Genomic DNA, 86,838 nt, shown 5'->3' with positions numbered 1-86,838 from the left:
GTCCAGGAACCGCGACGGGCCGTGCGGCACGAACCGGCTTCCCTTCGCGGCCGGGACCGGCGCGGTAACCGTGTAGACCTGGGGCAGGTACCCGCGCGAGGGCACCCCTGTCATGTAGCCGACACCGTCGAGGACCAGATCGTACGCACCCGGCTCCAGGCCCTCGGCGTCCACCTGGACGGTCAGCTCGGTCCCGTCCGCGTTGACGGAGAGCGGCGTCAGGACCGATTGCTTGTCGCTCCCCTCACGCGCCAGCTTCAAGCGGGTCTTCAGAGTGAGCGACGTACCTCTGACGACGGCCTTGGTCTGCGTGTTCGCCGCACTGGTATGCGGGCTGATCGAGGTCAAGGTCTCGATCTCCGGCACGTAGCACTGGCCGCACGCCGCGCGCATTCCGTAGACGGCCGGCGTCGGGGTCCTGCCTGCGCTCAGCATCAGGAGGGCCTGCGCGGGCTCGGTCTCGTTGTCCGCCTCACAGTAGGCGCTGAACTGGTCCCACTGCTGCCTGCAGCTGTACTGGGGATCCGCGCTGTTCCACTCGCGGCCGTCGTGCAGGCTCACGGCAGGAGCAGGCGTGTTCTTGTCGGCATTGTTCGTGAAGCCGGTAACGTAAAAGGACTCACGCGGCTTCATGTCGACCACGGCGCAACGGGCGGTCGACGTCTCCGACAGCACTCCGCCACGCAGGGCAAAACCTTCGACCGACACGGGGTCGCCCGTGCATTCGGGTGCCCAGCCGGCAGCCGTGCCCACCTTCCAGATGTCCATGGCGCTGCTGACCGGCTGGTCGGCGTAGCGGTGGGGCGAGAGCACGACCGTGTAGGAGGTCGAGCCTGTCACCTTGCACGCGAGGCTGTTCACCTGCTGGCAGAGCTGCTTGCCGCCCGCGTCGAGGACCGTGAGCGAGGTGGAGGTGACGTCTTTCAGGTACCGCCCGGCCATCCGGTCGCCCAGCCAGAACTTGTCGGTCGCGGCGCCGCTGATCCGCAGGCAGCGGGCGTCCAGGGGGGCGCCGAGGACGATGGGAGTCGACGGACCGCCGACCTTGGTGGACGACGTGGCCGTGCACGTCGCCCCCGAGGAGACGTCCCGCCGGGCCACCTGGACGGGGTATCTTCCGTCGTTCTGCAGGAGCGCTGTGTAGGCGACCCCGGGAGTGAGTCGGCAGCTGACGGGGGCACCTTGTGTACAGGCGGCGGTACCCGACGGGTCGAACAGCTGGATCACACCGGACCGGTAGGCATTTGTGTCGACGAAGTCGACCACTTCGGCCGTGGAGTGCTGGTCGGCCGGCACGCTGAGGCAGGTGTACTGCACCGGGTCGACCTGCACCCCCGCAGACCCGTCGAAACCGGTTCGCGGCAGTGCGGCGCAGCCGGTGTGCTCGCCGGTCCGGTGGCTGGTCAGACCGTACGTGCCCGGCGTACCGCTGAGCACCGCCCTGAAGGGGGCGGTGCCGGTCAGCTTGCAGGTGACGGACGTGGCACCGAGAGGGCCGTTCAGTTCGCACTGCTCTTTGCCCAAAGCGTCGTTGACGACGACGTGGAGTCCGTTCAGGGGTGCAGGGTTGAGCAGGTAGACGCCGTTTCCGCTTGCGGTCGGCAGTGTCAGGCACAGCCGCTGCCCGGGGGCGGCGAAGACGGCTGTGACGGGACCGGCGGCCAGTCCGTTGTCGTGGGTCGCGGTGCAGCCGCGCGTCTCCTTGGCCGAGTGGAAGGACATCCCGTACGGCGGGCCATCCAGCACCTGCGTGTAGTTCACCCACGTGTAGTCGCCGGCGGTCAGGTCACAGCTTCCGCGCCAGCAGTCGTCGTGCCTTGACGTCCCGTCCGACGAGAACAGATGTCCCTGAGGCGCGTAGTACTGCGCGGTGACGACGGGACCGAAGGTGTACCGGGCGGAGTGCGTGGCCCGCATGAGCCTGCACGGCACGGTGGAGTTCAGGTCGGGCGAGGTGCCGAACACCTGCGGCTCCACCACGGGACACCCTTCCGGCTTGGAGAGCCGGGCGAAGGTGAGCTTGTAGGGATACTCCGAACCACTGGTCACTACCCGGAAGGGTGCGGCGCCCGTCAGCCTGCAGTCGAAGTAGTCGTAGTTCGGAGGGACGCAGAGCTTGTTGCCGTCACCGTCGTAGATGTCCGTGCTGACGAGCCCCGCGTGGACGGTGGCGCGCAGCATGTCGTCCGCTGCCAGGGACAGGGCGTAGCAGTCTGTCGAGCCGACTGGCACCTGCCCCTGTATGACCCTGGGGGCGCCGAGCCTGCTGTCGGCGGCGCTCACGCTCTCGCACGCGGCGGAGAGCAGAGCGAGGTACGAGACGGACAGATCGCTGTCGCCGGCCAAGGGGTAGTTGTTCGTGATCTGCAGCGAGTACGTCCCTGCCCCGTTCGTGGGGCAGTGGTAACTGCTCTCGATCAGCCGGCAGCTCACCGTGGTGCCGTCCGGCGCGAGCAGCCTGGTTCCCGGGAACGAATGGGGAGTGACGGCCCGGTAGCGGACCATGTCCTTCTGCTGCGGCAGGGTCAGCGAGAAGGATGCAATCTGGCCACCCTTGATCCTGCAGTTGACGACCGCGCGCGGCGCCAGCTCCGCAGGGCAGACCTCTGCCACCTCGGCCTGTTGCAAAGCACGCAGCTCGGCCTCGTGCTGCGCCTTGGGATCCCTCTTCTTCGGATCCGTCGTGGGCGGCGCCTGCGGGCCTGTCGGCGCGGCCTGCGGCGTGCTCGTCCCGGCCTCCTGCCGGGGCGAAGCGGTGGCGGACGGCTCGGGCGGCGCCGCGAGCGCAGTACCCGCCTGGCCCGTGAGCGAGGCCATCAGCGCCAGAAGCAGGGCCCCCGAGGCGAGGCCGTGTCCTCTGCCGCGTCTGGTCTGCGCTCTTCTGCCCTTCGGCAGCAATCTCATGAACCCCCCAGTCCAGGTGCACCCGGGCCTTGTGACGATCACGGCCTCGCGGGCAGGCGGATCCTACCTGCCAGTTCAAACGCGACGCACCGGGGTATCGGTGTAGAGCGTCGCGGCCTACCGCCGACGGGTCAGCTCGGCCCAGACCGTCTTGCCGACGAGGCGGTCCGAGACGCCCCAGTCGGCGGCGACGGCGTCCACGATGCGCAGGCCGTACCCGGATTCCGCCTGGTAGGCGTGCGGCTGCACGGCGGGGCGGCGGTCGCTGCGGGCGTCGGAGACCTCGACGCGCAGGAAGTCCTCCAGGAGCGTCAGCTTCAGCTCGAAGTCGCGACCCGCAACGGTGCCGTGGCGGACGGCGTTGGCGGCGAGTTCGGCCACGAGGAGCCCGGCGTCTGCGGACAGGGCGGTGGATTCGGGGAAGCCCCAGGCGTCGAGCTCGACGAGGGCCAGCTGTCGGGCCAGCCGGGCCCCTCGACGGGTGCTGGTGAAACGCTGAGTGAACACGCGTACGAGGGTCCGGGCGCGGCCGGAGGGTGCGGTCATGGCGCCAACATCCCGCCTGAGCAGGCTCGTTCAACACCACCCGGACTCGTACAAACCAACTGTACGAGTTCATTGCCTGGACAGGCGGAGTCACGGTGCGTGAGGCTGCCTCTCGGGGAGGTGACCGCCATGGTGAGTACCGACGGCAGCGGTGACGGCGAGGTCGAGCCGGACGACAACCTGCGCAGCTTCGGCGAGACGGTCAAGGCCTCCCGCAAGCGCGCCGGCCTGACCCAGGAGCAACTGGCCTCCCTGATCGGGTACTCGGTCCAGTACGTCGGCTCGGTCGAGCAGGGCCGCCGCCACCCGTCGCAGAAGTTCGTGCACAAGACCGAGGCGGTCCTGGACACCTTCGGCGTCATCGACATCGCCGCGAAGCAGCTGACGCGGCGGCGCGGCCTGGCGACCTGGTTCCGACGGTGGGCGGAGCTGGAGGAGGTGGCCGTCACCCTCAACACGTACGAGTGCCGGTCGGTCCCGGGGCTTCTCCAACCGGAGTCCTACGCCCGCGCCCTCATCGACAACGTCCCGCCCCTGGCCACCCCGGAGGAGGCGGAGGCACTCTTCGGCTTCGTCATCGAGCAGGCGCTGATCGAGCGGCGGACGGGCGGGCCGCAGGTCACCCGGGAGCTGATCGACCGCCTCCTGGAGTGCGGGGACCTCCCCAACGTGGACGTCCAGATCATGCCGCTGGTCCAGCCAGTTCACGCGGGCACCGACGGCCCCTTCCAACTCCTGGAAACCGATGAACACGAGTGGCTGGGCTACAGCGAGGGGCAGAAGACGGGCCGGGTCATCACCGACCCGAAAGCCATCAGCGTGCTCCACCAGCGGTATGCCAAACTTCGCATCCAGGCCCTCAATCCTGCTGACAGCACGGGCCTGTTGATGCGAATGCGAGGTTCCCTGTGAACAGCTCCGACTTGCGGTGGTTCAAGAGCAGCTACAGCGGAAGCGAGGGCGACAGCTGCGTCGAGGTCGCCCTCTCCTGGCACAAGTCCACGTACAGCAGCGGCGACGGCGACGACTGCGTCGAGGTCGCCACCTGCCCCGACGCCGTGCACGTCCGGGACTCCAAGGTGACGGCCGGCCCCGAGCTGGCCGTCGCCCCCGGCGTCTGGACCGCCTTCCTGGGCGGGGTCACCGCCACCCGCTGAGCGGCGGCGGCGCGGCTACCGCTCCCCGGTCTCCTCCTCGGAGGGGAACCGGGCGAGCGGGGCCTCGCGCTCGAAGAAGGTCTTCGCACGGGTCAGTGCGCGCTCGTCGTTCCTTACCTGGCCGGGACGGGAGCCGTTGCCGAGCAGAACTCCGCCGAAGCGCATCCGCAGGTAGGCGGCCGTGTTGTTGAGGCTGGCGATCATGCCGTCGGCGATGTCCTCTTCCTCCTCGGCCATGACCGTGACGCCCCACAGGGTGCGACCGCCCATCCGCTTCTTGAAGTCCAGGCCGGGCACCCCCAGCCAGCCGGACCAGTAGTCGAGGTAGCGCTTGGTGTTGGCGGAGACCGCGTACCAGTACAACGGCGAGGCGATGACGATGTCGGTGGCCTCCATCGTGAGCCGGCGCAGCTCCTCCTCCTGCTCGCTCACCGGCCAGGTCCCGTCCTCGTGCCGGCCGTCCTGGAAGTCGGGCAGCGGGTCCTTCGCGAGGTCCACCCAGCGCTGCGGAATGCCGGCGGGAAGCTGTTCGGCGGCGGCGCGGGCGAGGATCTCGGTGTTGCCCTCCGGCCGGGAGCTGCCGAGGACGAAGAGGAACGAACGGTCGGCGTCGTCAAGTCTGTCGGTCGTCATACGGCCTGCAACTTCCCCTGCTTGCGGACCTATTCCGTCCGCCGGCACGGCGGGCGAAATCCCCTCGACGGCGAGCCGGGCCGCCATGGACCATGGCAGCCGCACACATCGAGGGGAACGGATCGGCATGCCCGACACGCAGGCGCAGAACGCGGACCACTGGGAGTCGCTCCCGCACGGGATCCGGACCCAGGTCGACGGGTACGTCCTCCAGGACCGCCTCCTCCCCGCGGTGAAGCTGGTCTGGGACGCCGGGCGCGCCCGCGGCATCGGCCTGTACGAGGCTCAGATGGTGGTCCACGAGCGGTACGTCTTCCACGGCGACCGGATCGCCCGTACGCCCGAGTGTCCGCTGGACCTGGAGTCCCTGGCCGCCCTGACGAGCGGCCTGCCGGGGCGGGTGGCGGCGATCGAGGCCGTCTGGGACGGGGACACCGTCCACGACTGGTTCGTGAACCTCCTGGCGATCACCGACGACCCGGCCGAGGAACGGCACCTGGCCACCGTGTACAGCCGCCGCGACCGCGACCCGGCCGAGGCCGCCACCGATGCGGGCAGCGCCCTGGCGGACCACCTCGGCGTGCCGTTCCACTTCGGCAGCCCCGACACCCCGGACGACGAGGCCCCCCGCTGGCGGCCGTGACCCCTGCGAGGAGGCCGCTACCCATGCCCGGTCGGCGCAGACGCAAGCAGAGGCAGCAGCGGGAGGGGGAACGGAATCGGCCGGACACGGTCCCCGGCCGCTGGGAGCCGGTGTTCTCGACGCAGGAGCACGCGGAACTGCGGGAGTTCGTCCGCCGCCTCCACGAGGAGGGCACCGTCACGGACCCGTCCCGTCTGCGGATCGACCTGTTCTGCGGCCGCCACACCCACCCGTCGAGCTACCAGGTGAGCGTCTACGTACCGGACGCGTCCGCCTGATCGCGGACCAGCGGTACGGAAGGGCTGACGGCCGGGGTCAGCCCACCTTCGGGGTCTTCGGCAGTCCGGCGTCCAGGGCCGAGCCGGCGCCTCCGAGTGAGCTGTCGGTCGCCTTCGTGGCGGAGCCGACCGCGCCCTGGGTCACCGCGACCGCCGTCTTGGCGTCCTGGACGGTCTGAGCGGGGTGGTCGGCGATGTCGACGACACGGCCGACGAGCGGCGCCGCCCCGGCCGCCGGCTCGTCGACGGCGTGCGCGGCGGCGGGAACGAGTGCGAGGGCGGCGCCCCCGGACAGGACCAGGGCGGCAAGGGTGCGCTTGATGGCAGTCATGTCCGGCCCAACGACCCCGCCAGCCCGCAGTCACCGCCCATCTGCCACTTCGGGGTGACTTTCGGGGAGGCGCAGTCGGGTAGGCGGAACCTGCGGGAACGCCGGCGGCCCCGGATCGGGGGAATCGATCCGGGGCCGCGGGGATGACTCGGCGGGTGGTGTCGCGGGTGCGGGTGGGGTGGCGGGTGGGTCAGTCCTCGACCACCAGGGCCGGGGTGGCCTTCGTGAGCACCTCACCGCGGAAGAAGGCCGGGCTGCGGCGCTGGGTGATCGCCATGATGACCACGCCCAGGAGGAGCAGGCCCACTCCGATGACGAAGACGCTGCCCACACCGAAGAGGGAGGAGCCGGAGCCGTAGGCCGGGTCCGTCATGTCGTACATCGTCTGGCAGAACACCGCGGCGAGCATGAGGCCGCCGATGCCCGGCAGGATGCCCTTCAGGAAGAGGGCGCGCACCGAGGAGCGCAGTTCTGCGCGGAAGAACCAGACGCAGGCGAAGGCCGTGATCGAGTAGTAGAAGCAGATCATGAGGCCGAGGGCATAGATCGTGTCGATCAGGACGTTCTCGCTGATGAGCGTCATCACCGAGTAGAAGAGGCCGGTGGCGACACCGGCCATGATCGTGGCGCGGCCCGGGGTCTTGAAGCGGGGGTGGACCTTGGCGAAGGAGGTCGGCAGGGCTTCGTAGGTGCTCATCGACAGAACCGTGCGCGCCACCGGGATGAAAGTGGTCTGCAGGCTCGCGGCGGCGGAGGCCACGACCGCGACGAAGAGCAGGACACCGAGACCCGATCCCATGATCGGCTCGGCCAGGGTGGCGAACACGTTGTCCGCGGTCGCCTCGTTGCCGAGGCCGTTGCCGTCGGCGCCGACACCGGCGTACATCTGGGCGGCGATGGCGACGACCAGGTAGGAGGCGACGATGACGACCATGGCGAGCATCGCGGCGCGGCCGGGCGTCTTGGTGCTCCCCACGCTCTCCTCGTTCACGGACAGGCAGGCGTCCCAGCCCCAGTAGATGAAGATCGAGAGGGAGAGGCCGGCCGTGAAGGCGGCGAGCGACTCGACGGCGAACGGGTTCATCCAGGACCAGGAGAAGGCGAGCGAGCCCGCGACCTCGTCGGACTTGGTGATGGCCATGTAGGCGAACATCGCCAGCACCGTGAGCTGGAGGCCGACCAGGACGTACTGGACCCACTTGGTGGCGGTGATGCCGCGGTAGCTGATCGCGGTGGCGATCGCGATGAAGACCAGGGTGGTGAGGATGTGGACGAACTTGTTGTCGTCCAGGGCGGCCAGCTGGGCGCTGCCGCTCAGTTCACCCACGAGGAGATAGAAGAAGTTCGTGGCCACGCCGGCGAGGTTGGAGAGCACGACGACCGTGGCGACCAGCAGGCCCCAGCCGCACATCCAGCCGACGCGGGGGCCGAAGGCCTTGACGGACCAGGTGAAGGAGGTGCCGCAGTCCGGGACGGCTTTGTTCAGGGCGCGGTAGGCGAAGGCCACCAGCAGCATGGGAATGAATCCGGCCAGGAAGACGGCCGGCATCTGGACGCCGACCTCACTCACCGTGGGCCCGAGCGTGGCCGTCAGGCAGTAGACGGGGGCGACCGTCGACACACCGATGACCGCGTTGCCTATGAGTCCGACGGAGTTGCCGCCGAGCCCCTTGCCGCGTACGCCCTCGGCGACGCCGCTTACCGTGTCTCCGGCCTGAGGCCGAACGTCCAGCTGAGTCATGGGTCAGGACGTTAGATGGTGCGTATTCCACATCTGGAGGATTGAACTCCGGAAGTGAACAGGCTCCGAAACCTTGGAATCCGGAGAGTTGAACCCGTTGCGAGCACTTAATGAAAGGTCCACTCCGATACCCGGCCGCGAATCGGCAGGCTCGACCAGGACGCTTTCATCATGCGGAAATCGCAGGCATGCCCGATTTGCACCATTCCAAACTTTCCGTCGTGACTTTGCGGTGACCGCAGGTAACACGACAGGAGAAGCGCGGACCGGATCCGTGATCCGTGAGACTGTCCCCATGCCCACGGCCGATGAACTCCTCAGCGCGGACACCGTCACCACCCTGGCCCGCCTCCTCGCCCGCGCCGGCGGACGCCGGACCGCGCCCGCCCTGACCGCCCGCGCCACCGCCCTGGACGGGCTGACGTACAGCGGCAGGGTCGCCGCCATCCGCGACGCGGTCCTCGCCGACCTCCCCGAGGACTGGCCCGCCTTCGAGGCCGTCGTGCGCACCGCCCTCGCCGATCCCGGCTTCGAGGGATGGATGACCTTCCCCGTCAACGAGGCCGTCGCCGTCCGCGGGCTGGAGGTGTTCGAGCCCGGGCTGGAGCTGCTGCACGACCTCACCTCCCGGCTGACCGCCGAATCCGCGGTACGCCCCTTCCTGCGCGCCGACCCCGACCGCGCCCTGGCCGTCGTACGGAAGTGGACGGACGACCCGGACCCGCACGTACGGCGCCTCGCGAGCGAGGGCACGCGCCCCCGGCTGCCGTGGGCCCCGCAGCTCCCCGCCTTCGTCGCCGACCCGCGCCCCGCCCTGCCGGTGCTGGACGCCCTCTACCCCGACACGTCCGAGTACGTCCGCCGCTCCGTCTCCAACCACCTCAACGACATAAGCCGGGACCATCCCCTCCTCGCCGTGGAGACCGCGGCCAGCTGGCTGGCCGAGCCCGCCGACACCACGGACCGCGTCGTCCGGCACGGTCTGCGCACCCTGGTCAAGGCCGGCCGGCCCGAGGCGCTGACCCTCCTCGGGCACGCCCCGGACGCACCGGTCACCGTGCACGGGCCGGTGGTGACCACCCCGCGCGTCGCCGTCGGGGAGTACCTCGTCTTCGACTACGCCGTCACCAACACCGGCGAGCTCCCGGCCGAGCTGGTGATCGACTACGTCGTGCACCACACCAAGGCGAACGGCACCCGCACCCCGAAGGTCTTCAAGCTCGTCACCCGACCGCTGGCCCCCGGCGAAACCCTCGGCGGCACCAAGCGGCACTCCTTCAAGCCGATCACCACCCGCCGCTACCACTCCGGCGAGCACCTGGTGCAGCTCCAGGTCAACGGCCGCGTCCGCGGCGAGGCCGTTTTCTCGCTGGACGCCGGATGATCACTGCGGCATGCTGCGGGGCGTGACCTACGGAATCGAGTCCCACCCCGCCCGGTGAGCGCCCGCGAAGAGCGCGAGCCGCTCACCCCCCGGACGGCGTCCCTGTACGACTACGCCCTCTTCCGCCACGGCATGGAGCCGGACGGACGCGCTCCCGCCGGCGGGTATCCGCTGCCCGGTGGCCCGCCACCCGACGTACTGCGCTTCAAGGAAGCCACCCGCGTCCTGGCCGAGTTGCTCGGTCACGCTCTCGAAGACCCCGATCCGGCCCGCGCGGCCGCGAACCTCGACCGGCGCCTGCCCGAACGGGGTGTGCACCCGAACCACGTCCAGCACTACCTCGCCAGGCTGTCGCTGACCGACGAGGCCGCGGCCCGCGCACTCGGCCGCCGACTGGTCCGCACCGCGACCGATCCCGCGGCGCTGGGGCTGGGAATCAGCCTGGTCGGCCGGCTCGGCGGACCGGAGGACGTGCCCCGCCTGCCGATGCTCGCCGTGCTGCAGGGCTTTCTCCGGCCCGTCGTCCACGCGCTCTCGGCACTCCGCTGCGACACCGAGGTGCTGATCCGGCTCGTCGATCTCCTCGACCCCGACGACCACGGACGGGTGATCAGCGAGCTCGCCTCCCGCAACGACCCGGCAGGCCGCCAGTGGCTGCTGAACCTGCCCCTGGGGCCCCGCAGGAGCAGTTCCCAGGCCCGGCACGTCGCCCTAGCGGTCCGCCTTGCCGACTTGCTGGAAGACGAGCCCGTCGGTCCGGCCGTCCTCGCGCAGGGCGGCAGGCTGCTGACCCGGATGGCGCTGGAGACCGGCTCTCCCGCCGAGATCCTCGCCTACAAGCCGGCCGTCCCCGTCTACGAGGCGTTGGTGCGGCGGGCCGACCGGCTCCCGCCCACCCTCGACCACCACGCGATCCTGCTGTCCCTCGCCCTGGACCTGTCCAGTGGTCCGCCCGTGCTCCTCGACTGGCGGCCGGGACTGCGCGACGAACTGCTGGACCGGCTGGACGGCCTGCTGAGCACCCCGGACTGGGCGGCGGTACCGAACGGCGCCCACGCACACCGGGACCAGTACCGGGCCGACTGGATCCGGCGGATGCGCCGGGAGCCCTTCGACCGCACCACACCGAACGGCCTGCGCATCCACGTGGTCGAACGCGACCCCGAGCTGGGCGACCGCGTGGAGACCCGATTCCTGCTCGACGGCCGCCCCCTGGTGCCCCGGCTGTTCCCGGAGGGCCTGAGCCAGTCACCGGAACGCGTCCTCGCCCCGGACCTCCTGCGGGCAACCCCCGAGGAGCACGAGGTCACGCTGTCGTCGGCGTACTGCGCCGAAGGGTGCTGCGGGACGCTGTCCGTGACCGTCCAACGCGATGGGGACCACGTCGTGTGGCACGGGCGCCATCAGGACGGCATCGGACCGCGGCTGCCCGAGCACCGGTTCGACGCCGCGGCCTACGACGCCGAGGTCGAACGGGCCCGGGCGGACGACACCTGGTGCCGGCCCGCTCGCAGCACCACCCGGCTCATCGCGGCCGGGCTCCGCGAGCGGCCCGAACTACTGGCCCGGTGGGACATTCCGCAGAGCTGGTGCGGGACGGCCGGACCGTACGAGGACACCGTCGTGCTGCGTCTCTCGTACGGCCCCGGCGTCTCGGGTGCCACGGGGTACGAGGCGTCCCACTGGATCCAGTTGGAATGGCGGCTGCCGGACGACGGGCGGCCACCCGCGGAACGGGCCGCCGCCGTGCTCGAACGACTCGCCACCACGGACCCGCGGGCGTACGCCCGCGTCAGCGGCGGCAACCGGGAGTACGCCGAGTCACTCGGCCTGCGCTGGCACGACGGCAGCTGACGGGCCCGGGGCGGCCGGACGATCCGGCCCGCCCCGGAAGCCCCGGCTCTAGCCCGGCCAGACGATCGACTGGACCTCGCTGTAGGCGTGCAGGGCGTACGAGCCGACGTCGCGGCCCACCCCGCTGCGCTTGAAGCCGCCGAACGGGGCCTCCATGTTGCGCCCGACGGTGTTCACGCCGACCCCGCCCGCGCGCAGCCGCCGCGCCACGCGGAAGGCGCGCGCCGAGTCGCCTGACCACACGTAGGACAGCAGTCCGTAGTCGCTGTCGTTGGCCAGCCGGACCGCTTCGTCCTCGCCGCCGTCGAAGGGGACGACCACGACGACCGGGCCGAAGATCTCCTCTCGGACCACCCGCATGTCGTTCGTGCAGTCCACGAGCAGGGTCGGGGCGACGTAGAAGCCGCGGCCGTCACCGACCACGGGGCGCTCGCCGCCGTAGGCGACCCGCGCGCCCTCCTTCCTGCCCAGTTCGACGTACGACTCCACGCGGTCGCGGTGCGCCGCCGAGATGACCGGGCCGACCACCGTCCCGGCCGCCGCCGGGTCGCCGACCTTCATGAAGGCCAGGTAGCCGGTGAGCTTCTCGATCAGCTGTCCGTAGACCGAGCGGTGGACGATCACGCGGGTGGGGGCGGTGCAGATCTGCCCGGAGTAGAAGGAGAAGGTGGTGCCGATGCCCGTCACCGCAGCGTCCAGGTCGGCGTCGTCCATGACGACGGCGGCGCCCTTGCCGCCGAGTTCCATCAGCTGCCGCTTCATCGTGCGGCCGCAGACCTCCGCGATGCGCTGTCCGACGGCGGTGGAGCCGGTGAAGGACACCATGTCCACGTACGGGGAGTCCACGGCGGCCTCGCCGACCTCCACCGACTGCCCGCCGACCACGTTGACGACGCCCGCCGGGACCCCGGCCTCGTGCAGTGCATGCGCCATCTTGAAGACGGACAGGGGGTCCTGCGGGGCCGGCTTGACGACGACGGTGTTGCCCATGGCCAGGGCGGGGGCCACCTTGCCGGCCGGGTTCGCCCACGGGTTGTTGTAGGAGGTGATGCAGGTGACCACGCCGACCGGCTGGCGGACTTCCAGCGCGCCCAGGATGCTCGCCTTCCCCATCGGGCCGGCCTCGGTGACCTGCGGCGGCAGCCCCTTCTCGACCGGCTCCAGGGCGCCTTTGGCGTACCGGCGGAAGCGGGCGACGCCGACGCCGACCTGCATGCCCCGTGCGATCCCGGTCGGGGCGCCCGTCTCGGCCCGGGCCAGCGCCGTCCACGGGTCGAACTCGCGCTGCATGATGTCCGCGGCCCGGTCGAGGATCGCTGCCCGCGCCTGCGGGGTCGTGCGCGACCAGCTCTCGAAGGCGTCGGCCGCGGCGCGGACGGCGTCGGCGACCTGTTCGCGCGAGGCCTCGGGGGCGAGCCCGACCACCGACTCGTCGGCCGGGTTGACCACTTCGTAGTGGCCGCCGGCCGGCTCCACCCACTCACCGCCGATGTAGAGGGGTTGTGTGTTCAACGGGTGCTCACCGTCCTGGTGTCCCGGCCCGAGCGCAGCACGATGCCCGGGACGGCGCCCGTCACCTCGTCGTCGCGGATGGTCTCCACGCCGTTGACCCGTACCGAGACGATGCCGATGGCCCGCGCGTCCAGGCGGGGGCTGTCGCCGGGCAGGTCGTGGACGAGGGTGGCCGGGCCCGCCTCGATGCGGTCGGGGTCGAAGAGGACCAGGTCCGCGTGGTAGCCCTCGGCGAGCCGGCCGCGTTCGCGCAGCCCGAACAGCCGGGCCGGGTCGTCCGTGAGCATCCGTACGGCCTCTTCCAGCGGCAGCAGCTTGCGGCCGCGCAGGCAGTCGCCGAGGAAGCGGGTGGTGTACGGGGCTCCGCACATCCGGTCCAGGTGCGCGCCGGCGTCGGAGCCGCCGAGCATGACGTCCTCGTGTTGCCAGGTCTCGGCGCGCAGGGCCCAGCTCGCCGGGTCGTTGTCGGTGGGCATCGGCCAGAGCACGGTGCGCAGTTCGTCGTTGGCGCAGATCTCCACGAGGCACTGGAAGGGGTCCTGGCCGCGTTCGGCGGCGATGTCGTTCACGACCCGTCCGGTGAGTCCCTCGTTCTCCTTGCTGTAGGTGTCGCCGATGACGTACCGGCCGAAGTCGGCCAGGCGCCGGAAGACTCCGGCCTCCTTGCTGTCGGCGCGGCGCAGCATCTCGGTGCGGACGTCGGGGTCGCGGAGTGTGGCGATCCGCTCGGGGACGGGCAGGCCGAGGACGTCGCCCCAGCCGGGGATGAGGTTCAGCGCGCAGAAGGTGCCGAGCGACATGTTCATGGGGGTGAGGATCGGCATGGTCAGTGCGACGATGCGGCCGCCGGCCTTGCGGGCGCGTTCGCTGGGGAGGAGCTGGCGCGGGACCCGTTCGGGGACGGCGGCGTCGATGGTGAGGACGTTCCAGTTCAGGGGCCTTCCGGCGGCGGCGCTCATGTCGACGAAGAGGTCGATCTCCTCGTCGGAGAACTGGTCGAGGCAGCCGGCGACGATCGCTTCGAGCTGGGTGCCCTCGTGTTCGGCGACCGCGCGGGACAGCGCGAGCAGTTCGGCGGGCCCCGCGTGCCGGGAGGCGACGGGGGCGCCCGCGCCGTCGGAGTGGGTGGAGGACTGGGTGGTGGACAGGCCCCAGGCGCCGGCGTTCATGGCGTCGTGGAGGAGGTCGAGCATCTGCTGCATCTGCTCGGGGGTGGGCTGTCCGCCGACGGCCGCCTCGCCCATGACGTGGCGGCGCAGGGCGCAGTGGCCGACCATGAAGCCGGCGTTGACGGCGATCCGTCCTTCCAGGGCGTCGAGGTACTCGCCGAAGGTGGACCAGGTCCAGTCGACGCCCTCCTCCAGGGCCTTGAGGGCCATGCCCTCGACCTTGCTCATCATGCGGCGCGTGTAGTCGGCGTCCTCGGGGCGGTCCGGGTGGAGCGGGGCGAGGGTGAAGCCGCAGTTGCCGCCGGCGATGGTGGTGACGCCGTGGTTCATGGAGGGCGTGGCGTACGGGTCCCAGAAGAGCTGGGCGTCGTAGTGCGTGTGCGGGTCGACGAAGCCGGGGGTGAGGACGAGGCCGGTGGCGTCCTCGCTGGTGCGGGCCTCTTCGGTGACGGTGCCGGGTGCGGCGATGACGGCGATGCGGCCGTCGCGTATGCCGAGGTCCGCGACGCGGGCGGGGGCGCCGGTGCCGTCCACGACGGTCGCGCCCTTGATCAGGTGGTCGAGCATGACGTCCTCTCTGCCGGTGTTCGCGTTGCGGCCGGCCTGCTGGGGCTGCGCCCGCCTTCAGCCTTGCCGGCGGGGCTGCAGCATCCGGCCTCGCCGGCGATTGAGACGCGGGTCCGGGCGGCGCCCGGTGCCCGGCGGAGCCGGGATTCCTGGGGCGCCGCCCCGGACCCCGCGCCTCAAACGCCGGCGAGGCTGGGTGTGGCCCCGGCCGGTGGCCGCCCGGCAGGGGCCGGCGGGACGGCGGTCCGGGAAGACGCCGTCCCCGTGGGTGCGCCCCTCAGGGGTCAGGTGGCCTGACGGAAGCGGGTCGTGCGGTGGACCGGGTCCGTGTCGATCTGCGGGATCACGTGCTCGCCGATCAGCTTGATCGTGGTCATCGTGTCCTCGTAACCGACGCCGGTCGGCAGGCCGAAGGAGAGCTGGTCCGCGCCCGCCTGCTCCCAGCGCTTGCACTGGGCCCGCACCTCCGACGGGTCGCCGCAGATGAGGAGTTCCTCCGCGATCAGCAGCTCGATGATCTCCGCGTTGTACTCCGGCAGGGTCTCGGGCCACTCGGGGATCGCCTCGGGCCGCGGGAAGGTGTCGTGGTAGCGGAAGACCAGCGACTGGAAGCGGTTCATGTTGGCGTTGACGGCTATCTCGACGGCCTTGTCGTGGGTCTCGGCGCAGATCGCGGTGGAGGTGACCATCACGTTGTCGTTGACGAAGGCGCCGATGGCCTTCGCCTCCCTGATGGCCGTCTTGTACTGGTCGAGTACCCACTCCATGTCGGAGACCTTCTGTACGCTGAAGCCCAGCACGCCGAGGCCCTTCCTGGCCGCCATGGCGTAGGAGGACGGCGACCCGGCCGCGTACCACATGGCCGGGTGGGCCTTGCCGTACGGCTTGGGGAAGACCTTCCGCGGCGGCAGCGACCAGTGCTTGCCCTGGAACCCCTCGTACTCCTCCTGGAGGAACATCTTGGGGAACTCCGCGATGGTCTCCTCCCAGATCTCCTTGGTGCCGTTCATGTCCTCGATGCCCGGGAGGAAGCCGAGGATCTCGTGGCTGCCGGCGCCGCGGCCGGTGCCGAACTCGAAGCGGCCCTTGGAGAGGTGGTCGAGCATGGCGACCTTCTCGGCGACCTTGACGGGGTGGTTCACCGGGGCGAGCGGGTTGAAGATGCCGGAGCCGAGGTGGATGCGTTCGGTGGCGTGCGCGAGGTAGCCGAGGAACACCTCGTTCGCCGACAGGTGCGAGTACTCCTCCAGGAAGTGGTGCTCGGAGGCCCAGGCGTACTTGAAGCCGGACTTGTCGGCCTGGATGACGTACTCGGTCTCCTCGACCAGCGCCTTGTGCTCTGCCTCGGGGTCGACCTTGGACCGCGCCTCAGGCACGTATCCCTGCACGAAGAGCCCGAATTCCAAGGGGTTCACCGTCCCTCTGTCTTCTGACGTTGCGTCAGATTCGATGTCCCGACTGTTCCACCGCGGGGCCTGGAGCGTCAATACCTGACACTCCATCAGCTAGCGGATGTCAAAGGATGCTGACGCCCGCCATCCAGCCGCCGTCGATGACGAACGGCTGGCCGGTGATGTACGAGGAGTCGTCGCCGGTCAGGAAGAGCGCCAGCCTGGCGATCTCCTCGGGCTGCCCCACCCGCCCCATCGGGACCACCCGCCGGTAGAGCTCCGCCATCGCGTCCCGGGCCTCGTCGGTCATGTTCGCGGGGTCCAGCAGGCCGGGATTGGCCATCGGGGTGTCCACCGCGCCCGGGCACATCGCGTTGACCCGGATCCCCTTGGCGGCCAGCTCCAGCGCGGCCACCCGGGTCAGGCCCAGGACCGCCGCCTTGGTCGCGGCGTAGGAGCCGACGTAGGCCATGCCCGTCAGGCCGGTGTAGGAGGAGGTGTTGACGATGGTGCCGCCGCCGGCCGCCTCGATCTCGGGCGCCACCGCCTTGATGCCGAGGAAGGCGCCCACCTGGTTGACCTGGACCACCTGCTGGAACTCCTCCAGCGGGGTCGAGGTCAGCTCGTTGAAGCGCAGGATGCCCGCGTTGTTGACCAGGCCGTCGACCCGGCCGAAGGCCTCCTTCGCGGCGGCCGTCGCGGCCGCCCAGTCCTCCTCGCGGCTCACGTCCATGCGGACGTACCGGGCGCGGTCCTCGCCGATGTCCTTGGCCACCGCCGCGCCCTGCTCGTCCAGTACGTCGCCGAGGAGCACCCTGGCCCCCTCGGCGGCGAAGAGGCGGGCCTCCTGCTCGCCCTGGCCGCGCGCCGCACCGGTGATGATGACGACGCGCCCGTCCAGCTTGCCCATGCCCGTGCCCCCTGCCGCTAGTCGTTGAGGTGGTGGTCGTTGAGGTCGTTGAGGTCGTTGAGGTCGTTGAGGTGCGGGGCCACTTCGGCCCCGAAGGCGGTCATCTGGTCGACGAGTTCGGCACGGTCGCGGCTGCGGAAGCGGACCTGGATCTGGTCCACTCCGAGCGCCCCGTACTCCCGCAGGGACTCGGCGAGCGCTTCCGCCTTGCCGGTGAGGGTGCGGCGGCCGGTGTCCCAGCCGGGCTCGCCGACGTACAGCGCCTCGGTGATCGCGCCGACCTCGAAGGGCGCGTCCACCCCGGCCTCGGCGCGCAGTGCGCGGATAAGGGCGATCTGCGCCGGGAGCCGGTCGCGCGGGTCGCCCTGCGGGAGCCAGCCGTCCCCGCGGACGGCGGCCCGGCGGACGGCGGCGGGCGAGGAGCCGCCCACCCAGACCGGGATCCGCTCCTGGGCGGGCCGGGGCAGCTGCCCGAGGTCCTTGAAGGAGAACAGCTCGCCCTCGAACTCCGGGTACTCCTCCGGGCCCAGCGCCGCCCGCAGCGCGTCCAGGGTCTCGTCGAGGACGCAGCCGCGGCGCGCGAAGTCCACACCGAGGACCTCGAACTCCTCCTGGACGTGACCGGCACCGACCCCGAGGATCAGCCGGCCGCCGCAGAGGTGGTCGAGGGTGGCGTACTGCTTGGCGCTGATCAGCGGGTGGCGCAGGCTGAGGACCGCCACGTGGCTCAGCAGCCGCACGCGCTCGGTGATCCCGGCGAGGAAGGACAGGGTGGCGACCGGGTCGTACCAGACGGTGCCCATGGGCCCCGCGAGCCGACGCGGGATCGCCACGTGGTCGCAGGTGGCCACGTACCCGAAGCCGGACCGGTCGGCGGCCCGCGCGATCTCGGCGAGATCGGCGGCGGTGGCCGACGCCTCCCAGGGTTCGGCGTAGAGGGTGCTCTGCGACTGGACCGGGAGCTGCATCCCGTAGACCAGCCGACCTTCCGGAAACACGCGCGCCATGGCGGACCCGCCTCGCCTTCGTCTGCCGATTCGTCATATCGATGCCGGGTCATCGTGGTACCTGACGCTCCGTCAGACAAGAGGGAGGAGGGATCTCGCCATACCGATCCCGCCGGGGGGCGATCCCGCCGGCGGGCTCGTTACGGGTACGGGTGCGTACCCGCACCCTTGCGCTACAGGAAGGAGCACGGCCATGGCCGACGCCAACATCCGCATCCCCGAGGAAGCCAAGGACAGACTCGCCGCCATAGCCGCCGCCGAGGGGCTGTCGCTGCGCGCCTACCTGGCCCGTCTCGCCGAGACACTGCTCACCCCGGCCGAACGGGCCGAACGGGCCCGCGCCGCGCTGCACGCCTGGAACGGCTACACCCCGTCCCCCTCGCAACAGAACGCCCTGGACGCCGAGTTGGACCGACGCCTGGCGGAGGCGAGGGGCAGGTGACGGAAACGCGCATCGTGCTGGATGAGACGGCGATGCTGGCGGCGGGACAGGGAAACGTCCTCGCGTCCCGGCTCATCCACCGGGCGCACGCCGAGGCCGGCTGGTTCCTCTACGCGCCCACCTGCGCACTGGTCGAGGCGGACCGCGCCCGGCCCGGCACGGCGGAGCAGCTGGCCGCCCTGCCGGGCATCACCATCCTCGGCCTGGACCTGCCCGCCGCTCTGGCCCTGGCGCGCCTGGAGACCTGGGCCGCGGCGCACGCCCGGCACGCGGCCCAGCCCACGCCGGAACGCCCCGACGGGGCGATCGTCGCCACCACCACCCCCAAGCGGTGGGAGGGCGAGCCGGTGCGCGTCCTGGACCTCGGCGGCTGACCGGCCGCCGCCCCCGTCAGAAGCCTTCCGGCCCCATCACGATGACCGGCTTCGCCGCCGGGTCCAGGGTCTGCAGGATCTTGCGCATGGCCTCCTTCGGGATGCCGACGCAGCCCTGGGAGGGGCCGTCGTGGTCCACGTGGAGCCAGATGTTGCCGCCCTTGTCCTCGCCGTCCGGCATGACCGGGTCCAGCGGGGAACGGCCCGGGCGGCGGTTGAAGTCGATGGCGACGACGTAGTCGAAGGACCCCACCAGGGACTCCCCGTTCACACCGCGCCCCGTGGCGACGAAGCCCCCGTCCTCGTCGTACGGGAGCCGCGTGCCCGGCGGCGGGGACAGCAGACCGCCCGCGTCGGTCAGCGCGAACACGCCCTGCGGCGAGGTCAGGTCGCCGTACGTGCGCTCCGCGGACCAGCCCCGGGCCCCGTTGCGCGCCGGCCAGCTCTCGCCCTTGACCCAGTCGGCACCGGCCGCCGGACGGGTGTACAAGGTGGCCGTGGACTCCGAGGAGTCCGCCGCCTTGCCGGTGACGAGGATCAGCTGGCGGGACTCCGCCGGGATCCTCGCCCGGGTCTGCTCGCTGATCCCGGTCAGGCCCTGGAGGGGCGACCGCACCGGGAGGTCGCGCGCCGCCCGGTCCACCGGCTGGGGCCGGGAGTCCGCGCGGGCGTGCGCCGCGCCCGCGGCCTTGTCGGCGTCCTGGGCGACGTACGCCCATCCGGCCGTCAAGGTCAGCAGGCCGAGGGTGGCGGCGAGGGCCGCGCGACGGACCGTACGGCGGGACGTACGGGCGGGACGGGAGCGTGCTCGGGCGTGCTTGCTCATTCAACCGACCGTACCTCAACACACCATCAGAGCCGGTTTGTCCGCGATGTACACGGAGTGCGCGCCACGCCGGGCACGGGCAACCGCCCCCGCACCGCCAGGCCGCCCTCCGCTCCCGGATCGGCCCCGGCCGTCACGGCTCCGATTCGTGCGTCCGCGCGATCGACGCGGCGATCGCGCGGGCCCAACCCGGCCCCTCACCTGCGGTGTGCTGCCGTTCGGCCCGCCTGCGGAAGGGCCCCGGCAGTCCCGGCCCGTCCGCCGGATCGATCACAGGGCCGGTGTCGCACACCGCCGGTACCCCGCCCCCGGAGGTGGGCACGGCGGTCTACGCCCGCACGGGCGACATGCCGTGGGTGGTGCCGCTGTGGGCGGTGATCGGCGGTCGGCGGACGGCGACCGGCGACCGGCGGCCGGCTCCGGGGAACGAAAGGGGACCCAAGCCCGACCCCGGAGCCGATCACCGACGTACCCTGAATCGATGAGACGAACTCCACGTCACGCGGCGCGCGTTGTCATCCTGTCCCCCACCGGCTCGGTGTTCCTCTTCCGCGAGAACAACGTGGAGGTGGGCATCCACTGGCTGCCGCCGGGCGGCGGGATCGACCCCGGCGAGAGCCCCGAGGACTGCGTCCGGCGCGAGCTGCGCGAGGAGACCGGCTGGACCGACCTGGAGCCGGAACGGCTGCTGTGCACCTGGGAGCACGACTTCACCCACCAGGGCGTACCGGTGCGCCAGCACGAGCACATCTACGTCACCACGGGCCCGCACCGCGAACCGGTCCTGGAGGCCCCCGGCATCCACTGGCAGTGGCTCTCCGCCCAGCGCCTGGCCACCCTCGGCGAACCGGTCTGGCCGCCCCGCCTCTCGAACCTCCTCACGAACCCCCCGGCAGAGCCGGTCCACCTGGGCCTACTGGCCTGAGCCCGGCGCCTGCCGACAAGGCGCGCCCAAGGGCCCGTGCTCCCGCGCCACGCTCACGACGGATCCGCCGACCCCTCACAGGGCGGGGCCGGGCGCACTATGGTGTCGGGCGCCGACCGGAAGAGGACGTCTCATGACCACCGCCCCGGGGCCCGCCCACGGTGTCCCCCCGATGCCCGAGCGCAGCATTCCCGCGTTGCGGGCGGCGATCGCCGCCCATGCTCCGCAGCTCCTGGACGACTTCGAAGCCAACTGGCGGGCGAAAACTTCTGGCAGTGACCTTGGCTGCTCGCCTCGCAGACCGTTCGGGCACGCCCCCTAGCGGGACGGCGGGGTCTGGGCGGTGGCTTTCGCGTAGAGGGCGGACGCGTACTCGCCGAGGATCGTGCTGGTCGAGACGTCGTCGGTGTCGCCGCCCGTGAGGATGCCGACGATCTTGCCGTCGCGGGCGATCCACGCGCTGCCGCTGGTGCCGCCCGGGAAGTCCGCGCAGTCGAAGCGCTGCTGGGTCGCGCTCTCGCGTACGGCGGTGGCCGTGCAGGTACGGGGGATCTTCCGGTCGGCGGGGTAGCCGGTGACGGTGACCTCCTCGCCGGCCCGGCCGGAGGTGTCCAGCACGGCCGCGCCGGTCACGTCCTCGATGGAGCGGCCCTGGGCGTCGGGGGCGAGCGTGGCGAAGGCGAGGTCGTAGTCGTCGTCCGTGCCCTTGGCCCAGCGGTCGTCCTCGAAGACCTTCTCGATCTTCCATGTGCCGTACGGGGCGGTGTCGTTGGCGTAGGCGGGAGCGAAGACGGCAGTGCCGTCGCCCTGTTCCCCGGCGAGCAGGCAGTGCCCGGCGGTGATGACGAGGTTGCGGCCGGGGCTGTGCACCACGGTGGCCGTGCAGAAGTGGTCGCTGTCCAGGCCGTTGGTGAACAGGGCCCCGGTGAAGGCGGCGGGCCCGCCGGGCGGGGGCGTCACGGCCGGCGGCAGCGTGGTCCCGGGCGGGGAGGACAGCTGGGGCTTCGGCGCGTGCGAGCGCGAGGGAGCCGTGGCCGGGAGGGAGGGCTGCGCGGCCTTCGCCCGCGCGGGTGCGGTCGCCTCGGGGGGCGGCGCGAGCTTCGCCACCGCCGCGGAAGCCCCCACAGCCGCCACCGTGCACAGGACCGCCGTCACGACGCTCCGCTTGTCCACCGGCATGATGATCCTTCCGCTTTGCCCTGGCGAAGCATGCCTTGACCGCGGGGCCCGGTGCAAGGCACGGGACGACCCCTGTGTAGCCGGCCCGTCACCGCGGGCTGACACCAAGAGCCCGTCAACTCGGGTCCGGTGACGGGGCTTTGGCCGATTCGCCTATCATCGCCTCGATTCTCGCCGCCCCGCCGTCGCGCGGTCCAGCGGAAGGAGGATCTTGACGAGAGGGCAACGACAACTTGCGATTCACAGGCAAGCACCGGATATCCATCGTTGCCGCGGCGGCCGCGGCCGCGATCGTGGGAACCCTTCAGCTCCCCTCCACCGCCTTCGGCACGGAGGACACCACAGGCACCACAGGCACCACAGGCGCCACGGGCATCGAGAGCCCTGCGGACAGCGCCCCGCCGGCCGGGGACGCGCCCGACGCCCACGCGGAGGACTCCGCCACCCACGGCAGCGACGGGACGGTCTTCAGGAACGGCGTCATGTCGCTCGACCCGCGGACGGCGTCGCCGATGGCCGCCCCGAAGCCGGCCGCCGCCGGGTCCGCCGCGGCCGCCGCACCCACCCCGCCCCAGGGCGAGGGCTGGAAGCTGAGCGGCGCCACCAAGTGGCTGGCGACCGGCTACACGATCAAGTTCTACGACCAGAAGTCCGCGGACTGGCTGGGTCCGTACGTCCAGGCCTCCGCCGCGGACCTGCGCCGCGTCACGAACCTGCCGGTCACCGTCGACACGAAGCCGGTCGGCTGGGACTACGTCCGGCCCAAGGGCGAGGTGCTCGTGGGAGTGCTGCACCGCCCGTGCGTCCCGCCGGCCGGCGAGGGCACCATGGGCAGCACCGGCTGGAAGGTCGTCCGCGACGGCACGGGCACCGCCAACCTCAGCTGCGGCTTCACCAGCTCCTCCGTCGCCGAGACCGTGACCAGCGGGCACGCCTACATCGACGACTCGTTCTTCACCCCGGCCGGCAAGCCGACGGCCGCCATGGGCGAGACGTACATGCGCAACCACGTCAGCCACGAGCTGGGGCACACGCTGGGACTGACGCACGCCAACCGCAGCCTGAAGAAGAGCGACTGCGTCAAGGGGACCGACTCGGGCCAGTTCCCTGTCATGTGCTCCCCGGCCTACGCCTACCAGGACAAGCGGGCGGGCACCTACGTCCAGCAGTTCGACGTGCAGGGCCTGCGACGCCTCGCGGCGGGCGCCGGCGCGAAGCTTTCCCCCCAGGGCCGCGTGAGCGGGATCGGCTCCAAGTGCCTGGACGTCAAGGGCGGCAAGGCCGCCAACAGCACGCAGATCCAGCTCTACACGTGCAACGGCACCGCGGCCCAGTCCTGGATCCTGGGCAAGGACGGCACCCTTCGCGCGCTCGGCAAGTGCCTGGACAACGCGCGCAACGCGAGCACGAACGGCAACAGGATCAGCCTCTACGACTGCAACGGCTCGGCGGCGCAGCGCTGGTCGGTCAACACCAAGGGCCAGATCGTGCACGTGGCCTCGGGCAAGGTCCTCGACGTGGCCGGCGGCGCGACCGCCAACGGCACCGTGGTCCAGCTCTACACGGCGAACACCAACAAGCGCCAGGTCTGGGTCACCCCGAAGTAGCCCCGCTCCGGCCGGCACGACGCCACACGACGGCCACACGACGGCCACACGTCAGCCGCAGACGGCCGCGACGGCCGCACGGCAGCAACGGCCGCAGACGGCCGCACGGCAGCCCACCACAGCCGCACGGGCCCCCGGCCCGTGCGGCCCTCGCGCCGACCGGGGCCGTCAGGCAGCCGAGCCCGGTCCCGCCCACAGGCCGTCCGGGGTGAGGCCGAGCAGGTCGATCGCGTTGCCGCGCACGATGCGGTCCACCACGTCCGGGGCCAGGTGGCCCATCTGTGCCTCGCCGACCTCGCGGGACTTCGGCCAGGTCGAGTCGGAGTGGGGGTAGTCGGTCTCGTAGAGGACGTTGCCGACGCCGATCGAGTCGAGGTTCTTCAGCCCGAAGGCGTCGTCGAAGAAACAGCCGAAGACGTGCCCGGTGAACAGCTCCGACGGCGGGCGGAGCACCTTGTCCGCGACCCCGCCCCAGCCGCGGTTCTCCTCCCAGACGACGTCCGCGCGCTCCAGGATGTACGGGATCCAGCCGATCTGGCCCTCCGCGTACATGATCTTCAGGTTGGGAAAGCGTTCGAACTTGCCACTCATCAGCCAGTCGACCATGGAGAAGCAGCAGTTGGCGAAGGTGATGGTGGAGCCGACCGCCGGCGGGGCGTCCCCCGAGGTGGACGGCATCCGGGACGAGGAGCCGATGTGCATGGCGATGACCGTGCCGGTCTCGTCGCACGCCTGGAGGAAGGGGTCCCACTCGTCGGTGTGGACGGACGGCAGGCCCAGGTGCGGGGGTATCTCCGAGAAGGCGACCGCGCGCACGCCGCGCGCCGCGTTGCGGCGGACCTCGGCGGCGGCCAGGCGGGCGTCCCAGAGCGGGATCAGGGTGAGCGGGATCAGGCGGCCCCGGGCGTCGGGGCCGCACCACTCCTCCACCATCCAGTCGTTGTAGGCGCGTACGCCGAGCAGCCCCAGCTCACGGTCCTCCGCCTCGGTGAAGGTCTGGCCGCAGAAGCGGGGGAACGTCGGGAAGCAGAGGGCCGACTGGACGTGGTTGACGTCCATGTCGGCGAGCCGGTCGGGAACCGAGAAGGATCCGGGGCGCATCTGCTCGTAGGTGATGACTTCCAGTTTGATCTCGTCGCGGTCGTACCCGACGGCGGTGTCGAGGCGGGTGAGCGGCCGGTGCAGGTCCTCGTACACCCACCAGTCGCCGATCGGGCCGTCGTCGCCCTTGGCGCCCATGACGGGTGCGAACTTCCCCCCGAGGAAGGTCATTTCCTTCAACGGGGCGCGCACGACGCGGGGGCCGATGTCCCGGTACTTGGACGGGAGCCGGTCCCGCCAGACGTGGGGGGGCTCCACCGTGTGGTCGTCCACCGAGATGATCTTCGGGAAGGTCTCCATGGCCCATACGGTAGCACTGATCTGACGTACCGTCAGCTAGTTGGTCCGTGATCGGTCATGGACGGGCTGACGGGTACACACGAGACAAGGCAGACTGGCCCTTACACCGACGGAAGGCAGGGGGGACGACAGATGGACGGCGTACCGGCCATCCCGCACCCGCGGAACCACCCCGAGGTCCGTGCGGCTGCCGCCGCATCCGAAACGGCTCCCGCGACCGCCGTCCGCGCCGGCGCAGGCCCGGCTCGACCCGGTACCGCCACGACCCCTGCCACCCCCGCCGAACCCTCCACCACCGCCGGAGACGACACGGCCCGGGGAGACACGGCCCGGGGCGACACCGCCGCGGGCGACTCCCGGTTCGCCGTCCTCGGGCCCGTCCGGGCCTGGCGGGGCGGTGAGGCCCTGCCCTCCGGCACCCCCCAGCAGCGCGCCCTGCTCGCCGTACTCCTGCTGCGCGAGGGCCGCACCGCCACCGCACCCGAGCTGATCGACGCCATCTGGGGCGAGGACCCGCCCCAGCAGGCCCTGGCCACCATCCGCACCTACGCCTCCCGCCTGCGCAAGGTCGTCGCCCCCGGCCTGCTCGTCACTGAGTCCGGCGGCTACGCCATCCGCCTCCGCTCCGCCGCGACCCTCGACCTCGGCGTCGCCCGCGGCCTCGCCGCCGACGCCGACGCGGCCCGCGCCGCCGGGCACCGCTCCCTCGCCCGTACGCTCCTGGCCCGCGCCCTCGACCTCTGGGAGGGCGAGCCCCTCGCCGGGGTCCCCGGCCCGCACGCCGAGACCGAGCGCACCCGGCTCGCCGAATGGCGCCTGCAGCTGCTGGAGACCCGCCTCGACCTCGACCTGGAGGTCGGCCACCACGCCGAGGCCGTCTCCGAGCTGACCGCCCTCACCGCCGCCCACCCGCTGCGCGAGCGGCTGCGCGAGCTGCTCATGCTCGCCCTCTACCGCAGCGGCCGGCAGGCCGAGGCCCTCGCCGTCTACGCCGACACCCGCCGCCTGCTCGCGGACGAACTCGGCGTCGACCCGCGTCCCGAACTGGCCGCCCTCCAGCAGCGCATCCTGAACGCCGACACCGATCTCGCCCGCGCGGAAGACCCCGCTCCGGCCGCCGCGGCCGCCCCGATGAGGCCCGCCCAACTGCCCGCGACCGTGCCCGACTTCACGGGCCGCTCCAGTTTCGTCGCCGAGCTCGGCACGATCCTCTCCGGCGGCGCCCAGGACCAGGTCATGGCCGTCTCCGCGCTCGCCGGGATCGGCGGCGTCGGCAAGACCACCCTCGCCGTACACGTCGCGCACGCCGCCCGCCCGCACTTCCCCGACGGCCAGCTCTACGTCGACCTCCAGGGCACCGAAGCCCGCCCCGCCGAACCGGAGGCCGTTCTCGGCTCCTTCCTGCGCGCGCTCGGCACCCCCGACACCGCCATCCCCGACTCCCCGGCCGACCGGGCCGCGCTCTACCGCTCCACCCTCGACGGCCGCCGCGTCCTGGTCCTCCTCGACAACGCCCGCGACGCCGCCCAGGTCCGCCCGCTCCTGCCCGGCACCGCCGGCTGCGCCGCCCTCGTCACCAGCCGGGTCCGCATGGCGGGCCTCGCCGGGGCCCATCTCGTCGACCTCGACGTGATGAGTCCCGAGGAGGCCCTCCAGCTCTTCACCCGCATCGTCGGCGAGGAACGCGTACGCTCCGAACGCCAGGCCGCCCTCGACGTCGTCGGCGCCTGCGGGTTCCTGCCGCTGGCCATCCGCATCGCCGCCTCCCGGCTCGCGGCCCGCCGCACCTGGACCGTCTCCGTCCTCGCCGCCAAGCTCGCCGACGAACGCCGCCGCCTCGACGAGCTCCAGGCCGGCGACCTCGCCGTCAAGGCCACCTTCGAGCTCGGCTACGGCCAGCTGGAACCGGCCCAGCAGCGCGCCTTCCGCCTCCTCGGCCTCGCCGACGGCCCCGACATCTCGCTGTCCGCGGCCGCCGCCGTGCTCGACCTGCCCGAGTACGACACCGAGGACCTCATGGAGGCTTTAGTCGACTGCTCCCTCCTCGAATCCGCCGCCCCCGGCCGCTACCGCTTCCACGACCTCGTACGCCTCTACGCGCGTGCCTGCGCCGAGCGCGACGAGCAGCCGCCGAGCGAGCGCGAGGCGGCCCTCGACCGCCTCCTGGACTTCTACCTGGCCACCGCCTCCGGGGTCTACGCCCTGGAGCGCCCTGGCGACCGGCTGCCCGCGCACCTGTCCGACACCCACTACCCCGGCCTGGTCTTCGCCGAGCCGCGCGCCGCCCTGGACTGGCTGTACGCCGAGGCCGGCCCGCTGCTGGCGTGCGTACGGCAGGCGTCCGTACGGGGCGGCGACTCGCCGGTCCTGCGCCGGGGCGTGGACCTGCTGTGGGCGGCCAAGGACCTGGCCGAGTCGGGCGCCAACTCCAAGCAGTACGAGTCGGCCGCGACGGCCCTGCGCGACGCCGCCCAGGCCGCCAAGGACCCGTACGCCGAGGGCCGCGCCCGCACCACCCTCACCAACGTCCACCTGGTCGCCGGCCGCTTCGCCGAGGCCGACGACGAGGCCCGCCAGGCCACGGCCCTGGCCCGTGAGGCCGGCGACCCGCTGCCCAGCTGCTGGGCGCCCAACGACCGCGGGATCATCGCCCTCTACGAGGGGCGGCACGCGGACGGCGAGCGGTACCTGCTGCAGGCCATCCAGAACTTCCGCGCCGACGGCAACAACGTCGGCGAGGCGAGCGCCCTGTGCAACCTCTCCCGCATCCACGTCGAGCTGGGCCGCCTCACCAGCGCCATAGACCTCGCGCAGCAGGGCATCGCCATCTACGACCGGATGGGCCTGTCGCTGCGCCTGGCCAACGGCCGCTACGCGCTCGGCATCGCGCTCACCCAGGCGGGCCGGCTCGGCGAGGCCCTCGCACAGCTCACCGAGGCCCTGGCCCTCTTCCACGACAACCGGCAGCCGCTGTGGGAGGGCGTGACCCACTTCCGGCTCGCCGTCGCCCATCTCGCGGCGCGCCGGCCGACGCTGGCCGCCGCGCACGCCGAGCAGGCCATCGCGCTGCGCGGCATCGGCGGGGAGTGGCGGCGCGCGACCGTGCTGACCGTCCTGGGAAAGGCGCTGCGCCGGCTGGGGCAGACGGACCGGGCCCGGGCGTGCTGGCGGGACGCGGAAGCCGTGTTCAAGCAGCTCGGTTCGGCCGAACTGGCCGAGGTACAGACCCTGCTGGCAACGGAGATCGCCGCCTGACCTGCAGGGACGCTGTCTGAACGCGGCGTTCATCGTTCGTTTATCGCCGAACGGCACGATAGATGCATCGACCCGGTGCCTCGGGGGACACCCGGGCCGGTTGGAAGGATTACCCGTTCGGCGGTCATCGGGGGAATCGCCGAACGGGTCCCACCCATCCATCAGGAGAACCGATGACGACGAACGAGAACCTTCTGCCGAACGACGGCACCGTCAAGCCGCTCGACAACCATGCCTCGGGCGTCGAGATCGAGACTCTGGACAACCACGCGTCGGGCATCGAGATCAAGCCGCCGACCGAGGACGAGGCCGCGGGCGAGGAGATCCAGACGCTGGACAACCACGCGTCCGGTCCGCGCCCGTAACGAACGCACGACGTACGGGGGAGCCCACGGGGGAAACGGGGGGCTCGGGGGGTACGGGGGGAGCAACGGGGGAACGGCGGTCGCGGTGGCCCGGAGGGGGAGCCACCGCGACCGCCGCACCCGTATGCCCGGACGGACTCGTGGGCGCGGCATAGGCTGGGGGCGTGTTCTCCTCCCACGGGCCGAGCGTCCGCGAACTGGCAGTGCAGGGCCTCTCCTCCGTCGAGCGGGGCTACGACCTGCTCGCGCCGAAGTTCGACCACACCCCCTTCCGCACCCCGGAGCGGATGCTCGACGCGGTCGAGGAGACCCTCGCCCGGCAGGAGGGCGGCTTCGGCGCCGGCCTGGACGTGTGCTGCGGCACGGGCGCCGGGATCGGCATGCTGCGGCGGCTGTGCCGGGACCGGATCACCGGGGTGGACCTCAGCGCGGGCATGCTCGCCGAGGCCGGGCGCCGCCACGCGGACGACGACCGCGTGGACTTCGTACGGGCCGACGCGCGAGCCCTTCCGACCGAGCTCGCGGACCGCTACGACCTGGCGGTCAGCTTCGGGGCCTTCGGCCACTTCCTGCCCTACGAGCGGCCCGCGCTCTTCTCCCAGGTCCGCTCCGCGCTGCGCGCGGGCGGCGTCTTCGCCTTCCCGATCGGCGCCCCGATCCCGCCGAGCTCACCGGTGTGGTGGGCGGTGGCCGGCTTCGACGCCGTGATGCGGGTGCGCAACGCGGTGTGGCGGCCGCCGTTCGTCATGTACTACCGGACCTTCCCGCTGAGCGGGGTGCGGGCGGACCTGCGGGCGGCGGGCTTCACGGTGGAGACGGTCCCGCTGGAGCACTTCGGCCGCCTGCCCGGCGGCGCCCCGCGCTGGCGTCTGGTCCTGGCGCGCCGTTCCTGAGGGATGTCCCCGGCCGCCGGAGGCTTGGCGGAACGGCTGCGTCACCATCAGGACACAGGGCACAATCCGTGAGGAACCGTCAGGCAGCCCGCGCAGCACCCTCATTCCCTGGAGCAGCCGGTGTCGTCACAGGAAATGCTCATAACGATCACCCCCCAGCAGGCCGCCTACGGAGTGATCCTCCCCGTGGAGCTGCCGACCGGCACCGTCCGGCTGCGCATACCGCCCTGCCGGCACGGCGACCTCGTCAAGGTCCGCGTCGGCGGCGAGGAGATGCGTTTACGCATCCACGTCTCGGGAGCGGGCGCGGCCTGGATCGCGGGGGCCGGGGGCATCACTCCCCCGCCGACGACCGCCGCGGGCGGTGCGACCGCCCCGACGGCCGTGCAGCAGCCCGCCCCGGCCCCGTCGACCGGCGGCGGACGCGGCTGCCTGGTGGGGCTCGCCATCGCCGCGGCCCTGGCCATCGGCTTCTTCGTGCTGAGCGACGGCGACGACGGCTCGGACGCCAAGCCCTCCGCCGACTCCGCGCCCACCTGGTCGCCCTCCTGGTCGCCCACCCCGTCGCCCTGGCCGTCGACCCCCGAGACGGCCGCCACCACCCCGTACGTCCCCGAACCGGACGTCGAGCCGAGCCCCGAGCCGAGCCCGTTCGACCGGGGCACCTGCCTCAACGGACAGCTGCCGGACTCGACGACACCCCGCAGCGTCAGCGGCGTCGAGGAGGTCCCCTGCTCGGCCTCCGACGCGCACTACCGGGTGATCGAGAGCATCCCCGGCACCTCGGACCTGAACGGCTGCAACGACAACCCCAGGACCCAGTACGCCTTCTCCTACCGCTACATGCGCGGCTCCACCGTGCTCAACCAGTACGTCTACTGCCTGGTCGGCATCGGCTCCTACGCCCGCTGACCCCGTCTGTGCACACGTTCAGCGGCGGGCGCGGAGTTCGCGTTTGAGGACCTTGCCGCTCGCGTTGCGCGGGAGGTCGGTGACGAACTCCACCGCTCGGGGGACCTTGTAGTTGGCCATCTCCCGCCGGGACCAGGCGATCAGGTCGTCGGCGGTGAGCGTGGAGCCGGGGCGGCGGACCGCGTAGGCCTTGCCGACCTCGCCGAGGCGCGGGTCGGGGACGCCGACGACCGCGACGTCGGCGATGTCCGGGTGCAGGCCGAGGAGTTGCTCTATCTCCGCCGGGTAGGCGTTGAAGCCGCCGACGATGAACATGTCCTTGATCCGGTCGGTGATGCGCAGGTTGCCGCGCTCGTCCAGCACGCCCACGTCACCGGTGCGCAGCCAGCCCTCCGGGGTGATCGCCGCCGCCGTCTCGTCGGGGTCCTCGAAGTAACCCTGCATGACGTTGTAGCCGCGGACGGCGATCTCGCCGGCGCTGCCGGCCGGCAGGGGCCGCCCGGCGCCGTCCAGGACCGCCACCTCCGTGTCGGGGATGGCCCGGCCCGAGGTGGCGGAGACGGTCTCGGCGGGGTCGCCCCGCCGGCACATGGTGACGATGCCGCCCGCCTCGGAGAGGCCGTAGGCGGTGAGGACGGTGGCGATGCGCAGTTCGCCGCGCAGCCGCTCGACGAGCCGGAGCGGGACCACGGCCGCGCCGGTGACGACCAGGCGCAGGGCCGACAGGTCGTGGTGTCCGCGCTGGGGGTGGTCCAGGAGGGACTGGTGCAGGGTGGGCGGCCCGGGGAGTACGGAGATCCGCTCGGCGGCGACGTGGGCGAGGACGGTGTCCACGTTGAAGACGGGCTGCGGGACCATCGTCGCCCCGCGCATCAGGCAGGCGATGATCCCGGCCTTGTAGCCGAAGGTGTGGAAGAAGGGGTTGACGATCAGGTAGCGGTCGCCCTCGCGCAGTCCGGCGAGTTCGCTCCACACGTCGTAGCAGCGCAGGGACTGGGCGTGGGTGATGACGGCGCCCTTGGGGCTTCCGGTGGTGCCGGAGGTGAAGATGATGTCGGAGGGGGCGTCGGGGCGGATGGCCTCGGCGCGCTCGCGGACCGCCTCCGCCGTGACCCCGTCCCCGCCCGCGAGGAAGTCCTTCCAGGTGCGGAAGGTGTCGGGGGCGTCCTCGGCGAGGACGACGACCTCTTCCAGGTGCGGCAGCCCGGGCAGGGGCCCGTGACCGGCCCCTTCGGCGGCGGCCCTGCGCAGCGAGGCGACGTAGGAGGTGCCGAGGAAGGTGCCGGTCACGAAGAGCAGCCGGGCCCGGCTGCGCTGGAGGACGTACGCCGCTTCCGTGCCCTTGAAACGGGTGTTGAGGGGGACCAGGACGGCGCCCGCGGAGACGGCGCCGAGTGCGGAGACGATCCAGTCCAGGGTGTTGGGGGCCCAGACGGCGACGCGGTCGCCCGGCTCGGCCCCTGCGGCGATACAGGCCGCCGCGGCGCGCTCGACGCGCTCCCCGAGCTGCGTGTAACTGATCCGGACGCGCCCGTCGACGACGGCCTCGCGGTCGGCGTACCGTGCCGCTGCCGACCGGACGAGCCCCGCCACGGTGCCCCAGCGCAGGTCTCCGCGCGGGTCCTCGGGAGCACCTTCGCCCACGCCCCCGCCCAGACCCACGCCTGCGCCCACGGCCTCGGCCTCGGCCTCGCGCAGCCCGTCGTCGCCCATGCGTGCCACCCTCCCGCGAACCCAGTAGCTGACTATCCGTCAGATTAGCTGTAGCCTTCGCGGCTGTCAGTACTGGCGCACCCCGGAGGTGGCGATGGCGGCAACGCTCAAGGACGCTACGGCGATAGTCGGCATCGGCCAGACCCCCTTTGCCAGGCATCTGCCCCAGTCCGAGAAGGAACTGGCCTGCCGGGCGATCCTGGCGGCCCTGGCCGACGCGGGCATCGACCCTGGCGAGGTCGACGCCTTCTCCTCCTACACGATGGAGGAGACCGACGAGGTGGAGGTCGCCAAGGCCATCGGCGCCGGCGATGTCACCTTCTTCTCCAAGATCGGCTACGGCGGCGGGGGTTCCTGCGCCACCGTCGGCCACCTCGCCGCCGCCGTCGCCACCGGCCAGGCCACCGTCGGCGTCGCCTGGCGCTCCCGCAAACGCGGCTCCGGCCCCCGCCCCTGGAAGAACACCGCCGTCCAGCTGCCCACCCCCGGCCAATGGACCAGGCCCTTCGGCCTGCTGCGCCCCGCCGACGAGATCGGCATGCTGGCCCGCCGCTACATGCACGAGTACGGCGCCACCCGCGACCACCTCTTCAACGTGGCGATGGCCTGCCGCAACCGCGCCAACGAGAACCCCGCCGCGATGATGTACGAACGCCCGCTGACCCGCGAGATGTACATGACCTCCCGCATGATCAGCGACCCGCTCTGCCTCTTCGACAACTGCCTGGAGACCGACGGCGCACTGGCCTGCGTGATCGTCTCCGCCGAACGGGCCCGCGACTGCCGCCACAAGCCCGTCTACGTCCACTCCGCCGCCCAGGGTCTGCCCTCCCAGCACCACGGCATGGTCAACTACTGGAACGACGACCCGCTGTCCGGGCCCGCCTGGACCGCCGCCCGCCACCTGTGGAAGCAGGCCGACTTCGGCCCCCAGGACGTGGACGTCGCCCAGATCTACGACGCCTTCACCCCGCTCATCCCGCTCTCCCTGGAGGGCTACGGCTTCTGCGGGCGCGGCGAGGGCGCCGCCTTCACCGAGGGCGGCGCCCTGGAGCTGGGCGGCCGGCTCCCCGTCAACACCGGTGGCGGCGGGCTCAGCGAGGCCTACGTGCACGGCTTCAACCTGATCAACGAGGGCGTCAAGCAGCTGCGCGGCGTCTCCACCGCCCAGGTGCCGGACGCCGCGACCTGCCTGGTCACGGCCGGCGAAGGCGTCCCCACGTCCGCGATCCTGCTGAGGAGCTGACCGATGACCACCCCGTCCGACACCGCCGAAGCCGCCCAGGCCGACGGCCTGCTCCTGCCCGTCCCCGACGAGGACGGCGCCCCCTTCTGGGAGTACGCCGCCCGGGGCGAACTGCGCGTCCAGGCCTGCACCGACTGCGGGCGGCTGCGCTTCCCGCCCCGCCCCTGCTGCCCGCACTGCCGGTCCTTCGACAGCGAGTGGCGCCGCATGAGCGGTCGCGGCCGCATCTGGTCCTACGTCCGGCCCCACCCGCCGCTGCTGCCCGCCTACGCCGCGCAGGCCCCGTACAACGTGATCCTCGTCGAGCTCGCCGACGCCCCGCACATCCGCCTCGCCGGGAACCTGGTGGCCTCCGCCGGCGCCCCGCTCGACTCCGTGGACCCGGCCCGGCTGCGCATCGGCGCCCGCGTCCACGTGGCCTTCACCGAGCTGGGCGGGATCACCGTGCCGCGCTGGCTCCTGGAGAGGTCATGACCCTGAGGGTGGACCGCGACAAGGCCACCGGGGTCGCGGTCGTCACCCTTGACCGGGAGCACCGGCACAACGCCGTCGACCTGGCCACCGCCGCGGAACTGGGCGAGGCCTGGCGGGAGCTCCGCTTCGCCGAGGAGGTCCGGGCGGTCGTGCTGACCGGCGCCGGGAGGGCCGCCTTCTGCACCGGCATCGACCGCGGCGTCGAGGTGCCGCAACCGGCCTCGCCCTACTCCGCCGACGACCCGCTCATCGCGATCGGCCCCAAGTCCTGCGACCTGTGGAAGCCGGTGGTCGCCGCGGTCAACGGCATGGCCTGCGGCGGCGCCTTCTACCTGCTGGGCGAGTCGGAGTTCCTCATCGCCTCCGAGACGGCCACCTTCTTCGACCCGCACACCACCTACGGGATGGTCAGCGCCTACGAGGCCGTCTACATGGCGCAGCGCATGCCCTTCGGCGAGGCCGCCCGGATGTCCCTGATGGGCACGGCCGAACGGCTCTGCGCACGCCGGGCCCACGAGATCGGCCTGGTCTCGGAGCTGGCCGAGCCGGACGGGCTGCTCCCGGCGGCCCTGCGGGCGGCGCAGACCCTGGCCGGCTTCCCGACGGAGGCCGTACAGGGCACCGTACGGGCGCTGTGGTCGGCGAAGCAGGCCGCGCTCCAGCAGGCCCTGGCGCAGGCCCCGGCGCTGATCGCCCTGGGGAACCTGCCGCCGCAGCGCCAGGCGGACCTGTTCGCGAACCGCCGCACGGCCGCTCAGCCCCGGCTGCGCTGACGCGGCCCGTCAGCGGGGCTTGCGGGACTTGCTCACGCCGGGCTTCGGCGTGCTCGTGCTCCCGCTCGTGGAACCGCTCGTGGAACCGCCGGAAGTGGAGCCGGGGGCGGGGGTGCGCGTGGCGGCCGGGCCGGAGCCGCGGGTGGTGGGCTCGCCGAGCCGGCAGCTCCTGACGTCCGCGGCGCGCGCGGGGTCGTCGAGCGGCACGTCGACCGTGCGGGTCTCGCGGGCCCCCAGGTCCACCTGTACGACCTCGGACTCGACGGCGGCGCCCGCGGCACCCTCCCGGTGGAGCTCGACCTCGAAGGTGGCCTTGCGGTCGAGCCGCGAGGTGAACCGGAGCGTGGTGACGGGCCTGCCCGGGCCGGTGCAGGTGACCACGACCACGGTGGCCGGATCGCCGCTGGGGCTCGCGGAGGCGGTCGACGCGGAGGCCGTGCCGCCGTTCCCGTCGCTGCGGCTCTTCTTCGTCTTGCTCTTGGAGCTGGAGCAGCCGCCCCCGCTGCTGCTGCCCTTGCTGCCGCCCTTGCTCTTCCCGCCGCTGCTGCCGCCCGACGACGAGAAGCCCGTCAGCGCGAACACCACGGCCACCAGCACCGCGGTGAATCTGGTCCGACGCCCAGCCACCATGTCCCGAACCCCTCCCCCTGAGGCAACGGCGGGTCACGCTACCAGGCGGCCCCGGCAGACGGCGGCGGCCCCGGCCCCCGGGAGGGGGCGGGGCCGACCGGCCGTGCAGGCGGGTGGTGATCAGGCGGCGTCGACGACGCCGGAGGCCGCGATCTCGACCTTGCCCTTGGGGGCGCCGGACTGGGAGCCCAGGGCCTCGATCTGGTCGACGAGCTCCTGGCCCGAGACGACCTCGCCGAAGACGACGTGCTTGCCGTCGAGCCACGAGGTGACGACCGTGGTGATGAAGAACTGCGAGCCGTTGGTGTTGCGGCCGGCGTTCGCCATCGACAGCAGGTACGGGCGGTCGTGCTTCAGCTGGAAGTTCTCGTCCTCGAACTTCTCGCCGTAGATGGACTTGCCGCCGGTGCCGTTGTGGTTGGTGAAGTCACCGCCCTGGAGCATGAACTGCGGAATGATGCGGTGGAAGCCGGAGCCGGCGTAGCCGAAGCCGTTCTGGCCGGTGGCCAGCTCACGGAAGTTGCGCGCGGTCTTCGGGACGACATCGTCGTACAGCTTGAAGACGATGCGGCCCGCGGACTCGCCGTTGATGTTGATGTCGAAGTAGACGTTGCTCATGGGGTCCATCCTGTCACTCCCGGTGCGGTGCGCGACCCGGCGGGGCCGAACCCGGCCCCGGTCGGGTCACCCGCTCGTACGGGTGCCCGTGCCCTTCGCCGCGTCCAGGGCGTACACGCAGCGGTCCTTGCTGCACGCGTACACCACCCCCGCCTCCGCGACCGGGGCGCCGGCGATCTCGCCGCCCGTGGCCAGCTTCCAGCGCAGCTGGCCGCCCGCCGCGTCCAGGGTGTAGAGGCAGTGGTCGGCCGACCCGAAGTGCACCCGGCCGTCCGCGACCGCCGGCAGGCCCGTGATCTCGCCGCCCGCCGCGAACCGCCACTTCGGGGTGCCGGTGACCGCGTCGAGCGTGTACAGCGCGCTGCCCGCCCCGAGGTGGACGTTGCCGCCCACCACCAGCACCGGGTCGGAGGACTGCCGCGACTCCGTCGCGATCCGCCAGCGGTCCTGGCCGGTGGCCGCGTCGAGGGCGTAGACGGTGCCCAGGTAGTCGGCGAGGTAGACCCCGCCGCCCGTGACGGCCGCGCCCGGCGCGAAGGCCGGCGGGGCCAGGAAGACCGCGGGGGCCTCGAAGTGCCAGCGGACCCGGCCCGAGGCCCGGTCCACCGAGAGCACCCGGGTGCCGGCCGCGACGTACACGTTGCCGTCCGGGGCGGGCGTGACCCGGACGGGCACGTTCCCGCAGGAGCCCGCGTCGCCGATCGGGTACGACCAGGACTCGCGGCCGCTGCGGGCGTCCAGGGCGCGCAGCCGCGCGTCCTGCCACACGTACACCGTGCCGTCGTGGAGGACGGGGGCCGCCTCCGGCGTCTCGAAGTCGCTCTGCGCGCCGGTCAGCTCCCACAGCTTGTGGCCGTTGGACGCCTCCCATGCCTGTACGCCGCCGCCGCGCGTGGCGGTGACGACCGTGCCGCGCTCGGCGCGCAGCGCGTACACCCAGGCGTCGGTGGACAGCCGCCACCGCTCGGAGCCGTCGGAGCCGTCAAGCGCGTACAGGGAGGGCCCGTCGGAGGCGTGGATCCGGCCGTCGGCGACCGCCATGGACCAGGCGACGTCGCGGGTCTTGAACTGGCGGCGGCCGCTGGCCACGTCCAGCGCGTGGACCTCGAAGGAGGTCACGTACAGCAGGTTGCCGGCGACGGTCGGGGTGCCCCAGACCTCGTTCGACATGCGGAAGCGCCACGGACGCCAGCGGCCGCTGTCCGGGGCCGGGCCGGGGCTCGGTACGGACGGCGTGACCGGTCCGGTCGCCGGGGCGGGTGCGGAGCCGTCGGGCGGGCGGACCCAGCCGGTCGCCGAGTCCGCGGCGGAGGAGTGCGCCGCGGACGCCGCGGAAGCGGCGGCCGTCGCGAACGGTCCGGGCCCGATCGGCACCGGCGAGCCGCCCAGGCGTACGGGCTCACCCGACGGCACCGGGGACCGCGGCGGGTGGTGCGGGCGCTGCGGCACGGCCTGGCCGGTGCGCGGGTCCACCCAGCCCTCGGCGCCGCGCGGGCGGCGGTGCGTCGCCTGCTCGGACAGCGGCCCGCGGGCCCTCGCGCCGCCTCCGGCGCCGCCGTCACGGCCGGGCGCGGGCACGGCCGCGGCCGCGGCCGCGGCGGGCGTACGGTTGCCCGCGCGCCGGGCCTCGATCATGGCGACGGCCCGGCCGGGCAGCCACGCCGACGCGGTGCCGCTGTCGTCGCCGCCGTCGAACAGGTGCGGGGCCAGCTGCGCCTGCAGGTCGGCCGGGGTGGGCCGCAGCGAGGCGTCCATCTGCATGCAGGACTCGATCAGCGGCCGCAGCTCCTCGGGGAGCCCCTCCAGGTTCGGGCCCTCGCGCAGCAGCATGAAGACCGTCTCCACCGGGTTCGCCCCGTGGTAGGGGGGGTGCCCGGTCGCGGCGAAGACCAGCGTGGAGCCGAGCGAGAAGACGTCGCTGGCGCCCTTGACGCTGCGCGAGTCCTTCGCCTGCTCGGGCGACATGTAGGCCGGGGTGCCGACGGCGACGTTCGTCATGGTCAGGCGGGTGTTCGAGACGCCGCTCGCGATGCCGAAGTCGATCACGCGCGGGCCGTCCTCGACGACGAGCACGTTGGACGGCTTCAGGTCGCGGTGGACGAGGCCGGCGCCGTGGATGGATTGCAGGGCCTCGGCGATACCGGCGGCGAGCCACCGCACGGCCTGGGCGGGCATGGGCCCGCACTCGTTGACGATCTCCTCCAGGGAGGGCGCCGGGACGTACGCGGTGGCCAGCCACGGCACGGCGGCCCGCGGGTCGGCGTCGACGACGGCCGCCGTGTAGAAGCCGGACACGGCGCGCGCCGCCTCCACCTCGCGGGTGAAGCGGACGCGGAAGAGCTGGTCCTCGGCGAGCTCGGTCCGCACCGTCTTGATCGCGACCCGCCGTCCGGACGCGGACCGTGCGAGATAGACCAGCCCCATGCCGCCGGCGCCGAGCCGTCCCAGCACCTCGAAGGGGCCGATCCGTCTCGGGTCGTGCTGCGTCAGCTGCTCCACCACTCGCCTCCACACCTCCCCGTACGGGCCACTCACCGGGCCCGCTCCCACCGGCACGGGGACCTGCCCCGTGCAGCGTCTCATTCCGGGGCGCAGCCCGGGTCGCGCAACCCGATTCTGTCAGGCCCGGGCCGGGTCCGGCCCCGGCACGGCGAGCAGCCCGGTGTGATCTGCCCGGCGATCCGCACCAAGGCGGCTAGCCGTCCGCCTTGGTGCGGGGTTCCGAGAGGAGCCCGAAGACCGCCCCCTGATTGTCCGCGACGACCGCGATCCGCCCGTAGGGGGTGTCGAAGGGGTCCGCGGTGACCCGGCCGCCGAGGCGCTGCACCGTCGCCGCGGACTGGTCGCAGTCCGGGACGGCGAAGTAGACGAGGAAGTGCGCGGGCATGATCTCCGGGAAGGCGTCCGTGATCAGGCTGCGGCCCAGGACGGCGGTGTCCGTGCCGGGCGCCTTGCCGGGCGGCGACCAGATGCGGTATTCGACCCCGGCGTCGTCCTGGTCCTGGGGGACATAGCCGAAGACCTTCGCGTAGAAGACGTCCACGGCGTCGCGGGCCCGGGTGTAGACCTCGCTCCAGCAGTACGTGTACGGCTCCTGCTGGGCCTCGAAACCGTGGTGGGTGCCGGGCTGCCACAGTCCGAAGACGGCTCCGCCGGGGTCGGCGGCCATCGCGGCGGTGCCGTAGGGGCCGACCGGCATGGGGTCCATCACCATCTGGCCGCCGGCGGCGCGGATGCGCTGGGCACAGGCGTAGGCGTCGTTGGTGTAGAGGTAGACCCCCCAGACCGTGGGCATCCGGCCGTCGGGCTTGGGGGCGAGGGCGGCGACGTTGCGGCCCCGGCTGTAGGCCTGCGTGTAGTGGCCGTACGCGGCGCCCGCACTGTCCGCGTAGGTCCACCCGAAGAGCTCGCCGTAGAACCGCTTGCCCGCCTCGACATCGGGAAGCGAGGCGTCCACCCAGCAGGGTGCGCCTTCCACGAATGCGGCCATGGGCCCGGTTCCTTCCGTTCTGCGGGGGTGTGTACCCTCCCACCCTCTCCCAGCCATGATCCGCCCGAAAACTTGTCCACAGCCTGTTGATAAGACTATTCGGGGGAAACCTCAGGGAACCGGGCGGCGCCCCCGGCCCGGACCGCGGGGGCGCCCGGGCCGTGAACACGCGCCGCACCCGGGCCGTGAACACGCACCGCAACCGGGCCGTGACCGCGCGCCGCACCGGCCTGAATCCGCCTCCGCGGTCGCCCGGGACGCCCTTCCACCCAGGCCAGGGACCCGGTAACCCCATTTGCAGGCGGCCGAATAGCGCGCAGATCACCCCTCGGTAAGCTGACGGCATGACAGGACAAGTACGCACCGTCGACGGGCGTGTCGCCGGCCGGCGCGGCCAGGCGACGCGGCAGAAGCTGCTCGACTGCCTCAGCGAGATGCTCAGCTCCTCGCCGTACCGCGACGTCAAGGTGATCGACGTCGCCCGCAAGGCCGGCACCTCCCCCGCGACCTTCTACCAGTACTTCCCGGACGTCGAAGGCGCCGTCCTGGAGATCGCCGAACACATGGCCACCGAGGGCGCACAGTTGACGTCGCTCGTCGAGGGACGGACCTGGGTCGGCAAGTCCGGGTGGTCAGCCGCCGAGGAACTCGTCGACGGCTTCCTGGAGTTCTGGCGTCGCAACGACGCGATCCTGCGCGTGGTCGACCTCGGTGCGGCCGAGGGCGACAAGCGGTTCTACAAGATCCGCATGAAGATCCTGAACTCGGTCACCAACTCCCTCACGGAATCGGTGAAGGAGCTCCAGGCCAAGGGCAAGGTCGACAAGGACGTCAGCCCCGCCGCGATGGCCGGTTCGCTGGTCGCGATGCTGGCCGCGGTCGCCTCGCACCAGAAGGGCTTCCAGGCCTGGGGGGTCAAGCAGGCCGAGCTCAAGCCGAACCTGGCACTGCTCGTCCACCTCGGCATCACCGGCAAGAAGCCGACCAGGTAACGGCGGGCCCGCACCAGGTTCGCCGCCGCCGGCCGGCTCCGCGCCGGCGCCACCCCCGCCCGGATCAGCGACGCTCCAGGCGGAACAGCCGGATCTCACGCTCGATGCGCGCCTGGTACGTCGCGTACGGCGGCCAGAACCCCAGCACCGCCTGCCACGCCGCCGCGCGCTCCTCACCCGCCAGCAGCCGGGCCCGTACGGGGATGTCCCTTCCTTGCCAACTCACCTCCGCGTCCGGGTGCTTGAGCAGGTTCCCGGTCCATGCCGGGTGCCCGGGCCGGCCGAAGTTGGACCCGATCAGGATCCAGCTCGTCCCGCCGTCCTCCGGCATGCACGCGAGGGGCGTGGTGCGCGGCTCGCCGGTCCGCGCGCCCTTGGCGGTGAGGATCACGCCCGGCAGCATCCGGGCGCTCAGCATGACCTTGCCACGGGTGAGCCTGTGCACCGCCTTGTCCATGGCGGGGATGAAGTGCGGTGCGATCTTGGCGAACAGCATGGTCGAGGAGACCTTCTGCATCAGCTTGACGCCGGGAGCCACACGAGCCATCAGACGGCCACCTTCTCTTGTGCGGGCGGGGGTGCGGCGGGAGCCGCGGCGGAGGATGCGGGCGCGGTCGGGGTGGCGGCGGCCGGTGCGGGCACGGGCGCGGGGGCCGGGGCGAACAGGCCCGCACGGTCCGCGGCGTGCGCCCGCAGCCGGTGCACCGGGCCGAACAGCAGCTCGTCGGAGGCCGCGCGTTTGAAGTACAGGTGCGCGTCGTGCTCCCAGGTGAAGCCGATGCCGCCGTGCAGCTGGATCGCCTCCCCCGCCGTCAGCCGCAGCGCCTCCAGCGCCTGCGCGAGCGCGAGCCCGCCCTGGTCCGGGTCCCAGGCCGCGTAGTAGGCCGCCGAGCGGGCCGCCTGCACCTGCACGTACAGGTCGGCGAGCCGGTGCTTGACCGCCTGGAAGGAGCCGATCGCCCGGCCGAACTGCTCGCGCCCGCGCACGTACTCCACGGTGCGGGCGAGCGCCTGGCCGGCCGCCCCGACCGCCTCGGCGGCGAGCACGGCCGAGGCGGTGCGCCCGGTGGCGGCGAGGGCCCCCGGTACGCCGCCGCCCGGTACGCCGCCCCCCTCCTCTCCCTCGCCCCGGCCCCCGCCCTCACTGCCGCTCTCACCGAGCAACTCCGCAGGCACATCACGGAGTTGGATCCGGGCCTGCGGGCGCGTCTCGTCGAGCACGCTCTGCCGGGACCGTACGAGGCCGGGCGCGCCCTCCCGCACGAGGAACAGCAGGGTACGGCTGCGCGCGAAGCCGCCGGTGTGCGCGGCGACCAGCAGCAGGGACGCGCTGTGCCCGTCGAGCACCTGGGCGGCCTCCCCGTACAGCCGCCAGCCGTCGCCGGCCGCGTCGGCGCGGGCCTGGACCCCGCCGGCCCGGCCGCCGCCGGACCACTGGCCCGCGCAGTCCTCGCCGGTCAGCGCGAGGGCGGTGGCGAGCGCCGGGCCGGGGACGGCGAGGGCGGCGGTCAGCCCGCCCGACGCCAGCGGCGGGAGCAGCGCGGAGCGCTGGGCGGCGGTGCCGAGGGCGGCGATCAGCGGCGCGCAGAGCACAGCGGTGGCCAGCAGCGGCGAGGGCAGCAGTGCCCGCCCGGTCTCCTCGCAGGCCAGGGCCAGGTCGGCGGGGGTGCAGCCGACCCCGCCGTACTCCTCGGCGACGGCGATGCCCGGCAACCCGAGCTGGCAGGAGAGCTGCTGCCACAGCTCGCGGTCGTATCCGGCAGCGGTGCGGACGGCGGCCTTGACCTCGTCGGGGCCGCAGCGTTTACCCAGGATCTCGCGCAGGGTGCGCCGTATCTCGTCCTGCTCCGCGGTGAAGGCGGCATCCATCGTCGGGCTCCTCCCCGTATCTGACGGGCCGTCATGTTAGGGCGGCGGGCGACAGATGCACAGGGGGCGACGGGAGCGGGATGCGCGGGGCGGGTTGCGCGGGGCCGGGCGCCCCGGGGGTTGGGGGCCTAGCACCTGACGGGACGTCAGATGTACGGTCCTGGCATGCCTGGACTCACACCTGGAAGCGCCCCCCGCCCCGGCCGGCGGGTCGCGGTGGTCGGCGTCGCCCTCTCGGACTGCGGCCGGGTGGACGGCCCCACCCCCTACGCCCTGCACGCACAGGCCGCCCGGCGCGCCCTGGCCGACTCCGGCCTCCCCCGCTCCGTCATCGACGGCTTCGCCTCAGCCGGCCTCGGCACGCTCGCACCGGTCGAGGTGGCCGAGTACCTGGGGCTGCGCCCCACCTGGGTCGACTCCACCTCCGTCGGCGGCTCGACCTGGGAGGTCATGGCCGCGCACGCGGCGGACGCGATCACCGCGGGCCACGCCAACGCCGTGCTGCTGGTGTACGGATCCACGGCCCGGGCCGACATCAAGGCCCGGCGCCGTACCTCGAACCTCTCCTTCGGCGCCCGCGGACCGCTGCAGTTCGAGGTCCCGTACGGCCACACGCTGGTCTCCAAGTACGCCATGGCCGCCCGCCGCCACATGCACCAGTACGGGACGACCCTGGAGCAGCTCGCCTCCGTCGCCGTACAGGCCCGGGCGAACGCGGCGACGAACCCCGACGCGATGTTCCGCGACCCCATCACCGTCGAGGACGTCCTGGGCGGCGAGATGATCGCCGACCCCTTCACGAAGCTGCACTGCTGCATCCGCTCGGACGGCGGCTGCGCGGTGCTCCTGGCCGCGGAGGACTACGTACCCGACACCGCCAAGGCGCCGGTGTGGGTCCTGGGCTCGGGCACCGCCGTCTCCCACACCACCATGTCGGAGTGGGAGGACTTCACCGTCTCCCCGGCGGCCGTCTCGGGCCGCATCGCCTTCGAACGGGCGGGCCTGACCCCGGCGGACGTGGACCTCGCGGAGATCTACGACGCCTTCACGTACATGACCCTGGTGACCCTGGAGGACCTCGGCTTCTGCGCGAAGGGCGAAGGTGGCGCCTTCGTGGAGAAGGGCCGCCTGCTGCGCGACGGGGAACTCCCGGTCAACACGGACGGTGGCGGCCTCTCGGCCTGCCATCCGGGCATGCGCGGCCTGTTCCTGCTGGTCGAGGCGGTCCGCCAACTCCGCGGCGAGGCCGGGGCGGGCCAGGTCGCCAAGCCCGGCGGCGACCTCCCCCGGGTCGCCCTGACCTCGGGCACAGGCGGCTGGTTCTGCTCCTCGGGCACGGTGCTACTGGGGCGGGGGTAGGGGGCGGGGCACCGGCGGGGCGGGGGCTTCGGGGGGCGGGTGGGGCACCGGGGCCAGGATCGCGAGGGTGAGGATGGGGCGGCGGCCGGTGGTGCCGTCGCCCTTGATGCGGGGCCGGTGACGAAGGCGGTGAACGGCACGGTCAGCACCGTGGGGTGGGCAGCACCTTACCGATCGGTGAGGGCGCTCAGCACTCCCCGATCCGGTGGCGACGGAGTGCAGGGGTCTCGGCGGTGCGCGGTCAGACCAGCGAGGTCAGCAGGCCGCGAAGGAACCGGCCGAGCCAGAACGCGGCGGCCGACGGTTGGTCCTGGTCTTCCGTCGAGCCGTCGTGCAGCAGGTACTCGGTGGGGGCTGTGTAGCCCTCGCCAGGTTCGAGGCGGATGCGGACGACGCGGATGGGGTGGCCGGCTGCGACGTAGGCCCGGAAATCGTTGGTGTGGGGGTAGCGGTGCTCATGGCCGGTGCCGTGGACCGCGCGGCACACGGTCTGGACGTCCAGGGCGCCGAGGACGATGTAGCGGGTTCCGGGCCCCAGGTTGAGGGCGATCCTGCGGCGGCCTGTGTGACGGTCGGAACAGCGGAGCTTGTCCCAGTTGTCGAGGTGCAGGCCGATCAGCCGCCCGTCCTCGTAGTTGTCCGTGGTGGTGACCATGCCCGGCTTCGCCAGGGCCTGCCCCAAGTACACCGCGTCCGGATCGCCCAGGGGCCGGGGCAGGTCTTCGAGCGGAAGACCTTCCTGGAAGGGGGCCGGACGATCTCCACCAGAGTGCTGTCCAGGGGCCGGCGAGGCGCCGTGAGGGACCTGACGTCCGCGGCGGTCATGGGGCGCCACTGCCCGGCCGGGACGACCGCCCCGGACTCGTAGGCGGTCTCATTCTTGAGAGTGGTCCGTACGGTGGCCGTCTCGCAGCGGGCGCGGAGCGCGGCGGGGTCGCCGTACGCGATGTGCAAGGGCATGAGGGAGCCTCCTGTCAGTCGTCGCTGACGTCGATGTCGAGGTCGGCCACCAGGGCCTCGGCGAGGTCGGCCTGCTGGGCGGGCGTGATGCGGATCTTCGACAGGTTCGCGACGCCGCGGATCGCCGAGAGGTCGTTGCCGCGAAGGTCAGCGTCCCGGTACCGGCCGGCACCGATGCCCACGGCGAAGTCGTGCTCCAGCAGGAACTCGCACCACGCGTCGTCCCGACCGCGTAAATCGCGTACGCCTCTTCTCGTTCATGGCCGGTGGACACCTCGGCGAGGGCGCGGGCCTCGCGCAGCATGTCCGGCAGCTCGCTCAGCACGGCGCCGTTCGCTGCCGCATCGCGCAGGCGCAGCAGACGCTTCATGTCGTGCCAGAGCACCTCGGACGGGCGCGGGATTCCGGCGAAGACCGGAGCCAGGTCATAGCGGCGCAGCTCCCGCAGGATCGAAGCCGCGGACACCTGCCACTTCGTCTCGGCGCCACCACCGGTGTACGGACGCTCGATCAGCGTGTTCGGATGGCAGTGCAGGGCGGCGGCAACGGCGTTGATCAGCCCGGCCCGGTCCAGCTCGATCCGGCCCTTCTCCAGCTTGGACACCCAGCCCTGCGTCCGACCGAGCGCGGCGGCGAGGTCGGCCTGAGTCATCCCCACGGAGAGCCGCTGACGCCGGACTCGCTGGCCGATCCGCTCCTGCTCCTCGATGTACCCGCTCACATCCGCCACCCCGATCTGCGACCGCTTCTGACGGGACGGTACCCCCCGTGGAGCGGCTGGCGGCGGGCCTTGGCCACGGGATCTCACCATGCGGCACGCCGCTTCCGAGCGCCCCACCGCCGCGGCGACCTCGTCGAAGCCGAAGGCGAAGACCTCCCGCAGCACGGCCGGCAGCGGCGATTCCTTGATCAGTTTTCCGGCCGACATGAGCTGCTTGAGGGCGTTGCCGGCGGTCGGGTCGGCGAAGTAGTCGAGTCGCGTGTCCATGGTGTGCTCCTCCGTCGTCGTCAGTGGCTGCACTCCCGAGACGAGATGGCCGGGCGTCCTGTGACACGGATGGCGGTCATGGCGGATGCGACCTGCGTCTCCCCCGCTGCGGCCGGGCCGCTCGGTCCCGCTTAGCCTGGGCGCCATGAGCAGCGAAGGCCGTGACGGCGGTGCAGGCAGCGAGGCCAGCGACGAGGAATTCCGTTCCGTCCTGCACGCCCTGCGCGTGTGGGACTCCCCGCTCCCCGGGTTCGACACCGGGGCCGCGCCCGGCGAGCCGGTGGCGTTGTTCCGGGAATGGTTCGTGCACGCCGCGCGAGCGGGGCAGCCGGAGCCGCACACGATGAGCCTGGCCACGGTGGACGGCGAGGGGCGGCCCGACGTACGGACGCTGATCCTGCACGACGTCGACGGTCGGGGCTGGCACTTCGCCTCGCACGCCACGAGCGCCAAGGGCGTGCAGCTGGCCGCGCGGCCGGAGGCGGCGCTCGGGTTCTACTGGCCGTCGGTGGGCCGGCAGGTGCGGGTGCGGGGCGAGGTCACCGCGTGCGGCCCGGAGGAGAGCCGGGCGGACCTGGCGGTCCGTTCGCGCGGTGCGCTCGCGGCCGCGCTCACGGGGCGGCAGAGCGAGGTGCTGGGCTGCGCGGAGGAGCTGGTGCGGGCTTCGGAGGCCGCCTGGAAGCGGGCCGGGTCGGAGCCGGACGCGCCGGCTCCGACCTGGACGCGGTACGTACTGGCCCCCGCCGAGGTGGAGTTCTTCCAGGGCGATGCCGCCCGCAGGCACACCCGTCTGCGCTACCGGCGCGGCGCCGCCGGGGCCTGGGTCCGCGAGCTGCTCTGGCCCTGAGGGGGCGGGGGCCTCAGGCGTCCTGAGCCGGAGGCTCGGGCCGGAAGACCGCCACCCACACCCCGTCCGCGGCCTCGCGGAAGGTGACCGACAGCGGCATGCCGATGCGCAGGGCCGCCGCCTCGCAGTCCACCACCTCGGTCATCATCCGCGGGCCTTCGGCCAGGTCGACGACGGCCGCCGTGTAGGGGACGCGCGTGCCGAAGGGCGGGAGGTCGTTGCGGTGGATCACCGACCACGTGTAGAGCGTGGCCCGGCCGCTCGCGGTCTCCCAGGCCACCCGGTCCTCGCCGGCCCAGCAGTGGGGGCAGAACTCGCGCGGGTAGTGGTGCGCCCGTCCGCAGTCGCCGCACCGGCGCAGCAGGAGCCGGCCCCGCGCCGCCGCGTCCCAGTAGGGGCGGGTGAAGTCGTCGGCCTCGGGGAGGTCGTAGCGCACGGTGCCGCTCAAAGGAACAGCCCGATCGCCGCGTCGAGTGACCAGGTCTGCCAGGACATGGCGAGGAGCGCGACGAGCGAGATGAGCGCCATCATCGCGTTCTGCCCCTGCTCGGCCCAGTCGTGGATCATCAGCACCAGGTAGAGGACGTTCAGCAGGAGTCCGCCGACCAGTGCGACCGGGGTCAGGAATCCGAACACCAGGCCCAGCCCGAGGGCGAGTTCGGCGTAGACGACGATGTACGCCATCATCTTCGGCCGCGGTGCGACGACCAGCTGGAAGCCGCCCTTGACGAAGGTCCACCGGTGCTTGTTCGCGACGTCGGCGGCCCACGCGATGCCGGTGCCGCGCTCGAACCAGCCCCTCCTGTCCTTGTGCCGCCAGCTCTCCAGCCACCACAGGCCGAGGCCTATCCGGAGCACGGCGAGCCATTCGGCCCCACTGAGCCAGACGGTCTGCATCGGCAGCCCCCACCCCTCTCACCACTGATCTGACGGTACGTCAGTTCAGCGGATGCGGAGCGATCCCGCAAGGCCCCGGCCGGCCGGGGCCTTGCGCGCACGCGGGCGGGAGCCCCGGCCGGGAGCCCCGCCGTGACCGATCCGCAATCGATTCCCTCCTTGTCCGAGACCCATCAACCCAGCGTGGCGATACGATCACACCTCATGCCCGGAGTCCCTACACCAGCAGTCGACATGACCACCCAGCCCCGCCCCGTGTACGTCATCGGGGCCGGCCCCGGCGGCCTCGCCGCTGCCGCCGCCCTGCGCGCCCGCGGGGTCCGCGCGGTGGTCGTCGAGAAGTCCGACGCCGTCGGCGCGTCCTGGCGGCGCCACTACGACCGGCTGCACCTGCACACCACCCGCCGGCTGTCCGCCCTCCCGGGCCTGGCGATGCCGCGCCGGTTCGGCCGCTGGGTCTCCCGTGACAACGTCGTGCGCTACCTGGAGAAGTACGCCGAGTTCCACGAGCTGGAGCTCGTCACCGGCGTCGAGGTGACCCGCATCGAGCCCGGCCCCGAGGGGGAGGGCGGCTGGACCCTGCACGCCAGCGGCGGGCGGGTGCTGACCGCCGCGGCCGTCGTCGTCGCCACCGGCTTCAACCACACACCCAGACTGCCCGACTGGCCGGGCGCCCAGTCGTACGGCGGGCGGCTGCTGCACGCCGCCGACTACCGCAACCCCCAGCCCTACGCCGGCCAGGACGTCCTCGTCGTCGGCGCCGGCAACACCGGCGCCGAGATCGCCGCCGACCTCGCCGAGGGCGGCGCCGGCCGCGTGCGGCTCGCCGTGCGCACCGCCCCGCACATCATGCGCCGCTCCACCGCCGGCTGGCCCGCCCAGCGCAGCGGGATCCTCGTGCGGCGCCTGCCGGTGCGGCTCGTGGACCGGCTGGGCGCGCTCGTGGCGAGGGCCTCGGTCCCGGACCTGTCGGCGTACGGGCTCCCGCGCCCCGCCACCGGCCTGTACAGCAGGGTCAAGGAGGGCGCGATCCCGGTCCAGGACGTGGGCCTGGTCGACGCGGTGCGCGCCGGGCGGGTGGAGCCGGTGGCCGCCGTGGACTCCTTCGACGGGTCGGAGGTGGTGCTCGCGGACGGCTCGCGCATCACCCCGGACGCGGTGATCGCGGCCACCGGGTACAGCCGGCGACTGGAGGGGCTGGTCGGCCACCTCGGGGTGCTGGACGAGCGCGGCCGGCCCCGCGCGCACGGCGCCCGCACCTGCGGGGAGGCGCGCGGCCTGTACTTCACCGGCTTCACCAACCCCATCAGCGGCATGTTCCGGGAGATGACCCTGGACGCGGAGAAGATCGCCAAGGCGGTGGCGCGACAGACGGCCGACCGCTGAAGCGGCGGCGCCCGTCGGCGGGTCGCAGGGGGTGGTCCAGGTCGTACAGGTGCCGGTGCCGCGGCCATCGCAGCCCGCCGGCGCCCACCGGGGCCGGACCGCGCGCGGGCGGGCGCCCGTGCGCGGTCCGGCCCGTCGTCGATCTCGGCCTGAAAAGCACTCTGGACCGGATCCGGCGGAGTCTGCCACCGTTCACCACACCACCTCCACCAGCTTTCCTGCGCAGCCCTGTTCCTGACGGAACGTCAGTTCAGTAATCTGACTTCACGTCAGTTATCGAGTTCCATCGAGGTTCATCGAGCAGGAGCGGGCGGAACGATGCTTGGATCTACTCACGGCACCCTCACCACCGACTTCCGCGCACGCGTCGAGGCCTGCGGGGAGACCCCCCGGGCGGCCGTCCACTCGTCGGCGGCCCCCTCCGCCGACGACGCGGTCCCCATGGACGTCAGCGGGCGGCCGCTGCACGCCGACGTACCCGACCTGAACCGGTTCTTCCGGCCCGAGTCCGTCGCCGTCATCGGCGCCTCCGACGCCGAGGGCAAGCCCAACAGCGGCATCACCCGCCAGCTCATCGCCTGGGCGGAACGCGTCGGCGCCCGGATCCACCCCGTGCACCCCACCCGCCCCACCGTCTTCGGGCTGGCCTGCCACGCATCCGTGGCCGACCTGCCCGAACACGTGGACCTCGCCGTCCTGCTGGTCTCCGACCCGCTGCCCGTCATCGGGGAACTCGCCGACACCAAGGTGAAGTTCGCCGTCGCCTTCGCCTCCGGATTCGCAGAGACCGGAGATGCCGGCGCCGCCGCCCAGGAACGCCTCGCCGCCGCCGTCCGGCGCTCCGGCCTGCGCCTGCTGGGCCCCAACACCAACCTCAACGCCTTCGAGGCCTTCCGCGACGACCTCGACGGCCCGGCAATCGCCCTGATCACCCAGTCCGGCCACCAGGGCCGGCCCGTCTACACCCTGCAGGAACTGGGCATCCGGCTGTCCCACTGGGCGCCCACCGGCAACGAGGCGGACCTGGAGGCCTCCGACTTCATCTCCTACTTCGCCGAGCAGCCCGAGGTCGGCGCCATCGCCTGCTACGTCGAAGGCCTCAAGGACGGCCGGTCCTTCCTCCTCGCCGCCGACCGGGCCGCCCGCAACGGCGTCCCCGTCGTCGCCGTCAAGGTCGGCCGCACCGAGACCGGCGCCCGCACGGCCGCCTCCCACACCGGGAAGCTGACCGGCGCCGACACCGTCGTGGACGCCGCCATGCGCCAGTTCGGCGTCATCCGCGTCGACGGCCTCGACGAGCTCCAGGACACCGCCGCCCTCCTCGCCCGGGCCCGCAGGCCCCAGGCCGACGGAGTCGTCGTCTACTCCATCTCCGGCGGCACCGGCGCCCACTTCTCCGACCTGGCCACCGAGGCGGGCCTGACCCTGCCCACCCTCTCGCAGGCCAAGCAGGACGAGCTCCACCAGTGGATACCGCCCTACCTGAACGTCGCCAACCCCGTCGACAACGGCGGCCACCCGGTCGGCGACTGGCGCGGCCGGAAGATCATCGACGCGATCCTCGCCGACCCGTCGGTGGGCGTCCTGATCTGCCCGATCACCGGCCCCTTCCCCCCGATGAGCGACAAGCTCGCCCAGGACCTGGCGGACGCCGCCGAGCAGACCGACAAGCTGATCTGCGTGATCTGGGGCTCCCCCGTCGGCACCGAGGACGCCTACCGCACCACCCTCCTCGGCTCCTCCCGCGTGGCCACCTTCCGTACCTTCGGCAACTGCATCACCGCCGTGCGCGCCTACCTCGGCCACCACCGCTTCACCGCCCGCTACCGCTCCCCCTTCGAGGACGCACCGCGCACGCCGTCCCCCTCGTACCGCAAGGCGCAGGCCCTCATGCGGCCGGGACAGCAGCTCAGCGAGCACGCCGCCAAGCAGCTCCTGCGCGCCTACGGGATACGGGTGCCCCGCGAGCAGCTGGTGACGAGCGCGGCGGCGGCGGTCCGCGCGGCCGGACTGGTCGGCTACCCGGTGGTGATGAAGGCCTCCGGCCCGCAGCTGGGCCACAAGACCGAACTCGGCCTCGTGAAGATCGGCCTGACCTCCGCGAGCCAGATCCGCGACGCGTACCGGGAGCTGACCGACATCGCGCGCTACGAGAACGTCCCGCTCGACGGGATCCTGGTCTGCCAGATGGTGGAACGGGGCGTGGAGATGGTCGTCGGGGTCACCCAGGACGACCTCTTCGGCCCGACCGTCACCGTCGGGCTGGGGGGCGTCCTCGTCGAGGTCCTGCACGACGCGGCGGTCCGCGTCCCGCCCTTCGGCGAGGACCAGGCCCGCGCGATGCTCACGGAGCTGCGCGGCCATGCCCTCCTGGAGGGCGTGCGGGGCGCGCCCCCGGCCGACGTGGACGCGCTGGTGGAGGTCATCCTCCGGATCCAGCGCATGGCCCTGGAGTTCGGCGACGAACTCGCCGAGCTGGACATCAACCCCCTGATGGTCCTCCCCCGAGGTCAGGGCGCGGTCGCCCTGGACGCCCTGGCCATCTGCCGCTGACGCTGCGCTCGCCGCCCGGCCACCGCCGCGAGCAGCCTCTCCCCGCCCTTCCACCCTTCCCCTTCCACCCTTCCACCCTTCCGCCGTTCCTCCGCGCCTCAATCGCCGGCGGCGCTGGAGAATCCAGCCCGTCCGCCGTTCGAGGGCGCGGGCGCGCGGCGCACGCACGGGGTCCGGGGCTCCACCCCGGGAAACGGAGAAAGGGCGGGGCGGGGAGACAGCTCCGCGCAGCGGCGACCGGCACCCGGCATCGGCCGCAACCACCGACCACGAAGGGAGCCCCCTTGCCCACAGCCCCCGAGGACACCGTCCTCCACCGCACCGAGAACAACGTCTCCTGGATCACCCTCAACCGCCCCGAGGCGATGAACGCCGTCACCTGGGCCCAGCGCGAACGCGTCATCGCGCTGCTCGCCGAAGCCTCCGCCGACCCCGCCGTCCGGGCGGTCGTCCTCACCGCGACCGGCAAGGGCTTCTGCGCCGGCGCCGACCTGCGCGGCGGCCCCGCCACGGACGGCACCGGCGCCGCCAGCGGCGACCGCGTCGCCGGCGACGTGGCCCGCATGATCCGCCTCGGCGCGCAGCGCCTGATCACCGCGGTCCTCGACTGCGAGAAACCGGTGCTCGCCGCCGTCAACGGCACGGCCGCCGGCATCGGTTCGCACCTCGCCCTCGCCTGCGACCTCGTGATCGCCGCCGAAGGGGCCCGCTTCATCGAGGTGTTCGTGCGCCGCGGCCTGGTCCCCGACGGCGGCGGGGCGTATCTGCTGCCCCGCCTGGTCGGCCCGCAGAAGGCGAAGGAGCTGATGTTCTTCGGCGACGCCGTCCCGGCGGGCGAGGCCGCACGGCTCGGCCTGGTCAACAAGGTGGTTGCGGCCGAGGAGCTGGAGGCCACCGCCCGGGAGTGGGCCGAGCGGCTCGCCCAGGGCCCCACGCGGGCCCTCGCCATGACGAAACAGCTGGTCAACGCCTCCCTGGACGGCGACCGGGCGGCCGCGCTGGCCGCCGAGGCCACCGCTCAGGAGATCAACATGACCACGGCCGACGCGAACGAGGGCGTGGCGAGCTTCGTGGAGCGCCGCACGCCCACGTACCTGGGCCGCTGATCGGCGCCGGGGCCGCCGCCGGCGGCCTACATCTGCGGGTCGGGCTTCAGCAGCGCGAACACCGCGCCGAAGGGGTCCGCCAGCCAGCCGAGCCGCCCGACGTCCGGTACCTCGGCGGCCGGCATGAGGACGGTCCCGCCGTTCTCCTTGGCCCTGGCGATGGTGGCGTCGACGTCACTCACGTGGAAGTAGGGCACCCAGCGCGCCTCCCCGCCCTCGCTGCCGCCCGCGCCCTCGCCGAGCGGTGCGACCCCGCCGAAGGAGGCGTCCTCCTGGTCGCCGTCGGCGGTGCTCAGGACGCGGTACGTCATCCCGGGCGTCTGCATCTCGGCGTGCCGCCACCCGAACAGCCCGGCGTAGAAGGCGATGTCGGCGACCGGGTCCGGCACGTGGAGCTCCGCCCACACCAGGGTGTTCTCGGCGGAGGCGACCCCGAAGCCGGCCGTGTTCCCGGGCTGCCAGCAGGCGAACTCGGCGCCCTGCGGGTCGGTGAACTGCGCCAGCCACCCCTCCCCCATGACGTCCACGGGCTCCGTCCGCACCGTCCCGCCGCCGGCCCGGACCGCCTCGGCGGTGGCCCGGATGTCGGGGGTCATGAAGTAGTGCATCCAGGCCGACCGGGCGCCCTCCTCGGTCAGCGGTCCGAGCGCGGCGACGGTCTTGCCGTCCTGCCGGAAGGAGCCGTACCCGCCTGCCTCGGGGCCGGAGGAGACGAACTCCCAGCCGAAGACGGCCTCGTAGAACGCGGCGGCCGCGCCGGTGTCGGGGCTGCCGAGGTCGAGCCAGTTGGGTGATCCGGTACGGAAGTCGGTGCCGAGCATGGTCCCTCCCGGGGTACGGCGGCGGTGCGGGGTCGCTGCCACGATGCCGAGCCTCCTCCCCCGAGCGGGGGTACGGGCCCGCCCACCCGCCCGGTTTCACCCGCGCGGGTGCACCCCGGCCGGCCCGGTCCGGTGCGCCGGCGCGGGCCGCCGCACACCGCCGCGCCCCGACCCTTCACATCTGACGACCCGTCAGCTTCAATCGGGGGTGTGATGGGACATGCAGGGATGGCGGCCACCGTCGTCCGATACCTCAGGTCAGTCGGCTCCCCCACCTCCGCCTCGGCGGAGCGGGAACCCGAGTCCGTCGACGCCCTGCCGCGTCCCGATCTGCGGGCCGTCGGCGAGGACGAGCGCGCGCCGGTCAGCCCCGCCGAATTCCGTTCGGTGCTGGGGAACTTCGCGAGCGGGGTCACGGTCGTCACCGCGCCGCCGGGGGAGGGCGAGGACGGGCCGGCCGGCTTCGCCTGCCAGTCCTTCGCCTCGCTGTCCCTGGACCCGCCCCTGGTCACCTTCATGGTGGCCCGTACGTCCACGACCTGGCCGCGGATCGCCCGCGCCGGAGTGTTCTGCGTCAACATCCTCGGGGCCGAACAGGGCGAGCTGTGCCGGTCCTTCGCCGTCAGCGGCGCGGACAAGTTCTCCGGGGTGACCCACGCCCCGGCCCCCGTCACCGGCTCGCCGCAGCTCGACGCCGTGCCCGCCTGGATCGACTGCCGGATCCACGCCGTCCACACCGGCGGGGACCACCTCATCGTCGTGGGCCGGGTCGTGGCCATGGGCGCGGCCGGAGAAGGCGATCCGCTCCTCTTCCACAAAGGCCGCTTCGGCCGCCTCGCCGGCTGAGGGCTTCCGAACGGCCGACTGCCGGTCCACCCCCTGGGGGCGGACCGGCAGTCGCCGTATCGGATGGTTCCGGTCGGGTCCAGGCACGTCCGGGCAGGTCCGGGCAGGTCCGGGCAGGTCCGGGCGGTTCAGAAGGCGAGCACCCCGCGCGCCACCCGCCCGTGGCGGGCGTCGTCGACGGCCTTGGCGAAGTCCTCGACCGGGTAGACCTCCGTCACCAGCTCGTCCAGCAGCAGCCTGCCCTGCCGGTAGAGCTCCGCGTACAGGGCGATGTCGCGCTGTGGGCGCGAGGACCCGTACCGGCAACCCATGATCGTCTTGTCGAGGTACAGGGACGAGACGAGGAAGGACGCCTCCTCCTTGAAGCCCGGCACGCCCAGCAGCACCGCCTGGCCGTGCCGGTCGAGGAGGTCGACGGCCTGGCGGATCAGCTTGACGCTGCCCACGCACTCGAAGGCGTGGTCGGCGCCGGTCGGCAGGATCTCGCGCACCGCCGCCGACGGGTCGGCGACCGCGGACGCGTCGATGAAGTGCGTGGCCCCGAACTGCCGGGCCACCGCCTCCTTCGCCGGGTTCGCGTCCACCGCCACGATCGTCGCGGCCCCGGCGATCCGGGCGCCCTGGAGCACGTTCAGCCCGATGCCGCCGGTGCCGATGACGACCACCGTCTCGCCGTTGTCGACGCGTGCCCGGTTGAGGACCGCCCCCACCCCGGTCAGCACCCCGCAGCCGATGAGCGCCGCCGACGTCAGCGGGATGCCGGCCGGGATCTTCACCGCCTGCACGGCCTTGACGATCGTCCGCTCCGCGAAGGCGGAGTTCGACGCGAACTGGAACAGGGGTTTGCCGCCCCGCGAGAACGGCTGCCCCGGCATCCCGATCGCCTTGCGGCACATCGTGGGCCGGCCCCGGTCGCAGTCCGCGCACGCCCCGCAGTTGGCCAGCGTGGACAGCGACACGTGATCACCGGGCGCCACGTGCCCGACGCCCTCACCGACGGCCTCCACGACCCCGGCGCCCTCGTGCCCCAGCACCACCGGCGGCGGGAACGGGATCGTCCCGTCCATCACCGACAGGTCGCTGTGGCACAGCCCCGCCGCCCGGATCGCGACCAGCACCTCACCCGGCCCCGGATCCCGGATCTCCAGGTCGTCGACCACTCGGGCCTGCTTGCCGTCGAACACGACGCCTCTCACCTGGGCTCCTTAGGCAGGCCGAGCACGCGCTCGGCAATGATGTTGCGCTGGATCTCGTCCGAACCGCCGTAGATCGTGTCGGCGCGGGTGAACAGGAACAGGCGCTGCTCCTCGTCGAGCCCGAGCTCGTACGGGAGGTCCGGCGCCCACGCTTCGGGCCCGGCCGCGGCCGCGGCCCCCCGGACCTCCACCGCCAGCTCACCGAGCCGCCGGTGCCAGCCGCCCCAGAGCAGCTTGGCCACGCTCGGCGCGCCCGGATCACCCTGCGCGCCCAGGGTCCGCAGCGCGTTCCACCGCATGATGCGCAGCTCGGCCCACTGCCGTACGAGGCGGTCGCGGACCACCGGATCGGCCGGCGCCCCCGGAGCCGTCGCCTGAGCCGTCCCCGGAGCCGCCGTCGCGGGGGCCGTCGCGGGGGTCGTCGCCGCAGCCGCGTACAGCCCGAGGACCCGTTCCAGCTCGGCCGCGAAGCCGATCTGCTGGACCAGCGTCGACACGCCCCGCTCCAGGGCGAGCAGGCCCATGGCCACGGTCCAGCCGTCGCCCTGCGCACCCACGACCTCCGCCGCCACCGCCCCGTCGAAGAACACCTCGTTGAACTCCGAGGTCCCGGACATCTGCCGAATCGGCCGGACCTCCACGCGGCCCGGCTGGTCCATCCGTACGAGCAGGAAGGACAGCCCCCGGTGGCGCCGTGAGCCGGGCTCGGTGCGGGCCAGGACGAAGCACCAGTCGGCGTCGTGGGCGAGGGAGGTCCAGATCTTCTGCCCGGTGACGCGGAACAGCCCGTCGGCCGGGTCGCGCACCGCGGCCGTGCGGATGCCCGCGAGGTCGGAGCCGGCGTCCGGCTCGCTGTACCCCTGGCACCACAGCTCCTCGCCGCGCGCGATGGCGGGCAGGAAGCGACGCTGCTGCTCCTGACTGCCGTAGGCGATGAGGGTGGGCGCGAGGAGGTTCTCCCCGATGTGCCCGACCCGGCCGGGGGCGCGCAGCGCCGCGTACTCCTCGGCCCACACCACCTGCCCGGTCAGGGAGAGCCGCCGCTGCCCGTACGCACCGGCAGGGACCGCCCAGCCCTGTCCGATCCAGCCGCCGCGGCCCAGCTCCCGCTCCCACGCCCGCCGGGCCTCCACCCCCTCGTGCTCGCCGCCCGGCCCGCCGAGGCCGACGGCCTGCGCGTACGGACCCACGAGGTGCTCCGCCAGCCACGCACGGACCTGGGTGCGCAGCTCCTCGTCCTCGGCCCCGAAGCTGAAGTCCACGCCGCTCCCCCCCCCCGTCAGGCGTTGGGGCGGTCCTTGGCGGCCGCCGCCTTGGCCATGGCCTCCAGCTGCGCCAGCATCGGCATGGGATCGGTGCCGACCGTCCCGGGCAGGAAGTCGGCGATCTTCTCCGGGGTCCAGGAGCCCTCGGCGTATCCGGCGCGCAGCTCGCGCGGCTGCGCCCACACGGCGATCTTCGGGCCGGCGATCGTGTAGACCTGCCCGGTGATGCGCTCGCCGCCGACGGCGACGGCCTTGTCGGAGAGCAGGTAGGTGACGAGCGCCGCGACGTCCTCGGGCTCCCCGATCTCCTTGAGCTCCATGGGGACGTTGGCCGACATGCGGGTGCGGGCGACGGGTGCGACGGCGTTGGCGGTGACCCCGTACCTGGCCAGGCCGAGCGCGGCGGAGCGGACGAGCGAGATAATCCCGCCCTTGGCGGCGCTGTAGTTGGCCTGGGCGACCGAGCCCTGGTGGTTGCCGCTGGTGAAGCCGATCAGGGTGCCCGATCCCTGGCGGCGCATGACGGCGGAGGCGGCGCGGAAGACGGTGAAGGTGCCCTTGAGGTGGGTGGCGACCACGGGGTCCCACTCCTCCTCGGACATGTTGAAGAGCATCCGCTCGCGCAGGATGCCGGCCACGCAGACGACCCCGTCGATGCGCCCGTACCGGGCGAGCGCGGTGTCGACGATGCGTCGGCCGCCCGCCATGGTGGAGATGTCGTCGGCGACGGCGACGGCCTCCCCGCCGGCGGCCTGGATCTCCTTCACGACGCCGTCGGCGATCTCGCTCGTGGGCTCTCCGCCCTCGATGCCGACGCCGTAGTCGTTGACGACGACCTTGGCGCCCTCGGCGGCCGCGGCGAGTGCCACGGCCCGTCCGATGCCCCGGCCGGCGCCGGTGACGGCGACGACCTTGCCTGCCAAGAAGTTCCCCACGTCGGCCCCTTCCCGCGTTTTCTGACGGTCCGTTAGATTCTATGGGTAGTCAGATGCACGTGCACAAGCCCTCGTTGCCGCATTGACGCAAGGAGCTGTCGACGCCCATGACCCTGCCCGCCGAGTTCCACGACATCGCCAAGCGCGTCAGCAACTGGGGCCGCTGGGGCGCCGACGACGAGATCGGCACCCTCAACCTGATCACCGACGAGGTCGTACGGGGTGCGGCCGCGGAGATCCGCAGCGGCCGCCGTGTCCCCCTGGCACTGCCCCTCAAGGAGGACGGCATCCAGGTCGGCGTGATCCCCGGCCGGATCAACCCGCTGCACACGATGGTGCAGATCAACCAGGAGCTCTTCGGCCCGGGTACGGTGGCGTGCAGCGACGACGCCGTCAGCATGGGCCTCCAGGCGGGCACCCACTGGGACGCCCTCACCCACGTCTCGCACTCGGGCAGGATCTACAACGGCCGTCCCGCCGGCACCATCACCGCCCACGGCCGGGCCGAGTTCAGCGGCATCGACAAGGCCACCCCCATCGTCTCGCGCGGGGTGCTCCTCGACGTGGCCCGCGCGAAGGGCCTGGACCGCCTGCCCGGCGACCACGCGGTGACCCCGGCGGACCTGGCGCAGGCCGAGGAGTTCGGCCGGGTCACCGTCCGCCCCGGCGACATCGTCCTGGTCCGCACCGGCCAGATCCAGGTCTATCTGGCGGGCGACAGGCACGGCTACGGCTTCCCGTCCCCCGGGCTGTCCGTCCGTACGCCGCAGTGGTTCCACGCACGGGACGTGGCGGCCGTCGCGAACGACACCCTGACCTTCGAGATCTTCCCGCCGGAGATCGAGAACCTGTGGCTGCCGGTCCACGCCCTGCACCTGGTGGAGATGGGCATGCACCAGGGCCAGAACTGGAATCTCGAAGAACTGTCCACAGCCTGTGCAGAAGAGAACCGGTACGCCTTCCTCCTCTCCGCCATGCCCGAGCCCTTCGTGGGCGGCACCGGCACACCCGTGGCCCCGGTGGCCATCCTCTGAGACCCGCCGCGCAGGTGGAGAGGGGTGCGGCGACCCCGGCGGCCCGAGCGCCACAGCGGCTGGAACCATGTTGTGTCCATGACGCGTCACCGTTCTCGCGTCACCCCCCGCTCCTCACCACCCTCAGCACTGGAGAAGCGCATGACCAACCCGTACCAGGCGTCCCCGCCCCCGCCACCGCCGCCCTTCACCCCGGTCCCGCCGCGGCGCTCAGGCGGAAAGTTCGTCACCTTCCTGGTCCTGGCCCTGGTCGTCGGCGGCGCCTACGGCGCCTCCAAGGTGCTGGGCGCGGACGACGGCAAGTCGTCCACGTCCACGTCCACCTCAGCCTCCGCCTCACCCTCCGCCAAGCCCACGGCGAAGGACCCCGGGTCCCCCGAGTCCTCCTCCGACACCTCCAGCGCGTGGAAGGTCGGCGACTGCGGCGGCCCCGACCCGTCCAAGGGCGCCGACGCGTACAAGCGGACCTCCTGCTCCGACTCCGGTGCCACCTTCAAGGCCATCGACATCAAGGAAGCCAGCATCCTGCCGGGCTCGATCCAGTGCCCGCCCGGCACCGACGTGATGATCGAGGTGAGCATCTCCTACAACGGCGGCAAGTCGAGCGGCATCCCCACCAACACCGTCTGCGGCCGCAACGTGTCCAACGACCACCCCGGCGACGCGGGAGCCGGCGGCGGCCAGCTCGTGAAGGGCGACTGCGTGACCTCCCAGGCCAAGGAGGTCTCCTGCGGCAGCTCGGGCGCGCTCAAGGTCCTCGGCCTGGTCAAGACGAAGGAAGAGTGCCCCTCCGGCACCACCGACCCCATCCGTCTGACCATCTCGATCGGCCGCCCCTACGACGTGATCTGCACCGACGGCTGACCGCCGCGCCCGCGGCCGGACTGCGACGACGGCCGGACCGCGTACGACGGCCGAACCGCCTGCCCGCAGCCGGCCTGCGCACCCACAGCCGGCCTGCGCCCCGCCACCCGCCCGTGTGATGCGGGTGGCGGCGGCGCGCGTGCACGCCCCGAGCGCGGCACGGCAGCCGCCACCCCGCGACCCGCACTCGTCAAGGCGTGTCCTTGGCGTCCCCTCGCGTCGAATCGCTCCACACCAGGGTGATCAACCGGTGACGAACCGTCAACACCTCGTTAGAGGTACACGCGCGGTTCCCGCCCCGAAGTGTGAACTTCCGACGTGCAGCACGAGGCGTCCGCCGAGGCGCCGCCCGTCGCGGCATCCGACTCCGCTTTCCGCGCACGGTCGATCTCGCACCAGATCCGCTTGCCCGCGCCCTCGCGCTGCCAGCCCCACCGGTCGGCCAGGCCGTCCACCAGCTCCAGGCCGCGCCCGCCCGTGTCCTCTCCGCAGGCCTGCCGACGGGCCGGCGCCCGGTCGCTCGCGTCGGCCACCTCGACGCGCACCCCCAGCCCCCCGAACAGCATGCGCAGCACGGCCGGACAGCCCGTGTGCACGACCGCGTTCGTGACCAGTTCGGAGATCAGCAGGATCAGTGTCTCGGCGAGCGGCTCGTCGTCACCTATTCCGGAGCCCGCCAGCCGCGACCGCGCCCACCGGCGGGCCCGGCCGACCTCGGCGGGATCCGCGCCTACCTCCAGCTGAACCTGAAGCACCTGCACCGCTCACACCATCCGAACCGGCGGACACTTCGCCTCACGACGGGGCGGGGTCACCGACCGTGACCCCCTTGCGTAGCAGCATGGTTGACATACAGTCACCGGAACAAGCGCTTCGGGCATATTCCCGCGCGAAGGAGTAGGCGTGGTGCATACTGTGCGACGCTCACGCCGCTCAACCGCTCGCATTCCTCGGAGCGTACCGGAGCAGCCCCCCGACTCCGGGCCGTAATGCCGCTGGCGCAGGACACAAAGCGATATCAACTCTCTGTAATCAGACATGCGTCCCGGGTCGTTGTCCCCGCACCCTCTCCGCACCCCTCTCCGCACCCCTCCCGACCCACCCGTCACGCCGAGCCGACCGGCCGCCAGGGCGCAGCGGGCCACCTCGCACGGCGGGCCACCTCGCGCGGCGGCCGGCTACCCCGCCGAGTCCAGCAGCTCCGCCGCCAGCAGCTCCTCGGCCTCCGCCGCCGTCTGCCACTGCTCGGCCCGCACCCAGGCCCGCTTCAGGTGCAGGTGCACATCCGCCTCCCACGTGAAGCCCATCCCGCCGTGCACCTGCAGGCAGTCCCGGGCGCCCAGGACGGCGGCCTCGTCCGCCAGCAGCTTCGCCGCCGCCACCTCACCCGCCCCGCCCGTCACCGCCGCCGCGTACACCGCCGTACGGGCCACCTCCGCCCGCACCAGCATCTGCGCGCAACTGTGCTTGACCGCCTGGAACGCCCCGATCGGCTGACCGAACTGCTCGCGCTCGCCCGCGTACCGCACCGCCAGCTCCACCGTCCGCAGTGCGCTGCCGACCTGGAGCGCGGCCGTCAGCAGCGCCCCCTCCAGCGCGTACGCGCCGACGTCGCCGCGCCGCGCAACCCGGTGCAGCGGCGTCAGCGGGTCCACCGCGCGTACCGGCTCGCCGTCCGGGAGCCCGGCCGCGCCGAGCACCGCGTCCGCCTCCCCCAGGTGGGCGACCAGGTCCCCGCCCAGGTCGAAGGCGGTCACCACCGCCGTGCCCGCCGCGGCCCCCGGCACCACCCCCGCGGCCAGGTGCGTCGCCACCAGCGGCCCCGGCACCAGGGCCCGCCCGGCCTCCTCGAAGACGAGCACCGCCTCCGGCAGCCCCAGCCCCACACCGCCCTCGGACTCCGGGAGCCGCAGCGCGAAGAAGCCCGCCTCGCCCAGCTCCCGCCACAGCCCGCGGTCCACGGCGACGCCCGTGTCCACCGAGGCGCGCAGCGCCGCCCGCCCGTACCGGCCCTCCAGCAGGCCCCGTACGCCCGCCCGCAGGGCCCGCTGGTCCTCCGTCGGCTGGAAGTCCATCCCGCTCACCGGCCCTTCGGGAGGCCGAGGATCCGCTCGGCGACGATGTTCCGCTGGATCTGCGAGGTGCCCGCCGCGATCGTGTACGAGAGGGAGGAGAGCCGGTCCAGCGTCCACTCCTCCTCCAGCGACAGCGACGCCGCCCCCAGGACCTCGGCCGCCGTGTCGTACAGCTCCTGGCGGGCGTGCGAGTAGGCGAGCTTGAAGACCGAGCCTCCGATGCCGGGGACCCCGCCCGGCGACCGCTCGGCCTCGCTCACGTTCCACTGGGTCAGCCGCCACAGCGCGCCGAACTCCCCGTACAGCCTGCCCAGTCGGCGCCGCAGCGCCGGGTCGTCCCAGCGGCCGTTCGCCTTCGCCGCAACCGCCAGCTCGCCCAGGGTCCGGCGGCAGGCGACGACCTCGCCGACGAAGGCGGTGCCCCGTTCGAAGGACAGGGTGACCATGGTGACCCGCCAGCCGTCGTTCTCCGCGCCCACCCGGTCGGCGACCGGGACCCGCACCTCGTCGAGGAACACCTCGGCGAACTCCGTCGACCCGGCGAGCGTGCGCAGCGGCCGCACCGTCACCCCGGGCGCGTCCATCGGCATGGCCAGCCAGGAGATCCCGCGGTGCTTGGGGGCCTCGGGGTCGGTGCGTACGAGCAGCTCGCACCAGTCGGCGACCTCCGCGTGCGAGGTCCAGATCTTCGACCCGGTGATCACGTAGTCGTCGCCGTCGCGGACCGCGCGCGTCCGCAGGGAGGCCAGGTCGGAGCCGGCGTCCGGCTCGCTGAAGCCCTGGCACCACACCTCGTCGCCGCGCAGCACGGGCGGCAGCCAGCGCGCCCGCTGCGCGGCCGTGCCCTCGGCGGCGATGGTCGGGCCGGCATGCAGCAGTCCGACGAAGTTCGCGCCGACGTAGGGGGCGCCGGCGCGCTCGGTCTCCTCCAGGAAGATCAGGTGCTGGGTCGGAGTTGCGCCGCGGCCGCCCGCGTCCACGGGCCAGTGCAGGCCGGCGTACCCGGCCTCGTACAGCCTGCGCTGCCAGCCCAGGTCGTAGGCGCGCCGGCCCGGCCAGTCGTCCGGGGAGGGCCGGGCGGGCAGCTCGGGGAGGGTCTTGCCGAGCCACTCGCGCAGCCGCGCCCGGAAGTCCCGCTCCTCGTCGGTGTACGTCAGGTCCATCAGCGGCCCGCGCCCTTGCTCCGGTCCTGGTCCAGATCGAGGCCGAGCATGCGGATGGCGTTGCCGCGCATCAGCTTGTAGACCGTCTCCTCGTCCAGCCCCCGCACGTGGTCGAGGGCGACCTCCTTGGTGTGCGGGAAGGTCGAGTCCACGTGCGGGTAGTCGGTCTCGAAGGTCGCGTTGTCGCGGCCGACGACGTCGAGGGAGGCGATCCCGTGCTTGTCGCGGAAGAAGCAGCAGAAGATCTGCCGGTAGTAGTACGTCGAGGGCGGCTCGGGGATCAGGCCGCGCACCCCGCCCCAGGCCCGGTGCTCCTCCCACACGTCGTCCGCGCGCTCCAGGGCGTACGGGATCCAGCCCATCTGCCCCTCGCTGTAGGCCAGCTTGAGCGTCGGGAACCGCACGAGGACCCCGCTGAAGAGGAAGTCCATCATCGAGGCCATCGCGTTGTTGAAGCTGAGCGACGCCTGCACGGCGGGCGGCGCGTCCGGGGAGGCCGCGGGCATCTGCGAGCTGGACCCGATGTGCATGTTGACCACCGTGCCCGTCTCCTGGCAGACGGCGAAGAAGGGGTCCCAGTAGCCGGAGTGGATCGACGGCAGGCCGAGGTGGGTGGGGATCTCGGAGAAGGTCACCGCCCGGACGCCGCGCGCCGCGTTGCGCCGGATCTCGGCCACCGCCAGGTCGATGTCCCACAGCGGGATGATGCACAGCGGGATCAGCCGGCCGCCGCTGTCACCGCACCACTCCTCGACCATCCAGTCGTTGTAGGCGCGCACGCAGGCGAGGGCGACCTCCTTGTCGTACGCCTCGGCGAAGGTCTGCCCGCAGAAGCGCGGGAAGGTCGGGAAGCACAGGGAGGCCTCGACGTGGTTGAGGTCCATGTCGGCGAGGCGCGCCTTGGGGTCCCAGCACCCCTGGCGCATCTCCTCGCGGGTGATCCCCTCCAGCGTCATGTCGTCGCGGTCGAAGCCGACGGCGGCGATGTTGCGCTTGTACGGGAACTTCAGGTCCTCGTAGATCCACCAGTCGGTCGGCGGGCCGTCCGGGTCCATGGAGATGACGTACTTGCCGCCCGTGTACTGGAGCTCGCCGATGCCTGCGGTGAGCGCCTTGGGACCGCGGTCGCGGTATCTGGCGGGCAGCCAGAGGTCGAACAGGTGCGCGGGCTCGATCACGTGGTCGTCGACGCTGATGATCCGAGGCAGTTCCATGGGCTCCCCAATCCGGTGCCAGTTCCGTGCCGATCTGATGGATCGTCAGAAGCAAGCTAGCCCCGCCACCCCTGGACCGACAAGCGTCGGCGCTCTACGCTCTGCGCCAGATCTGACTAACCGTCAGTTATTGGCCGAGGAGAGGTCTGGGATGACGGACACCGCGACCGCGACAGCACTGAGCCGCTCCCGCACCCTGTGGGAACTCATCACCCGCCGGGCCGCACTCACCCCGGACACCACCGCCTTGATCGAAGCGGCCGAAGACCCCACCGCCGACCGCACGCTCACCTTCGGGGAACTGCGCGACCGCTCCGAACGCGTCGCCGCAGGCCTGTACGGCATGGGCGTACGCCCCGGCACCGTCGTCGCCTGGCAGCTCCCCACCCGCATCGAGACCGTGCTGCTCTGCGTCGCCCTCGCCCGGCTCGGCGCCGTCCAGACCCCCGTCATCCCCTTCTACCGCGACCGCGAGGTCGGCTTCGCACTGCGCGAGGCCAAGGCCGACTTCTTCGCGGTCCCCGGAGTGTGGCGCGGCCACGACTATCCCGCCATGGCCCGGCGGCTCGGGGCGCGCGGCGTCTTCGACGCGTACGACTCCCTCCCCGACGGCGACCCGGACGTACTGCCCCCGCCGCCCGCCTCCGGCACCGACGTCCGCTGGATCTACTGGACCTCCGGCACCACCTCCGACCCCAAGGGCGTCCTGCACACCGACCGCTCCCTCATCGCCGGCGGCTCCTGCCTCGCGCACGCCCTGCACCTGAGCCCGTCCGACGTCGGCTCGATGGCCTTCCCCTACGCCCACATAGCCGGCCCGGACTACACCGTGATGCTGCTGCTCTACGGCTTCCCCGCGGTCCTCTTCGAGAGGTTCGCGATGCCGGACGCCCTGGACGGCTACCGCCGCCACGGAGTCACCGTCGCCGGCGGATCCACCGCCTTCTACTCCATGTTCCTGACGGAACAGCGCAAGGCCCCGGACGTCCCCCTCATCCCCACCCTCCGCCTCCTCGCGGGCGGCGGCGCCCCCAAGCCGCCGGAGATCTACCACGCTGTGGTCCGCGAACTGGGCTGCCAGCTCACGCACGGCTACGGAATGACCGAAGTCCCCATGATCACCATGGGCTGCCCGGACGACACCCCCGAAAACCTCGCGACCACCGAGGGCCGCCCCCCGGAGGGCATGTCCATCCGCATCACCACCCCCGACGGCACCCCTCTCCCTCCGGACACCGACGGAGAGGTACGCCTGCGCGGCGAGGCGGTCTGCCAGGGCTACCTGAGCCCCGACCAGTCGGCCGAGGTCTTCGACCGCGACGGCTACCTGATCACCGGCGACCTCGGGCACCTGACGCGGGACGGCTACCTGGTCCTCACCGGCCGCAGCAAGGACGTCATCATCCGCAAGGGCGAGAACATCTCAGCCAAGGAGATCGAGGATCTCCTCCACCGCCTCCCGGGCGTCGCGGACGTAGCCGTCATCGGCCTCCCGGACCCGACCCGCGGCGAACGCGTCTGCGCGGTGATCGAACAACCCGAGGGAGCGGCCCCCCTCACCCTCCCCCAACTCACGGCCTACCTCCGCACGGAAGGCCTGGCCACCCACAAACTCCCGGAACAACTGGAACTCCTCGACGCCCTCCCCCGCAACGAAGCCCTGCGCAAGGTCCTGAAGTACAAGCTCCGCGAGCGCTACACGTAGGGCGGGGCCCGGGGGTGCGGGGGCGGGGGCGGAAGCCGGGGGCTTGCGGGAGAACACGTATCGCGCCTGGGTCACCATGCGCACGGAACCCAGGCCAGTGGCCGAGATTCCTCGGCACCACCGACTCAAGGGGACTTTGGCGCACGGCGTCCATCGGGGACAGACCTGTGAGCAGTGGCAGATCGAGGTGACCGGGGGAGGCCGGATTTGGTACCTCTTGGACACGGCCCGCGACGCATGCTGGATCATGTTTGCGGGTACTGGTCACCCACGCGCCACAGACACCAAGTGAGCAGCGAACCTTCACCCCACACGGGCGGACGCCGTCATAGAGAAGCCTCGTCACGGCGTGCTCAGCGTGGCGATCTCCGCCCCCGGCTCCGCTACGCAGTACCCGACAACCATGTGGCCCTGGGCAACGCACCGTGGCGCGCCCCTCTGCGACGTCAGCGAACGACGGGCCCACTGGCCACAAGGCTGTCTCCTCCTCCCTCAACGCCTCGGACGCCGCCCAACGGTGGCGGGCATGAGGAATGCGGTTTGGCTCAGTGATCCATCGACCGACCGTCTTCGCGTCGACTCCACAGGCTTCTGCGCTACGGGGATGCCCGTACCGGCCGCAGCGCCCCCGGCCCCCCGCATCCCCTACAGGCGGCTCAGCGACGCCGCCGCGAAGAGGACGTCGCGGATCGCCTCGCGGTCGCCGTGCTGGCCGACCGCCGCGTCTTCCGGCGAGATGTGGCCGGCCGCCAGCTGGCAGAACTCAAGCCCGTCCAGGGCGATCTCCGCCACCGTGCGTTCCGCCGACGGTTTCGCCCCCGGCGAGTCCAGCGCGATGTCCCAGCCGCCGCCACCCGCGCCCTCGATCTCCAGGTGCAGGGTCCGCCCGGGCGCTCCCGCCGCGACCAGGCCACGCGCCGGGGCCGCCAGGCCCGCCCGTCGCCGCTGGGCGAGCGCACTCGGCAGCAGTCGCGCCGCCAGGTCGATCATCCGGTGCAGGTGCGGCCCGGACGGCGGCTCGTACGGGTAGTCCACCGCGTCCGCGATGTCCCACGCGTGCACCCAGCACTCGAAGGCCCGTTCCAGGAAGGCGTCACCGAGCGGCAGCGCGAAACTCCCGTAGTCCACGGCGAGTTCGGCGACGCCGCGACCGGCGAAGGACACCGTGCGGACCAGCGTGTGGCCCTGTTCTCGCCACGGCTCGCGCACCTGGCGCGTCGCCGGATACGACGACGCGCCCCAGAAGTACTCCGTCCGTACGGTCGGACCGCCCGGCGGCGCTTCCGACCCCAGCGGGTCGTCCAGCCCGAGCGCGGTGGCGATCAGCCCGTCGACCGTCATGAGGTGACCGATCACGCCCGCCACCGTGGTCCGCTGCGACCGGTGCCGCTCCCCCTCGAACCATTTCAGGCGTACCGGGGTGTGCCACTCCGAGTCGCCGAAGTCCTGGAGCAGGGCGTCGAGCCGCGCGGTCTCGGTGTCGTACGGGCTCGCCCACCCCGGCACCGGGATGCGGGCCGGCCGCTTGCCGAGGCAGTCCTCCAGCACGCGCGAGCGCAACAGCGGTTTGAGGTCGAGGGTCTCCTCCGGATGCAGCAGCCCAACCGCGTCGCGCAGCCGCAGCGCCTCCTCCGCGCAGGGCGCGCACTCGGTGAGGTGGTCCTCCACCGCCCGGGTCTCCTCGGCCGAGCAGGCGGCCAGCGCCCACGCCCCGAGCAGGGACTTGAGTACGGCGTGCGAGGGCGGCGGCGACTGTGGTGACGGCAGGGCTTCCGGCAGCGGCAAGGGCGACGGCAGCGGCCGGGGCGCGTGTCCCGGGTCGAGGTCGTCGGCGGCGCCGCGCGGGCCCGGTATACGGGCCTGGCCGCCGGGACGCTCGTATCCGTCGTCGGGCGACTGGGCGCGGCCGTTCATCGGGGTGTTCCGTATTCGCGCGGGCCGTAACCGGGCTGGGCGGCGTCCTCCGGCGGGAGGGCATTGGCGGTCGACAGCAGCTGGAGCCCGAGCCGCAGCCTGCGGCGCGCCTCGTCCTCGCTGATCTTGAGGTCGGCGGCGGCCTGCCGGTAGTCGCGGCGCTTGAAGTAGGCGAGTTCCAGCGCGGCCCGCAGGGGCGCGGGCATGGAGGTCACGATGTAGTCCGCGCGGGCGGCGGCGTTGGCGCTGCGCACCTTCTGTTCCAGCTCCTCGCGGGAGCCCCGGCCCAGTTCGGCCTGGCGCAGCCGGGCCACCGCCTGGCCCTGGGTGATCCGGGCGACCCAGGAGCGCATGGAGCCCTGCTTGGGGTCGTAGGCGTCCGGGTTCTCCCAGATGTAGCCGAAGACCTCGCGGGTGATGCGGTCCGCCGCCTTCTCGTCGCCCAGGACGCGGTGCGCCAGGCTGTGCACGAGCGAGGCGAAGCGGTCGTAGAGCTCACCGAGCGCGGCGGCCTCGCCGCGGGCCAGGCGCTGCTGCATGCGGCGGTCCCAGCGCGGTGGTACGTCCTTCGGCATAAGTTCCCCCAGCCGTGTGTCGACGCATCGAATGTAGTGGGCACATGGCGGATCGCGCCTCTTTTGGAGGAAGCTCCCCTCGGAAGTAGGCCCTGCGTGATAGGGGCGTCGCAGGGCGTGAACGGTGGTGCGGCCCAGGGCACATGGGTACACGCGTACGCGCCCCGCCGCGCTCCCCGTGCGCGGGTTCGATGCGGCCGCCGGCTTGACCGCTTCGCTTAACGTGCAGGCCAACTAGGCCTTACGCTCCTGCCTTGTCTTGATCTGAACCCCACGCACACGTGAAGGTGGAACGCCGCATATGGACAGCGCAGAATACGAGCGCAAGATCGCCGCCCGATTCGCCACCTTCGACCAGGACGGATCCGGCTTCATCGACCGGGAGGACTTCAGCACGGCCGCGAAGGCCGTCCTGGCCGAATTCGGTACCGCCGCACGGTCGGAGAAGGGCCAGGCCGTCTTCGGCGGCGCCGAGGCGTTCTGGCAGGGAATGGCCGGAATCGCGGACGTCGACGGGGACCAGCGGGTCTCCCGCGAGGAGTTCATCACCGGGGCGGCCAAGCGGCTGCGCGACAACCCGCAGCGGTTCGCGGAGATCGCACGGCCGTTCCTGCGGGCCGTGATCGCGGTGGCGGACGAGGACGGCCTCGGCGCGACCCCGCCGGCTGCGGCCCGCGTGCTGCGCGTCCTCGGGACCGCGCCCGAACTGGCCGAGCAGGTGGCGCTGGGCCTCGACACCGACGGCGACGGCCGCATCGCGGAGGACGAGATCCTGGCCGCCTTCGCGGCGTACTGCGGGGTGGAGGCCCCGGACGCGTAACACGACGCCTGCGGCGGGCTCGCACGCATCCGGGGTGCCGCGCCGCCGACCCGCCGACCGCCCGAAGCGCCTTGGCTCCGGCGCCCGGCGCCCGGCGCCCCGCACAGGCGACGGGCATGGCTCCACGGGCCGGTGCGGCCTGCTTCGCGCCGTCGACCGGGGCGCGGGGATCCGGGGGCGCCGCCCCCGGCGCCCGGCCCGTACCACGCCCGGCAGACACGAGGGGGAGCACCCCCGCGCCGCGCCCCGCAGGCCGCCGCGCGTCAGGGGCCGCACGTCAGGGGCCGCGTGTCAGGACATGCGCGTCATGCCCGCACGTCAGGCCCGCGCGTGAGGCCCGCACGTCAGGCCCGCGCGTGAGGCCCGCGCGTGAGGCCCCTCGCGCCAACGCGGCCGGGGTCAGGCGAAGACCACCGTGCGGGAGCCGTTCAGCAGTACGCGGTGCTCGCTGTGCCACTTCACCGCGCGCGCGAGCGCCTGGCACTCCACGTCGCGTCCGATCGCCACCAGCTGGTCCGGGGTGACCTCGTGGCCCACCCGCTCGACCTCCTGCTCGATGATCGGCCCCTCGTCGAGGTCCGCCGTCACGTAGTGCGCGGTGGCACCGATCAGCTTCACACCGCGCGCGTGCGCCTGGTGGTACGGCTTCGCGCCCTTGAAGCTCGGCAGGAACGAGTGGTGGATGTTGATGATCCGCCCGCTCAGCTCCTTGCAGAGGGTGTCGGACAGCACCTGCATGTACCGGGCCAGCACCACCAGCTCGACGCTCTCGGCGCGTACGAGTTCCAGCAGCTGCGCCTCGGCCTGGGCCTTCGTGTCCTTCGTGACCGGGATGTGCACGAACGGCACGTCGTACGAGGCCACCAGCTCGGCGAAGTCGGTGTGGTTGGAGACCACGGCCGCGATCTCGACCGGCAGGGCCCCGATCCGCGAGCGGAACAGCAGGTCGTTGAGGCAGTGCCCGAACTTGGACACCATCAGGATGATCCGCATGCGCTCCTCGGAGCGGTGGATCTCCCAGTCCATCTTGAAGGACTCACCGATGGCGGCGAAGCTCGCCCGCAGCTTCTCCACCGTCACCGTGGGCTCGGCCTCGAAGTGCACCCGCATGAAGAAGAGCCCGGTCTCCCGGTCTCCGAACTGCTGGCTGTCCACGATGTTGCAGCCGGTCATGAACAAGTAGCTCGACACGGCGTGCACGATGCCCTGCTTGTCGGGGCAGGACACGGTCAGGACGTACTGGGGCTGCTGCTGGGCCTGGGCCTCGTTGTGCGGGTCGCTCATGACCGCACAGCCTTTCACACCGCGCGGGTGAGGATCTTCAACACTTCCAGCGAGGTGGGCCGTACGTCCGGGTCGTCCCCGTCGGCCTGCGCGAGCCGTACGTGCGCCTCGCGCGCGGCGCGGACCGCCTCGGGCCACGCGTGGTGCTCCAGGTAGACGGAGACGGGCGCGTCGGGGCCGACCTGGTGGAGGATCCGGAGCACGCGCAGCACGGCGAGGTCGACGAGGGCCGCCTCCTGCGAGTCGCGGAAGATCGTGCCGACGTACTTCTCCGCCGACCAGCTGTCGAGCCAGGTGTCCTCGACGAGCCGGTACACGGCGTCGGTGACGTCGCCGTACCCTTCGCCGCCGGCCAGCCAGGTGTCCTCGTGGAAGGCCGGATCGGAAAGCATGTGCAGCGCCGAGCGCACGTTGCTGCGCCAGCGCCACCACGGCATGTCGTTCAGGGGCATGCCGCCCATGGTGGAGGAGCGGCCGCCGCGTTTGGAAGAGTTCTTCGAACCTTGGGCGAATGTCACGCTTTCGATCGTACGTTCCCGTCCAGAGGGATCTTGAAGCGCCTGCGGGTGACCGCGCCCCCGTAATTCACCTCGGTGTCACCGGATGTTGCGTCCCTCTCACTCGACAGTTATCGGCGGGGCGGAATGGTGCACGGACATGACCATCTCGCGACGTGCATCATCCCTCTCGCGCACTCTCGTGGCCACGGCGACGGGTGCCTGCCTCGTGGCCGGGTGCGGGACTCTCCCCGGGGGCTCGGGGGGCTCCGGGGAGACGATCACCGTCATGACCTTCGCGCCGGAGGAGACCAAGGCCACGAACATGCCGGGCATGACCGGGATGGCCAAGGCCTACGAGCGCTGGGTGAACGCCAAGGGCGGCATCAACGGTCGCAGACTCCGCGTCCTGACCTGCAACGAGAAGAACACGCCCAGCGGCGCCGCCGACTGCGCCCGCAAGGCCGTCGCCGAGAAGGCCGTCGCCGTCGTCGGCTCCTACAGCCAGCACGGACGCGCCTTCATGGCCCCGCTGGAGGCCGAGGGCATCCCCTTCATCGGCGGCTACGGAGTCTCCTCCGAGGAGTTCCAGTCGCCGCTCTCCTACCCCGTCAACGGCGGCCAGCCCGTCCTGATCGCCGGCGCCGGGCACCAGCTGAGCCGCGCCTGCGACCAGGTGGCCCTGGTCCGCCCCGACACCCTCGCGGGCGACACCCTGCCGGTGCTGCTCAACGCGGGTCTGCGCGCCAACAAGATGGCCGACGCCTCCGACATCCGGGCCGCCGAGGACTCCGCCGACTTCCAGCCGCAGGCCGGCGAAGCCCTCGCGCACACCATCGGCACCGGCAAGGACAAGGAGAAGGAGAAGGGCTGCGTCACCGCCGTCCTCGGCGAGCGCACGGAGACGTTCTTCGACGCCTTCCGCCGCACCGAGCCGCAGCGCAGCAAGCCGCAGATCTCCTCCGTCCTGGGCAGCGTCAGCCAGTCCCTGGTGGACCGCACGGGCGGCCGGGAGAGCCCCTTCGAGGGCGCGTACCTCACGAGCTGGTACCCGGTGGCCTCCGATCCCCTCTGGGAGCCGATGCGCAAGGTCGTCACCGACTTCGCCTTCGGCGACGACACCGTCGACCCCGACGACAGCGGGGCGCAGACCACCTGGATCGCGTACACGGTGCTGGGCGAGATCGTGAAGCGCTTCGACAAGGGCCAGAGCATCGACGCCCGCACGGTCAAGCGGTCGCTGAACGAGTCCCAGCCCGTGAGGACCGGCGGTCTCACCCCGGACCTGAGCTGGCGCTACCAGGACATGCGGGCCGTCGCCGGCTTCCCCCGCATCGTCAACGGCCAGGTCACCTTCCAGATCGTCCGGTCGGGGCGGCTCGTGGCGCAGCCGGGTGAGCAGCCCATGGACATGACGCCGACCCTGGTACAGGCCCCGCGCATGGGCTGACGTGGCCTGCGGCGGGGGCGGCGGCAGGAGGGCGGCGGGGCGCGGCGTCGCAGTCAGGCGGCGGGCGGCCCGTGGTTCAGAGCTGGGACTTGTCGCGCTTGGTGAGTCCGTACTTGGCCGCGATCGTGTTCCACATGGTCGCGGCCGACTCCTTGGCCTTGGTCGCCTCGCCGCTCGACTTGTTGCCCTCGGAGGCGTTCTTGGTGGCCTTGGCCTTGCCGTCCTTGCACTTGTCGTCGTCCACGTCGTCCGCCCAGGCGGCGTAGCTGTTGTCGGCGTCCGCCGAAGCCCGCCAGGCCTTGGTCAGGGCAGCGGACAGCCTGGCGTGGTCGGGGAGCTTGTCGACCTTCAACTCCTGCAGGCGAGTGATCAGTTCCTCGCGCTGACGGGCCGCGTCGCGCAGGTCCGAGGCCGCCTGGTCGAGGTTGGAGCAGCCCTTGATGTCCTCCACGGCCTTGATCACCGAGGCCCGGCTGTCGTTGCTGTCCGCGAGGAGCTTGTCCAACTGGACGGCCTGCGGCCGGGCCGGGTCGACCGGGGCCTCGCCGGCGGGCGCGGCGGAGCCGCCGCTCGCGGTCGGCGCGGCGGGGACGGCGCCGGGGTCGTTGTTCTGCGGCTTGCCGTCGCCGAGCAGCGAGCCGACGCCGAGGCCGATGACGGCGAGGCCGATGACGACGGCGCCGATGATCGCGGGCGAGACCTTGCGGGACGGCTCCGCCGGTGGTGGCGGGGGTGGGGCGTACTGCGGGTGCGACTGCTGGTGCGGTGGTACGGGGGCCTGCGCGCGCGGCGGGTAGGGACGCTGCGACGGCCGGCCGCGCAGGACGGGCTCCTGCACGGGCGGGAGGTGCTGGGTGTGACCGGCGGAGTCGTCGCCGCGGAAGAGGCCGTCGAAGCCCTCGACGCCGGAGGCGGCGGGGGTGGATGCCGGGGATGCCGGCACCGGGGGCAGGTACTGCGTCGCAGCTTCGGCGTGCCCGGGGGCGGCGGGGCCGGCCGGAACGGGCGGGATGTACTGCGTCGCGGCCTCGTCGTGCCCGGGGGTCGCCGGGACGGGCGGGATGTACTGCGTCGCCGCTTCGGCGGGAGCGGCGGGGACCGGCGGGATGTACTGGGTGGCGGCCTCGGGCAGCGGCGGGTAGCCGTAGCCGTGCGGTGCGCCTGGGCCTTCGTAGCCGGGACCGACCACGTGCCCGACCGCGAGCCCGGGCTCGCCTTCGGGTGTGGGGTAGGCCTGCGGGTAGCCGTAGGCGGCCCCGGGGTGCGGCTGCTCCGGGTATGCCGGGTACCCGGACGCCGGGTCCGGATTCCACGGGGCACCAGGTTGCGGTGCGCCCCCTTGTCCGCTCTGCGTCACCGGTACTCCTTCTCCGACTCACCCGACCGTACGGAACCGTCCGGCAACGCTACCTGCTCACGGGACGGAGCGGGGGCGGGGTCCGGAGAGCCGGGACCGGAACCAGGCCCCGGCTCCCCGGTTCCCTGTCCCTTCCGGCCCCGCCGCCGCCCCACCCGGCCCCGCTACCCTCCCCTCCAGCCCCGCCGCCCCACTCAGCCCCGCCGGCGCTTGAGGCGCGGGGTCCGGGGCGGCGCGTAGTGCGTGCCGCGGGCCGGGCACCGGCGCGGGCGGGCCCGTCAGGCGACTCGGACGGCGAATTCGCGGACCGCCGTCTCCTCCCGGTACGGCTCCAGGCGGGTCCGGAAGTCCTGCAGGTACTCCGCCCCGCGGTTCGAGCGGAGTCCCTCCAGCAGTTCCGCCGCCTGCGTGGCCGTCCGGCAGGCCTGCTCCACCTCCCGCTGCTGCACCTGCGCCGCCGCCAGCAGCAGCAGTCCGATGGCCCGGCGGCGGGCCTTGCCCGCCGGGAGGCCGCGCAGGGCCTCCTGCGCCTGCCGGGCCGCCGCGTCCCCCTGCCCCAGGTCCCGGTGGCAGTGGGCCAGCTCGTCCGCGAGGTACGCCTCGTCGAAGTGGCGGATCCACACCGGGTCGTCGCCCGACTCCGGCTCCGCCCGCTCCAGCGCGCTCACCGCCCGCGCGGACAGCACGCCCGTCGCCCGGCCGTCGCCCAGCAGCGCGTGCCCGCGCGCCTCGGCGGCGTAGTACATGGCCTCGACCCGCGGGGTGACCTGCCCGCGCGTCCCCTCCTGGGCGGCCCGCGCCAACTGCGCGATCTCCCGGGGGTTGCCGAGCTCGGCGGCGAGGTGGCTCATGGACGCCGCCAGCACGTAGCCGCCGTACGCCCGGTCGCCCGCCGCCTGGGCCAGCCGCAGCGCCTGGATGTAGTAGCGCTGCGCCAGGCCCGGCTGGCCCGTGTCGACCGCCATGTAGCCGGCGAGTTCGGTCAGCCGGGCCACCGCCGCGAAGAGGGCCCGCCCGACGGGTTCCCGGTAGGAGCCCCCGATCAGGCCGGACACCACCGAGTTGAGGTAGTGCACGACCACCGGCCGTACGTGGCCGCTGCCGAAGCGGTGGTCGAGGTCCTTGAGGGCGTCGGTGGTCGCCAGTACCGCCTCGACGTCCGACATGCCGACCCGCGAACCGCCGCTGCGGGCCACCTGGGTGTCGGCGCCGGTGATCAGCCAGTCGCGGCTCGGTTCGACGAGCGCCGAGGCCGCCACGCTGGAGCCCACGAGGAAGTCGCGGCGGCCGACGTCGCTGCGCCACAGCTCGCAGACCTGCTCGATGGCGCCGACGACGGTCGGGGAGAATTGCAGGCCGACGCCGGAGGCGAGGTTCTTGCCGTTGGCCATGCCGATCTCGTCGATGGTGACGGTCCGGCCGAGTTTGCGCCCGAGCGCCTCGGCGATGATGCCCGGCGCCCGGCCGCGCGGCTGCTGGCCGCGCAGCCAGCGGGCCACGGAGGTCTTGTCGTAGCGGAGATCGAGGCCGTGTTCGGCCCCGCACATGTTCACCCGCCGGGCTAGCCCGGCGTTGGAGCACCCGGCTTCCTGGATGAGCGCCTGCAGCCGTTCGTTCGGCTGGCGGGCGAGGAGAGGCCTGGCTGCCATGAAAACCCCCTGCTGACCGCGGGTGTGATCCATTGGAATGATCACTTCCCGCCTGATGTGCGGAGAATCTTCCGCTCTGCGTCGTGTCGCTACCCAGCAACAGCGCCCCGGCCTCCTACGCGCCCCCACGCATGCATCAGTGCGCCCCGTATGCAGGATCGGTGCTCCGGCCGCGGGCGGGTTTACCCCCGTAACCCCGGGTGACCCGGGCAGTTGTGATGGGCGTGGAAGAGACCATGGGAGTCACGGAGACCGCACCCATCCCCAAGCAGCGCGGCGAGCAGCTGCTGGACCATGCCGTGCGGTACGCGGAAGAACGGCACTGGGATGTCTTCGCCGGCACCTGGTTGGAGCCCGGGGACGGCCGGGAGCTGTGCTCCTGCGGGGCCGCGGACTGCCCGGCGCCCGGCGCGCACCCGGCGGTGAAGGACTGGGCGGCGCACGCCACCGGCAGCGCGGTGCAGGTGCGCCGGGTCTGGGGCAAGCACCCGCAGGCGTCGATCCTGCTGCCGACGGGCCGGACCTTCGACGCGCTGGACGTGCCGGAATCGGCCGGCTTCCTGGCGCTGGCCCGGCTGGAGCGGATGCAGCGCACCCTCGGGCCGGTCACGCTGACGCCCGATCACCGGATGCTGTTCTTCGTCCTGCCGGGCGCCGGCGTCAAGGTCGCGGACCTCGTGCGCAAGCTGGGCTGGTCGCCGTCCGCGATCGACCTGACCGCCCGCGGCGAGGGCGAGTACGTGGCCGCCCCGCCCACCCGCTTCGGCGGACGGGGCGCGGTCCAGTGGGCGCGCCGGCCCACGCCCGCGAACCGGTGGCTCCCGGACACGGAGGAGCTGATCGACGCGCTGGCGTACGCGTGCGGCAGCGAAGCGGCGGCGGAGCGCAAGCGGCGCCAGGGCTGACCCCCCGCACGATGACGTGCGACCGGGAAGTCATGACATAAGTAACTGCTGAGGCCTCTCCCCCTCCTCCTATCGTGAAGGAGGAACGACCAAGGGGGACGCGATGAGAGGCAGGCGCATGCCGGACCAGGGCGATGCGACGGGTGGAACGTACGGGACGGACGGTGCGCGAACCGCGCCGTCCGCCGTGCGCGTGGAAGGTCTGTGGAAGCGGTTCGGCGAGCAGGTGGCCGTCGCCGGCATCGACCTGGAGCTGCCCGCGGGGAAGTTCATCGGCCTGGTGGGGCCCAACGGCGCGGGCAAGACGACCACGCTGTCGATGGTGACCGGACTGCTGCGCCCCGACATGGGGCGGGTCGTCGTCGCGGGGCACGACGTGTGGGCCGATCCGACCGAGGTGAAGGCGCGGATCGGCGTACTGCCCGAGGGACTGCGGCTCTTCGAGCGGCTGTCGGGGCGCGAACTGCTCGGCTACATGGGCCGTCTGCGCGGACTGCCGGGCGAGGAGACCGACAAGCGGGCGACGCAGCTGCTGGACATCCTCGACCTCGCCGGTTCGCAGCACAAGCTGGTCGTCGACTACTCGACCGGCATGCGGAAGAAGATCGGCCTGGCGGCGGCGCTGCTGCACAACCCCGAAGTGCTCTTCCTGGACGAGCCGTTCGAGGGCGTCGACCCGGTGTCGGCGCAGACCATCCGCGGGGTGCTGGAACGTTACACCGCGTCCGGTGCCACGGTCGTCTTCTCCTCCCACGTGATGGAGCTCGTCGAGTCGCTGTGCGACTGGGTGGCCGTGATGGCCGCCGGCCGGATCCGCGCCGCGGGCCCGCTGGCCGACGTACGGGGCTCCGCGCCGTCCCTGCAGGCCGCCTTCCTCGAACTGGTCGGCGCGCACGGGCGGGACGCGTCCGGGGACGCGCTGGACTGGCTCGGCGGCAACTCCGGGAGGGGCACGCGATGAGCGCTCCCGCCACCTCCGCCGGGGCGTCCGGTGCCCCCGGTGCGCCCTCGGGGGTGTCCGGTGCGGCCGGGATCGCCGCCGGACCGGCGCCCTGCGCGACGCCGCTCGCGCTGACCCCGATCTTCGTGCGCATCAAGCTGTCGCTGCTGCGCAACGGCCTGAAGGGTTCCTCGAAGCGCAAGGCCGCCTACTTCTCGTCGCTGGCCTTCGCGCTGGTGGTCGGCGGCTTCATGACGCTCGGCCTGAGCCTGCTGCACGGCAACGCCCACGCGGGCACCGCGGTGGTGCTGCTGGCCGCGATCCTGGCGCTCGGCTGGGCCTTCATGCCGCTGTTCTTCCCCGCCGGGGACGAGACGCTGGACCCGAGCCGACTGGTGATGCTGCCGCTGCGGCCGCGTCCTCTCGTAGCGGCCCTGCTCGCGTCCTCGCTCGTCGGCATCGGGCCGCTGTTCACGCTGTGCCTGGCGGTCGGCTCGGTGATCGCCGTCGCGCGCGGCGCCGCCGGGGCGGTGGCCGCGGTGGTGGCCGTACCGCTCCTGCTGCTCGGCTGCGTGATCCTCGCGCGGGCCGTGGCGACGGCCAACGTACGGCTGCTGACCAGCCGCAAGGGACGCGACCTGGCGGTGCTCAGCGGCCTGGTCATCGCGGTGGGCGCGCAGCTCGCCAACTTCGCCAGCCAGAGCCTCTTCCAGTCGGGCGGCCTGGCGACGCTGGAACCCGTCGCGGCGGTGGTGCGGTGGCTGCCTCCGGCGACCGCCGTCGGCATGGTGGACTCCGCGAGCGAGGGCGCGTACGGCCGGGCGGCCGCCCAGCTGGTCGTGACCCTGGCCGCGCTGGCCGGCCTGCTGTGGTCATGGGAGCGCAGCATGACCCGGCTGATGGTCACCCCGGACGGCTCCACGATCTCGACTTCGGGGTCCGCCAAGGACCGCGGGGGCATCGGCGGCGGCTTCTGGTCGCTGCTGCCCTCCGGCCGGACGGGCGCCTCCATGCAGCGCGCCCTGCGCTATGCCGTACGCGACCCCAAGACGAAGTCGGCCTGGGTGACCGCGCTGGCGATCGGCATGATCGTGCCCGTCTTCAACGCGCTGCAGGGAACCGGGTCGGTCTACCTCGGCAGCTTCGGCGCGGGCATGCTCGGTGTGCAGATGTACAACCAGTTCGGGCAGGACACCTCCGCCTTCTGGATGGTCGCGCAGACCATCTCCGGCACCCGCGACGCGTACAGGGAACTGCGCGCCCGTGCTTTCGCGCTGGGGCTGGTCACCCTCCCGTACACGGTCCTCGTCACGGCGCTCACCGCCGCCCTGCTGGACGACTGGCAGGGCTTGCCCGCGGCCGTGGGCGTGGCCCTCGCCCTGCTGGGCTCGATGCTGTGCACGGGGGCTCTGGCCTCGGCCCGCTTCCCGTACTCCATCCCGACGGAGGGCGCGTTCAAGAACGTCGCCCCGGGGCAGGGCGGGCTCGCCTGGGGCGGGATCCTCGGCGGGATGCTGGCGTCGGCGCTGGTGTCCGCGCCGGTGATCGCCCTGGCGGTGTGGCTGAACACGGCCGAACACCGGGACGTGTCCTGGATCGTGCTCCCGGTCGGCGTGGCCTGGGGCTGGCTGGCGGCCTGGGCGGGGCTGCGCCTCGCGGCGCCGACGGTGGCGCGCAAGCTGCCGGAGATCCTGTCGGCGGTGAGCAAGGGCTGACGGCGCCGACCGCGGCCGAACGGGCCGGCCTGCGCCCCCTGGTGGGAGCAGGCCGGCTTGTCGCGTGGCTCCGCGGCCGGGTCGTCGGGGTCAGGGGGTGGGGGTCAGGGGGCGGGGGCCGGGATGTCGTCCAGGAACGGCTCCAACACGGCGCGCCAGGCCGCCGGTTGGTCGTAGTGGAGGTAGTGGCCGGCGTCGGGGATCTCCGCGTAGCGGCCGGCCGGCAGGACGCGGACCATCTCCTGGGCCTCGGCGCGGCCCAGTTCGCCGTCCAGGCCGCGGACCACCAGGGTCGGGCAGCGAACCTGGGCCAGCTCCTCCCAGTGCGCGTCGTGGACCCAGGTCTCGCGGGCCGTCAGCATCTGGCGGCGGGAGAAGAGCGGCCGCCAGCCGTCCGCCGACTCGTGCATGACCTCGGCGAAGAAGGCGCCGCGGCCGGGGTCGGGGCGCTCCACACGGGGGTCGTCCTCGCCGAACCAGCGGCGGGCCGCGTCCTGGGTGGGGAAGGGGAGGGGCCAGAGGTGGAACCAGTCCTCCCACTCGCGCTGGGAGGCCGCGCCGAGGGCCGAGGCCCGCATGTCGCAGATGACGAGGGCCGCGACCAGGTCCGGGCGGCGGGCGGCGAGCTGCCAGGCGGTGAGGGCGCCCATGGAGTGGCCGATGAGGGTGACGGGGGCGAGGTCGAGCTGCTCGACGGCGGCTTCCGCGTCGGCCACGAAGGCCTCGCGGCCCAGGGTGGTGTGCGGGGCGGCACCGGCGGGCGGGCGGGCGCTGTGGCCGTGGCCGCGCTGGTCCAGGGCGACGACGCGGCGGCGTTCGCCGAGCCAGTGGGCGGTGCCGGCCCAGTGGGAGGCGCGGCCCATCAGGCCGTGCAGTAACAGCACGCCGGGGCGGGGGGCTGCTTCGGGGACCGGTTCTCGGAACTGCCAGGCGGCCAGACGGACTCCTTCGGACCCCGTCACATCGATGCGCTGTACCACCGCAGATGCACCCCCTTCGCTCCCCGCCAGACTATCGAACCCCCATTCGAAAACGGGGTTCTCGCCCACAACACCGCTCTTTCGAGTGACCTTGCTCAAGGATTGGCCGCCTCTGCCGAGGGAGATCCTTTCAACAGGGAGGCGGGCCGCTCGGGGAAGACGGTCCGTGGGGACGACCTTGAGAGCTCGGGGCTCCAGGTCACACAGGGGAGGACCGGTCCCGGCGCCGCAAGGCGCCGGGACCGCCCACACCAAGGCCGATCCGTACGGGTGGGGACCCTGCGGTCAGCGCTTCGCCACGAACACGTGCGAGGCGATCTCGGCCTCCAGCTCGGCGGCCTCGCCACCGCTGCCGACCAGCACACCCCCCGGGGACTCGGTCACACTCACCACCGAGCCGGGCTGCACGCCCGCCCGTCGCAGCGTGTACATCAGCTGCGCGTCCGTCTGGATCGGCTCCCCGATGCGCCGCACGACCACCGTCTTGCCCTCGGCACCCGGGTCGAGCTCGGCCAGGCTGATCATGCCGTCCTCCAGGAACGGCTCGGCCTCGGCCTTCTCGCCCAACTCCTCCAGCCCCGGGATCGGGTTCCCGTACGGCGACTCGGTCGGGTGGCGCAGCAGCTCCAGCACCCGCCGCTCCACCGCCTCGCTCATCACGTGCTCCCACCGGCAGGCCTCGGCGTGCACCTGCTCCCACTCCAGCCCGATGACATCGACGAGCAGGCACTCGGCGAGCCGGTGCTTGCGCATCACGCGCGTCGCGAGCCGCCGGCCCTCGTCCGTCAGCTCCAGGTGCCGGTCCGTGGCGACGGCCACCAGGCCGTCCCGCTCCATGCGGGCCACCGTCTGGCTCACCGTCGGCCCGCTCTGGTCCAGCCTCTCGGCGATCCGGGCGCGCATGGGGACCACGCCTTCCTCTTCCAGCTCGAGGATGGTGCGGAGATACATCTCCGTGGTATCGATCAGTCCGGACATTCGTGCCCCTCGGATTGCGTGCGCTGGCCCTGTCCCCAATTCTGACGCATCAGGCGGACAACCGTCCCGTGCCGTGAGCCAAGACCGGCCGCCGATGCCGCCCGGCCCTTCGGACCCGGGACGGACGGCCGTATTGACACGCCCTTGGTCCAGACCGCACGGTGAGCGGCGACACGGACGCACCCCACCTCTGGAAGGGCCTTCGGCGTATGAGCGAGAGCAAGCTGGCCGGTCAGTTCTTCGACGCCGCCATCGGCCTCCTGGAGCGGGTCCGCAACGAGGAGGCCTCGCACATCGCCGAGGCCGGCACCCTCATCGCCGACGCCGTCGCCGCCGGCAACCGCCTCTTCGCCTTCGGCGCCGGCCACTCCTCACTGCCCGCCCAGGACGTCGTCTACCGGGCCGGCGGCCTGGCCCTGATGAACTTCCTCGCCGTACCCGGCACCGCCGGCGTCGACGTCATGCCCGCCACCCTGGGCAGCGCCCTGGAACGCGTCGACGGCCTCGCCGGCGCCGTCCTCGACAGCAGCCCAGCCTCCGACGGCGACGTCCTCGTGATCATCTCCCTCTCCGGGCGCAACGCCCTGCCCGTCGAGATGGCCATGAACGCCCGCGCCATCGGCCTGAAGGTCATCGGCGTCACCTCGGTCGCGTACGCCACCGGCACCCGCTCACGACACGTCTCCGGCACCTTCCTCAAGGACCACTGCGACGTCGTCCTCGACAGCAAGATCGCGGTCGGTGACGCCGAGCTCAGCATCGACGGCATCGACGCCCCCTTCGCCCCCGCCTCCACCGTCGTCACCAGCGCGATCATGCAGGCGGTCATGGCCACGGCCGCCGGCGAACTCGCCGCCCGCGGCATGGAGCCCCCGCTCCTGCGCTCGGGCAACGTCGACGGCGGCCACGAATGGAACGGCCGCGTCATGCAGGAGTACGGCGACCGGATCTTCTTCCGTCACTGAGGGGCCGCCCCGCAGCCGGTCGCCAGGTCCAGGTCCGCCGCGACGCGGGCCGCGACCTCCTCCGCGTACGCGGCGTCCGCCCGCTCGAACGCCGCCCGCGAGGGCCCGCGCAGGAACGTCAGCGCCCCCAGGGTCCGCCCCCGGCTGCGCAGCACCGTGCACAGCGCGTGCGCCGCACCCTCGGGCCACTGCCGGGCCCGCGCCCACTCCGCGTCCGCCTCACCACGCGGGGCGCTGGTGCGCACCGAGCCGATCCGGTCCAGCGCCTGCAGCGCCGGGTGCCCGGCCGCGTACCGCACGGGAATCGAACCGGGCCCCGGCAGCGCGGGCGGCGACGCGGCGCACCGTACGAGCCTGCGCCGCTCGGAGTCGGCCGCCGGGGCCAGTACGTCCAGCAGCGCGTGCTCGGCGAAGCCGGCGAGCGCGAAGTCCAGGCGTACGGCGGCCGCCTCCGCCGGGTCCTCGCATTCGGCGGCCGCCCGCCCCGCCCGGTGCAGCTGATGGGAACGAAACCGTGCCTGCGCGGTGTCGAGCTGCTCCTGCCGGGCGCCGGTGACGTCCTGGAGCAGCCAGCCGACGCCCAGCGGGACTGGTTCCTCCGCGAGCGGCGAAGCCAGCCGCAGGAAACCGCAGCGCCAGCACCGGCGCCGTACGCCCTCCGCCGTGCGCACCGACACCCACATCTCCACGGGCGCGGGCGGCGCCCCCTCCGCGAGCACGTGCTGGAGCGCGCCCTCCAGCTCCTCCACCCCCTGGGCCAGCAGCTCCCCGAGGGGTCGGCCGAGCAGGGCGGTGCGGCCGGTCCCGAAGGCCCGCGCGGCGTGCACGTTGACCACGGCGGGCCGCAGGTCGACGTCGACGAGGACGACGCCCCAGGAGGCGTCCTCCATCAGGGCCTCGCTCAGCGCGATGGACCGCTCCAGATCGATCTGCGCGTGCACCTCGCTGAAGGCGCAGTACACCCCGGCGGGCGAGCCGTCCGCGCCCGGCACCCCGGCGGACTGCGTCCGCACGAGGACGCGCCCGCCGTCCTTGGTGAGCAGCGGAAACTCGTGGACCTGGCGCCCTGGCACGTGCTGGGCGGACATCAGTCTGTCCTGCACGTCCTGCGCATCGGCGGCCCGCACCGCCCACCCCTCGAACCCCTTGCGCCCCACGGCCTCCCCGGCGGACCAGCCCAGGATCCGCTCGGCCTCACGGTTCCAGTGGGTGATCACGCCGTCGGAGTCGAAGGCGCACAGCGCGGCGTCCATCCCGTCCAGCAGCGCGGCGAGCAGATCGTCGGTGGTCTCGTCACGTCCGGAAGCACTCACCTGGAACCCCCAGCAGGTGTTGGCGTATGCGGCACGTCAGATCATTGAACTCGAACGTGACCCACACCACACCGCATTCGGGGAAATCGATGCGGGACCCGACATCCGGCGCGAAGCTTCCGCGTCGGCCACACGTTCGAGTGATCTCGCTCGATCCGCCTGCACCCCACGTCCTGCGTACGCAGCCGCGGGCACACCGCGAGAGCGCCGCGGAAATTCGATTGAGCGCAGAGCAGGGGCCTCCTTAGAGTGGACGCACACTGAAAGGAGGTGATCCCGGAAATGTACGAACTCCGGACGCGTGAGGTGGCTGCGGGCTAGGGCCCGTCGTCAGTAGCGCACCCAGTGCGGTGCCCGGCGGATCGCCCGGCGCCAATCCCAAGCAGTCACCCGACCCGCGGGCTCGCCGGTACGTCCGGCCGGCTCCTCTCACTGCAGGAGAGGAACCCGAGCCCGCGGGTCGTCTGTTTTCCACCGCGGCTACGGGCAGAGCCTTTCCAGGCGCCACTTCCCGCCCTCCAGCACGTAGTGCAGCCGGTCGTGCAGCCGGTTCTCGTGGCCCTGCCAGAACTCGACCTCCTGCGGGACCACCCGCAGCCCGCCCCACTCCGGCGGGACCGGGACCTGCTCGCCCTCCGGGTAGCGCGCGGCCAGCTCGGCGTAGCGGCGGTCCAGCTCCGCGCGGGAGCCGATCACGCTCGACTGCTCGCTGGCCCAGGCGCCCAGCTGCGAGCCGTGCGGCCGCGAGCGGAAGTACGCCGCCGTCTGGTCGCGGCCGATACGGGACGCCGTGCCGGTGACGATCACCTGGCGGGCGATGGGATGCCAGGGGAAAAGCAGCGCGACGTGCGGGTTCCCGGCGAGCTCCCGGCCCTTGCGGGACGCGTAGTTGGTGAAGAAGACGAAGCCCCTGCTGTCGAACTGCTTCAGCAGCACCGTGCGCGAACTGGGCCGTCCGTCGGGGGTGGCCGTCGAGACGACCATGGCGTTCGGTTCGAAGAGGTGCGAGTCGGCCGCCTGCTGGAACCACCGGGCGAACTGCTCCATGGGGTCCTCGGCGAGGCTCCCCTCGTGGACGATCTCCGAGCGGTACTGCTTGCGCATCATGGCGGGGTCAATGTCCTGATCGGTCACACGAGCCATCCTGCCGCAGGTGGACCGGCGACGGTGTGCCGTATGTCACGCTTCCGCAGTCGGGGCGGAGCCGCCAAAATCTTGGGGCCGGTCCGAAGGCCCCCGCACGGGTGAGCATCGGCCGTGCCGGGCATCAACGGGGATGACCGCGCCGGACCGCGAGTCACGCCGGGAGCCGCGCGTGTTCGCACTATCTGAGGAGCCGCCTGATGTCCGACTTCGTACCCGGGCTCGAAGGGGTCGTCGCGTTCGAGACGGAGATCGCCGAACCCGACAAGGAAGGCGGATCGCTCCGCTACCGGGGTGTCGACATCGAAGACCTCGTCGGCCACGTCTCCTTCGGGAACGTCTGGGGACTGCTGGTCGACGGTGCTTTCAACCCCGGCCTGCCGGCCGCCGAGCCCTTCCCCATCCCCGTCCACTCCGGTGACATCCGCGTCGACGTGCAGTCCGCGCTCGCGATGCTCGCCCCCGTGTGGGGTCTGAAACCGCTGCTGGACATCGACGTGCAGACCGCCCGCGACGACCTTGCGCGCGCGGCCGTGATGGCGCTGTCGTACGTCGCCCAGTCCGCCCGCGGCCAGGGCCTGCCGATGGTGCCGCAGCGCGAGATCGACAAGGCCGAGTCCGTCGTCGAGCGGTTCATGATCCGCTGGCGGGGCGAGCCGGACCCGAAGCACGTCAAGGCCGTCGACGCGTACTGGACCTCCGCCGCCGAGCACGGGATGAACGCCTCCACGTTCACCGCGCGCGTCATCGCCTCCACCGGCGCCGACGTGGCCGCCGCGCTCTCCGGTGCCGTCGGCGCCATGTCGGGCCCGCTGCACGGCGGGGCGCCCTCCCGCGTGCTCGGCATGATCGAGGAGATCGAGCGCACCGGCGACGCCGTGGCGTACGTGAAGAAGGCCCTCGACAAGGGCGAGCGCCTGATGGGCTTCGGGCACCGCGTCTACCGCGCCGAGGACCCGCGCGCCCGCGTGCTGCGGCGCACCGCCAAGGAGCTGGACGCGCCGCGCTACGAGGTGGCCGCCGCGTTGGAGAAGGCCGCCCTGGAGGAGCTGCACGCGCGTCGCCCCGACCGGGTGCTCGCCACCAACGTGGAGTTCTGGGCGGCGATCATGCTGGACTTCGCGGAGGTCCCGGCGCACATGTTCACCTCGATGTTCAGCTGCGCCCGTACCGCGGGCTGGTCGGCGCACATCCTGGAGCAGAAGCGCACGGGCCGCCTGGTGCGCCCGTCGGCCCGCTACATCGGGCCGGGCCGTCGCAACCCGCAGGAGATCGAGGGCTACGCGGACATCGCCGACACCGCCTGACCGGCTCGGCCGCCGCACGCTGCGGGGGCGCCGCGTCCCGGACTTCTCCGGGGCGCGGCGCCCCTGCAGCGTTTCCGGGCGGCCCGCTGGCCGCCTTCGGCCGACCGGCTCAGCCCAGGGCCACGTCGAGGATCCGGGACCACTGGGCCACGACACGGGCCCGGCGGGCGGCGTCGTCGGTCAGGACGTTCGCCAGGCCCAGGCCGCGGGCCATGTCGAGGAGGCCCTGCACGGTCTCCCGTACGCCGGGTACGGACTCGTCGGCGCCCAGCAGTTCGACGGCGATGCGGTGGGTCTCGCGGCCGACCCGGGCCTCCAGCTCGGTGACCCGCGGACGCAGCTGCTCCTCGTTGGAGGCGGCGACCCACAGCTGGAGCGCGGCTCGGAACAGGGCGCCCGTGTACAGGTCGACCAGCGCCTCCACCACGGCCGGGCGGGCGGCCGGGCCGGCGTGGAAGAGGTCGCGCAGGGCGGTGGAGCGTTCCTCGGCGACGTACTCGACGGCGGCGGTGAACAGGTCCTCGCGGGTCGGAAAGTGGTGCTGGGCCGCTCCGCGGGATACGCCGGCGCGTTCGGCGACGGCGGAGACGGTGGAGCCGGCCCAGCCGTGCTCGGCGAGGCAGGACACGGCCGCCTCCAGGAGGTGGCGGCGGGTGACGCGGCTGCGCGCCTGCTTGGGGCCGGTGGCGGCCGAGGCGGCCGTGGGGGCCGAGGCGGCCGTGGGGCTGTCGGTCACAGGGCCCATGACGGGTCCCGGCGCTCGAAGCGGGCGGTGATGCCCTCGTGGGCCTCGGCGGAGGCGAAGTGGTGTGCCGACAGTTCGGTGAGGGCCACGCCGTCCTGGGCCAGGGCCGCGCGCACGGGGGCGGTGACCAGTCGCTTGGTCGCGGCGAGCGCCTGCGGGCCGGCCTTGCGCAGACCCGCGAGGACGGGCGCGAGGATCGCGTCCACGTCGTCCCCGTGCAGGGTGAGCAGGCCGATCCGCGCGGCCTCGGCGGCGTCGAACGCCTCGGCGGTCAGGAAGTACCGGGCCGCGGCGCGCGGGTCCAGGCGGGGCAGGAGCGGTGCGGAGATGACGGCGGGAACCACGCCCAGGTGGGTCTCCGTGAAGGCGTACGAGGACTGCGGCCCGGCGGCGGCGACGTCGCAGACGCCGAGCAGGCCGAGGCCGCCGGCCCGGACGTGGCCCGTGACGCGGGCGACGACGGGCTTGGGCAGCTCGGCGATCTCGCGGAGCAGGGCCACGAAGTCGGCCGGGTCGAAGGGGGACTTGAGGTCGGCTCCGGAGCAGAACGTGCCGCCGGTGTGGGTGAGGACGACGGCACGCACGGCCGGGTCGTCACCGGCCGCGGCGAAGGCGGCGCGGAGTTCGGCGACGAGCTCCGCGGAGAGGGCGTTGCGGTTGGCCGGGGAGTCGAGGGTGAGGGTGGTGATGCCGGCCGCCGTTGTGGCGTGGACGGGTGTGGCCATGGCTCCTCCGGAGCGGTGGGCGGGTGTACGGGGGCCTCCGGGTGGAGCGTATGTCCTCCCGGAGGGGCGGTTCCTACGAGCCGGCTGCCCTGCGGGCGGCTCGGCGGGTGCCGGGCCAGCGGGCTGCCCTGCGGGCGGGCTCGGCGGATACGGCCTGGTCTGCGGGGTGCCCTGCGGGCGGCTCGGCGGATACGGCCTGGTCTGCGGGGTGCCTTGCGGGCGGCTCGGCGGATACGGCCTGGTCTGCGGGGCGCCTTGCGGGCGGGCTCGGCGGATACGGCCTGGTCTGCGGGGTGCCTTGCGGGCGGGCTCGGTGGGTGGCGGGCCTGGTTTGGGGGCGTCGGTGGTGTC

At 72.7% G+C, this 86,838-nt stretch carries 77 protein-coding genes and 1 pseudogene; 34 read left to right on the top strand and 44 right to left on the bottom strand.

What is annotated here, in order from left to right:
* Both ACFWFZ_RS10305 and ACFWFZ_RS10300 read right to left on the bottom strand, forming a co-directional pair.
* Positions 1-2,817: hypothetical protein (locus ACFWFZ_RS10305; protein ID WP_387119453.1), on the bottom strand; the 2,817-nt coding region annotated here is incomplete at its 3' end.
* Between the two features lie 204 nt (positions 2,818-3,021).
* Entirely contained in the window at positions 3,022-3,450 is a 429-nt protein-coding gene (locus ACFWFZ_RS10300; RefSeq protein WP_387119450.1) for an ATP-binding protein, read from the bottom strand.
* Between the two features lie 129 nt (positions 3,451-3,579).
* Here ACFWFZ_RS10300 and ACFWFZ_RS10295 point away from each other — a divergent pair, with 129 nt between their 5' ends.
* The gene (locus ACFWFZ_RS10295) at positions 3,580-4,362 is read left to right on the top strand and encodes a Scr1 family TA system antitoxin-like transcriptional regulator (RefSeq protein WP_387119447.1); all 783 of its coding nucleotides are present in this window, start codon (positions 3,580-3,582) and stop codon (positions 4,360-4,362) included.
* On the top strand, positions 4,359-4,607 hold the full coding sequence (locus tag ACFWFZ_RS10290) for a DUF397 domain-containing protein (RefSeq protein ID WP_387119444.1): 249 nt from the start codon (positions 4,359-4,361) through the stop codon (positions 4,605-4,607). Before ACFWFZ_RS10295 ends, ACFWFZ_RS10290 begins: the two co-directional genes overlap by 4 nt.
* A 15-nt stretch (positions 4,608-4,622) precedes the next feature.
* Here ACFWFZ_RS10290 and ACFWFZ_RS10285 read toward each other — a convergent pair whose 3' ends face one another.
* A complete protein-coding gene (locus ACFWFZ_RS10285; RefSeq protein WP_387119441.1) occupies positions 4,623-5,240 on the bottom strand; it encodes a flavodoxin family protein in 618 nt (205 codons plus the stop codon).
* Positions 5,241-5,367: 127 nt separating this feature from the next.
* Between ACFWFZ_RS10285 and ACFWFZ_RS10280 the strand changes: the two genes are divergently transcribed.
* Positions 5,368-5,883, top strand: a complete 516-nt coding sequence (locus ACFWFZ_RS10280) for a hypothetical protein (protein WP_387119438.1) — start codon at positions 5,368-5,370, stop codon at positions 5,881-5,883.
* A 23-nt stretch (positions 5,884-5,906) separates the two neighbouring features.
* Positions 5,907-6,161: a hypothetical protein gene (locus ACFWFZ_RS10275; RefSeq protein ID WP_387119435.1), complete on the top strand. Its 255-nt coding sequence runs from the start codon at positions 5,907-5,909 to the stop codon at positions 6,159-6,161.
* Between the two features lie 37 nt (positions 6,162-6,198).
* Here the strand turns inward: ACFWFZ_RS10275 and ACFWFZ_RS10270 are convergent, their stop codons facing one another.
* Both ACFWFZ_RS10270 and ACFWFZ_RS10265 read right to left on the bottom strand, forming a co-directional pair.
* A complete protein-coding gene (locus tag ACFWFZ_RS10270) occupies positions 6,199-6,492 on the bottom strand; it encodes a hypothetical protein (protein ID WP_387119432.1) in 294 nt (97 codons plus the stop codon).
* Positions 6,493-6,682: 190 nt separating this feature from the next.
* Positions 6,683-8,233 carry an APC family permease gene (locus ACFWFZ_RS10265; RefSeq protein ID WP_387119429.1) on the bottom strand — a complete coding sequence of 517 codons (1,551 nt, stop codon included), beginning with the start codon at positions 8,231-8,233 and terminating at the stop codon, positions 6,683-6,685.
* 295 nt (positions 8,234-8,528) lie between these two features.
* Between ACFWFZ_RS10265 and ACFWFZ_RS10260 the strand changes: the two genes are divergently transcribed.
* On the top strand, positions 8,529-9,617 hold the full coding sequence (locus ACFWFZ_RS10260) for a DNA alkylation repair protein (RefSeq protein ID WP_387119426.1): 1,089 nt from the start codon (positions 8,529-8,531) through the stop codon (positions 9,615-9,617).
* A gap of 54 nt (positions 9,618-9,671) precedes the next feature.
* Positions 9,672-11,471: a hypothetical protein gene (locus tag ACFWFZ_RS10255; protein ID WP_387119423.1), complete on the top strand. Its 1,800-nt coding sequence runs from the start codon at positions 9,672-9,674 to the stop codon at positions 11,469-11,471.
* A gap of 48 nt (positions 11,472-11,519) precedes the next feature.
* Here ACFWFZ_RS10255 and ACFWFZ_RS10250 read toward each other — a convergent pair whose 3' ends face one another.
* From ACFWFZ_RS10250 to ACFWFZ_RS10230, 5 genes are all read right to left on the bottom strand, one after another.
* A complete protein-coding gene (locus ACFWFZ_RS10250; protein ID WP_387119420.1) occupies positions 11,520-12,983 on the bottom strand; it encodes an aldehyde dehydrogenase family protein in 1,464 nt (487 codons plus the stop codon).
* Positions 12,980-14,719: an amidohydrolase family protein gene (locus tag ACFWFZ_RS10245; protein WP_387119417.1), complete on the bottom strand. Its 1,740-nt coding sequence runs from the start codon at positions 14,717-14,719 to the stop codon at positions 12,980-12,982. Before ACFWFZ_RS10245 ends, ACFWFZ_RS10250 begins: the two co-directional genes overlap by 4 nt.
* A gap of 284 nt (positions 14,720-15,003) precedes the next feature.
* A complete protein-coding gene (locus ACFWFZ_RS10240) occupies positions 15,004-16,125 on the bottom strand; it encodes an LLM class flavin-dependent oxidoreductase (RefSeq protein WP_387119950.1) in 1,122 nt (373 codons plus the stop codon).
* Between the two features lie 109 nt (positions 16,126-16,234).
* Positions 16,235-17,020: an SDR family NAD(P)-dependent oxidoreductase gene (locus ACFWFZ_RS10235; RefSeq protein WP_387119414.1), complete on the bottom strand. Its 786-nt coding sequence runs from the start codon at positions 17,018-17,020 to the stop codon at positions 16,235-16,237.
* 17 nt (positions 17,021-17,037) lie between these two features.
* Positions 17,038-18,027, bottom strand: coding sequence for an LLM class F420-dependent oxidoreductase (locus ACFWFZ_RS10230; protein WP_387119411.1), 990 nt, complete (start codon positions 18,025-18,027; stop codon positions 17,038-17,040).
* 193 nt (positions 18,028-18,220) lie between these two features.
* On the opposite strand from ACFWFZ_RS10230, the gene ACFWFZ_RS10225 reads away from it, so the two are divergent.
* Together ACFWFZ_RS10225 and ACFWFZ_RS10220 are read left to right on the top strand one after the other, a co-directional pair.
* A complete protein-coding gene (locus ACFWFZ_RS10225; RefSeq protein WP_387119408.1) occupies positions 18,221-18,469 on the top strand; it encodes a hypothetical protein in 249 nt (82 codons plus the stop codon).
* 32 nt (positions 18,470-18,501) lie between these two features.
* Positions 18,502-18,843, top strand: a complete 342-nt coding sequence (locus ACFWFZ_RS10220; RefSeq protein WP_387119948.1) for a hypothetical protein — start codon at positions 18,502-18,504, stop codon at positions 18,841-18,843.
* 16 nt (positions 18,844-18,859) lie between these two features.
* Here the strand turns inward: ACFWFZ_RS10220 and ACFWFZ_RS10215 are convergent, their stop codons facing one another.
* Complete coding sequence (locus ACFWFZ_RS10215) at positions 18,860-19,669, bottom strand: hypothetical protein (RefSeq protein WP_387119405.1); 810 nt, start codon at positions 19,667-19,669, stop codon at positions 18,860-18,862.
* Positions 19,670-20,150: 481 nt separating this feature from the next.
* Between ACFWFZ_RS10215 and ACFWFZ_RS10210 the strand changes: the two genes are divergently transcribed.
* Positions 20,151-20,594, top strand: coding sequence for an NUDIX hydrolase (locus ACFWFZ_RS10210; RefSeq protein ID WP_387119402.1), 444 nt, complete (start codon positions 20,151-20,153; stop codon positions 20,592-20,594).
* 318 nt (positions 20,595-20,912) lie between these two features.
* Here the strand turns inward: ACFWFZ_RS10210 and ACFWFZ_RS10205 are convergent, their stop codons facing one another.
* Positions 20,913-21,773, bottom strand: a complete 861-nt coding sequence (locus tag ACFWFZ_RS10205) for a trypsin-like serine peptidase (RefSeq protein WP_387119399.1) — start codon at positions 21,771-21,773, stop codon at positions 20,913-20,915.
* A 233-nt stretch (positions 21,774-22,006) separates the two neighbouring features.
* On the opposite strand from ACFWFZ_RS10205, the gene ACFWFZ_RS10200 reads away from it, so the two are divergent.
* Entirely contained in the window at positions 22,007-23,380 is a 1,374-nt protein-coding gene (locus tag ACFWFZ_RS10200) for a ricin-type beta-trefoil lectin domain protein (RefSeq protein WP_387119396.1), read from the top strand.
* Positions 23,381-23,548: 168 nt separating this feature from the next.
* Here the strand turns inward: ACFWFZ_RS10200 and ACFWFZ_RS10195 are convergent, their stop codons facing one another.
* The gene (locus ACFWFZ_RS10195) at positions 23,549-24,781 is read right to left on the bottom strand and encodes an amidohydrolase family protein (RefSeq protein ID WP_387119393.1); all 1,233 of its coding nucleotides are present in this window, start codon (positions 24,779-24,781) and stop codon (positions 23,549-23,551) included.
* 132 nt (positions 24,782-24,913) lie between these two features.
* On the opposite strand from ACFWFZ_RS10195, the gene ACFWFZ_RS10190 reads away from it, so the two are divergent.
* The 4 genes from ACFWFZ_RS10190 to ACFWFZ_RS10175 all read left to right on the top strand — a co-directional run bounded on the left by ACFWFZ_RS10190 (position 24,914) and on the right by ACFWFZ_RS10175 (position 30,206).
* On the top strand, positions 24,914-28,036 hold the full coding sequence (locus tag ACFWFZ_RS10190) for a BTAD domain-containing putative transcriptional regulator (RefSeq protein ID WP_387119390.1): 3,123 nt from the start codon (positions 24,914-24,916) through the stop codon (positions 28,034-28,036).
* Between the two features lie 173 nt (positions 28,037-28,209).
* Positions 28,210-28,401: a hypothetical protein gene (locus tag ACFWFZ_RS10185; protein WP_387119387.1), complete on the top strand. Its 192-nt coding sequence runs from the start codon at positions 28,210-28,212 to the stop codon at positions 28,399-28,401.
* A 164-nt stretch (positions 28,402-28,565) separates the two neighbouring features.
* The gene (locus ACFWFZ_RS10180) at positions 28,566-29,294 is read left to right on the top strand and encodes a class I SAM-dependent methyltransferase (protein WP_387119385.1); all 729 of its coding nucleotides are present in this window, start codon (positions 28,566-28,568) and stop codon (positions 29,292-29,294) included.
* Positions 29,295-29,414: 120 nt separating this feature from the next.
* Complete coding sequence (locus ACFWFZ_RS10175) at positions 29,415-30,206, top strand: hypothetical protein (RefSeq protein ID WP_387119382.1); 792 nt, start codon at positions 29,415-29,417, stop codon at positions 30,204-30,206.
* A gap of 18 nt (positions 30,207-30,224) precedes the next feature.
* Here ACFWFZ_RS10175 and ACFWFZ_RS10170 read toward each other — a convergent pair whose 3' ends face one another.
* The gene (locus tag ACFWFZ_RS10170) at positions 30,225-31,919 is read right to left on the bottom strand and encodes a FadD3 family acyl-CoA ligase (RefSeq protein ID WP_387119379.1); all 1,695 of its coding nucleotides are present in this window, start codon (positions 31,917-31,919) and stop codon (positions 30,225-30,227) included.
* Between the two features lie 94 nt (positions 31,920-32,013).
* Here ACFWFZ_RS10170 and ACFWFZ_RS10165 point away from each other — a divergent pair, with 94 nt between their 5' ends.
* The 3 genes from ACFWFZ_RS10165 to ACFWFZ_RS10155 are packed head-to-tail and all read left to right on the top strand — an operon-like array spanning position 32,014 to position 34,412.
* The gene (locus ACFWFZ_RS10165; protein ID WP_387119376.1) at positions 32,014-33,165 is read left to right on the top strand and encodes a lipid-transfer protein; all 1,152 of its coding nucleotides are present in this window, start codon (positions 32,014-32,016) and stop codon (positions 33,163-33,165) included.
* 3 nt (positions 33,166-33,168) lie between these two features.
* Positions 33,169-33,639, top strand: coding sequence for a Zn-ribbon domain-containing OB-fold protein (locus tag ACFWFZ_RS10160; RefSeq protein ID WP_387119373.1), 471 nt, complete (start codon positions 33,169-33,171; stop codon positions 33,637-33,639).
* Positions 33,636-34,412 carry an enoyl-CoA hydratase/isomerase family protein gene (locus ACFWFZ_RS10155; RefSeq protein ID WP_387119370.1) on the top strand — a complete coding sequence of 259 codons (777 nt, stop codon included), beginning with the start codon at positions 33,636-33,638 and terminating at the stop codon, positions 34,410-34,412. Before ACFWFZ_RS10160 ends, ACFWFZ_RS10155 begins: the two co-directional genes overlap by 4 nt.
* Before the next feature lie 9 nt (positions 34,413-34,421).
* Here the strand turns inward: ACFWFZ_RS10155 and ACFWFZ_RS10150 are convergent, their stop codons facing one another.
* From ACFWFZ_RS10150 to ACFWFZ_RS10135, 4 genes are all read right to left on the bottom strand, one after another.
* Positions 34,422-35,042 carry a hypothetical protein gene (locus ACFWFZ_RS10150; protein ID WP_387119367.1) on the bottom strand — a complete coding sequence of 207 codons (621 nt, stop codon included), beginning with the start codon at positions 35,040-35,042 and terminating at the stop codon, positions 34,422-34,424.
* A gap of 120 nt (positions 35,043-35,162) precedes the next feature.
* Entirely contained in the window at positions 35,163-35,660 is a 498-nt protein-coding gene (locus ACFWFZ_RS10145; RefSeq protein ID WP_387119363.1) for a peptidylprolyl isomerase, read from the bottom strand.
* Positions 35,661-35,726: 66 nt separating this feature from the next.
* On the bottom strand, positions 35,727-38,162 hold the full coding sequence (locus tag ACFWFZ_RS10140) for a serine/threonine-protein kinase (RefSeq protein WP_387119360.1): 2,436 nt from the start codon (positions 38,160-38,162) through the stop codon (positions 35,727-35,729).
* Between the two features lie 193 nt (positions 38,163-38,355).
* Positions 38,356-39,150, bottom strand: a complete 795-nt coding sequence (locus ACFWFZ_RS10135) for a VOC family protein (RefSeq protein ID WP_387119357.1) — start codon at positions 39,148-39,150, stop codon at positions 38,356-38,358.
* A gap of 344 nt (positions 39,151-39,494) precedes the next feature.
* On the opposite strand from ACFWFZ_RS10135, the gene ACFWFZ_RS10130 reads away from it, so the two are divergent.
* Positions 39,495-40,142, top strand: a complete 648-nt coding sequence (locus ACFWFZ_RS10130; RefSeq protein WP_387119354.1) for a TetR family transcriptional regulator — start codon at positions 39,495-39,497, stop codon at positions 40,140-40,142.
* Positions 40,143-40,206: 64 nt separating this feature from the next.
* Here ACFWFZ_RS10130 and ACFWFZ_RS10125 read toward each other — a convergent pair whose 3' ends face one another.
* Positions 40,207-40,689, bottom strand: coding sequence for a nitroreductase family deazaflavin-dependent oxidoreductase (locus ACFWFZ_RS10125; protein ID WP_387119352.1), 483 nt, complete (start codon positions 40,687-40,689; stop codon positions 40,207-40,209).
* A complete protein-coding gene (locus ACFWFZ_RS10120) occupies positions 40,689-42,011 on the bottom strand; it encodes an acyl-CoA dehydrogenase family protein (protein WP_387119350.1) in 1,323 nt (440 codons plus the stop codon). Before ACFWFZ_RS10120 ends, ACFWFZ_RS10125 begins: the two co-directional genes overlap by 1 nt.
* 165 nt (positions 42,012-42,176) lie before the next feature.
* Here ACFWFZ_RS10120 and ACFWFZ_RS10115 point away from each other — a divergent pair, with 165 nt between their 5' ends.
* Positions 42,177-43,370 carry an acetyl-CoA acetyltransferase gene (locus ACFWFZ_RS10115; RefSeq protein ID WP_387119348.1) on the top strand — a complete coding sequence of 398 codons (1,194 nt, stop codon included), beginning with the start codon at positions 42,177-42,179 and terminating at the stop codon, positions 43,368-43,370.
* A gap of 241 nt (positions 43,371-43,611) precedes the next feature.
* Here the strand turns inward: ACFWFZ_RS10115 and ACFWFZ_RS10110 are convergent, their stop codons facing one another.
* Both ACFWFZ_RS10110 and ACFWFZ_RS10105 read right to left on the bottom strand, forming a co-directional pair.
* Entirely contained in the window at positions 43,612-44,025 is a 414-nt protein-coding gene (locus tag ACFWFZ_RS10110; protein ID WP_387119346.1) for a hypothetical protein, read from the bottom strand.
* Positions 44,026-44,556: 531 nt separating this feature from the next.
* Positions 44,557-44,982: pseudogene (locus ACFWFZ_RS10105) on the bottom strand (helix-turn-helix domain-containing protein); the annotation flags it as partial.
* Between the two features lie 481 nt (positions 44,983-45,463).
* On the opposite strand from ACFWFZ_RS10105, the gene ACFWFZ_RS10100 reads away from it, so the two are divergent.
* Positions 45,464-46,165: a pyridoxal 5'-phosphate synthase gene (locus ACFWFZ_RS10100; RefSeq protein ID WP_387119343.1), complete on the top strand. Its 702-nt coding sequence runs from the start codon at positions 45,464-45,466 to the stop codon at positions 46,163-46,165.
* A gap of 13 nt (positions 46,166-46,178) precedes the next feature.
* Here ACFWFZ_RS10100 and ACFWFZ_RS10095 read toward each other — a convergent pair whose 3' ends face one another.
* A complete protein-coding gene (locus tag ACFWFZ_RS10095; protein WP_387119339.1) occupies positions 46,179-46,613 on the bottom strand; it encodes a Zn-ribbon domain-containing OB-fold protein in 435 nt (144 codons plus the stop codon).
* Positions 46,610-47,062, bottom strand: coding sequence for a DoxX family protein (locus tag ACFWFZ_RS10090; protein WP_387119336.1), 453 nt, complete (start codon positions 47,060-47,062; stop codon positions 46,610-46,612). The genes ACFWFZ_RS10095 and ACFWFZ_RS10090 overlap by 4 nt, the downstream gene beginning before the upstream one ends.
* A gap of 204 nt (positions 47,063-47,266) precedes the next feature.
* Here ACFWFZ_RS10090 and ACFWFZ_RS10085 point away from each other — a divergent pair, with 204 nt between their 5' ends.
* The 3 genes from ACFWFZ_RS10085 (at position 47,267) to ACFWFZ_RS10075 (ending at position 52,107) form a co-directional block, all read left to right on the top strand.
* Positions 47,267-48,448 (top strand): flavin-containing monooxygenase, encoded by a 1,182-nt coding sequence (locus ACFWFZ_RS10085; RefSeq protein WP_387119333.1) that lies wholly within the window; start codon positions 47,267-47,269, stop codon positions 48,446-48,448.
* A 318-nt stretch (positions 48,449-48,766) separates the two neighbouring features.
* Positions 48,767-51,001: an acetate--CoA ligase family protein gene (locus tag ACFWFZ_RS10080; protein WP_387119330.1), complete on the top strand. Its 2,235-nt coding sequence runs from the start codon at positions 48,767-48,769 to the stop codon at positions 50,999-51,001.
* Positions 51,002-51,285: 284 nt separating this feature from the next.
* Positions 51,286-52,107, top strand: a complete 822-nt coding sequence (locus tag ACFWFZ_RS10075; protein ID WP_387119327.1) for an enoyl-CoA hydratase/isomerase family protein — start codon at positions 51,286-51,288, stop codon at positions 52,105-52,107.
* A gap of 26 nt (positions 52,108-52,133) precedes the next feature.
* Here ACFWFZ_RS10075 and ACFWFZ_RS10070 read toward each other — a convergent pair whose 3' ends face one another.
* Complete coding sequence (locus ACFWFZ_RS10070; protein ID WP_387119946.1) at positions 52,134-52,928, bottom strand: VOC family protein; 795 nt, start codon at positions 52,926-52,928, stop codon at positions 52,134-52,136.
* A 228-nt stretch (positions 52,929-53,156) separates the two neighbouring features.
* Here ACFWFZ_RS10070 and ACFWFZ_RS10065 point away from each other — a divergent pair, with 228 nt between their 5' ends.
* Entirely contained in the window at positions 53,157-53,774 is a 618-nt protein-coding gene (locus ACFWFZ_RS10065) for a flavin reductase family protein (protein ID WP_387119943.1), read from the top strand.
* 128 nt (positions 53,775-53,902) lie between these two features.
* On the opposite strand, the gene ACFWFZ_RS10060 is transcribed toward ACFWFZ_RS10065, so the two are convergent.
* The 3 genes from ACFWFZ_RS10060 to ACFWFZ_RS10050 are packed head-to-tail and all read right to left on the bottom strand — an operon-like array spanning position 53,903 to position 57,170.
* Positions 53,903-54,970 (bottom strand): Zn-dependent alcohol dehydrogenase, encoded by a 1,068-nt coding sequence (locus tag ACFWFZ_RS10060; RefSeq protein ID WP_387119323.1) that lies wholly within the window; start codon positions 54,968-54,970, stop codon positions 53,903-53,905.
* Positions 54,967-56,232: an acyl-CoA dehydrogenase family protein gene (locus tag ACFWFZ_RS10055; RefSeq protein ID WP_387119320.1), complete on the bottom strand. Its 1,266-nt coding sequence runs from the start codon at positions 56,230-56,232 to the stop codon at positions 54,967-54,969. The genes ACFWFZ_RS10060 and ACFWFZ_RS10055 overlap by 4 nt, the downstream gene beginning before the upstream one ends.
* A gap of 17 nt (positions 56,233-56,249) precedes the next feature.
* Complete coding sequence (locus ACFWFZ_RS10050) at positions 56,250-57,170, bottom strand: SDR family NAD(P)-dependent oxidoreductase (protein WP_387119317.1); 921 nt, start codon at positions 57,168-57,170, stop codon at positions 56,250-56,252.
* 107 nt (positions 57,171-57,277) lie between these two features.
* On the opposite strand from ACFWFZ_RS10050, the gene ACFWFZ_RS10045 reads away from it, so the two are divergent.
* Positions 57,278-58,204 carry a cyclase family protein gene (locus ACFWFZ_RS10045; RefSeq protein WP_387119314.1) on the top strand — a complete coding sequence of 309 codons (927 nt, stop codon included), beginning with the start codon at positions 57,278-57,280 and terminating at the stop codon, positions 58,202-58,204.
* A 141-nt stretch (positions 58,205-58,345) separates the two neighbouring features.
* Positions 58,346-59,068, top strand: a complete 723-nt coding sequence (locus ACFWFZ_RS10040) for a hypothetical protein (RefSeq protein ID WP_387119311.1) — start codon at positions 58,346-58,348, stop codon at positions 59,066-59,068.
* Between the two features lie 272 nt (positions 59,069-59,340).
* Here ACFWFZ_RS10040 and ACFWFZ_RS10035 read toward each other — a convergent pair whose 3' ends face one another.
* The 4 genes from ACFWFZ_RS10035 to ACFWFZ_RS10020 all read right to left on the bottom strand — a co-directional run bounded on the left by ACFWFZ_RS10035 (position 59,341) and on the right by ACFWFZ_RS10020 (position 63,520).
* Entirely contained in the window at positions 59,341-59,829 is a 489-nt protein-coding gene (locus tag ACFWFZ_RS10035; protein ID WP_387119308.1) for an ATP-binding protein, read from the bottom strand.
* A 417-nt stretch (positions 59,830-60,246) separates the two neighbouring features.
* Positions 60,247-61,143 carry an acyl-CoA dehydrogenase family protein gene (locus tag ACFWFZ_RS10030; protein WP_387119305.1) on the bottom strand — a complete coding sequence of 299 codons (897 nt, stop codon included), beginning with the start codon at positions 61,141-61,143 and terminating at the stop codon, positions 60,247-60,249.
* Between the two features lie 5 nt (positions 61,144-61,148).
* Positions 61,149-62,306: an acyl-CoA dehydrogenase gene (locus ACFWFZ_RS10025; protein ID WP_387119302.1), complete on the bottom strand. Its 1,158-nt coding sequence runs from the start codon at positions 62,304-62,306 to the stop codon at positions 61,149-61,151.
* Positions 62,306-63,520, bottom strand: a complete 1,215-nt coding sequence (locus ACFWFZ_RS10020; protein WP_387119299.1) for an amidohydrolase family protein — start codon at positions 63,518-63,520, stop codon at positions 62,306-62,308. Before ACFWFZ_RS10020 ends, ACFWFZ_RS10025 begins: the two co-directional genes overlap by 1 nt.
* Before the next feature lie 151 nt (positions 63,521-63,671).
* Between ACFWFZ_RS10020 and ACFWFZ_RS10015 the strand changes: the two genes are divergently transcribed.
* Entirely contained in the window at positions 63,672-65,225 is a 1,554-nt protein-coding gene (locus ACFWFZ_RS10015; RefSeq protein ID WP_387119296.1) for a class I adenylate-forming enzyme family protein, read from the top strand.
* Between the two features lie 645 nt (positions 65,226-65,870).
* Here the strand turns inward: ACFWFZ_RS10015 and ACFWFZ_RS10010 are convergent.
* Both ACFWFZ_RS10010 and ACFWFZ_RS10005 read right to left on the bottom strand, forming a co-directional pair.
* Complete coding sequence (locus ACFWFZ_RS10010) at positions 65,871-67,139, bottom strand: zf-HC2 domain-containing protein (RefSeq protein ID WP_387119291.1); 1,269 nt, start codon at positions 67,137-67,139, stop codon at positions 65,871-65,873.
* Positions 67,136-67,714, bottom strand: a complete 579-nt coding sequence (locus ACFWFZ_RS10005) for a sigma-70 family RNA polymerase sigma factor (RefSeq protein WP_387119288.1) — start codon at positions 67,712-67,714, stop codon at positions 67,136-67,138. Before ACFWFZ_RS10005 ends, ACFWFZ_RS10010 begins: the two co-directional genes overlap by 4 nt.
* A gap of 301 nt (positions 67,715-68,015) precedes the next feature.
* On the opposite strand from ACFWFZ_RS10005, the gene ACFWFZ_RS10000 reads away from it, so the two are divergent.
* Entirely contained in the window at positions 68,016-68,534 is a 519-nt protein-coding gene (locus ACFWFZ_RS10000; protein ID WP_387119285.1) for an EF-hand domain-containing protein, read from the top strand.
* Positions 68,535-68,933: 399 nt separating this feature from the next.
* On the opposite strand, the gene purU is transcribed toward ACFWFZ_RS10000, so the two are convergent.
* Positions 68,934-69,818 carry a formyltetrahydrofolate deformylase gene (gene purU, locus ACFWFZ_RS09995; protein WP_387119282.1) on the bottom strand — a complete coding sequence of 295 codons (885 nt, stop codon included), beginning with the start codon at positions 69,816-69,818 and terminating at the stop codon, positions 68,934-68,936.
* A gap of 14 nt (positions 69,819-69,832) precedes the next feature.
* Complete coding sequence (locus ACFWFZ_RS09990; RefSeq protein WP_030833533.1) at positions 69,833-70,279, bottom strand: hypothetical protein; 447 nt, start codon at positions 70,277-70,279, stop codon at positions 69,833-69,835.
* 196 nt (positions 70,280-70,475) lie between these two features.
* Between ACFWFZ_RS09990 and ACFWFZ_RS09985 the strand changes: the two genes are divergently transcribed.
* Entirely contained in the window at positions 70,476-71,765 is a 1,290-nt protein-coding gene (locus tag ACFWFZ_RS09985; protein WP_387119279.1) for an ABC transporter substrate-binding protein, read from the top strand.
* Between the two features lie 76 nt (positions 71,766-71,841).
* Here the strand turns inward: ACFWFZ_RS09985 and ACFWFZ_RS09980 are convergent, their stop codons facing one another.
* Positions 71,842-73,122: a hypothetical protein gene (locus tag ACFWFZ_RS09980; protein WP_387119277.1), complete on the bottom strand. Its 1,281-nt coding sequence runs from the start codon at positions 73,120-73,122 to the stop codon at positions 71,842-71,844.
* Positions 73,123-73,400: 278 nt separating this feature from the next.
* On the bottom strand, positions 73,401-74,771 hold the full coding sequence (locus ACFWFZ_RS09975) for a transcriptional regulator (protein ID WP_387119274.1): 1,371 nt from the start codon (positions 74,769-74,771) through the stop codon (positions 73,401-73,403).
* Positions 74,772-74,995: 224 nt separating this feature from the next.
* Here ACFWFZ_RS09975 and ACFWFZ_RS09970 point away from each other — a divergent pair, with 224 nt between their 5' ends.
* From ACFWFZ_RS09970 to ACFWFZ_RS09960, 3 genes are all read left to right on the top strand, one after another.
* Positions 74,996-75,676, top strand: coding sequence for a bifunctional DNA primase/polymerase (locus tag ACFWFZ_RS09970; RefSeq protein ID WP_387119940.1), 681 nt, complete (start codon positions 74,996-74,998; stop codon positions 75,674-75,676).
* A gap of 118 nt (positions 75,677-75,794) precedes the next feature.
* Entirely contained in the window at positions 75,795-76,637 is an 843-nt protein-coding gene (locus ACFWFZ_RS09965; RefSeq protein WP_387119937.1) for an ABC transporter ATP-binding protein, read from the top strand.
* Complete coding sequence (locus tag ACFWFZ_RS09960; RefSeq protein ID WP_387119271.1) at positions 76,634-78,331, top strand: transporter; 1,698 nt, start codon at positions 76,634-76,636, stop codon at positions 78,329-78,331. The genes ACFWFZ_RS09965 and ACFWFZ_RS09960 overlap by 4 nt, the downstream gene beginning before the upstream one ends.
* 104 nt (positions 78,332-78,435) lie before the next feature.
* On the opposite strand, the gene ACFWFZ_RS09955 is transcribed toward ACFWFZ_RS09960, so the two are convergent.
* Positions 78,436-79,311 carry an alpha/beta fold hydrolase gene (locus tag ACFWFZ_RS09955; protein ID WP_387119268.1) on the bottom strand — a complete coding sequence of 292 codons (876 nt, stop codon included), beginning with the start codon at positions 79,309-79,311 and terminating at the stop codon, positions 78,436-78,438.
* A 285-nt stretch (positions 79,312-79,596) separates the two neighbouring features.
* On the bottom strand, positions 79,597-80,289 hold the full coding sequence (locus ACFWFZ_RS09950) for a metal-dependent transcriptional regulator (RefSeq protein WP_387119265.1): 693 nt from the start codon (positions 80,287-80,289) through the stop codon (positions 79,597-79,599).
* Between the two features lie 209 nt (positions 80,290-80,498).
* Between ACFWFZ_RS09950 and ACFWFZ_RS09945 the strand changes: the two genes are divergently transcribed.
* Positions 80,499-81,254 carry an SIS domain-containing protein gene (locus ACFWFZ_RS09945; protein WP_387119262.1) on the top strand — a complete coding sequence of 252 codons (756 nt, stop codon included), beginning with the start codon at positions 80,499-80,501 and terminating at the stop codon, positions 81,252-81,254.
* On the opposite strand, the gene ACFWFZ_RS09940 is transcribed toward ACFWFZ_RS09945, so the two are convergent.
* Both ACFWFZ_RS09940 and pdxH read right to left on the bottom strand, forming a co-directional pair.
* Positions 81,248-82,567, bottom strand: a complete 1,320-nt coding sequence (locus ACFWFZ_RS09940; protein WP_387119259.1) for a PAS domain S-box protein — start codon at positions 82,565-82,567, stop codon at positions 81,248-81,250. The two genes, ACFWFZ_RS09945 and ACFWFZ_RS09940, sit on opposite strands and share 7 nt — an antisense overlap.
* A gap of 480 nt (positions 82,568-83,047) precedes the next feature.
* Positions 83,048-83,710 carry a pyridoxamine 5'-phosphate oxidase gene (pdxH, locus tag ACFWFZ_RS09935; RefSeq protein ID WP_387119256.1) on the bottom strand — a complete coding sequence of 221 codons (663 nt, stop codon included), beginning with the start codon at positions 83,708-83,710 and terminating at the stop codon, positions 83,048-83,050.
* Between the two features lie 200 nt (positions 83,711-83,910).
* Here pdxH and ACFWFZ_RS09930 point away from each other — a divergent pair, with 200 nt between their 5' ends.
* Positions 83,911-85,017, top strand: a complete 1,107-nt coding sequence (locus ACFWFZ_RS09930) for a citrate synthase 2 (protein WP_387119253.1) — start codon at positions 83,911-83,913, stop codon at positions 85,015-85,017.
* A gap of 109 nt (positions 85,018-85,126) precedes the next feature.
* Here ACFWFZ_RS09930 and ACFWFZ_RS09925 read toward each other — a convergent pair whose 3' ends face one another.
* Together ACFWFZ_RS09925 and ACFWFZ_RS09920 are read right to left on the bottom strand one after the other, a co-directional pair.
* Entirely contained in the window at positions 85,127-85,762 is a 636-nt protein-coding gene (locus ACFWFZ_RS09925; protein ID WP_387119250.1) for a TetR/AcrR family transcriptional regulator, read from the bottom strand.
* Positions 85,750-86,487, bottom strand: a complete 738-nt coding sequence (locus ACFWFZ_RS09920) for an enoyl-CoA hydratase family protein (RefSeq protein WP_387119247.1) — start codon at positions 86,485-86,487, stop codon at positions 85,750-85,752. The genes ACFWFZ_RS09925 and ACFWFZ_RS09920 overlap by 13 nt, the downstream gene beginning before the upstream one ends.
* Between the last annotated feature and the right edge of the window lie 351 nt (positions 86,488-86,838).

Origin of the sequence: Streptomyces sp. NPDC060232, assembly GCF_042726555.1 — a bacterium.
In the GTDB taxonomy this organism is placed as follows: domain Bacteria; phylum Actinomycetota; class Actinomycetes; order Streptomycetales; family Streptomycetaceae; genus Streptomyces.
The sequence above is the reverse complement of the archived record's forward strand: the minus strand, read 5'-3'. Positions and strand labels throughout refer to the sequence as shown.

Bases quoted from the DNA above. Each gene is read 5' to 3' on its own strand.
- ACFWFZ_RS10300 (WP_387119450.1), bottom strand. From the start codon at position 3,450: ATGACCGCACCCTCCGGCCGCGCCCGGACCCTCGTACGCGTGTTCACT.
- ACFWFZ_RS10295 (WP_387119447.1), top strand. From the start codon at position 3,580: ATGGTGAGTACCGACGGCAGCGGTGACGGCGAGGTCGAGCCGGACGAC.
- ACFWFZ_RS10285 (WP_387119441.1), bottom strand. From the start codon at position 5,240: ATGACGACCGACAGACTTGACGACGCCGACCGTTCGTTCCTCTTCGTC.
- ACFWFZ_RS10280 (WP_387119438.1), top strand. From the start codon at position 5,368: ATGCCCGACACGCAGGCGCAGAACGCGGACCACTGGGAGTCGCTCCCG.
- ACFWFZ_RS10275 (WP_387119435.1), top strand. From the start codon at position 5,907: ATGCCCGGTCGGCGCAGACGCAAGCAGAGGCAGCAGCGGGAGGGGGAA.
- ACFWFZ_RS10270 (WP_387119432.1), bottom strand. From the start codon at position 6,492: ATGACTGCCATCAAGCGCACCCTTGCCGCCCTGGTCCTGTCCGGGGGC.
- ACFWFZ_RS10265 (WP_387119429.1), bottom strand. From the start codon at position 8,233: ATGACTCAGCTGGACGTTCGGCCTCAGGCCGGAGACACGGTAAGCGGC.
- ACFWFZ_RS10260 (WP_387119426.1), top strand. From the start codon at position 8,529: ATGCCCACGGCCGATGAACTCCTCAGCGCGGACACCGTCACCACCCTG.
- ACFWFZ_RS10245 (WP_387119417.1), bottom strand. From the start codon at position 14,719: ATGCTCGACCACCTGATCAAGGGCGCGACCGTCGTGGACGGCACCGGC.
- ACFWFZ_RS10235 (WP_387119414.1), bottom strand. From the start codon at position 17,020: ATGGGCAAGCTGGACGGGCGCGTCGTCATCATCACCGGTGCGGCGCGC.
- ACFWFZ_RS10230 (WP_387119411.1), bottom strand. From the start codon at position 18,027: ATGGCGCGCGTGTTTCCGGAAGGTCGGCTGGTCTACGGGATGCAGCTC.
- ACFWFZ_RS10225 (WP_387119408.1), top strand. From the start codon at position 18,221: ATGGCCGACGCCAACATCCGCATCCCCGAGGAAGCCAAGGACAGACTC.
- ACFWFZ_RS10220 (WP_387119948.1), top strand. From the start codon at position 18,502: ATGCTGGCGGCGGGACAGGGAAACGTCCTCGCGTCCCGGCTCATCCAC.
- ACFWFZ_RS10215 (WP_387119405.1), bottom strand. From the start codon at position 19,669: ATGAGCAAGCACGCCCGAGCACGCTCCCGTCCCGCCCGTACGTCCCGC.
- ACFWFZ_RS10210 (WP_387119402.1), top strand. From the start codon at position 20,151: ATGAGACGAACTCCACGTCACGCGGCGCGCGTTGTCATCCTGTCCCCC.
- ACFWFZ_RS10205 (WP_387119399.1), bottom strand. From the start codon at position 21,773: ATGCCGGTGGACAAGCGGAGCGTCGTGACGGCGGTCCTGTGCACGGTG.
- ACFWFZ_RS10195 (WP_387119393.1), bottom strand. From the start codon at position 24,781: ATGGAGACCTTCCCGAAGATCATCTCGGTGGACGACCACACGGTGGAG.
- ACFWFZ_RS10190 (WP_387119390.1), top strand. From the start codon at position 24,914: ATGGACGGCGTACCGGCCATCCCGCACCCGCGGAACCACCCCGAGGTC.
- ACFWFZ_RS10185 (WP_387119387.1), top strand. From the start codon at position 28,210: ATGACGACGAACGAGAACCTTCTGCCGAACGACGGCACCGTCAAGCCG.
- ACFWFZ_RS10170 (WP_387119379.1), bottom strand. From the start codon at position 31,919: ATGGGCGACGACGGGCTGCGCGAGGCCGAGGCCGAGGCCGTGGGCGCA.
- ACFWFZ_RS10165 (WP_387119376.1), top strand. From the start codon at position 32,014: ATGGCGGCAACGCTCAAGGACGCTACGGCGATAGTCGGCATCGGCCAG.
- ACFWFZ_RS10160 (WP_387119373.1), top strand. From the start codon at position 33,169: ATGACCACCCCGTCCGACACCGCCGAAGCCGCCCAGGCCGACGGCCTG.
- ACFWFZ_RS10155 (WP_387119370.1), top strand. From the start codon at position 33,636: ATGACCCTGAGGGTGGACCGCGACAAGGCCACCGGGGTCGCGGTCGTC.
- ACFWFZ_RS10150 (WP_387119367.1), bottom strand. From the start codon at position 35,042: ATGGTGGCTGGGCGTCGGACCAGATTCACCGCGGTGCTGGTGGCCGTG.
- ACFWFZ_RS10145 (WP_387119363.1), bottom strand. From the start codon at position 35,660: ATGAGCAACGTCTACTTCGACATCAACATCAACGGCGAGTCCGCGGGC.
- ACFWFZ_RS10135 (WP_387119357.1), bottom strand. From the start codon at position 39,150: ATGGCCGCATTCGTGGAAGGCGCACCCTGCTGGGTGGACGCCTCGCTT.
- ACFWFZ_RS10130 (WP_387119354.1), top strand. From the start codon at position 39,495: ATGACAGGACAAGTACGCACCGTCGACGGGCGTGTCGCCGGCCGGCGC.
- ACFWFZ_RS10125 (WP_387119352.1), bottom strand. From the start codon at position 40,689: ATGGCTCGTGTGGCTCCCGGCGTCAAGCTGATGCAGAAGGTCTCCTCG.
- ACFWFZ_RS10120 (WP_387119350.1), bottom strand. From the start codon at position 42,011: ATGGATGCCGCCTTCACCGCGGAGCAGGACGAGATACGGCGCACCCTG.
- ACFWFZ_RS10115 (WP_387119348.1), top strand. From the start codon at position 42,177: ATGCCTGGACTCACACCTGGAAGCGCCCCCCGCCCCGGCCGGCGGGTC.
- ACFWFZ_RS10110 (WP_387119346.1), bottom strand. From the start codon at position 44,025: ATGGTCACCACCACGGACAACTACGAGGACGGGCGGCTGATCGGCCTG.
- ACFWFZ_RS10100 (WP_387119343.1), top strand. From the start codon at position 45,464: ATGAGCAGCGAAGGCCGTGACGGCGGTGCAGGCAGCGAGGCCAGCGAC.
- ACFWFZ_RS10090 (WP_387119336.1), bottom strand. From the start codon at position 47,062: ATGCAGACCGTCTGGCTCAGTGGGGCCGAATGGCTCGCCGTGCTCCGG.
- ACFWFZ_RS10085 (WP_387119333.1), top strand. From the start codon at position 47,267: ATGCCCGGAGTCCCTACACCAGCAGTCGACATGACCACCCAGCCCCGC.
- ACFWFZ_RS10080 (WP_387119330.1), top strand. From the start codon at position 48,767: ATGCTTGGATCTACTCACGGCACCCTCACCACCGACTTCCGCGCACGC.
- ACFWFZ_RS10070 (WP_387119946.1), bottom strand. From the start codon at position 52,928: ATGCTCGGCACCGACTTCCGTACCGGATCACCCAACTGGCTCGACCTC.
- ACFWFZ_RS10065 (WP_387119943.1), top strand. From the start codon at position 53,157: ATGGCGGCCACCGTCGTCCGATACCTCAGGTCAGTCGGCTCCCCCACC.
- ACFWFZ_RS10045 (WP_387119314.1), top strand. From the start codon at position 57,278: ATGACCCTGCCCGCCGAGTTCCACGACATCGCCAAGCGCGTCAGCAAC.
- ACFWFZ_RS10040 (WP_387119311.1), top strand. From the start codon at position 58,346: ATGACCAACCCGTACCAGGCGTCCCCGCCCCCGCCACCGCCGCCCTTC.
- ACFWFZ_RS10030 (WP_387119305.1), bottom strand. From the start codon at position 61,143: ATGGACTTCCAGCCGACGGAGGACCAGCGGGCCCTGCGGGCGGGCGTA.
- ACFWFZ_RS10025 (WP_387119302.1), bottom strand. From the start codon at position 62,306: ATGGACCTGACGTACACCGACGAGGAGCGGGACTTCCGGGCGCGGCTG.
- ACFWFZ_RS10020 (WP_387119299.1), bottom strand. From the start codon at position 63,520: ATGGAACTGCCTCGGATCATCAGCGTCGACGACCACGTGATCGAGCCC.
- ACFWFZ_RS10015 (WP_387119296.1), top strand. From the start codon at position 63,672: ATGACGGACACCGCGACCGCGACAGCACTGAGCCGCTCCCGCACCCTG.
- ACFWFZ_RS10010 (WP_387119291.1), bottom strand. From the start codon at position 67,139: ATGAACGGCCGCGCCCAGTCGCCCGACGACGGATACGAGCGTCCCGGC.
- ACFWFZ_RS10005 (WP_387119288.1), bottom strand. From the start codon at position 67,714: ATGCCGAAGGACGTACCACCGCGCTGGGACCGCCGCATGCAGCAGCGC.
- ACFWFZ_RS10000 (WP_387119285.1), top strand. From the start codon at position 68,016: ATGGACAGCGCAGAATACGAGCGCAAGATCGCCGCCCGATTCGCCACC.
- purU (WP_387119282.1), bottom strand. From the start codon at position 69,818: ATGAGCGACCCGCACAACGAGGCCCAGGCCCAGCAGCAGCCCCAGTAC.
- ACFWFZ_RS09990 (WP_030833533.1), bottom strand. From the start codon at position 70,279: ATGGGCGGCATGCCCCTGAACGACATGCCGTGGTGGCGCTGGCGCAGC.
- ACFWFZ_RS09985 (WP_387119279.1), top strand. From the start codon at position 70,476: ATGACCATCTCGCGACGTGCATCATCCCTCTCGCGCACTCTCGTGGCC.
- ACFWFZ_RS09975 (WP_387119274.1), bottom strand. From the start codon at position 74,771: ATGGCAGCCAGGCCTCTCCTCGCCCGCCAGCCGAACGAACGGCTGCAG.
- ACFWFZ_RS09965 (WP_387119937.1), top strand. From the start codon at position 75,795: ATGCCGGACCAGGGCGATGCGACGGGTGGAACGTACGGGACGGACGGT.
- ACFWFZ_RS09960 (WP_387119271.1), top strand. From the start codon at position 76,634: ATGAGCGCTCCCGCCACCTCCGCCGGGGCGTCCGGTGCCCCCGGTGCG.
- ACFWFZ_RS09950 (WP_387119265.1), bottom strand. From the start codon at position 80,289: ATGTCCGGACTGATCGATACCACGGAGATGTATCTCCGCACCATCCTC.
- ACFWFZ_RS09945 (WP_387119262.1), top strand. From the start codon at position 80,499: ATGAGCGAGAGCAAGCTGGCCGGTCAGTTCTTCGACGCCGCCATCGGC.
- pdxH (WP_387119256.1), bottom strand. From the start codon at position 83,710: ATGGCTCGTGTGACCGATCAGGACATTGACCCCGCCATGATGCGCAAG.
- ACFWFZ_RS09930 (WP_387119253.1), top strand. From the start codon at position 83,911: ATGTCCGACTTCGTACCCGGGCTCGAAGGGGTCGTCGCGTTCGAGACG.
- ACFWFZ_RS09925 (WP_387119250.1), bottom strand. From the start codon at position 85,762: ATGGGCCCTGTGACCGACAGCCCCACGGCCGCCTCGGCCCCCACGGCC.
- ACFWFZ_RS09920 (WP_387119247.1), bottom strand. From the start codon at position 86,487: ATGGCCACACCCGTCCACGCCACAACGGCGGCCGGCATCACCACCCTC.